The sequence below is a fragment of the Streptomyces sp. NPDC052052 genome, from assembly GCF_040680455.1.
GTDB lineage: Bacteria > Actinomycetota > Actinomycetes > Streptomycetales > Streptomycetaceae > Streptomyces.
The window spans coordinates 172205-286722 of sequence record NZ_JBFAWU010000005.1 but is presented as its reverse complement, the minus strand read 5'-3'; the positions used below and the strand labels follow the sequence as shown (position 1 = coordinate 286722).

The window sequence follows — 114518 nt, the reverse complement described above, 5'->3', positions numbered from 1 at the left end:
CCGCGTCGGGGCCGGTGAAGAGCGGGTGGTGGCGGTAGATCGCCTCGAAGTGGACCGTCTCGCGCTGCCGGGCCGGCCACCGCATCGCGTTGATCGACACCCCGTCGTATATCCAGGCCGAGGTGTCCCGGGTGAAGAGATGGTTCGGCAACGGGTCGAGCAGGAAGTCGTCCAGGTCCATGACCCGGAAGCGGACCGAGGTCGGCTCGCTGCTGCGCTCCAGGAACTCCCGCTTGGTCATCCCGCCGACCAGCGCCTCGGCCAGCTCGGTGCCGGGCAACTTCTCGAAGGCGGCGCGCAGATGCTCGGTGGCGAGCGGCCCGTACTCCTTCTCCGTGAAGACCCGGTCCAGGACGAGCCGTCTGGCCACCGGAATCTCCAGCGCTTCCCGGAGCAGATCACCGAAGAGATGCACCTCCACTCCCCGGTCGCGCAGCACATCCGCGAAGCCGTCGTGCTCCTGACGGGCGCGGCGGACCCAGAGCACGTCGTCGAAGAGGAGCGCGTCCTTGTTGCCCGGAGTGAGCCGCTTCAGTTCCAGATCGGGACGGTGCAGGATGACGCGGCGCAGCCGCCCGGACTCGGAGTCGACATGGAATCCCATGCGTCCATCCTCACCACGGGCGGCGCCGTTCACCCGGTGAATCGCCAGCGGATTTCCCGTTGATCCCCTCGGAAGATCCGCCGGCGCCCGCACGGCGCGGCACGGTGCCGCGGCATGCGGGCCCGGCGCGATCCGACCGGCGGGGCGTGGTCAGAGTCTCGGGTCGACCGGCTCCGACTCCAGCGCCAGCACCGCGAACACCGCCTCGTGGACCCGCCACAGCGGCTCGCCCTCGGCGAGCCGGTCCAGCGCTTCGAGCCCCAGCGCGTACTCCCGGAGCGCCAACGACCGCTTGTGGCCGAGGAATCGGCCGCGCAGCCGCTCCAGGTTCTCCGGGCGGGTGTACTCGGGCCCGTAGATGATCCGGAGGTACTCCCGGCCGCGTACCTTGATGCCCGGCTGGACCAGCCTGCCCCTGTCGTCCCGCACGAGCGCGGCAAGCGGCTTGACGACCATGCCCTCGCCGCCGCGGCCGGTCATCTCCAGCCACCAGTCGATGCCGGAGCGCACCGATGCCTCGTCGCCGGTGTCGACGACCAGCCGACGGGTGACCTGGAGCAGCCCGGTCGGGTCGTGCTCGACCAGCCGGTCTATCCAGGCCAGTTGCTCATCGTGCGGTACGGAGGCCAGCGAACGGCCCTGCACGGCCAGGATCTGGAACGGTGCGAGGCGCACCCCGTCCAGGCCCTGGGTGCTCCAGCAGTAGCGGCGGTAGGCCTCGGTGAACGCGGCCGCGTCCTCGGCGCGCCCCCGCTGACGCTCCGCGAGAGCGCCCACGTCCACCCCACGGGCCCTCGCTGCCGCAAGCGCAGCTTCGGCCTCCGGGAGGACGGCTCCGGCGGCGGCGCCGACCGCGCCGTACTGGGAGCGCAGCAGCCCTGCCGCCTTCAGCGACCACGGCATCAGCTCGGCGTCGAGCAGGACCCAGTCGGTGGCCCACTCCTCCCAGAGCCCGGCGGCGGTGACGGCGGTGCGCAGTCTGCCGAGGATCACCTCGGTGAGTGCGACATCGTCGAGGAACGGCCTTCCGGTGCGGGTGTACAGCGCCCCGGTGGGCCCTCCCCCGCCTGCGCGGGAGAGGTCCGGTGCGCCGAACCGTTCGCGGGCGGCGGCCGCATCCCGGCAGACCAGCGCCACCGCACGCGATCCCATGTGCTTCTCCTCGCACACGACCTCGGTGACGCCGTCCGCCCGGTACTGGGCGAAGGCCTCGGCCGGGTGCTCCAGGTAGCCGTCCTCGTGCGAGGTGGCGGTGGGTGCCATGGTGGGCGGAAGGTAGCCGAGCAGCCGCGGGTCCACGGCGAACCGGCTCATCACTTCGAGCGCCGCCGCGGCGTTCTCCTCGCGGACCGAGATGCGGCCCATGTGCCGGGTCTCCACGATCCGGCGGCCGTGCACATCGGCGAGGTCCAGCGGGCGGCCTTCCCTGCCCCCGGGTGCCTCGGTGGTCAGCGGCTTGGCCGGCTCGTACCAGACCTTCTCGGCCGGTACGTCGACGAGTTCGCGCTCCGGCCAGCGCAGCGCGGTCATCCTCCCGCCGAACACGGCGCCGGTGTCCAGGCAGATGGTGTTGTTGATCCAGGAGGCGCGGGGCACCGGCGTGTGGCCGTAGACCACGGCGGCACGTCCGCGGTACTCCTCCGCCCACGGGTAGCGCACGGGCAGGCCGAACTCGTCGGTCTCGCCGGTGGTGTCCCCGTAGAGCGCGTGCGAGCGGACCCGGCCGGAGGTGCGTCCGTGGTACTTCTCGGGAAGTCCGGCGTGGCAGACGACGAGCTTGCCCCCGTCGAGCACGTAGTGGCTGACGAGTCCATCGACGAACTCCTGCACCTGGCCCCGGAAGGCGGGGTCCTTCTCCTCCTCCCGGTCCAGCTGCTCGATGGTCTCGGCGAGACCATGGGTGTGCTGGACCTTGCGGCCCTTGAGGTAGCGGCCCAGCTTGTTCTCGTGGTTGCCGGGCACGCACAGGGCGTTGCCCGCCGCCACCATGGACATGACGCGGCGCAGTACGCCGGGGCTGTCCGGGCCCCGGTCCACGAGGTCGCCGACGAAGACCGCCGTCCGTCCTTCGGGGTGCGCGCCGTCGACGTAACCGAGTCTGCCGAGCAGGGCTTCGAGTTCTCCGCTGCAGCCGTGGACGTCACCGATGATGTCGAAGGGTCCGCCGAGGTGGCGCAGATCGTTGTAGCGGCGCTCCCGCACCACTTCAGCATGCTCCGCCTCCTCCTCGGAGTGCAGGATGTGCACCTTGCGGAAGCCCTCGCGCTCCAGTCCGCGCAGTGAGCGGCGCAGTTCTCGGCGCTGACGCTGGATGACACGGCGCGGCATGTCGGCGCGGTCGCGGCGAACCGCGTTACGGGCGACGCAGATCTCCTCGGGCAGGTCGAGGACGATGGCGATGGGGAGTACGTCGTGGCTCCTGGCCAGGTCGACCAGCTGTTTGCGGCTCTCGGGCTGGACGCTGGTGGCGTCCACGACGGTCAGGCGGCCGGCGGCGAGCCGCTTGCCCACGATGGTGTGGAGGACGTCGAAGGCGTCCCGGCTGGCGCTCTGGTCGTTCTCGTCGTCGGCGACCAGTCCGCGGCAGAAGTCCGAGGAGACGACCTCCGTGGGCTTGAAGTGCCTGCGGGCGAAGGTGGACTTGCCGGAACCGCTGGCTCCGACGAGGACCACGAGGGAGAGGTCGGTCACCGGCAGGGTGAGCGAGGTACTGGTCATGCGGCGGTCGCCTCCTTCTTCGTCTTGTTCTCGGTCGTCTTCCCGGCCGTCTTCCCGTTCCTGTCGGCCGCGGTCATCGTGAACACCGCCATCTGCGTGGGCGGTCCCACCTCGGGGTCCTCGGGCCCCACCTGGACGAAGTCGACCTCGTATCCATGCCGCTGTGCCACTTCCCGGGCCCAGCCCTGGAACTCGGCCCTGGTCCACTCGAACCGGTGGTCTCCATGGCGCACCTGCCCGGCCGGAAGACTCTCCCAGCGGACGTTGTACTCGACGTTCGGCGTCGTTACGATCACGGTCCGCGGCCGGGCGGAACCGAACACGGCGTACTCCAGCGCGGGCAGCCTCGGCAGGTCGAGGTGCTCGATGACCTCGCTCAGCACCGCGGCGTCGTAGCCCTTGAGTCTCTTGTCGGTGTAGGTGAGCGAACCCTGCTGGAGGGTGACCCGTCCGGCCTGCCGCTCCCCCATCCGGTCCAGCTTCAGCCGCCGTGAGGCCAGGGTGAGGGCACGCATGGAGACATCGACCCCGACGATCTCCGTGAAGCCCACGCCCTTCAGCAGTTCCTGCACCAACTGCCCCTGACCGCAGCCCAGGTCGAGGACCCGGCTCGCCCCGGCGGCACGCAGCGCGGTGAGGATCGCCGTGCGGCGCTGCACGGCGAGCGGCACGGGCCTCTCCTCGGTGTCGGCCGTCTCGTCCACCGCGTTGTCGATGCTCTCGACGTCGAGGTCGTCCGACTCGGCGAGCCGCACCAGTTCGAGCCGCTGCATCGCCTCCCGGGTCAGCCCCCGGCGCCGGGACAGATAACGGCTGGTGATCAGGGTCTGTTCGGGGTGGTTGGCCAGCCAGCCCTCACCGGCCCGCAACAGCTTGTCCACCTCGTCCGGCGCGACCCAGTAGTGCTTGGCGTCGTCGAGCACCGGCAGCAGGACGTACAGCTGCCGCAGGGCATCCACCAGCCGCAACTCGCCCTGCAGCACCAGCCGTACGTACCGCGAGTCCCCCCACTCCGGGAACTGCGCGTCCAGCGGAAGGGTCACGGCGTCCACGGTCGTCCAGCCGAGCGGACCGAAGAGCCTGCGTACCAGTTCCACTCCGCCGCGTGCCGGCAGTGCGGGCACCTCGATCCGCAGCGGAAGCGGCTCCTGTGCACGTTCGGGCAGGGCGCGGCACACACCGCTCAGCGCGGTCTTGAAGACCGTGCTCAGCGCCACGGAGAGCAGCGAGGAGGCCGCGTACGGGCGGTCGTTGACGTACTGGGCGAGCGCCGCGTCGGGAGCGCCGCCCCGGCCCTTTCCCTTGCCGCGCCGCACCAGCGCGACAGGATCCACCTCCAGCAGGAGCGCCGCCGTGCAGCGCTCGGCAGATGCCTCGGGATAGAAGACATGCGCGGTGCCATGGGATGTGGAGAACGCCTGCGCCTTCTCGGGATGCTTGTGCAGCAGAAAGCCGAGATCGGTTGCTGGGCGGTCCGGATTGCCGGTGGTGGTGATGGTCAGGAACACACGCCCGATTATGGTCTGCGTCACTCTCACCTCTCCAGACATTTTCGTGTGTCTACGGCTCTGCGGGCCCTCCCTTCCCTTCGCCCTCCGGGGTGCTTTCGAGCAGCCCGGCCAGCTCCGAGATGCTCTCCGGTCCGACCCGGCAGCAGCCGCCCACCAGCCGGGCCCCGGCGTCCTGCCAGGACCGCACTCTCCCCGGATCGAACGTGGGCTCGCCGACCCACTTCCGGCCGCCGGTGTCCCACCGCTCGCCGCTGTTCGGATAGACGACGACCGGCTTGCCGGCCACCTGGGCCGCCACCCGTACCGCGCGGTCCGCGTCCACCGGATCGCAGCAGTTCACCCCGACCGCCAGCACACCCTCGTGCCCCGCGGCGAGCGCGAACGCCGCCTCCAGCGGCTGCCCCGCCCTGGTCCTGTCCCCCTGCACGCTGTACGAGAGCCAGACGGGCAGCCCGCACCCCTCGACCGCCCCCAGCAACGCCTCGGCCTCGTCGATGTCCGGCACCGTCTCCAACGCCAGCGCATCGGGCCCCGCCGCGGCCAGCGCCTCCACCCGCGGCCGGTGGAACCGCGCCAGCTCCCGGACGGAGAGCCCGTAGCGGCCCCGGTACTCGCTGCCGTCCGCCAGCATGGCGCCGTACGGGCCGACCGAGGCCGCCACCCAGACGTCCCGCTCCACCGATGCCCCGGCCCGCCGCGCCAGCCGCACACTGCGGACGAACAGCTCCGCCGCCCGGGCCCGTCCGATCCCCCGCCGCCCGAACCCCTCGAAGCTCGCCTGGTAGCTGGCCGTGATCAGCACCTGCGCACCGGCCCGCACATAAGCCGTATGAGCGGCCTCGATCTGTCCCGGCCCATCGGCCAGCAATCGGGCCGACCACAGCGCGTCGGACAGATCGCAGCCTTGCGCCTCCAGTTGGTTGGAGAGGCCGCCGTCGAGCAGGACCGTCCCCTCCGAGACGGCCCGGTCGAGCGCACGCGCGGGCGGACCGTTGACCGATCGGACGGCTTGCACGGGTGACTCCCTCCTGTGCTGGGGATCGGCCAGGCCTCGACCGGCCCCTGTCGAACGGTGAACAGGCCCTGGGTCGGGTCGACCAGGTCCTGTCGTGGTCCTGGGCGGGTGGTCAGGACCCCACATCGGCGGGACCGAGCCGGGACCGTACCTGCTTCGGGTGGGCCGCAACCGTTCCCGGCTCAGGTGGGCCGGAACCGTTCCCGGCTCAGGTGGGCCGGAACCGTTCCCGGCTCAGCCGAGCTGGGACTGGACCTGGGAGGAGATCAGCTCCAGATGTTCCAGATCGTCGAGATCCAGGATCTGGAGGTAGATCCGGGACGACCCGATCGCGCCGTACCTCCCGATCTTGTCGACCACCTCGGCGGGCGAACCCGCGAGGCCGTTCGCCTTCAGCTCCGCCACCTCACGGCCGATGGCGGAGGCACGCCGCGCGACCTCGGCGTCGTTCCTGCCGACACAGACCACCAGGGCGTTGGAGTACACGAGGTCGTCCGGTCCGCGGCCGGCCGCCTGGGCCGCCTCCCGGACCCGGCCGAACTGCTTCTCGCTGTCCTCCAACGACGCGAAGGGAATGTTGAACTCGTCCGCGTAGGCGGCTGCCAGCCGCGGTGTCCGCTTCGTGCCGTGACCACCGATCAGGACGGGCACCTTCGCCTGCGTCGGCTTGGGCAGCGCGGGTGAGTCGGTCAGCTGGTAGTACCTGCCGTCGAAACTGAACGTCTGGCCGCCCTCCGTCGCCCAGAGCCCGGTGACGATGGCCAGTTGCTCCTCGAGCCTGCCGAACTTCTCCTTGGGGAACGGAATGCCGTACGCCCTGTGCTCCTGCTCGAACCAGCCCGCGCCCAGACCGAGCTCGACGCGACCACCGGACATCTGGTCGACCTGTGCGACCTGGATGGCGAGCACGCCGGGCAGCCGGAAGGTCCCCGCGGTCATCAGCGTGCCGAGCCGAATCCGCTTGGTCTCGCGCGCCAGCCCGGCCAGGGTGATCCACGCGTCGGTCGGGCCGGGCAGCCCGTCCCCCGGCCCCATCCGCAGATAGTGGTCGGAGCGGTAGAAGGCGTCGAAGCCGAGATCCTCGGCGGCCTTGGCGACGGTGAGCAGGGTGTCGTAGTCGGCCCCTTGCTGGGGCTCGGTGAAGATTCGAAGATCCATGCCCCCATCCTGCACCTCCCGGCGTCTGCGTCATGGTCCCGGCGAGCCCGCCGCCGAGCCCGCCGGTCCGCGGACCGTGCCGTAGCGGTGGTCGCGCTCGCCTTCCCGCTCCATGTCCTGCCGCCGCTCCCGGTCCCGCTCGTCGAGTCGCCGCAGCATTCCGTGCACCCGGTCCAAGGACTCGTCGGCTGCGTCGATCGCCTCCATGCACTGCCAGTAGAGCCCCTGCTCATCGGTCTCGCAGGCCACCCCGACCAGCGCCATCCCCACTTCCCCGAGCAACGCGCCCAGCCCCGTCAGCGCCGCCCGTGGTTCGCCGACCCCGGTGAGTTGCACCGCCCTCGCGACGGAGGCTCGCGCCGCCGGATGCTCCAACGGCCCCCCGCTTCTTCCGCCGATCTCGCTGAGCCCGCGCGCCTCTGCCCGTAATTCCTTGGGCCCGTCCACCGCCAGCCGACTGCCGATCGCCTGGGCCAGCACCTGGGCCTGCCACGCCTCGGCGATGATGTCCGGTGTGCCGCGACTCTGCGCCAGAGCACGTCGACCGACGCCCACCAGCCGCTCCGCGTCCATGCGTTACCCCCGTCCGTACGAAAAGCCGCTCACCTCATTCATTACCCAGAGTGAGGGAACGGGCACCGAAAAGCCAGAGGAATTCGGAAATCTGTGGACACCAGGTCGACTGTGGATATTTTGATCACTCCGAAGAGTGACGATGTCGATCCTCAGGGCTGTCCGGACGGCCCGGCGCCGGGAATCGGGTCTCATTTCTGTCGATCTTGTCCGCCAGTGCCGCCAGCGCATCGATCCCCAACACCTCGCAGAACTGGAGCAGATACGCCAGAACGTCCGCGACCTCGTCAGCGACCCGATGCGCCGTCTCGGGCGCGTCCATCACCCGCGCCGACTGCTCCGGCGTCAACCACTGGAAGATTTCGACGAGTTCGGAGGCCTCGACGCTCAGGGCCGCCGCCAGGTTCTTCGGGGTGTGGTACTTCTCCCAGCCTCGCGCGGCCGCGAAAGCGGCGAGCCGTTGCTGGAGGGCACGTACATCGAGTTCTGTCACGGTCCCAGGTCTACCACCGTCACCCCGGCGGCCCCCCGGGCCCGTACCGCCCCGGCCGGCCACAGGTCCGGCGGCGTTCCTACGAACCGGGTACCACCGCCGCCGCGGCCCCCTCGACCTCCATGCCGGCCGGCGACAGCAGGAAGACGTTCCGGTCGACCCGGTGCATTCCGCTGCCCAGGCCGAAGACCACCCCACTGGCGAAGTCCAGGATGCGTTTGGCCACGTCCGGCTCCGCGCTGGTCAGATCGAGCAGCACCGGCACCTGTGCGACCAGGTGCTCCGCCACCTCCCGCGCGTCCGCGAACACCTGGACCCGGAGCACGACAAGCCTCCGCTGTTCGGCTTTCGCGCTCTCGTCGGGGACCGTGCGGTGATCGACCCTGGACGGCCACTCGTTGCGGCCGCGCAGGGGTACGACCTGGGCAAGCCCCTCCCACTGCTCGTCCGTGACGTCGTACCTGCTCACCGGACCACCCCGTCTGTGCTTCGGTCGGCGTTGCGCTCGCTGTTCATCAGGCAATTCTCTCGCCCATCACCCGTTCGGCGTACCAGCGACACGGCTCACGGGCCGATCGGCGCAAAGGAACCAGCACGTCGGACGAGTCATCGGCGCGGCGGGCACACTCTCATCGCCGCCACGGCGACTGCGCCGGCGATCACCGCCACGATCCGTCCCACGGCGCTGCCGCATCTCGCGTGCCGGATCGGCCCTCCGGCCGAAGCGGCCGTGGGAGCTCCGCCTACTTCCCTGCCGGGCGGACTGCTTCACCGGCCTGCTCCACCTCCTGGGCCACCACGGCGACCTCGGTCATCACCTGGAGCACCCCGGGCAGTTCGGAGCCGTCGAGCTGCCGGTACTCGCTGCCGATGGTCACCACCAGCCGCTCGGGGAGGCCGAGTTCGGGGTGCCGACCCTCGGCGATGACCCGACGGGCCGCCTCGATGGCGGGAATCCCGGCGGCGTGGAAGGCGTGGGCGCGCTCGCGCACGTACTCCAGGTACACGATGTGGTCACGCACCCCGGCACGGTCGAGGACCGGTCCGTGCCCCGGCACGATGATCTCGGCACCGGTGGCCAGAATCCGCTCGCAGGCCGCGATCACGTTGTCGAGCGGGCCCGCCCAGTGCACCGGGTGGTCGCCGGGCTGAGCAGGGGTGGAGGAGAAGATGACGTCCCCGCTGAACACGGCGCGTTGCACGGGCAGATGGACCATCAGGTCGCCGGTGGTGTGCGCGGGCGGCAGCGCGGAGAGCTGGACCGGGTACTCCCCCAGGGTCAGTTCGAGCTCCCCGGTGAAATAGGTGGTCGGCTGCACCGGCTCGGTCTGCGACCAGTCGAAGGGGCCGAAGTGGCGTCCGAGATAGGCGCCGAGCGGGGTGGCCGGATCGCCGCCCGCGACGAGCGCGTGCTGCTGCTGGGGCGTGGGCTCGTAGTGGATGTGTTCGCGGGCCTCGCGGGTCGCGATGATCTCCGCGTCCGGGAGTACGCCCGCTCCCCAGAAGTGGTCGCCGTTCGCGTGGGTGACGACCACCCGGTCGATGGAGCTGCCGCCGGGCAGCCGCTTCCTGGATTCGTCCAGGAACTGACCGGCCAGCGCGGTGTCGTACGGGGTGTCGATCCAGAGCGCGCTGCGGGGCGAGGTCAGCAGGCCGCAGTTGGCGAGACCCCAGCCGCGTCTCGGCGGGAGCCACGCGTACAGGTCCCGCTCCAGCTCGACGAAGTCTCCACCCGTGCTCTGCATGGACGCGATTATGCCGACCCCGGTCGGGCCGCGCGTTCGCCCCTCGTCAACGCACGCTCCGCATGGCGCAAAATCGACGGTGCTGCTGGCCGAGGTCGGCGGGTTGGTGACGGTGCGAGACCAGGAGCCGTCACCTCGATACGTCATTTTCCGGATATCTGGCGTCAATTCACCGCTTGGCATCGCGGAACGCAGCGACAGCAGACCGAACGGTCGCTGGCCCGCATGGGGCCGATTACCCACCGAGCATGGCTGAAAATAGACGAATCAGAGAGCCCCCGGTGTCGGCGTCGCTATCCGTGCCTGCACGACACTGCCACCGGGGGCCTCCTCGATGTCGGGGCCGGGTACCGCTGTCGGCTGCCGCGCCCTAATACGTGGCAGGCGGCGTCCACTGCTGGTTGGCGCCGCCGTGGCAGTCCCAGAGCGTGAGCGCGGTCCCGCTGGTGCTGTCGCTGCCCGGGACGTCCAGGCAGCGGCCGGATGCCTGGTTGACCAGCACCCGTGTGGAGGTGTTGTACGTCCACAGCTTGGCGGGGTCGGTCACGGCGCCGCCGGTGCCCGTACCCGCACAGTCACGGACCACGACAGCCGCGCCGTTGCCCGTGCCGTCCGCGGTCAGGCAGTAGTCGGACATCAGCCGCAGGGTGCCGTCGGCCGCCTTCACCCATGCCTGGTTGTTGCCGCCCGTGCAGCCGTAGATCAGGGCCGCCGCCCCCTCCGAGATACCGCCCGCCGCGTCCACGCACTTTCCGGCCAGACCGGTGACCGGTCCGCGCACCGAGTTGCCGAGGGCGAGGTTCTGCACGGTGCCGCCGCTGACCGTGTCGGTCCGCGTCATGGACGCACAGGCGTTTCCGCTGTTCGAGGTAGCGGAGACCTGGGCGGTCACCGTGCCACCGTTGCCCTGGGGCAGGCCGAAGCGGGCGGCACTGAACGGCTGGTCGTAGCAGGTGGCGCGAGGGTCGTTCCACTCGAAGTACTCCGTCCAGTCGACCATCCCCGAGGGCGAGATGGCGGTGGCCGGTGTCTTGATGCTGCCCAGTTTGTACGACGTACCCGCCGTGGTGTCCGCGACGGTGGCGCCGAACCAGCCGTCGCCCTCGGCCGCGACCTTGAAGGTGTACGTGTGACCGGCGGTCCAGTCGAGGTTCATCCGGCAGCTCATGCCCTCGCCCTCGCCGCCGAAGCTCTGGCACCAGGAGCCGGAGGAGCCGGCCGTGGCCTGGGAGACGTCCCAGACGGAGAAGAGGAGCAACCTGCTCGATCCGCCGTTGGACTGCATCCCGAGGTAGGCGCCGTTGCCCTGGTCGAAGCCGAACTGGTGGCTCCAGAAGATCCTGGAGGTGTACCCGGGGTCGTGCAGGACGGTCGTGGACCAGGTGACGTCGGTCAGGACCGGCGCCCCGGAGAAGGAGTAGTAGGTGTAGGTGCCGGGAGTCGTCCCGAGGTCCGCGGCCTGGGTGGGGCCGGCCGCGCCGAACAACGCCAGCGTGGCCGCGGCGGCCGTGGCGAGGGTGGTGCCGAACAAGTGGCGCAGAGTCATCATGCCTTGCACCTGCTTCTGGTGGGGGGAACAGGAACGTGCGTGCTCTCTTGCGTGCACCTCCACGGCGCCGAGGTGCGGGCCGCGCGAGAGGAGGTACTGCCATATGTTTCATGACGGCGCGACAGACGACAAGGGATGTTCGCTTGGCGGAGGAAACAAACATTCAGAGCCATGAAAGGAGCTTTTTCCCCGGCCAACGGCACCAGAGTGGGCGTCACACGGCGATGACGGTGACTCCGGCATCGGTGAACCGGGCCTGCGCCTCGGGCGTGATGCCACTGTCGGTCACCAGGAAGTCGACCCGACCGAGATCACAGACCCGGGCGAAGGCCCGCTTGCCGATCTTGGAGGAGTCGGCGGCGACGACCACCCGCTGCGCCTGCTCGGCGAGCAGACGGTTGATGCTGGCCTCACCCTCGTGGTGGACGTACGTCCCGCGCTCGGTGTCGATCGCGTTGACGCCCAGCACGGCGACATCCAGGGTGATCTCCCCCAGCACGCCGCTGGCCAGCGGGCCGGTGAGTTCGTACGACTGGGGCCGGGGCACGCCACCCGTCACCACGATCTTGATCTGCGGCCGGATCACCAGTTCGTTGGCGATGTTGAGCGCGTTGGTCACCACGGTGAGCGTCGGCTGATCCCCGGCCCCACGGCCGGTGTCACCGACGAGGTCGGGGCGGACGGCCAGCGCGCGGGCCACTTCGGTGACCGTGGTCCCGCCGGTCAGTCCCACCACCTCGCCCACGGCCACGAGTTGGGACACGGCTCGGCCGATGGCCTGCTTCTCCGGGGCGTGGCGTCCCGCCTTGTAACGCAGCGCCAGCTCGTACGAGACCCCGTGGGCAACGGCGCCGCCACGGGTCCGGGTGAGCAACTGCTGTTCGGCGAGCTGGTCCAGGTCGCGGCGGATGGTCGCGGCCGAGACGTCGAGTGCCGTCGCGGCCTCCTCGACCTCCACCCTGCCGTGTTTCCCGACCAGCTCCAGCAGCGCGTTCCACCGGGTATCCCTGGACAAGAGAACTCTCCTTACAGGTCCGGGGTTCGGGCGCCCATCCCCTCGGGCGCGGTCACCGGCACCTGCGCAAGCGTGACACAAGCCACCGACCAGTCAGACTGGCTGCGCCATGAATGCTTGAACATGCGCATAGTGCCCCTATAACGTGCGTGAACGAGCATCCCACCTCGCGTACGGAGCGCAGAAGTGTCATTTATCGAGAGTGAGACCGCGAGTCAGCCGGAGTGCTGGCGGCGCGCCGCCGACTTGGCACCGAGCCGGTCGGCCGCCCTGCCCACCACCGGCGAGCGCATCGCCGTCGTCGGCTGCGGTACCTCGCTGTACATGGCTCAGGCGTACGCGGCTCTCCGCGAGGCATCCGGGCAGGGCGATTCCGATGCGTTCGCCGCGTCGGAGTTCCCCCTCGGCCGCCGGTACGACCGAGTCGTCGCCCTCACCCGCTCGGGAACCACCACCGAGGTGCTGGAACTGCTGGCCCGGCTCCGCGGCACCCTCCCCACCGTCGCGATCACGGCCGACCCGGACACCCCGGTGATGACCTCGGCCGACGATGTGGTCGTGCTCGACTTCGCCGACGAACGGTCCGTGGTCCAGACCCGGTTCGCCACCACCGCACTCACCCTGCTCCGCGCCCACCTCGGTCTGCACAGCGACGCCGTGGTCCGTGACGCCGAGACCGCACTGGCCGAGCCGCTGCCCGAAGGCCTGGCGGAGTGCACCCAGTTCACCTTCCTCGGCCGGGGCTGGACGGTGGGCATCGCCAACGAGGCCGCGCTGAAGATGAAGGAGGCGTCGCTGTCCTGGACGGAGGCGTACCCCGCGATGGAGTACCGCCACGGTCCCGTCAGCATCGCCACCACCGGCACGGCGACCTGGATGTTCGGCACCGCCCCCGAGGGCCTTGCGGAGCAGGTGGGCTCGACCGGCGCCCGCTGGGTGCACAGCGGCCTGGACCCGCTGGCCGACCTGGTACGCGTCCAGCGCTTGGCGGCCGTTCGCGCCGCCGCCCGCGGCCTGGACCCGGACAGCCCGCGTCATCTGACCCGTTCAGTGGTGCTCGCGGACAACTGACCGGCCAAGCGGCGTCACCGGTGCACGTGCAGCAGCCCGGGCGAGGGTGTTCGCCCGGGCTGTGACCGGGCCGGCGGTCCTGCCGTCCACCGGCCCGGCCCCCCGGAGGATGCCGCGGTGGTCAGGATTCCTCGAAGTAGACGTCGAGGACCGCGTCGAGTTCCTCCGCCCACGCCTTGAGGCTGCTCCTGGCCGGGGCCTCGACCTCCGCGTTGAACCACCGCCGGGTCGACATATGGACCGTGACGGTGAACCGGCGGCCGAAGCGAGGGGTCTTCACCTCGACCGCGCCGATCTCGTCCCAGCGGAAATCAGCCTCCTGATCATCCAACCGGAACCGAACGCCGTCGTGGTCCGCCGTGATCGACCCACGCCGGTCGCTCACCTCGAATACAGGGCCGTCCGCTGCCTCCTTGTCGTCGGCCGCCGCTTCCGCAGCAGCCTCCGCCTCGGCCACCTCCTCCTCGGGCACGGCATCGGCGTCGTCGGGAGCGTCGGCGCCGGGCGCCTGCTCCTCTGTCTGCTCCTCTGTCTGCTCCTCTGTCTGCTCCTGGTCCTGGTCCTTCTCCTGGTCCGTATCCGGCTTCCCGGCCGTGCCGGGGGCCGTGATGCCAGGGATGTACGCCGGGTCTGTCCCCGCGGCGTACCCGGGCTGAGTGCTGGGGTCTATGCGCTGCTCCACGGCGGGCAGTATGGCCGACGAACCTGTACGAGACCAGTGACCACCGCACTCCCCGCCTGTCGCCCCGGCCACAGCCGGCCCCTCAGCCACGCCTTCCGTACTGCGTCACTGTCGCCGTGCCGTGAGGAGTTCCGCGACCCTGTCCAGCGGGAGCGCGGGGACGTGATGTCCGGCCCGGCCGGACATCGAGTGGGCGCCGGTGAGCACGTTGAGCACCGCTTCCTCCACCGCCTCGACCACCGCGCCGTAGAAGGGATCCATCCGGCCCCAGGGAACGAAGCGCATCGACTCGTACGGCGCGCTGCCGTCGTCCTCCGGAAACGTACTGGTGAGCGCCGACGGATTGGCCGTGGAGAAGGCCAGGAAGAGGTCCCCCGAGAAGTGGCTGCCGGTGGTGCCGGTGCGGGCGAGGCCCAGCGTCACCCGGCGGGCCAGGGCCTTGCACTGCCCCGGCAGCAACGGCGCGTCGGTCGCCACGACCACGACCACCGAGCCGGCACCGGGCGGCACCGGGCGCTCCTGGCCGGACGCGGGTTCGGGAACCGGCATGCTCGCCGGGTCCGGCAGGTCCCGCCCCATCGGCACTCCGGCCACCGTCAGTTCACGCAGGGCGCCGAAGTTGGCCTGCACGAAGGCGCCGACGGTATAGCGGTCCTCGCCGTACCTCACCACCCGTGACGCCGTCCCCGAGCCGCCCTTGAAGCCGTAGCAGCGCATGCCCGTCCCGCCGCCGACGCATCCCTCCTCGACCGGGCCGGAGACCGCCGCCTCGATCGCCTCCGCCGCATGGCGGGGCTCCACGGCCGAACCGTGGATGTCGTTGAGATAGCCGTCCCAGGTCTCGGTGATCACCGGCAGCAGCCACTCCGGCGCCATGTCACGACGGTTGGCGCGTATCCACTCGACCACACCGCGATGGACGGGACCGACCGCATAGGTGTTGGTGATGACCACCGGCACGGCGAGCGAACCGCTCTCCTCGATCCAGGTCGTTCCGGTCATCTCACCGTTGCCGTTGAACGAGTGCCAGCCGGCCGCACAGGGGATGCCCACGCCGTCCCGGCCGCGCGGCAGGAGCGCCGTCACCCCGGTACGTACGTCCTCGCCCTCGACCAGGGTGACGTATCCGACCTCGACACCGGGCACGTCCGTGATCGCGTTCCACGGCCCCGGCTCGCCGGGCAGCGGGATGCCCGCCTCCCGTGCGCGCATACGGCCTTCGCTTCGGCCGATCCCGTCCGCACTGTTCTCGCTCTGGCGCTGTTCGCTCATGCGGTCAGAGAGTACGGGCGCATCGTGCGTCGCACGAGGTGCGAGGCGACATCTCGTCATCCGGGGTTCGTGGCGCTGCTGTCCGGGACGACGGGTCCGGTCACCGCATGGCTTTTGCCAGTGCCCCGAAACGTCGTCCCGGCCCTGCGTCCCGCGCGCACAGCGGCGGCGGGACCCTGCGGCGTCCGCTACCCGGCGGGCGTGCCCGGTACGTTCTCGACGGCGATCGCGGTCGCCACGAGACCGTCCGCGACCAGCCACCGGCCGCTGAACGCCGTCGGGGTTGCCGTGGTCCCAGCCCCGGAGTCCCGCTCCGTCGCGGAACTCAGCAGCTCGGCGGTGAAACTCCCGTTCGGGTGGAGGGCGATGTCGGCCTCCTCGAAACCGAGCCAGCGGTGGGTGAGCGGGAACCAGGCCTTGTAGACGCTCTCCTTCGCGCTGAAGAGCAACCGGTCCCAGTGGACCCCGGGGACCGCCCTGCGGAGCTCGCGCTCACGCTGCACCTCCGTCGCGAGCGCGATGGTCTCGTGCACCCCGTCGGGCAACGGCGCGTGCGGTTCGGCGTCTATGCCGACGGTGACCACATCCGTCCGGTGCGCCACTGCCGCAGCTCGGTAGCCGACGCAATGGGTCATGCTGCCGACGACCCCGTCCGGCCACATCGGCGCGCCCCGTTCGCCTTTGAGGACGGGAGCGGGCGGGAGACCGAGCTCGGCGAACGCGCGGCGGGCGCACCAGCGTGCAGTGGTGAACTCCCTGCGCCGGATCTCCACGGCGTTGCGGATCAGCTCCTCCTCACCGGGCAGGAGCACTGCCTCGGGCGGGTCGGCGAGCGACTCGGCCACCGCCATCCGGGACGGCAGAATCTTCTCGATCATCTTTCCCCTTGCACCGGCTGGTTGATCTGTTCCCCGCAATCGTCCCTGAAACCGGCCCACTTACTGAAGAGGTCCGCCCTACAGGAGCATCGTGCTCGACGTTCACAAGAACCGTTTCAGGCGCGCTATCCGTGAAAGCGGTCACACACTGTTCAGGGACGCCAGCCGCTGGGATGATCGCTGCTCGCCCATAGTGGAGGAACCGGGGTCCGGGATGAGTGGCTGGTCACCAGAGGTGCACGAGGTGTTGGAGGCGTCGGGATGGACGCCTGGCCGGAAGGCAGACACGGCTCGCTGGAGATCCATGTTTGAAACCGTCGGCCTCGCCATGCACGACGCTGCGGAAGCCTTCCTGCAAGAGTTCGGCGGTTTGACAGTGAACGTCAGCGGGCCGGGGATCAGCTGTGCACGCACACCGTTCGCGTTGGACCCCGAGCTTGCCTGGGGCGAGGATGATCGGTTTGCGGAGTGGGGTGAGTCGATCGGGCATCGTCTTTTCCCTCTCGGTGAGCTGGATCACGGCCGGTTCTTCCTGGGCATTGATGAAATGGGTGTGATCTATCTCGTCGAGACGTGGATTGCCAGCTTCGGACCGATGCCGCAGGCATTGGAGAACTTGGTTCTCGGCATGGCTCCTCGCCGGATCGATGAGGGGTAAGAGCCTGTAGGACAAGCGTCCTGGCGTGTCGCTCACCTGTAGAGGAGCACTCGTTTGCGGTCGCCGCTCGACGCCAGCCGCAGCGTCAGCCGGTCACCACCATCAGGACCCCCACCCACTCCACCAGCAACACGAGTACCCCGTATCCGAGGATCGGGCCCACAGACCGGGCCGGGCGACCTGCGTCCTCGAGCACTACCGTTCTGTGCGCGGCCAGTGCGGCCGGGACACCGACGAAGTAGAGGGCCGACGCGCAGAGCAACCAGGCCGAGATGTCCTGCCATGGACGGAACTCGGCTCCTCGTACGCAGAGGGCCCCGATCAGCGGCAGGCCCATGACCGGCACCAGGACCAACAGCGCCGCGAGCACCACCCACCACCAACGCCTTCCGTCGCCCCGACACACCCCCAGCCAATGGCCGAGGGCAACGGAGGGCAGGACGTAGGCGGCAGACAGCAACGAGCCGACGAAGAGAAGAGCCGGCAGGACGAAGGGCAGCAGAATGACCGACCGCACATCCGGCACCACTCCGAAGAGCGGCGTCGCGACGAGCAGGCCGCAGCCCTCCAGCCACAGCACAGCCATCGACACCGACGACGGTGCAACGCCGCGTTCCTGCCGGATGCCCCCGTGCAGCAAGCGTGTGATCTCCCCTCCCGGCTTCGGCACGCATTCTCACGGGCAGGGCAGACACAGAAGCACCCGCGCGCGGCAGCCTACGGGCCGGCGGCACCGTCCACCGGGGTGATTCGGCAACTGGTACGACGGGACGGAGGTGGCCGTGACCCGTCCTGTGCCGTTGCGTGGCACGGCACGGACGAAATCCATGCCCTCTACACCGAATTCTCGCTCTCAGCCCGTTCGCAGCCGTCCGGGTGACCTATGGTGGTTCGGTGTCAACAGGAATCACCGTGGTCGCGCGCAACATGCGCATCCTCAGAGAGCAGCGCGGGCTGTCGCTGGCCGAACTCGCCCGCCAGGCCGGGCTGGCCAAGCAGACGCTCTCCAAGGTCGAGCTGGGCACCGGCAATCCCACGGTGGAGACGCTCTTCGCGGTCGCGGCCGCGCTCGGGGTTCCGGTGACGCGGCTGGTGGCCGAACGCGAACAGGTCATGACGGTGCGCCGGGGCCGGGACGCGGCCTGGCAGGAGCAGTCCGGATACGAGGTGCGGAGCCTCGACCATGTCTACGGCTCCGGTGTCATCGAGAACTACGTGCTGCGGATCCGTGGCGAGGGATATTCGGAGCCGCATCCGGTGGGCACACTGGAGCACCTCTACGTGATCAGCGGCCGGGTCCGAGTGGGGCCGCAGGACAGTCCGGTGGAGCTGGAGGCCGGTGACTTCGTACGCTTCCCCGGCGACCGCCGCCATCTGTACGCATCCCTCGACGGGGAGAGCGTGGTGCACATCGTCGTGAGCGTGCCACGGGTCCAGCCGGGAACCGGCGGCGGACACGGCACCGTGCGGCGCGAGAACGGCGCACCCGCCGAGGGCTGACCCCGGCGGGTGGGTGACGTCGACGGAACGGCGGTCCGGCTCAGGCCGCCGCGGGTTCCGCCGGTGCGGAGGTGCGGCGGCTGCGCGGACGGACCACGGTGCCCAGTTCCCTGGCCGCCTCGAAGGCGACCCGGCGCAGCTCCGGTGCGATCCGGGCGAGCTCGATGCGGTGCGGTGCGCCGGAGACCGAGATCGCGGCGACGGGGCGGCCGGCCGCACCCATGACCGGCACGGCCACGCAGGTGAGGCCCGGCAGGACCTCCTCGCGTTCGTACGCGATCCCCTCGCGTCGGATCCGGGCCAGTTCGGCCCGGAAGCGCGCCGGGTCGGTCACCGAGTGCTCGGTCCGCTCCGGCAGCCCCTGCGCGATGGCCAGCTCCGCCGCGTCGTGGTCGAAAGCGAGCAGCGCCTTGCCGACCGCGGTGCAGGACGCGGGCATCCGCGAGCCGATCCGGGTGGGCGTACGGGTCCGGCGGTGACCGTGCAGCTTGTTGACGTATATGACCTCCGTGCGGTGCAGCACCGCCAGGTGCACGGTCTCCTGGGTGAGGACGTACAGCTCGGTCAGGAACGGGAGCAGCCGTTCCTGAAGCATCAGCGGCATGGGCCCGTAGACCCGGCGGCCGATGTCGAAGAGCTGGGGTCCGAGCCGGTAGCTGCTCCCGACGCGCTCGACGACGTCGTTGCGCTGGAGGATGCCGAGCAGCCGGAACGCGGTCGACTTGGTGAGTTGCGTACGACGGGCGAGTTCGCTGACCCCGACCTCGCGGTCCTCCTCGGCCAGCGACATCAGCAGGGTCAACGCCTTGTCCACGGCGGTCTGCTGGTCCTGCTGGGGTCCGGTCCCGGACGCACTTCCGGCATCGGTGATCGAGGTGGGGTCGAGCATGTTCGCCTCCGCAACATTCTCCGGCGGCCACTTCAGTGGACGTGCGTCCACTTTAGAGGACCACCTGGGCAGCGTGAACAGCGAAGAAACCCGAATACGACGAAAGCCGTGCCTCGTATGTCACATCCGCGTGAAATACGAGGCACACTTCCGAGGAATCGACCAAATACCAACTAATCCAATCTCATTCGAACCGATCCGAACCGATTCGAGCTGATACGGCCGATGTCGCCGGTCATCGTCGGTCGTGTCCGGGCGGCCCCGGATCACGGCCGGACGATCACCTTCCCCGTGACCTCGCCGTCGATCATGGCCTGGAAGCCCTCGTGGATGGCGGTCAGCGGGATCTCCCGGTCGATCCGGGGCCGCACCCCGGCACTCTCCATGAACCGCAGCAGCGACACGAACTCCTGCCGGGTCCCGCCGGTGGAGCCCAGCACCCGCTGCTGGAGGTAGAAGACGCGGTTCAGGTCGGCCGGCGGGTTGGCCCCGCTGGTCGCCCCGGCCACCACCACCGTGCCGCCCGCCCGCAGCGAACGCAGCGAGTGGGACCAGGTGGCCTCGCCGACCGTCTCCACGACCACATCGACCTTCTCCGTGAGCCGCTCCCCCGTCGGCAGTGCCACGTGGGCCCCCATCTCCAGGGCCGCCTCCCGCTTCGCCGCCGACCGGCTGGTCGCGTACACCCGGGCTCCGGCGGCCCGCGCCAGCGCGATGGCCGCCGAGGCCACACCGCCGCCCGCGCCCTGCACCAGCACCCGGTCGCCGGGGCGCACCTGGGCCTGGGTGAACAGCATCCGGTACGCCGTGAGCCAGGCCACCGGCAGACAGGCCGCCTCGGCGAAGGACAGCGCGGCCGGCTTGGGGATCAGGTTCCGCCGCGGCACGCACAGGAACTCCGCGAACGCCCCGTCGTGCTGCTCGGAGAGCAGCGCCCGGCCGGGGTCCAGGGTCTCGTCGCCGCCTCCGGCCTGCGGGTCCCCGATCACCGGGTGGACGACGACCTCGTTGCCGTCCTCGTCGTACCCGGCCGCGTCGCAGCCCAGCACCATGGGCAGCCGGTCCGCTGGGTGGCCGACACCACGCAGGGTCCAGATGTCGTGATGGTTCAGCGCGGCCGCGACCACCCGGACCACCGCCCACCCCTCCGGGGCCACCGGGGCGGGGACCTCGCGCAGCTCCAGCCCGCTCAGCGGATCGGCGGGGTCCTGGCGTACGGCGACGGCGGCGAGCATCGGTCCTCCTGGGAAGGGGCGGGACGGGGGCTGGGCAGGGGCGGGGCGGCATCAGGATCGGCACACGGAGCGCGCACCGGCGCACCGCGCGGAGCTCCGACCCTTCCCGGCCGGGGCGGCTGGCGGCCAGCCGCTGTGCCGGAAAGCGGCACGGCCCTTTCGGTGACCCCGGCGCCGCCGACGGCCCGCTCCCGGGTGTGGCCCAGACGCGTTCCACAGGGCGGCACAACGCATGGCAGCACCCCTCCGGGACGGCGTCTTCTGGGGTCTGCCCGTACGGACCGACAGCCCGTCCGGCCATCGCCCGTACACCCTGACCAGACCTGAAGGGACCGCCCGTCATGCAACTCAGCGGACTGGGATACTTCGGACTTCGCACCCGGCACATCGACCGCTGGCGCACCTTCGCCGAGGAGGCGCTCGGTCTGTCGGCACAGACCACCGAGGACGGGCTGCGGCTGCGCGCGGACGACCGGGCCTGGCGCATCGCGCTGCACGAGGCCGACGCCGAGGAGTTCGGCTATGCCGGCTGGGAGGTTCCCGGCCCTGCCGAACTGGCCGCCGCCGCAGCGGAGCTGACCGAGGCCGGCATCGACGTGACGTACGCCGACGAGGAGTTGCTGCGCAAGCGCGATGTGCTCGGGCTCTTCCATGTGAAGGACCCCAACGGCGTCCAGGTCGAGATCTTCTACGGCGCGCGCACCGCCATCACCCCGTTCGTCTCGCCGACCGGAGCCCGCTTCGTCACCGGTGAACAGGGCCTGGGGCACGTGGTGTTCTCGGTGGACGACTATGCGGCGACGCTGCGGTTCTACACGGAACTGCTCGGCTTCCGGCTCTCCGACTTCTGCGACCTCGGCCGCAAGCGCATCGCGTTCCTGCACACCAACCCGCGCCACCACTCGCTGGCCTTCGCCGGTCTCATCATCGAGCCCGAGCGCAAGCCGCGGAAGGACGTCGAGCCGGGCGAGCTGTTCCACTTCATGCTGGAGGTCGACGACCTCGACACCGTCGGCTACGCCTACGACCGTTGTCTGGACGGCGCCGCACCGGTCGCGCTGACCCTCGGCCGGCACAGCAACGACAAGATGCTCTCCTTCTACGCGATCACGCCCTCCGGCTTCGAGATCGAGTACGGCCACGGTGCGATCACCGTCGCCGACCCGTGGACGGCGACCCGTGTCGACGGCACCAGCCTGTGGGGCCACCGCCGCCCGCCCAAGCCCGCCGCCCCCGCCGCGCCCCCGGCCGCGCCGGCCCAGGAAGGAGCCACGGCATGAACGCCCTGAACCGCACCCCGGCCCCCTCCGTCGACGTCAGCGAGTACTTCGACATCGACCACGGTCTCGTCGATCGCGGGATCTTCAGCGACAACGCGCTGTACCAGCAGGAACTGCGCCGCGTCTTCGCACCCAGCTGGCTGTTCCTCGCCCACGAGTCCCAGTTCAGGAAGCCCGGCGACTTCTTCAGCACGTACATGGGTGAGGACCCGGTCATCGTGACCATGGGCAAGGACCGGCGCATCCGGGCCTTCCTCAACGCCTGCCGGCACCGCGGCATGCGGGTCTGCCGAGCCGACGCGGGAGCCACCAAGGCGTTCACCTGCAGCTACCACGGGTGGGCGTACGACACCTCCGGCAAGCTGATCAACGTCCCCAACCGCGAGGGATATCCGGACGACTTCGACGAGAGCCGCTGGGGCCTGACCGAGGTCGCCCAGCTGGACACGTACAAGGGTCTGATCTTCGCGACCTGGAACCCGGACGCCCCGCCACTGGTCGAGGCGCTCGGCGGGATGACCTGGTACATGGACGCCATGCTCGACCGCGACCCTGAGGGCACCGAGGTCGTCGGCGGAGTCCACAAGTGGGTGCTGGAGGGCAACTGGAAGCTCGCGGCCGAGCAGTTCGCGTCCGACTGGTACCACGTCAACATCTCGCACGCCTCCGCACTGATGGTCATGTCGCCCACCGGCAAGGGCCCCAAGGCGGAGATCGTGCAGACCCCGGGCCGCCAGTACACCGACCCGAACGGGCACGGCGCCGGCTTCCCGACCCACCCCAAGAGCCGCTTCGACGACCGGGTGGTGCACGGGTACTACGACTACGACCAGCTGCGCGAACGCCTCGGCAAGGAGCGCGCCGAGGGGCCGATGACGACCGGCCACGCCACCGTCTTCCCCAACTTCTCCTATCTGCCGGTGAACGGCAGCATCCGCGTCTGGCACCCCAAGGGCCCGGACAAGATGGAGGTCTGGGCCTGGACCATCGTCGACAAGTCGATGCCCGACGAGGTGAGGAACGCCCAGCGCCTGTACAACCTTCGCACCTTCGGACCCACCGGCATCTTCGAGCAGGACGACGGCGAGAACTGGAGCGAGGTCCAGGCCACCGCGCACGGCTTCATGGCCGGTGGCATGACGCTCAACTACCAGATGGGCATCGGGATGTCGGCCGAGGACGGCGTCCACCCCGGCACCACCGGACACCTCTACTCCGACGGGGCCGCCCGCGGCTTCTACACCCGCTGGCGCGACCTGATGAACACCCCGGCCTGGCACGAGAAGGCAGCTGAAGAACGATGACCACCACCGACAACGCAGTCCGGATCGCCGACGTCGGCGACATCGAGGAGGGCGAGGCCCTCCAGGTGCCCGCCGAGCGGACCGGACACAACGACGCCATCGCCGTCTTCCACGACGGCGGCGCCTACTACGCGCTCGACGACACCTGCTCGCACGGCCAGGCGTCGCTCGCCGACGGCTGGATCGAGGACGGCGAGGTCGAGTGCCCGCTGCACAGCGCCCGCTTCTGCCTCAAGTCGGGCGAACCGCAGTGCATGCCCGCCACGATCGCCGCCCGGACCCACAAGGTCGAGGTGCGCGACGGCGGAATCTGGCTGCACGCCGGTCAGGAGCCCACGGCATGAAGAGGATCGCCCTGGTGGGCGCGGGTATCTCCGCCGTCTCCACCTGCGACGCGCTGCGTTCCGGCGGCTACGACGGCGAGATCGTGCTGCTGAGCGACGAGGAGGGCGTGCCGTACGACCGTCCGCCGCTCAGCAAGGACGTCCTGCTCGGAAAGGCCACCGTCCGCGACGACGTGGCCCTGCGGCCGGCCGACTGGTACGAGAAGCAGCGCATCGAGCTGCGGACCGGAACCGCCGTGACGGGGCTGCGCCCCGACGAGGGCGTACTCGAACTGGCCGACGGCACCGAACTGACCGCCGACCGGATCGTCCTGGCCACCGGCGGAACCGTCCGCACCCTGCTGGTGCCGGGCGCCGACGACCCCGCCGTGCACACCCTGCGCACCTGGGCCGACGCCGAGCTCCTGCGGTCCCGGCTGACTCCGGGGGCCCGGATCGCCGTCGTGGGGGCCGGGCTGATCGGCGCCGAGACCGCGGCGGTCGCCGCCCAACTGGGCTGCCGGGTCACCCTCATCGACCCGGTACCCGTACCGCTGACCGCCGTCGTCGGACCCGAGATCGCCGGGGCGCTGCACGAGCGGCATCGCACCGAGGGCATCGACGTCGTCACCGGCGGCGTGGAACGCATCGACCGGGCGCCGGGGGCCGACGAGGTCACCGTCACCGTCGGCGGCCACTCCTCGCCGATCACCGCCGACACGGTCGTCGTCGGCATCGGGATCCGGCCGGACACCGCGCTCGCCGAGGCCGCCGGGCTCACCGTCGACAACGGCATCGTGGTGGACGCCGGCCAGCGCACCTCGCACCCGCGCGTCCACGCGGTCGGGGACGTCGCCCGCCGGGCGGACCACCCGGTGCGGCACGAGCACTGGGACGCCGCGCAGCGCGGCGGACAGGCCGCTGCCGCCGGGCTGCTGGGCACGGACGTGCCCGCCGAGCCGGCCTCCTGGTTCTGGTCCGACCGCCACGGCAGCCGGCTGGAGGCGGTCGGCTCGATGGCCGACGCCGAGGAGACCGTGCGCCGCGGCGAGGTGTCCGGCGCGTTCACCGTGTTCGGGCTGCGCGCGGGACGGGTGGTCGCCGCAGCGGCGATCGACCGGCCCAAGGACATCAAGGCCGCCCAACGGCTGGTCGCCCGCGCTGTCGCGGTCACCCCGCAGCAGCTCGCCGACGAGTCCGTGGACCTGCGCAGCCTGCTGCGCGGCTGACCCCGGTCACGACCTTTCCCCCCGCCGCCCGGTGGCCGGCCGCAGTCCCGCCACCGGGCCCGTGCCGCGGACCGGCACACCCGCTCCCCGCACCCGCCGCCGTGCGCTGGGATAGCCGACGCAGCGCGGCCCTCAAGGAGGATCCATGAGCATCCACACCCCGGACTCCGCCGCCCCCACCGGTGGTGCGGCGCTGGACGACATGCTGCTCCACTTCGAGGTGCAGCGCCTCTACACGCTGGAAGCCCAGCTGCTCGACCAGCACCGCTACGCCGACTGGCTGGAACTGCTCGCCGAAGACCTGCACTACTGGGCGCCGGTGCGGACCAACCGGCTGCGGCGCCAGCAGTCGCTCGCCGACGGCGCCCCGGGCGAAGTCGCCATCTTCGACGAGACCAGGGCGAGCCTCGCCTGGCGCATCCGGCGCTTCGACTCCGGCATGGCCTGGGCCGAGGACCCGCCGTCGCGCACCCGGCACCTGATCACCAATGTCACCGTGCGCCCCGGTGACGAGCCCGGCACGTATGTCGCCGAGTCCGACTTCCTGGTCTACCGCAACCGGCTGGAACGCGAGGTCGACCTGTACGCGGGCGGCCGCACGGACCTGCTGCGCCGAGGGGAGGACGGTGGCCTGCTGATCGCCCGCCGTCACATCCTCCTCGACCAGAACGTGCTGCTCGCCAAGAACATCAGCACCTTCCTCTGACCGGCGGCCCTCCCCCACCCTGTACCTCCCCCGTACCACCCGGCAGGCCCACCCCGCCCGCCCCCGCATCCCCGTGGAGTTCCCGTGACGTCCGTCCGTGCACACGACGCCGTAGACGCCGTAGTTCCCGAGATCACCGAACACACCGTCCAGACGTCGCTGGGCACGATCTCGGTCAAGGAGGCCGGGCAGGGCCCGGTCCTGGTGATGCTGCACGGGGGCGGACCGGGTGCCGACGGGCTCGCCAACTACCGGCAGAACCTCGCCGCGCTCACCCCGCACTTCCGGGTCGTGCTGCCCGACCAGCCGGGTTTCGGCGGCAGTTACCGGCCGTCCGAGGAGGAGCTGGACGCCCGCTCCATCACCGAGATCACCGTGGACGCGCTGCTGCAGGCCCTCGATGCCCTCGGCATCGAGCGGTTCCACCTGCTGGGCAACAGCCTCGGCGGCGCGGCCGCGATCGCCACCGCTCTCGCGGCGCGCGACCGGGTCGAGAAGCTGGTCCTGATGGCGCCCGGCGGCGGCTGGCTGCCGTTCGGCCCCACCCCCACCGAGGGCCAGAAGGCGATGTTCCGCTACTACAACGGTGAGGGCCCCACCGTGAAGAAGATGCGGGACTTCATCCGGGTCATGACGGCCGAGCCCAAGCGCTGGGAGGACACCCTCCAGGCCCGGTACGAGGCCTCGCTCGACCCGAGCCACATCGAGTTCTACCACCGCTACAACGCGGCCTTCGCCAAGCGTCACGGCATGGACCCGCTCTGGCGCGACGTGCACCGGATCAAGGCGCCGACGCTGCTGCTCTGGGGGCGCGACGACCGCACCATCACGCTCGACGGCGCCCAGCTCATGCTCAAGCAGATCCGCGACGTCCAGCTGCATGTGTTCGGCGGCTGCGGCCACTGGGTGCAGCTGGAGCGGCAGGCCGAGTTCGAGCGGCTCGTCACCGACTTCCTCCAGGAGCGCTGAGCCATGACCACCCCGGCACGCCCCGCCGTCACGGAACCGGCTGGCCGCTGGCTCGAGGGCGACGTCGCCCTGATCACCGGTGGCGCCGCCGGCCTCGGCCGCGCCGTCGCCCTGCGGTACCTCGCGGAGGGCGCCCGGGTCGCGGTGCTCGACCGGGACGCCGAGCAACTGGCGGCCCTGGCCGAGTCCGCGGGCGAGTACGCGGACCGGGTGCTCGCCCTCACCGGTGACGTACGCTCGACTCAGGACCTGCACGCAGCGGTCACCGCCACCGTGGAGCGCTTCGGGAAGCTCGACATCCTGGTTCCCAACGCCGGGATCTGGGACTACCACCGCAGTCTCACCCGGCTCACGGGCGAGGAGCTTGCCCAGGCGTTCGACGAAGTCTTCGCCGTCAACGTCAAGGGCTACCTGCTCGCCGTGGAGGCGGCCTGGCGCGAGCTGGTCGCCACCCGGGGCAGCATCATCATGACCTTGTCCAACTCCTCCTTCCACACCAACGGCGGCGGCCCCGTCTACACGGCGAGCAAGCACGCCTGCCTCGGTCTGGTACGGGAGTTCGCCTACGAGCTCGCTCCCAAGGTCCGGGTCAACGGTGTCGCCTGCGGCGGGATGCGCACGCAGCTGCGGGGGCCGGAGAGCCTCGGGCTCGACGAGCGCAGGATCGAGGACTCGTTCGCCCGTGCCGAGGCCGCGGGCGCCGTCCCGCACGTGCCGCTCTACGAGGCGAGCGTGGAGCCGGAGGACTTCACCGGGACGTACGTCCTGCTGGCTTCCCGCCGCAACAGCGGCAACATCACCGGGGCCGTGGTGCCCGTGGACGGCGGCATCGCCGTACGCGGTTTCCGCACCGCGGCCGGCGGCGCCGATCTCTGACCGGCCGCCGTCCCGCTCTCCCCCACACCACCCTCCAGCCGACAGTCACCGAAGGAGCCGCTCGGGTCATGGTCGACATCAGTCCTGCTGCCGCTGTGCAGCGCAGAGCACGGTACGACTCAGCCGCCGCAGCCCTCGTCTACGAGGGCCGGACCATCACGGCGGGCGCCCTCGCCGCGACCACGGCCGGGCTCGCCGCCGGGCTCGCCGCCCTCGGCCTGCGGCGCGGCGACCGCGTGGCGTACCTGGGCCTCAACAGCGCCACGCTGCTGGAGACCATGCTGGCCGCCAGCCACCTCGGCGCGGTGTTCGTGCCGGTCAACCACCGGCTGGCCGCTGACGAGGTACGGCATATCCTCAACGACTCGGGCACGCACACGCTGATCGCCGAGGAGGGCCACCGGGCCCTGGCCGAGAAGATCCTCTCCGACGTCCCGGTACGCCGGTCCGTCCTCGTCGACACCGACCCGTCCTGCCCGACGGCCCCCGCCCCGCCCGCGGTGTGGACCCCGCTGTCCGAGGTGCTGTCCTCCGGCGCGGCGCCGCAGGCCGCGGTGCCGGTGGAGGAGGACGATCTGGCGGCGCTGATGTACACCTCGGGCACCACCGGCCGCCCCAAGGGCGTCATGCTCACCCATGGCAACCTGTGGTGGAACGCGGTGAACGTCGACACCATGGTCGACACCCGGCCCGACGACGTGAACCTGGCCGTGGCCCCGCTCTTCCACATCGGCGGGCTCAACGCCCTCACCCTGCGCACCCTGACCCGCGGTGGTGTCGTCGTCGTACGCCGCACCTTCGAGCCCGAGCAGTGCCTGGCCGACCTGGTCGAGCACCGGGTCACCAGCATCTTCGCGGTCCCGGCGATGTTCACGGCGCTCACCCGCGCACCGGGGTTCGAGGAGGCCGATCTGTCCGCGCTGCGCGCGGTGATCGTGGCGGGCGCCGCCGTGCCTCCCCAGCTCATCCGGGACTACGCGCAGTCGCACGGGGTGCTGCTCCAGCAGGCCTGGGGGCTGACCGAGACGGCACCGTTCGCCACGTATCTGCCCGCCGCCCGCACCCTGGAGAAGACCGGTTCGGCCGGAGTGCCGATGCCGTACACCGAGGTCTGTCTGATGGTCCCGGGCCAGGGCGGCATCATCGAGGAACCACATGTGCGCGGCGAGATCTGTGTGCGCGGCCCCAATGTCGTGTCGGGCTACTGGAACAACCAGGAGGCGACGCAGGAGGCCTTCGACCGCGCGGGCTGGTTCCACAGCGGCGATGTCGGATACCGCGACGAGGACGGCCTCTACTACGTGGTCGACCGGATCAAGGACATGATCATCAGCGGCGGCGAGAACGTCTATCCCGCCGAGGTCGAGCGGGTGCTCAGCTCCTTCCCCGGAGTCCACGAGGTCGCGGTCGTCGGCATCCCGCATCCGAAGTGGGGGGAGACCGTCGTCGCCGTGCTGACCTGCGAGCCGGGGGTCGAACCGACCCTTCAGGAGGTGCGCGACTTCGGGGCCGGGCGGCTGGCCCGCTACAAGCTGCCCACCCGGGTGGTCCTCGCCCCCGAACTCCCGCGCACCGCAAGTGGCAAGCTGGTCAAGGGCCGGGTACGGGACATCGTCATCGACCGGACCGAGTCGGCCACCGGCTGACCCGCCTCCAAGGACCGGCCCGGTACCCCTCCTCACCCCGGGCCGCAACTGGCCCGCCCCCCTGGCCCGAGGACGGGGGGCGGGCTTCCCCCTGACCGGGGCCGTCCCCCTCACGGGACCCACCGCACACCGAGGATCCCCCCACCACGAAGGGCCGCCGCCCATGACACCCACTCCCGCCGACCGCCGCCCGCTGCCCGTGCCGCCGCTCCCCGGCCACCTCGGCGGATGGTCGCTGCACCCCACCGTGGCCGAACACCCCTCCCCAGACGCCGCGTTCGGTACGGCCCCGGCGGGCGCCGTTCGCGCGTACTCCGTGAGCCGCGGCCACGACGGACAGCCGGTCGCCCGCCTGACGGTCCACCGGGTGGTGCACCATCCGCTGCGCGGCTGCTACCCGGTCGGCGCGCACGATCTGCTGCTGGAACTCGTCGTCACGCCGCCGCACGCCCCGGCGACGGCCGTCCCGGACACCGCCGAGCTGCTCGGCTCGCTGGCCGCCGCCCTCTTCGCGGCCGATCCGTCCTGCCGTCGCATCATGACCGCCCCGGCCGTCGAGGACATCGCCGCTCAGGAGCGGTACGCCGCCGGGGGCTTCCGCCCGGTGGCCGAGGCCGATGTGCGGGAGGGAACCGTGCTGCTGATGGTGGTCGAGCCCGAGCAGGTCACCACCATCGCCACCTCGCTGTCCGACATGCCGCACTGAGACCGGACGGGGTGTCCCGGCGGCGACGCGAGGCGTGCCGCACCGGCCGTCCCCGGTGCACAGCCGAACGCCCCGCGGATCCGGGGTGCGCCGGGGCCGCGGGGCGGAGGACCGGGAGATCCCGAATCCTTGCGAGGGATCCCCCGGCCCCGTGGGTCCGGGGGATTCTCGCGTCAGGGCTGGATGGGCATCGACCAGCAGTTGGACGTGACGGACTTGCCGGAGAGACGGTCGGTGAGCCAGGAGACGGCGTCTCCCTGGTCGGTGAGGAGCGGCGCCAGGTGGTTGGTGAGCAGTCCGTCACCGAGGTTGGGCAGGGCGACGGCCACGTAGGAGACGTTGGCCCCCTTGGCGCACCAGTCGACGGCCAGCTGGCGTGCCTGTCCGTGCGGGACGATGTCGTCCTGGATACCGGTCGCCAGACGTACCGGGCTGGTCGGCTTCAGGGTGCCGATGCGCTGGTTGTCGAGGGTGTTCTGGATCTGTGGCTCGGCGGCCACGATGTCGCTGAGGGACTGGCCGGTGGTGGTCCACGACTTGCTCTTGGCGAACCCGTATCCGAAGAGCGCGTCACCGGTGCACATCGTGGACAGGTCGTTCAGCGCCTCCTTGCCCGAGGCGCTGAGGTACTTGTCGGCGATGGCACGCAGCTCGGGGTCGGACTGGAGGAAGCCGTTGAGCGACCAGCCCAGGGCCCCGGCCAGGGCGCTGCCGTCGATTCCCTTGATGACCTTGACCAGATCGGCGGGCGGCGCACCGGCGTAGGTGCCGGACAGGGTGATGTCGGGTGCGTAGGTGGGCTGGAGTTCGGCGGCCGAGGCGCTGGCGCCGCCGCCCTCGCTGTAGCCGTAGAGAGCGACGCGCGAGGCGGAGGTGACCGACGCTCCCGGCACCGCACGCGCGGCACGGACGGCGTCGAGCAGGGCGTGCCCGCCGTCGAGGCGGTTGACGTAGGTGTGCAGCCGGTCGGTGGCACCCAGTCCGACGTAGTCGGTGACGACCACCGCGGTACCGGCGGCCAGCAGCCGGTAGATCGCCAGGTCCTCGTAACCGACCGACATGGTCTCGCCGTTCAGCGTGATCGGGTTCTGCAGTGCCAGGGAGGCGGCGCACTGGTCGCCCTGCCCCATGGTGCCCGGCGCCAGGGCCACCAGCGGCCTGGGGCCGCTGCCCTTCCAGGCCGCCGTGGGCTCGATGTAGGCGCCGGTCACCGCGACGGGCTGCCCGTTGGAGTCGGTGGACTTGTACATCAGCCGGGTCGCGGTGCCGGGCAGCGGACCGTTGATGCTGGGCAGGCTGAGCGCGAGCGGAAGGGACTCGCTCCGGATCAGGGCGCCGTCGGCCGAGGGAAGCGAGGCGGGCGGCTGGTAGAACTCGGGGATGGTCACACCCCGGGAGACCACGTCGCCGGAGTCGGTGGCGGCCGCGGCAGGCAGCGCCTGGGCGCCCAGGCAGGCGACCGCCGCGAGTGCGGTGGCGAGGACGCGGAGTCGGTTCGGGCCGGCGGATATGCGTCCGCTGCCCCGGAGTTCGGTGGGTGCCGTATCCGGCCGGTCGGTGGGGCGGGGTCGGTTCATGCGGCTCACTCCCTGCTTCGTCGGTAGGTACGGGCTGTGCCGGTCCACGGTGTCCGGGGGCGACACCGTGGGCCTGTGCCGTTCTCCGCCCGGGATGGCTGTGGACGGCATGTGCCTTCCGGTCGGTCCCTGCGGATCACCTGTCGGTGCCGCCACCGCTGGGGGCAGGGCGACGCCGGTGCTGGTGCTCTGCGCACCGGGCACGGCGCACAGCGACGAGTGGTCGAGCGCTCGGGACGTGGTGCGTACTGCGGTGCCCGAGCGAGCGCACACCCTGGTGCAGGCGGAGTCCGATGCTCGTGGCACGGATCCGCCGCACTGCCATGGCGGGCCCCAGGGCACCGAACTCACCGACACAGCCGTTTAGTTACTGGCGAGTTACATCGGGAGAGTAGAGGTAGGCGTCACTCAGTGACAAGACGTCTGCGGGTGTCTTTTCCGCAGCACCCACCCTGCTGCCGCGCCCGTCGATCCGACTCGGCGCCGACGATCTCCGGGCGGATGCGCGGGCAGCCGACGTCGACGGGGCACTGCGTGCCACGACGGAGGACTTCGCCGCACACGGAACGACCAGGAGCGGTCCGCAGCGCCGAATGCCGCCAGTGGCTCACCGGCCACGGACCCGCGCCCGACATCGCGGCCAGGCAGGCTGTACACGCACATGCAAGCTCTTTGGATCACCAGTCCGACTCATGCCAGGAAATGCAGGCGTTTCCCCTCGCATGTGCGGCAGTATGATCTGCACATGCTCACGAGGACCAGAGGGAGTAACTCCGTGAAGACCCTTTCCGCACGCCGGACCCGCCGGACCCTGCACCTGGCCGGTGTGGCAGCCGCCGCGCTGCTGGCCCTGAGCGCCTGCTCCTCCTTGTCCTCCTCCGACGACTCCTCGTCGTCCGGATCCGGCTCCACGGCGTCGGCGTCCTCCTCCCCGAAGCTCTCCGGCACCGTGACCGTCTTCGCCGCCGCGTCGCTGAAGGAGAGCTTCACGGCCCTGGGCAAGGAGTTCGAGAAGGAACACCCGGGCACCAAGGTCACGTTCAGCTTCGGTGGCAGCGACTCCCTCGCCGCGAGCATCACCGGCGGCGCCCCGGCCGATGTCTTCGCCGCCGCCAGCGCCAAGACGATGCAGATCGTCACGGACGCCGGTGACGCCTCCGGCACACCCGCCACCTTCGTCCGCAACCAGCTGGAGATAGCCACACTGCCGGGCAACCCCGACAAGATCTCCTCGCTGAAGGACCTGACCACATCCGGTCTGAAGGTCGTGCTGTGCGACAAGGAAGTGCCGTGCGGGGCCGCCGCCCAGAAGGCGCTGGAGGCCAGCGGCCTCACGCTCACCCCGGCCTCGTACGAACAGGACGTCAAGAGCGCGCTGACGAAGGTGGAGTTGAAGGAGGCCGACGCCGCCGTGGTCTACCGGACCGATGTGAAGGCGGCCGGTGACAAGGTGGAGGGCGTGGAGTTCCCCGAGTCGTCCGACGCCATCAACGACTACCCGATCGCCCTGCTCAAGGACGCCCCCAACGCAGGAGCCGCCCAGGCGTTCATCGAGCTGGTGCGGTCCGCCGAGGGCCAGCAGGTCCTGAGCGAGTCCGGGTTCCTGAAGCCGTGACCTCCCCGCACGACCCGTCCGCCGCCGGGGCCGGCCCTCTGAAGGGCGGGCTCCGGGGCGGGCGTTTCCGCCTCGGCCCCCACCGGAGCGTCCGCACCGGCCCGCGCCGAGGCGTGCCCCTGCCGCTGCTCCTGCCGGCACTGGTGGGGTTGGTTTTCCTGGTGCTGCCGCTGATCGCCCTGCTGGTCCGCACCCCCTGGCACAGCCTCCCGGACCAGCTGACCAGCACCGAGGTCTGGCAGGCCCTGCGACTGTCCCTGCTCTGCGCGACGGCCGCCACCGCCGTGAGCCTGGTGATCGGGGTTCCGCTGGCCTGGCTGCTGGCCCGGGTCGAGTTCCCCGGCCGCGGCTTCGTGCGGGCTCTGGTGACCCTTCCGCTGGTCCTGCCCCCGGTGGTGGGCGGTGTGGCGCTGCTGATGGCGCTCGGGCGCAACGGTGTCGTCGGGCAGTGGCTGGACTCCTGGTTCGGCATCACCCTCCCGTTCACCACGGCCGGAGTGGTGGTGGCCGAGGCGTTCGTGGCGATGCCGTTCCTGGTCATCAGTGTCGAGGGCACCCTGCGGGCGGCCGACCCTCGGTACGAGGAGGCGGCCACCACGCTGGGCGCCTCCCGCTTCACCGCCTTCCGCCGGGTCACCCTGCCGCTCATCGCCCCCGGTATCGCGGCGGGTGCGGTCCTGGCCTGGGCGCGTGCCCTCGGCGAGTTCGGCGCCACGATCACGTTCGCGGGCAACTTCCCCGGCCGGACACAGACCATGCCGCTCGCCGTCTACCTCGCCCTGCAGAGCGACCCGGCCGCCGCGATGTCGCTCAGCCTGGTGCTGCTCGCGGTGTCCGTCGCGGTCCTGGCGGGACTGCGCGACCGCTGGATGACGGCCTCATGACCAGCACCGATGCCACGACGTACGAGACCACCGCCGGCCGCGGCCCGGCCACGGAGGGGCTGGATGCCCGCCTGGTCGTCGAGCGCGACGCCTTCCGTCTCGACGTGGCGCTGACCGCCGCACCCGGGGAGGTCGTCGCCCTGCTCGGCCCCAACGGCGCGGGCAAGACCACCGCATTGCGCGCCCTCGCCGGCCTCGCCCCGCTGCACGGCGGACATCTGCGCCTGGACGGTGCCGAGTTGGACCGTACGCCACCCGAGGCGCGCCCGGTCGGCGTCGTCTTCCAGGACTACCTGCTCTTCCCCCACCTGACCGCCCTGGACAACGTCGCCTTCGGGCCGCGCTGCCACGGCGCCGCCAAGGCGGAAGCACGCGCCCAGGCCGCGGTCTGGCTGGCCCGCATGGGCCTCGCCGACCACGCCGGGACCAAGCCCCGCAAGCTGTCCGGCGGTCAGGCCCAGCGCGTCGCCCTCGCCCGCGCCCTGGCCACCCGCCCCCGACTGCTGCTGCTCGACGAACCGCTGGCCGCGCTCGACGCGCGCACCCGCCTGGACGTGAGGACTCAACTCCGCCGCCACCTCGCGGAGTTCGAAGCCGTCGCCGTGCTCGTCACCCACGACCCGCTGGACGCCATGGTGCTGGCCGACCGCCTCGTCGTCATCGAGGACGGCCGCATCGTCCAGGAGGGCGCGCCGGGCGACATCGCCCGCCGCCCGCGCACCGACTACATCGCCCACCTGGTGGGCCTCAATCTCTACCGCGGGCAGGCCGAAGGGCGCGCGGTCCACGTCGACGGCGGACCGCTGATCACGACCACGGACACCGTCACCGGGCCGGCCTTCGTCGCGTTCCCACCGAGCGCCGTGACGCTGCACCGGGACCGCCCGGCCGCCGCCGACGCAGGCAATCTGTGGCCGTGCGAGGTGGCCGGACTGGAGACCCACGGCGACCGGATCCGAGCCGAACTCACCGGCGGGCTCCCGCTCGTCGCGGACCTCGCCACGGTTGCCGCCGCCGAACTCGGCCTCCACCCGGGGGCCACGGTGTGGGCGGCGGTGGACGCGGCCCGGACCCACGCGTACCTCGCCTGAGGAGGCGGCCCGCCCCCACGCGCATCCGGCCCGGGGGGACGGCGGCCCCTCGTCGGGGGGACCGGCCGGGTCAGGTCCAGGGGGCGAACGGCGGCCGGGCCGGAGCGGGGCCGAGCGTGGTGGTGCCAGGTTCGGCGCGGTGCCCGAGCCCGGTCCGGTAGACGTTCAGCGCCGCCTCCGTCCGGCCCTCGCGGCGCATCAGGTCCCCGAGCAGCCGACAGATGTCGGCGAGGTCCCCGGCAGCTCCCGTCTGTTCGAGCAGGGAGAGCGCGGTGACGTAGTGCCGCTCGGCGGCCTCCAGGTCCCCGCCCTCCTCGGCGATCAGCCCGAGAAGCCGGTGGGCGCCCCCGGCGTGCACCGCACCACGACCGGGCTGGAGTCCGACCAGCAGGCTCTCCAGGAGCTCCGCGGCCTCCGCCGGCTTCTCCCTGCGACGCAGGACGTCGGCGAGTTCGACCTCCACCTGCGAGACGTACAGGGCCGCCCGCTTGGAGACCAGCATCGAGCGCGCGGTGCGCAGTTCCGCCTCCGCCTGCGCGAGGTCGTCGTGCTGGGCACAGACATAGCCCCGCATCCAGTGGCAGTGGGCGAGTTCGGTACGGATCTGCAACTGCTGGTAGAGCTCGGTGGCCCGCGCCAACGACGTCTGGGCTGCCTCGACCTTGCCTTCGGCGATCAGGGTGCGGGCCACCGTCCGGTGCATGGTGGCAACCAGGGCCGGGTCGGACACCTGGGGCACCAGGGCGAGGGCGAGTTCTGCGGCCTGCGCGGCGCGGGCGTGCGCGCCCATGTCCATGTACGGGGCGATCGAGGCCGTGTAGAGCTGGAGCAGCGCGCCCGGATCGTGCAACCCGGACGTGTTCAGTCCGTCGATCGCGCTCTCCAGGAGGTAGCAGGAGTAGCGCAGTTCACCGGCGAGGTAGTGGGCGACCGCCCTGCCCCGGACCGCGCGGGCCCGGGCGGGGAGCGGTTCGTCGGCCAGCGCCTGTTCGGCCGCCTCGAACCGGGCCAGGGACTCGGTCAGTTCGCCCATCTCCATGGCGCATTCCCCGAGTCCCACGAGTGCGGCCGCCCGTTCCTGGGTGAGCCCGTACTCCTCGGCCTCGCCGAGGATTAGCTCGTAGGCGGCCTGCGCGTCGACGGCGTCCTCGGTGGCCAGGACCCGCTGGGCGTCGGCCAGCCGCAGCCGCAGGGCGGTGACGAGGTGGGTGGGCTTGCCGGTGGCGAGTTCCTCGTAGGCGACACCGAGCCGTTCGGCGATGTGCCGGAGGGCGGCTTCGGAGGGCCGCACCTTTCCGGCCTCCAGGGTGGAGACATAGGCGGCGGTGTACACCGGCTCGGCGAGCTGGCGCTGCGTCAGCTCGTGTTCCTTGCGGAGCCGCTTCACTCGGCGGCCGATCACGGCCGGTGAGTCCTGCCCCTCCCCCTGCCCCCGGTCCGGCCGACCGGGGGTCCCGTCTGCGACCTCCCGCTCCGGCCCACCGGCCGTCCTGCTGCTGGTTCCCGCCATGACAGCCCCCTTGTTCCGTGTCTGCCGGTGGTAACCGGCCGCCGTGTGCGTCCGCGAGCGCCGAACGGAGGGACCGCCGGTCGACACCGCAGCCATCGCCGGGAGCGGGTGAAACCGATGCCCCGGCACTCCTCGTCCCGTGCGCCGGTCCTCCGACCGGCCCCCGGTGCGATGCCTGACACACCGCGCTTGCCACCTGGCATGTTCCCACAGGCCCCGGCGCCGCCCCCGAGCCCTGCCGCTCCTACCACGCCTTCCGTGCTGACCGTATTTATCCGGCTACAAAGAGCTCAGTTACCTAAAAGCAACATCTTTCATAGCCCTGACCCCGTTGTGCGGTTCCCTGACGCAACCTAAGTTAAACCGCAACTCAAACGCACTCAACCGAGGAATTAACATGGCGCAGGTGTTGGAGGACGTCGACCTCCCGGCCACCGGCGGGCCCGGCGACCAGGAGCTCGGCAGCTCCCCGCTGGCCCTCGCCTGGGGCCGGCTCCGCCGGGACCGGGTCGGCATGATCTGCCTCGGAATCGTTGTTCTCTTCGTTCTCGCGGGGGCGCTGGCTCCGGTCATCTCCTCGCTGTACGGCAAGGACCCCTTCACCCACTACGGCCAGGACATCCCCGGCCTGCTGACCGATACCGGCGCACCTGCCGGGGCCAATGGCGGCATCAGCAGCGAGTTCTGGTTCGGAGTCGAGCCCGGTCTGGGCCGGGACGTCCTGACCCAACTTCTGTACGGCATCCGGAACTCGCTCACGGTCTCCGTCATCTGCGTGCTGATCACCACGTCGCTCAGCATCGCGGTGGGTGTCACCGCCGGCTACCTGAGCGGCCTGACGGACCGGATCTTCGGATTCGTCTGCAATGTCCTGCTGGCCTTCCCCTACCTGCTGCTCCTCATCGCGATGACCCCGGTCATCGACTCGCTGCTGGTCGGCGACACCGAACAGGAACCGGTGTGGATGCAGTTCGCGGTCCTGGTGGTGGTGTTCTGCTGCTTCGGCTGGATGAGCCACGCACTCGTCCTCAGGTCCCTGGTGCGGTCACTGCGCGAGCGCGAGTTCGTCCAGGCGGCACGCGCCATGGGCATGCCGCGGCACCGGATCGTCCTGCGTGAGCTGCTGCCCAACCTCACCGGGCCGGTGATCGTCCACATCACGATGGCGGTCCCCGCCTACGTGACCAGCATGGCCGCGCTGTCCTTCCTCGGCGTGGGAGTCACCGAGCCCACCCCCGACTGGGGCCGGATGATCTCCCAGGGGGCGCACTACTTCTACTCGGTGCCGACCTTCATGTTCTTCCCCGGCGGCGCGATTCTGATCTTCGTGCTCGCCTTCAACCTCCTCGGCGACGCGGTCCGCGACGCCCTGGACCCCAAGTCCCGCTGAAGAAACATTTCTTCGCTCGGATCCTCAAGGAGAGTCCCCCGTGCGTACCAGACACCCTCTGATCGCGGCAGCCGCCGGCCTGGCCGCCGCGGCCATGCTCACCGGCTGCACCTCCGCCGGCGGCAATGACGGCAACGCGTCGACCAAGCCCAGCGGGTCCACCGAGCACACCGTCGACACCGTGCGGATCGGCACCGCGGAGGAGAACCAGGGGCCGGCGCCGGCCATCAAGGGGGCGAAGCAGGGCGGCACGATCACGGTCTACGAGACCAGCGACTACGCCCACCTGGACCCGCAGAAGATCTACAGCTCGGCCTACCAGGACGTCTACAACCTGGTCGGACGCCAGCTCACCGGCTACGCCAACATCGACGGCCAGAAGGTACTCGTCGGAGACCTCGCCACCGACACCGGCAAGGTGTCCGACGGCGGCAAGACCTGGACCTTCACCCTGCGCGACGGCCTGAAGTGGGAGGACGGCAAGGCGATCACGTCCGCGGACGTGAAGTACGGCATCGAGCGCTCCTTCGGCAAGGGCTTCGAGGTCGGCCTGCCCTACTTCCAGCAGTGGCTGACCGGGGCCGAGAGCTTCACCGACGCCCAGAAGCAGTACAGCGGCCCGAAGGACGGCGACCTCGACGCGATCGAGACGCCCGACGACAAGACCATCGTGCTGCACTTCCCCAAGGCGCAGACGGACGTGGCCTACGCCGCCGCCTGGGGCACCACCGCCCCGGTCCGTGAGGACAAGGACACCGGCACCAAGTACGACCAGAAGCCGTTCTCCTCCGGCCCCTACCGCATCACCGAGCACAAGCAGAACAGCTCGATGACCATGGTGCGCAACACGCACTGGGACCCGAAGTCCGACCCGATCCGGTACCAGAACGCCGAGACCTACGCGTTCAAGTTCGGCCAGCAGCCGGTCAACATCAACCAGCGCCTCCTCTCCAGCAGCGGCGAGGACGCCCACGCGATGTCGACCCTGACCGGGGTGTCGACGGAGCTGATCGACACCCTCAACGCGCGCGCCGACAAGGACAAGATCTCCTACCGGCAGGACACGGGCTACACCTACTGGTACGTCCTCAACAACCGACACATCACCGATGTGAACCTGCGCAAGGCCCTGCTGTACGCGTTCCCGAAGCAGCAGGTGCGTCAGCAGGAGGGCGGCAGCTACGCCGGCGACCTGGCCACCACCATCAGCTCGCCGACCCTGGCCGGGTTCCAGAAGTACGACGTCTTCAAGGCCGACGAGCGCGGTGACGTCGCCAAGGCCAAGGAGTACCTCGCCAAGTCGAAGCAGAAGCTCGACAAGATCACCCTGGCCTACAGCAACACCTCCCCGTCGAAGCAGCGGCAGGCCGAGGCCATCGCGTCCGCGTACAAGAAGATCGGCATCACCGTCGTCACCAAGCCCGTCGACGGCAGCAACTACTACTCGGCGACCGCAACCGAGGACACCCCGTACGACATGTGGTGGACCGGCTGGGCCACCGACTGGCCGACGCCGTCGACCCTGATCGACACGGTCTTCAACTCGGGCAGCCCCGCCTACGCCAACCAGGCCGGATACAACAGCAAGACGACCGACGCGGAGCTCAAGCGCATCGCCGCGCTGACCGACACCGACGAGAAGTCCAAGGCGTACTTCGCCCTGGAGCAGAAGATCATGGCTGACGCCCCGGTGATCCCCTACGTCTATGCGATCAGCACCTTCATCCACGGCAAGGGTCTGGTGCTTCCCAACGCCGGCACCCCGATGAGCGTCCTCAACGGCGCCTACATCGCCGACTGACGTCCGACCCCACCTTTCACAGCAACACTTCCGGAGTGAACCGTGCTCGCCTTCGTGATACGGCGGATCGTGCAGGCAGTCGCCGTCCTGTTCGCCGTCAGTCTCGTCACCTTCGGGCTGTTCTACGCAGCCCCCAGTGACCCGGCCCGCATCGCCTGCGGTCCCAAATGTGACGCCGGACAGATCGCTGCCGTCGAAAAGAGCATGGGCCTCTCCGAACCGATCGCCACGCAGTACGTGACCTACCTGACGGGTCTGGTCGCCGGGCGGGACATCACCGACGTCGACGGCACGACGGTGATCGACTGCTCGGCGCCCTGCCTGGGGTACTCGTACTTCATGCAGGAGCCGGTGACCGACGCGATCGCCGACCGGTTCCCGGTGACGCTGTCCCTCACGCTCGGCACGGTCGCCCTGGTGATCGTGCTGGGCATGGGGACGGGCTTCATCACCGCCATCAAGCGGCGCACCTGGGTCGACCGCTGGCTGTCCACCTTCACCCTGCTCGGGGCGAGCGTCCAGCTCTACTTCATCGGCTACATCGCCCAGTACTACCTCGCCTTCCAGAGCTCGATCTTCCCCAAGCCGGCCTACGTCCCCTTCAGCGAGGACCCGGCCGGATGGTTCGCCGGCATGCTGCTGCCGTGGCTCTGCCTCGGCATCGTGAGTGCCGCGATGTACGCCAGGCTCGCCCGCAGCCAGATGCTGGAGACGATGGGCGAGGGCTTCATCCGCACCGCCCGCGCCAAGGGCATGAGCACCTGGCGCACCCATCTGAAGTACACCTCGCGCGGAACGGCCGCGCCGATGGTCCAACTGCTCGGTCTGGAGATCGGGTTCACCCTCAGCGGCGCCGTGATCGCCGAGACGGTCTTCGGCCTCAACGGGATCGGCAAGCTGTCGGTGGACGCCATCCTGCAGAACGACCTTCCCACCATCGTCGGGACCGTCATGGTGGCCGCGTTCATCGTGGTGCTCTTCATCGCCATCGCCGACTTCTTCATCGCCCTGCTGGATCCGCGCGTGCGGCTCTCCTGACACCTCATCAGTCACGCCGCCACCGGCCCCCACCACGCACCCGCACGCCAGGAGTTAGCCCAGATGGCCACCGAAGCCCCCGACACCGTGCTGTCCGTCCGCGGACTCGATGTCGTCTTCCGCCCCGGTCAGGGAGCGGACGTCCACGCGGTCCACGCCCTCGACTTCGATCTGCGCCGAGGTGAAGTCCTCGGCATCGTCGGGGAGTCCGGCTCCGGCAAGTCCGTCGCCACACTGGCCCTGATGGGTCTGCACGAGGACAACGGGGCAAGCGTCACCGGCAGCGCCCAGCTGCACGGAGCCGACGGCAGCACCACCGAACTCGTCGGTGCCGCGGAGCGCACCATGCGCACGGTGCGCGGCGGCCGGATCTCGATGATCTTCCAGGACGCGCTGGCCGCGCTGAGCCCGTACCACCAGGTGGGCGCGCAGCTGATGGAGATGTACCGCCTGCACCACCCCAAGGCGTCGCAGGCCCAGGCCCGGGAGCGGGCGCTGGCCATGCTGGAGCGGGTCGGCATCCCCGACCCGGAGGCCAGGGCCAAGGCCTTCCCGCACCAGTTCTCCGGCGGCATGCGCCAGCGCGTGATGATCGCCATGGCGCTGATGAACGAGCCCGAGGTGGTCATCGCGGACGAGCCGACCACCGCACTGGACGTGACCGTCCAGAAGCAGGTCCTCAGCCTGCTGAAGGACCTCCAGCGCGACATGAACCTCTCGATCATCTTCATCACCCATGACTTCGGCGTGGTGGCCGAGACCGCCGACCGGACGCTGGTGATGTTCCGCGGGAAGAAGATCGAGGAGGGGCCGACCCAGGAGCTGCTCACCGAGCCGAAGGAGCCCTACACCTCGGCCCTGGTCGCGGCCGTCCCCACCCTCGACACACCGCCCGGCAGCCGGCTGGCCACCGTCGAGTCCCTCACCCGGGGCGAACAGCCGTCGGCGCAGGAGAAGGACACCGAGGCGGCTCCTGCCGAGCAGCCCGCCGCGGAGGCGGCCACGGACGCATCACCGCTGCTGTCCGTACGGGACCTCCAGGTCCACTTCCCGGTACGGACCGCCGTGCTGCGCCGCCACACCGGCGACGTCAAGGCCGTCGACGGAGTCACCTTCGACATCGCGCGCGGCGAGTCCTTCGGGCTGGTCGGCGAGTCCGGATGCGGCAAGTCCACCACCTCCCGGGTCGTCATCGGCCTGGAACGCGCCACCGGCGGGAAGGTGCTCTTCGAGGGCAAGGAGGTCCCCGTCGACGGATCGTCCCGCGGCCGCACCCTGGCCCGCGACATCCAGATCGTCTTCCAGGACCCCTACGCCTCGCTGAACCCGCGACTGACGGTGGAACAGATCATCGCTGCCCCGATGACCATCCACACCGACCTGGACGCCGACGCCCGGCGCGCCCGTGTCCTGGAGCTGCTGGAGCAGGTCGGCCTCGAGCGCCGTCATCTGCGCCGCTACCCGCACGAGTTCTCCGGCGGCCAGCGCCAGCGCATCGGCATCGCCCGCGCGCTCGCGCTGCGCCCCCGGCTGATCATCGCGGACGAACCGGTGTCCGCACTGGACGTCTCCGTCCAGGCACAGGTGCTCAACCTCCTCCAGGACCTGCGCAGCGAACTCGGCCTCTCCTACCTCTTCGTCTCGCACGACCTCGCCGTCGTACGGCACTTCTGTGAACGCATCGCGGTGATGAAGGCCGGCCGCATCGTCGAGACCGGCACCCGCGAGCAGATCTTCGACGCCCCCCAGCACGAGTACACCCGCACTCTGCTGGAATCCGTTCCCCGCTTTCGTCCCGGCGCCGCTGCGGCCTGAGCGCCCTCGCCGTACCCGAACGACAGCCGAGCCATCCAACCTCCGCTGGAGCACCGCCATGCCCACCGTCCGCCAGCCGGGCCTCGTACTGACCGACCACCACTTCTACGTTCCACTGGACCACCGTGCTCCGGAAGGTGAGCACATCACGCTGTACGCGTGTGAGGTCACCGCCACCGGGAAACGCCCCGAGGACCTGCCCTGGCTGGTCTACCTCCAGGGAGGCCCCGGCTCCGGCGGCCCGCGGCCCGTCGGCCGCGCGAACTGGCTGGACCGCGCCCTGGACTCGTACCGCGTGCTCCTCCTGGACCAGCGGGGAACCGGCCGGTCCACCCCCGCCAACCGGCAGACGCTTCCGCTGCGGGGCGGCCCCGAGGCGCAGGCCGCCTACCTCACCCACTTCAGGGCGGACTCCATCGTCCGCGACTGCGAACTGATCCGCGCCCAGCTGACCGGCGGACGCCCGTGGACGGTCCTGGGGCAGAGCTTCGGCGGCTTCTGCACGGTCACCTATCTCTCGCTCGCACCCGAAGGGCTGGACACCGCTTTGATCACCGGCGGCCTGCCGGGGCTCGACGCGAGCGCCGAGGACGTCTACCGCGCCTCTTTCCCCCGGATGCGCCGCAAGACCCTGGCGCACTATGCGCGTTACCCGCAGGACGCCGTCGAGACCCGACGCATCGCCGCCCATCTGGCCGAGCACGAGGAGATCCTGCCGGACGGCACCCTGCTCAGCCCCGAGGCGTTCCAGCAGCTCGGCATCCTCCTCGGCAGCGGCGACGGTTCGCACCGCCTGCACCACATGCTCCAGGACGCGCTGCTCACCACGCCCGCGGGACCGCGGCTTTCGGACGCCTTCGGCGAGCAGGTGGCCAGTGTGCTCAGCCATGCCGCCAACCCGCTGTACGCGCTGCTCCACGAGTCCATCTACGCGCAGGACGGCGCCCCCACCGACTGGGCGGCGCACCGGGTCCGGGACGAGCATCCCGACTTCGACCCCGAACGCGTCCTCGCGGACGACGACGCACCGCTCCTGCTCACCGGCGAGTCGGTGCACCCCTGGATGTTCCGGACCCATCCGGCGCTGCGGCCGTTGCGCGAGACGGCACAGCTGCTCGCCGCACACAGCGGCTGGGAACCGCTCTACGACACGGCCCAGTTGGACCGGAACACCGTGCCGACGGCCGCGGCCGTCTATCACGACGACCTCTTCGTCGACACGGAGCACTCGCTGCGCACCGCCCGTTCCATCCGCGGTCTGCGGACGTGGGTGACGGACGAGTTCGAGCACGACGGAGTCGCGGCCGGCGGCCGCACGGTCCTGGACCGGCTGCTCCGGCTGGCCCGTGACGAGGCCTGACGACCCGACGGTCCGGTGGGTCCCGCGCCCCCCGTCGCGGGGCCCACCGAGCCGGACTCCCACGGCTCCCACAAGGGCCTGTTCGACTGTTGCCAACGGGGCGCCGCCCACTCTACGTTGGGCGGAAATTTAAGCGCACTTACGCTATCGCTTTACTTCACTTCCGAGTTGAACACCAGAGTGAGGATTGACATGCGCACGAGTAAAACTGCTGCCATATCCGTGAGCGTCGTGATGACGGCGATGCTGGGGGCGGCCCTCACCGTTCCCGCGGTCGCGGCGGACCCTGAGCCCACCCAGGAGCAGCGCGTCTCCGTCGAGTACTTCCCCGAGCCCGGCGGCGAGGGCAAGCGGACCGAGGTCCCGGTCAACACCGAGACGGTGAAGAGCCGTTCGGCCGCCCGGAGCGTGGCACCCACCGCGGAGACGACGGACGGGCAGGTCGGGCAGCTGTCCGTGACCGGCTCCTCCGCCGACCGCCTCGACGTGGTCATCGTCGGCGACGGCTACACCGCCGACCAGCAGGACGCCTTCCACACCGCGGCCGCCGCGAAGTGGGCCGACATCACCAAGATCGAGCCCTACGCGAGCTACAAGGGCCTGATGAACGTGTGGACCGTCGACGCCGTGTCCAACGAGTCCGGCATCAGCGGTGACCCCTCCGAAGACGTCGTCAAGGACACCGCCCTCGGCAGCTACTTCTGGTGCAACTACACCGAGCGCCTCGTCTGTGCCGACATCGACAAGGTCGCCGCCTACGCCGCCAAGGCCCCCGAGGCCGACCTGGTCGTCGTCCTCTCCAACTCCACCAAGTACGGCGGCGCCGGCTACTCGGGCCTGGAGGAGTACGGCTACCCGTTCGACGGCGTCTCGACCCTCTCCTCGGACAACTCGCAGTCGAGCATGATCGCCACCCACGAGATCGCGCACTCGGTGGGTCTGCTGGCGGACGAGTACACGTACGACGTCTACGGCACCTGGCCGTACGGCGAGGCCACGGACATCAACTCCAGCATCTACACCGCGGAGCAGATGGCCGCCAACAAGACCAAGTGGTACCGCTGGCTGGGCGAGGCCGACCCCACGGGTAGCACCGTCGGCACGTACGAGGGCAGCAGCTACTACCCCTACGGGATCTACCGCCCGACCTCCAACTCCATCATGCGGGCCCTGAACATCACCGAGTTCAACCTGCCCGGCCGTGAGGCCATGATCGCCGGCTTCTACCGCGAGGCCAACGCGCTGAGCAGCGATGTCAGCACCAGCAACCCGGTCCTCAGGACCAGCACCATCACGGTCTCCCAGGCCCAGCTCACCGGGCTGGCCGCGCCGGAGCTGCGCTGGTACGTCGACGGCGTCCAGGTGCACAAGGCGCTGAACCTCACCAGCGTCAACCCTGCCTCGCTGGGCGTCCGGCCGGACGGCAAGGCCCACACCGTCACGGTCAAGTCGGTGGACCGCACCGCCTCGATCCGCGACCCCCAGGCCCTCGCCGAGGCCACCGAGAGCCTGACCTGGACGGTCAAGGCGTCCGGCAACAAGCCGAACAAGGGCAACAGCAGCAACAAGGGCCACTGACAGCCTGACAGCCGGCAGTACGGCAGTACGGCAGCACTGAACGCCCCGTCGTTCCCGGACTCATGGTCCCGGAACGGCGGGGCATTCCCCGTGGTGTGCGCAACATGCCTGGCGTACGAGGTGCGTTCCGGCTCGGTCCTCACCCATCCGACGGCCGGTGGGGCCTCGTCCGATCGCGGCACCCCCGTTCGAGGCCGCGGGGCTCGGCGCGTACACGGTGGCGATGCACGCCGCCCGCGTCACAGAGCCGGGTCGCCGTCGTGCAGCACCCGCTGGAACATCCGGTGATCCCGCCACTGTCCGTTGATGTGCAGATAGCGCGGGGCCATGCCGATCGCCTCGAACCCGCATTTCTCCAGCACCCGTTGGGAGCCGGTGTTCTCCAGGAGGGTGGTCGCCTCGATCCGGTGCAGACCGACCTTGTCCCGGGCGATCCGGCAGACCCGCTCCACAGCGGTGGTCGCGAGCCCACGCCCCTGCTGGTCCTGGGCGACCCAGTACCCCAGGTAGGAACTGCAGAAAGGGCCCATGGTGATTCCGGACAGCGTGACGGCGCCTGCGATCCGCCCGTCGGACTCGAAGAGCAACGGCACGAGCCGTCCGTCCGCGTAGTGCCGTCTCTGCTCCTCCAGGCGCTGTGCCTGACCGGCGACGGTGAAGAAGGACTCCGGGCGGCGTGGTTCCCAGGGTGCGAGGTGTTTCCGGTTCTCGACATAGGCGGCACACAGCGCCGGGGCGTCCGCCGGTTCGGCGAGCCGCAGTATCACGCCGTCTGCGATTTCTTCGGTTCCGATGTCCATACGCGCACCCTAATAGGGCTTGGTCAGGTGGCCGGGCGCCCTCCGGTCGCCGTCGCCGTGGGGCGTGTGGCTGCTCGAGCAGCAGCTTCCGCACAGCGCGGCGGCCGGGGGCGGTGCCGGTCCTGTCTCCAGGCAATCCGCCTATTGCACATGCCCTCTCAGGACTCGGCGGCGAGCAGCGGCACGTCGAGGCGGTCGGCGAGTTCGTCCACCGTGATGCCGAAGGTCTGCGTGACCCTCACCCCCTGCGGGGAGATGTCGAAGACCGCGAGGTCGGTGTAGACCCGGTCGACACAGCTCAGCCCGGTGAGCGGGTAGGTGCACTCGGGCACCAGCTTGGGTGTGCCGTCCTTGGTGAAGAGCGTCATCATGACGAACACCTTCTTGGCACCGATCGCCAGATCCATCGCCCCGCCGACGGCGGGAATGGCGTCGGGCGCCCCGGTGTGCCAGTTGGCCAGGTCACCGGTGGCGGAGACCTGGAACGCCCCGAGGACGCAGATGTCCAGATGACCTCCGCGCATCATCGCGAAGGAGTCGGCGTGGTGGAAGTAGGAGGCTCCGGGCAGTTCGGTGACCGGCACCTTGCCCGCGTTCGTCAGGTCGGGGTCGACCTGGCCCTCCTTCGCGGCGGGCCCCATGTTGAGCATGCCGTTCTCGGTGTGGAGGACCACGCCGGAGCCGGCGACCAGGTGGTCGGCGACGAGGGTCGGTTGCCCGATGCCCAGGTTGACGTAGGCGCTCGCGGGGATGTCGCGTGCCACCAGGGCGGCCATGTCGTGCTTGCTCAGCGGACCTTGTTCGTTCATCACTCGGCTCGTCGCATTCATGCGGGATCGGCCTCCTGCACCACGCGGTCGACGTAGATGCTCGGGGTCACGACGGTTTCGGGATCGATCCGGCCGGTCTCGACGATCTCGCGGACCTGCGCGATCACCGTCGTGGCGGCCGTGGCCATGACCGGACCGAAGTTGCGGGCGGTCTTGTGGTAGACGAGGTTGCCCATGCGGTCGGCGCGGTGGGCGCCGATCAGGGCGACGTCGCCCTTGATCGGGTACTCCAGCACGTACGTGCGGCCGTCGATCTCGCGGGTCTCCTTGCCCTCAGCGAGCAGCGTGCCGACGCCCGTGGGGCAGAAGAAGGCACCGATGCCGGCCCCGGCCGCCCTCATCCGTTCCGCGAGGTTGCCCTGCGGAACCACTTCCAGCTCGATCCGGCCCGCCCGGTAGAGGTCGTCGAACACCCACGAGTCCGCCTGGCGCGGGAAGGAGCAGATCACCTTGCGGACCCGCCCCTTGGCCAGCAGCGCGGCAAGCCCGGTGTCGCCGTTGCCGGCGTTGTTGGACACCACGGTGAGGTCCTTCGCGCCCTGACGTATGAGGGCGTCGATCAGGTCGACCGGCATGCCAGCCATCCCGAAGCCCCCGACGAGCACGGTCGAGCCGTCCTCGATCCCGGCCACCGCCTCGTCCGCGTGGGCACACACCTGCGCGCTCATCGGCCGCCCTCCGTCACGTTCTCCAGGACCACGGCGAGGCCCTGGCCCACTCCGATGCAGATGGCCGCGACGCCCCACCGCTGCCCCGACTCCCGGAGCCGGTGGGCCAGGGTGCCCAGGAGCCGGCCTCCGGAGGCGCCCAGCGGGTGGCCGAGCGCGATGGCACCGCCCTTGGCGTTGACGATCTCCGGGTCGACGCCCCAGGCGTCCACGCAGGCCAGCCCCTGCACGGCGAAGGCCTCGTTGAGCTCGACGGCGGCAACGTCCGACCAGGAGATGCCCGCGGCCTTCAGCGCCCGGTTCGCCGCCTCCACGGGGGCGTAGCCGAACAGCTGCGGGTCCAGTGCGGACACGCCCCGGCCCGCGATGCGGGCGATGGGGTCGGTGCCGATGCGTGCGGCGGCGTCGCCCGAGCCGAGCAGCACCGCGGAGGCGCCGTCGCTCAGCGGGGAGGCGTTCCCGGCCGTGATGACACCGTCGGGGCGGAAGACGGGCTTGAGCCCGGCGAGCTTCTCGACGGTGGAGCCGGGCCGGATCCCCTCGTCCCGGGTGAAGGTCGTCCCCTTGCGGTCCACGACGACGGGAACCACCAGCTCGTCGTAGAAGCCCGCGTTCCAGGCGTCGTCGGCGAGGTTGTGGGAGCGCGCGGCCATCTCGTCCTGCCGCTCCCGGCCGATGGAGAACCGCTCGGCCAGCTGTTCGTTGGCCTCGCCCAGCGAGACGGTCCACTCCTTCGGCATCCGCTCGTTGACCAGTCGCCATCCGAGCGTGGTGGACACGGCGGTCACGTCCCCGGCGGGGAAGGCGCGCGAGGGCTTGGGAAGGACCCAGGGTGCCCGGGTCATCGACTCGACCCCGCCGGTGAGCACGATGTCCGCGTCTCCGGTCTCGATGGCGCGGGAGGCGATGATGGCGGCATCCAGCGAGGAACCGCACAGCCGGTTGACGGTGGTGGCGGGGACCGAGGTGGGCAGTCCCGCGAGCAGGACGGCCATCCTGCCGACGTTGCGGTTGTCCTCACCGGCGCCGTTGGCGTTGCCCCAGACCACGTCGCCGATCTCCGCCGGGTCGAGCGCGGGGGTCTTCGCCAGGATCCCCTTGACGGCCAGCGCCGCCAGGTCGTCGGGTCGGACGTCGGCGAGGGCGCCCGAGAAACGCCCGAAGGGCGTTCTTGCTGCTGCGTAGAGATAGCTGTCGGTCACACGGTCACGGTACGGGCGCCCGGTTCATCACGTCCAAGACCTAGTCGGGATCGATTGATAAGGCCGCCTTATATAATCGACCTCATGGAACTCCGCCAGCTCCGCTCCTTCCTCGCCCTGGCCGAGGAATGCCACTTCGGACGCGCGGCCGCCCGCCTGCACGTGGCCCAGCCGGCCCTGTCCCAGCAGATCAAACAGCTGGAGCGGGAACTGGGCGTCCCGCTCTTCAACCGGTCCACCCGACGCGTCGAACCGACCGAGGCCGGCCGCCAGCTCACCGCATACGCGCGCGTGATCGTCGCGGAGGAGGAACGCGCCCGGGTCCATATGCGGGAGCTGGCCACCGGCCACGCCGGGCGGGTCTCCGTCGGCTTCATCGGCACGGCCACCTACGACGTACTGCCACGGGTCGCCCGTACCGTGCGCGCACAACTGCCCGGGATCACCCTGGACCTGCGGGGCGAGCTCCTCACCCCCCGGCTCGTCGAGGGCCTGCTCTCCGGCACCTTCGACCTTGCCGTCCTCCGGGGCCCGGTGACGGACGAGAACCTCCGTACCACCCCGCTGCGATCCGAACCCCTGTTGGCCGTGCTGCCGTCCCACCACCCCCTGGCGGACCGGCCGAGCATCCCGCTCCAGGCCCTGGCCGCCGAACCGTTCGTCGTCCACCCCTCGCAGTCCCGGTCCCAGATGTACGACCGGGTCCTGGCGGCCTGCCGCCGGGCCGGCTTCCGCCCCGCCTCGCTCATCGAAGTCGGCGAGACGGCCACCCTGGTCGTCTTCGTCGCGGCCGGACACGGCGTCGCCCTCGTGCCGCAGTCCGTCCAGAGCCTGAGCCTCGACGGCGTGACCTACGTGCCGCTCACCGACCCCGAGACCGTCGACCTGGTCCTGGCCCGGCGCGCGAACCGCACCTCGGCCGCGGCGGAACAGGTCGCCGCGGTGATCGAGGACTGCGTCCGCGGCTGAGACGGCGCGGTGCGAGCCCTGGCCCCCGGCGGGCGCGCGCGAAGAGGTCGGGGAGGCGCCCTCTGCGTTTAAGTGCCGGCCTTCACTCGTAGTGACGCACTGCCGTCCTACTCATGGCTGGGGGCTCTGGTTGTCCCTAACGTTCCGAAGGGATCGCCGTGCGCCGTGCACGGCCCACGAGTTGAGGACGGCGACGTGACAAGTGCTGTGAAAAGCCAGAAGTTCAGCATCCTCTTCGACTGGTTCGATCAAGGACGGGACGGACAGCTCACTCAGGACGACCTGCGGGCGACGGCCGATGTCTTCGCCCGGGTGGCAGCGGAGGACGATCACACCAACATCACCGCGATGCGCGACGCGTTCGAGCGATGGTGGCAGCTGCTGCTCAGGCACGGCGACACGAACGGGGACGGGCGGCTCTCACGACAGGAATTCATCGCGGTCACAGAAGCCAATGTCACGGCTCCCGAGCACTTCGGGGGCGCGGTGATGGCCATCATCGACGCGTTGATGAACACCCTCGACACCGACCGCGACGGTTTCCTCAGCCGCGACGAGTACGTACGCATGTATGACGCGCTGGGCATCTCTCCGGAGCGCTCCGGAGAGGCGTTCACCAGGCTGGACCTGAACGGGGACGGGGTGATCAGCCACGAGGAGTTCCGGATGGCCATCTCCGACTTCTACCTCAGCACCGACCCTGACGCGCCGGGCAACTACATGCTGGGCCCGATCGGCACATCGGCCTGATGCCCCTGCCCACAGCCGCGCGCGGGACGATGCGGCTGTGGGCAGACAGGTGGCACACAAATTTTCAGCGTCCAGCCTTGGCGGCTGCGTTCTGGTGGTGCGCGACCGTGACACTCTCCACCGCGGCGGCCAGAGGCGCCGCAAGCTGCCTCCACTGGGCCCGTGATGGAGCCTGAAGCGCCACACTGATCGAGTGACAGGGGCGGAGTGACAGCGGGGTCCGCAATGGGCAGGCCCCCGCACCCGCCCGGTCGTGGGCAACACCTGGGGCTCCGGTACCGTCCGCGTGGTGACCGCCCTCGACGCCCTCATGCGCTTCTGCCCGCCGCCCACTGTCGCCCCGGCTGCTGTGGACTGGGCGCGGGCCGAGCAGAACCTGGGTACGGCGCTACCTGCCGACTACAAGCGGCTCGTCGAGACGTACGGCTCCGGTGTCTTCGACGACACGATCTGGCTGCTCGTTCCCGATTCCGCCTACGACGACTGCGACCTGCACGAGCAGGCCACGGAACGAGCCGAGGAATTGGCCGCCCTGTGGGAGTTGGGCGAGGAGAAGCCCACCGCGCTGCAAGAGGTGGGGGCTCGGGTTCTGCCGTGGGGGTTCGAGGAGGGTTCGGGGGCCTTCCTCTACTGGCTGGTGCGACCCGGTCAGCGGCCCGACGAGTGGACCGTGCTCTACAACGAGGGACGCGGACCCCTGTGGGAGCACCACGGCATGGGATGCCTGGCCTTTCTGCTCGCGGTGCTCACGGGAACGGCTGAGACCGGGTACTTCGGCTACCTCTACGAGACGCTGAAGCCGACGGAGCATCGCTTCACGACGGCCACCGAAGCCCGCGGAACGGGTGCGTGACCTTACACGTCCGAAGCAGGGCCGTTGGGGTCGCGAGGCGCAGCCGCTGACCGAGACCGAACGATCGCCGCGAACACGGCTGTTCCCCAGGCGGTCGCGGTTGCAGGGCCCCGAGGGAAACAGCCTCTGCGAACCAGCTCCCATCCGAACGGCTTACGTGAGGAGCAGCCGTTCGACCGAACCGAGTTGGGCATCCGCCCGTGCACCAGACCAACATTCCGTACGCTGCGTCAGCGCACGGGTGCGGAGCGTAGACGACGGGCGTGTCGGTTCGCGACCCTGGAGGGGTCGGTCGGACGGTACGTGGAGGCGGGCGGGTTGGACGAAGCAGCGATGGGCGCAGGTGGCGCCTGTGGGATTCAACCAGGTAACGGGGCTACGGAACCGGAGAGTTCGGACAGCCTCAAGGCCTTCGGGGAGGTTGTGAAGGCATTCCGCAAGCGGGCACGGCTGACGCAGGAGCAGTTCGCGCCCATGGTGCGGTACTCGGTGCAGACCGTGGCCTCGATCGAGCAGGGACGGCGCTTCCCGCCGGCCGACTTCGTGGACCGGTCGGAAGAAATCCTGGACGCGTTCGGGGCGTTGCGGGGTGCAGCGCGACATCTGTCGCGGCGGCCCGGGCTGGCCAGCTGGTTCCGGCAGTGGGCCAAGCTGGAGGCGGAGGCGGTGAGCCTCTACACGTACGAATGTCGCTTGATCCCAGGGCTGTTGCAGACGGAGGCCTACGCACGGCGGCTGTTCGTCAACCAGTTGCCGCCGCTGTGCGATGAGCAGATCGAGGCGCAGTTGACGGCCCGGCTGGAGCGACAGCGGCTGCTACGGGAGCGGCCCAACACGGCTTACGGCTTCATCCTGGAGGAGAGTTTGTTCCTGCGGCGTACGGGCGGGCCGGAGGTGACGCGGGAGCTCATCGATCACATGCTGGAGCTCGCAGAGTTGCGCAACATCGAGATCCAGGTGATGCCGCTGGTGCGGGAGGACCATGCGGGACTGGACGGCCCCATCCAGCTCCTGGAAACCCCCGACAACAAGTGGTTGGCATACTGCGAAGGTCAGGAAAGCGGTCAGCTCAACTCCGACTCCAAAGTGGTCACCATGCTCCAGATGCGGTATGCCAGGATGCGGTCACAGGCTCTTACCCTGGAGGACTCCACGAGCCCGTTGCGGAGGATGCGAGGAGCAGCATGAGCAGCACCACAGAACTGGCCTGGTTCAAGAGCAGCTACAGCGGCGGTTCCGGAGACAGTTGCATCGAAGTGGCGAGGACCCCCGAGGCGGTTCACGTCCGGGACTCGAAGGTGGAGCAGGGGCCTCAGCTCGCCCTCTCACCCACGTCGTGGACGAGCTTCGTCTCGTACGCGGCTCAGGCCTGACCGAGCGCCCCGTGCCGGTTCGAGTTCGGCTCCGGGGCGCTTCTCCGCACGTCCTTCAGGCGTCGTCCGGCCAACGCGGCGTCCAGGCGGCTCGGCGGCACTGGAAAGACACCGGGCACGCACCGGGGATCCTCACGAGAAGCCGTCGAATTCCAGGTCCACATACTCGTCGGGAAGACCGGTCCACGGATTCGTTCCTGCCCTGAGCAGCCGTTCTTCCTCGCGCCAGTGGAGGAAAACCTGCACGCCGCCGCCCCAGAAACCCCCCTCATCGAAGGATCGCTGATCGGGATCACCGAGGAAGAGCCCACGCAGGAACTCCGTCATACCGCACTCATAGACCGTGATGGAGGCATCGTCCGCCATGACGACCACACCCCATTCGTCCGGGTCTTCATCGGTGGTGAGCCAGCACAGCACAGCCGCCCCCGGCGTCACCCCCCAGGCGATGACCGGGAGTTTGACGATGCCGGAGCGTTCCGGCTCACGTTTCATGTCCCAGACGAAGCGCGCGTTCGCGGTCTCTTGCCCCATCGAACCGGAGTCATCGCACTGCGGCGACCCCGGACGCGCTATCGCTATCCAATCCGAGATGCAGCCGACGCCGTAGACGGACATGAACCACTTGTAGTCCGAGGGGAATTCGGTTCCCCAGGACCGCCTCATCTCACCCCAGTCCACCTCATCCCCGGCCTCATGATTCAGGGAGAGGAGGTCACCCAGCGCCTCGCCCTCCTCCCGACCGGCCTTCCTGAACTTTCGTTTACTCATCACGACATCCGTTGGATCCACCCGTCGAGGCTTTCCTGCGCATCATGCAGTCCCTATGGCGAAACCGCGACGGCCTTCCGGACACGGACCAACCGCAGCCGGTTCTCCTCGAGCCAGTCCGAGGCGACATCGACCGGCACACACACCGCAATCTGCGTCGACGGCGAGTCATGCACGGTCACCTCCACCGGGTCATCGGGAACCACCTCCAGCCAGGCACTGCGGCCACCGGCCGGCCACTGAGCGCCCTCCTCGGCCTGAAGAGCATCGAGACAACGCTCCCACTCGTCCAGATCTTCAAGTGATACCTGCAGGTCGACTCGTCCGTTGACGAAGTCGCTCTTCAGAACGATCTGGGCTGCGTAGTACCGATCTTCGCCCACCGTACGAGGCTCACCGCATCTGACCTCAACGGCGACGCTCTGGACCGAATCTGCAAACCGGAACAGCTCGAACGTCTGCGCTCCATCAACCACAATTGCCTCTTGACCACTCGATGGACCAGGTTGTCCTTGATCCTCTCTTGGTGGTCGACTCCGGAAGTCCCTCGGGGGTTGATCAGGCTGCCGTGTGCGCACACACCCGCAGCCCGTGCTCTGTCTTGTGACCGTACGCCATGTTCTTCAGTTGGTGCCTCTGCGAGGCGGTGAGCGATATCGGGCAGGCGGCTGCAACGGGCACGGCAGGTGGATCAGGAGAAGTGGACCACGCCGTCATCGGGGTGGAGGGAGTCCAGGACGGTCAGTTCATCCTGGGAAAGGTGCAGAGAGCCGGCTGCAACGTTCTGGGTGAGGTGGTCGAGGTCGCCGGTGCCGGGAATGGCCAGGACATGCGGGCCGCGGTGCAGCGTCCACGCCAGCCGGACCTGGGCGGTGCTCACTCCGCGGGCGCGGGCGAGGGCGTGGACCGTGCCGCTGTCGTCGGCGGGTGCGCCGGCGGTTCGTCCGGTGCCGGCGATCGAGTAGAACGGCACGAACGCGACGCGTTGTTCACCGCAGAGGCGCAGGAGTTCCTCCTGCTCGGGCGAGGCGCCGATGCCGTACATGTTCTGGACACAGACCACCGGTGCGATGGCCTGGGCCTCGGCCAGGTGGTGGGGACGGATGTTGGACAGGCCCAGGTGGCGGATGAGTCCGGCATCGCGCAGTTCGCTGAGCGCGCCGAAGCGGTCGGCGATGGAATCGGTGCCGACGATGCGCAGGTTCACCACGTCGAGGTGGTCGCGGCCGAGTTGGCGCAGGTTCTCCTCGACCTGGCCGCGCAGTTGCCCAGGGGTGGCGTGCGGCAGCCAGGCGCCTGAGGGATCGCGGCCGGGTCCGACCTTGGTGGCGATGACGAGATCGTCCGGGTAGGGCGCGAGGGCGCGGTTGATCAGCTCGTTGGCACAGCGCAGCGGTGAGAAGTAGAACGCGGCGGTGTCGATGTGGTTCACGCCGAGCTCGATCGCACGGCGCAGCACCTTGATCGCCTGGTCGCGGTCGCGCGGGACGGCGTCGGGCGCGAGCGCCTCGCCGTGTTGAGTGAGGCGCATCGCACCGAAGCCGATCCGGTGGACCGTGCGGTCGCCGAGCCTCCAGGTACCCGATGCCGCCGCGGAGATCGTCTGTGAGGTCATGGCGGGATGATCGGCGCACGATAACCTGGCGCGCCATTGATTCACACATACGTGAATCCATTGAGGGGCGGTTGTCGTGGCACAGCTCGCGTTCTCAGCGAACGACCTCGCGCAGGTGCGGTTCGCCATCTCGCCGATGTGGGAGGTCGCGCCCAGCTTCCGGCTGCTGACATCGAACGCCACGCATCCGGTCCACGGGGCCTGGGTCGAGCAAGTGCGGCCCCGCGTGCTGGCCGCCGGCCTGGACCGGGGATGGCTTGCCGAGTTGATCGGATCCTCCGGCTATGTGCCCGACTTCCTCACCCCGGCCCCCGGTCAACCGGCCCCCACAGCGGCGGCGGAGTGGGATGCGATCACGACCTCTCCCACCGACCGGGTACGCCAGGACCTTGACCACCTCGCCCGCCACCAGGGACATCTCGGCCCACGGCTATCGAGCCTTCGTGCTGATCCACCCTCCCAGCTGGCCAAGGTCACACAAGAGATCGAAACCTACTGGGAGTTGGCGCTCGCCCCATACTGGGCACGGATCAGGGCCGTACTGGACGCCGACATCTTCCACCGGGCCCGCACCGTCGCCGAACACGGGGCGGGCCACCTCTTCAACGACCTGCACGCCTCGGTGAGCTGGGGCGACAACACGCTCAGACTCGTCCGCCGGAAACGCGACATGTCCCGACACTCCGCAGGCGCGGGACTGCTGCTGATCCCGTCTGCGTTCACCGGCCCCGGGCTGCGCACCCAGGTGAGACCGCTGGACCCACCACAACTCGCCTATCCAGCACGCGGCATCGGCACACTCTGGGAGACACGGCCTGCCACAGGATCCTGCGCCCTCGTCCCCGTCCTCGGCCGCTCACGGACCCTGCTTCTGACCGAGCTGGAGTCCCCGGCCTCCACCACCGAACTGGCCCACCGCACCGGGCTCTCCCCAGCCGGGGTATCCCAATACCTCACCGCGCTGCGCAACGCGGGTCTGGTCAGTGCCCATCGCGCCGGCCGTTCCGTCCTCTACGCCCGCACCGCCGCCGCAGAAACTCTCCTCGAAGCCTCCTCCGCCTGAAGCTCCGGACGGACAACCCCGAAGAACTTCCGGAGCCGACCACTTGGCTTGCTGGATGAAGAAACCCATACCCTGGAGGACGCCACGAGCCTCTTGCGGCAGACGCGAGGAGCAGCATGAACAGCGCGCCGTGGGGCGGTCCTGACCGCGATCGAGAAGCAGCGGCCCGCGACGGCGATGCATCGACATGGGCGGCCGGTGGCACAGGTTCGGTTGCCGCACGGTGATCACAAAGCTTCCGACGACACGGTCCGACAAGAGTGCCGCGATTCGCAGCAATCGGGAGCTGAGCTGCCGTTGGCTGTCCGGTCGACCGCATGCCCAACGGATGGCTACTCCTCCGGGCCCCAAGCCTCACGCGCCCGTCGGCGCTCCGCCTCGCTCGCGTATGGGGGACGCTTTTGACCCCACAGCGGGGAATCGGTCATCACCTCGACTCCGGGTCGCGCCTGCAGTACTCGGCACAAGAACTCCGCGATACCGAGGTCGTGCTGCGTCCAGACATCGTCACCGTGGCTGAAGACCACGACCGGCCACTCCGCTGGTTCCCCGCGAGCGAGCCAGCAGAAGAGATCGGCGCTGCTCGCAACCCCCCACGTCACCAGTTCCTCCGACTCGATGTCGAGGCCGGCAGGGGCCGTGTCCGCCCAGGTGGCACGGGTGTCCGCCGTGATGAAACCCATGCCGCCGAGCGGGGCATCTGGTTCATCGCATGTGTCAGGCGTGAAGGCACCGGGGGCAAGCACCTCAAGGTAGTTCCCCAGAAGCACATCACCGTACCGGGCGATGATTTCCTTGTAATCGGCGGGAAATTCCAGCTGCCAGGCCTCTTCGATCGCGGACCAGTCCACGTCGAGGCCGGCTCCCGGCCTGGGCGGCAGCATTTCTGCCAGCACCCTGAGACTATCACTTGGGGTCATTACAGCGATCCATTTCCAATTTCTACGCACTCACCTGATCGGTACGGGATTACCTTGCCCGTCATTCTGGAGTTCGAGATTCTTGCCGCCCAGTTCATGGCGAACTGTACGGTCTGCTCAGATCGGTCGGACCGAACCAGAATGCCCCACGACCCCCCTCCGCGCCCGGAAGCGCGTCGAACCTCACCGGACCGGAGGAGAAGACACTACTGTTCGGACCGGTCATTTCTTCGCCACGGAGATACCGGTACAACCACTCCGAAAAGGTCATGTCATAGCGGTAGAAGTCGTCATCGCTTCCTACGTAGACGTACATCCGCGACGTCTCCCCCGCTTGAAAGAAGACGCACTCCCCCCGGTCCGATTCGACGAGCGGGACGAGGCCGTCGGGACCCCCGAATCGAGGGTCATCCGACTTGAATTCCGGAGGGGTCAGATCGACCCAGTCAAGCCCTTGGTACGCCTCAAGTGTGACGGAAGCCCATTTCTTCAGATCCCACACCGCATGGGCGGGATGAGTGAAATGAAGATGCCCATTCAGGCGCACCGGCGCGTAGGATTCTATGAACTGCCTGTAGTCGGCGGGAAAGCAGACACCCAATTCGCTTTCGACTGCATCCCAGACTCCGGGATCCGCGCTGTGACTGGGCGGTCCCAGAAGTTCGACGAGTGCCGTCCAGTGTTCCATGGATCCCCCTTGGAAAAGTTCAGTGAGTCAGCAGTGCTGCCACCGGGGGGATTCTGGCACGGCCGTCAACACGGCGGCCGCCACCATCGGGGCGGACGGCGGCCGGGGCGACCTTGACCTGGTCGAACGGCCTCGGAGGTCGAACTGCTTTGGGACCTTTCGGCAGGCATACGCAGGACCGAGCCAACGACGAATCCGGTCGCGGTCCAGCCAGCCCACCGCCTTGTCCTACACACGGCACGACATGCAGGAGGGCCCGAGGCGCACAGGGCGCCCCGGGCCCCGTGTGCCTCGGGCGCGGCTCAGTCGAGCGTCTCTCGTGGGTCACAGGAATCCACATCGATGAGGTACCCGAGGATGTCGGCGAACCCAGAGAAGAAGAGGCTGTCCCCTTCGCCCGTCCACCAGAAGCGCTCCTTTGCGAGCCCAGCGGTGTCGATCAGGAAGATCCCCTGGCTGCGGTCGAGGTTGACCGCCACCGGAAAGAGGGGTGTCCCTGGGGGGATTCCCACGTCCTCGGGAGTTCCGCTCTCCACGACCGCCCGCCGGAATTCCTCCGCGGCTTCCCCCGCTCCGCCCGGCTCCCAATCGTGGCAGCCGAGCAGGACGACGGAGAAGCCCTCCATGCCGTCCGTGAGCAGGAGGAATTCCCGGTAGCCCGCTTCGAGCGGCTGCGCAGAGCGGCGCTCCAGTGCGGCCAGCGCTTCTGCCTCGGCGGGCGGATGAATCACGGGTTGGGGGGTGATCCCCACGGGTGACTCCGAGAAGTACTCCCGTACCCGGTCGGACACCACTCGCCCGACGAGCTCTCTCATGCGCACCGGTCACTCCTCAGGGCCGCGAAATCTGGCAGCCACCGTACTGGCCCTGACCGACCCCGGCCGACCAACTCCCGCTCCACCCGCCGCCGGAGGCACCGCTCCCGGGGCGACGCCTCACGCCGACGCAGTGGCCTCCGCACCGTCCACGTCCGCACCCTCCGCGTCCGTCTCCTCGATCCGGGCCGAGGCGAGCGGGATCGGGGTGAACATCGCCGGTTCCTCGTCCGGGACCAGCGCGGTGGGGCCGTACACCCAGTCGGTGAAGTCGTAGCCGTGGATGTCCAGTCCGCGCATGATCGCGTTGCGCTGGAGGCGCTTCTCGCCGTCCAGGTGCCACAGTTCGCCCCACACGCGGCCGGTGGACTGCACCCGGCGGCAGTGTTCGACGCGGACCGCCTCGTAGGAGACCAGCGCGGCGTCCCAGTCGGGGGCCGTGGCGCCTTCGGCGAGCTGGCGGGCGACGTGCCGGGCGAGCACCCAGCCATCCTCGATCGCCATGATCGCGCCCTGGGCCATGTACTGCAGCGGCGGGTGGGCGGCGTCGCCGAGCAGGGCGATCCGGCCGTGCACCCAGGTCTCGATCGGGTCCCGGTCGAGCATCTGCCACCAGCGGTCCCGCCACATCAGCGGGATGCCCTTGCGCACGGTGTCGCAGGTGGCCTCGAAGGCCGCGTCCAGCTCGTCCGGCGTGCCCCAGTCGTCCTTCCCGGCCAGCGCCTTCGGCGACTCGAACACGGCGACCTGGTTGAACATCTCGCCGCCGCGCAGGGCGTACTGCACGAAGTGGCAGCGCGGGCCGACGTACACGGTGACGTCCTTCTCCGCGATGCCGTTGTCGCGCACCTGGTCGATCGGGACGGCCGCGCGGTAGGCGACGTAGTCGGAGCTGACCACGTCGTCGCCGACCAGCTTGCGCCGAGCCACCGAGTGCAGGCCGTCGGCGGCGATGATCAGCGGAGCCTCCTCGGTCCGGCCGTCCTCCAGGCGGATCCGGGCACCGCCTTCGGTGTGCTCGTAGTCGACGACCGTCTGGTCGGTCAGCAGCTCCACACCGGCCCGCTGACAGGCGCGCAGGAAAATGCCGTGCAGGTCGCTGCGGTGGATCACCATGTACGGGAACCCGTAGCGCTGCTCCAGGTCCCGCAGGTCGAGCCGGGTGAGCTCCCGGGCGTCGATGGCGTCGCGCATCACCATGTTCTCCGGGAGAACACCCAGTTCCTTGGCCTCGTCGAGCAGGCCGTACTCGTCCAGGATGCGGGTGCAGTTGGGCGCGATCTGGAGACCGGCGCCCACCTCACCGAATTCCGGGGCGCGTTCGAGGACGCGCACACGCAGCCCCTGCCGGGTGAGGGCGAACGCGGAGCTGAGGCCACCGATGCCTCCTCCGACGATGATCACGTCGGGCTTGTCGCCGGTGGGAGGGGTCGCAGGAGTCATCGTCTCTTCCTCGGATCGCAGGAGTCGTCGAGTGGCAGGAAGTGCCGGTTCGGCGTCGGCCATGGGTAGGCCGGGGTCGCCGATCGGCACATGCGCCGGTCGGCCGGGTGTGGGGTGGCTGGGTGTGGGGTGGCTGGGTGGCTGGAGTCGTCGGCGGGCGGGGTGGTCACGGGCCGCCGTCGGGGCCGGTCGGTCAGGGGCCGCTGGGCGCGGCCCCTGACCGAAGCGGAGGTCAGAGCCAGGCAGCGAGGGCCGGCGCGGGAGCGCCGCCGGGGGCCGTCAGGGCGTGTGCGCGCCCGGTGAGGTAGGCCGTGATCTCGTGGAGCGGGCCGGTCAGCGGGGCCGGCAGGCCCTCTCCGGACAGCTCCCAGCGGGCGCCGGTGTCGGTCGCCTCCAGGAGCAGCGCGGGGCCGGGGCCCTGGGCGCGCTTGCCGATCACGTCGTCGCAGAGTGCGGCGAGGAAGTCGGCCGGCAGGTCGGCGAAGGTCAGGCCGGTGCCCAGGTCGATCGCGTGGACGCACACCTCGCGGGAGCGCATCCAGGGCAGTTCGGTCGCGGGCACGGTGCGGCCCTGGGCGGTCACGACCGGGGACTGCCACTGTTCGTCGCTGAGCGCGGCCGTGGACGCGGCCAGTTCCTCCGCGGAACGGTGCAGCCAGCCGGTCAGTTCGGCAGCCGTCATCCCGGCGCCCCGTTCGATGCCGGCGGCGCGCTCCTCGGGGGAGGAGTACATCGGCGTGTGCTCGCCGGTGGCGGCCCAGTGGACGAGGTTGCCCAGGGCGTCCGCGTTGGCGGCGACGTGGGCGACCAGGTGCTTGCGGGTCCAGCCGGGCAGGGCGCTCGGCGCGTCCAGTGCGGCGTCGTCCAGGTCCGCTGCCTGGACGAACAGGACCGTGCCGAGCTGTGCCCAGCGGCGGGCGTCCTCGAAGGTCCGGGACATCAGGCGGACTTCTCCTGGACGACGCGGTTCTCCAGGCGGCCGATGCCGTCGATCTCGGCGACGACGGTCTCGCCGCCCAGCAGGTAGCGCTCGGGCTTGCGGGCGTGTCCGACGCCGCCGGGGGTGCCGGTGGCGATGATGTCGCCGGGGTTCAGGCGCACGATCGTCGAGATGTACTCCACCAGGTGGACCGGGTCGAAGAGCAGGTCGGCGGTGGAGTCGGACTGCATGACCTCACCGTCGACGGTCAGCCGGACGTCGAGGGCGGGGCGTACGCCGCCGGGCAGCTCGTCGGGGGTGACCAGGTAGGGGCCGACCGGGGTGCTGGAGTCCCACATCTTGCCCTGGAGCCACTCGCGGGTGCGGAACTGCCAGTCCCGGCAGGTGATGTCGTTGAGCACGGTGAAGCCGGCGATCGCCTGCTCGGCCTCGGCGCCCTTGGCCCGGCGCACCTGCTTGCCGACGACCACGGCGAGCTCGACCTCCCAGTCGAACTTGTCGGTCTCGTCGGGCCGGAGGATGTCGTCGTCGGCGCCGATCAGCGCGTCGGCGAACTTCGCGAACAGGGTGGGGTGTTCGGGCAGGTCCCGACCCATCTCCTGGATGTGGTTGCGGTAGTTGAGTCCGACGCAGACGACCTTCGAGGGCTGCGGGACCACGGGGGCGAAGTCGGCGCCGTCCACGGCGTACGTCTGGGCGTTCTCGGCGGTGGCGGCGGCTGCGCGCTCCGCCCAGTCGTCCTGGCCCAGCAGGGTGCCGACGTCCGGGACCCCGAGGTCGACCAGGACATCGCCGTCGAGCCGGACGGCCCTGGTGGTGCCGCCGGTGCGGAGGGTGGCGAGCTTCATCGGGTGGTTCCTTCCACGTGGGTGCGGTCGAGCCGGAGGGCCTCGAAGATCGGGGAGTCGCTGAAGCGGAACAGGTCCAGAGCGCCGGAGTCGGAGTCGCTGGTACCCGCTTCGGAGCGTACGGAGAACGGCTGCCAGGACGGGACGACGAAGAGGTCGCCGCGCGTCACGGACCAGGACTTCTCCCCCACCGTGACCGTGCCGGAGCCGTCGAAGACCTGATAGACCGACGAGCCGGTCTCGCGGACCGGTGCGGTCTCGGCGCCGCGCGCCACGCGGTGCATCTCGGCGCGGATGGTGGGCAGTACGTCGGCACCGGTCGCCGGGTCGGTGAACCGGACGGCGGCGTGGCCGGGCTCGACGGTGCCGGGGAAGCCTTCCGCCTCCAGGGCGAGCTGGTCGGCGAGGGCACGGTCGGTGTGCTCCCAGCGGTACGCCAGCAGGGGCGAACCGGGGGCGGTCGCGCCGGCCGAAACGGGGCGCAGACCGGGGTGGCCCCAGAGGCGCTCGGAGCGCGAACGGTCCGGGGTGATGCGCTCCGCGTCACTGATCTCGTCGCGGCCGAACTCGAAGAACTGGGTTTCGGTGGCGTACTGGAACGGAATGTCGAGTCCGTCGATCCAGGCCATCGGTTCGGCGGTGGCGTTGTGGTGGGCGTGCATGTTCCAGCCGGCCTGCGGCAGGAAGTCGCCGCGCCGCATGGCCACCGGGTCGCGGCCTACGACGGTCCACACGCCCTCGCCCTCGACGACGAACCGGAACGCGTGCTGGGTGTGGCGGTGCTCCGGGGCGTCCTCCCCGGGCATGAGGTACTGGATGGCGGCCCACAGGGTGGGCGTGGCGAACGGGCGGCCGCCCAGCGCCGGGTTGGCCAGCGCGATGGCGCGGCGCTCACCGCCGCGGCCGACCGGGACGATCTCGCCGGCCTGTGCGGCGAGGGCCCGCAGCTGTTCCCAGCGCCATACGTGCGGGACCGCACGGGAGCGCGGGTGGGCGGGCATCAGGTCGCCGATCTCGGTCCACAGCGGGACGAGAAGTTCCTGTTCGAAGCCCCGGTAGAGCTCCTCGAGCGCCGGGGTGACCTCGGGCTGGCCCGCTGCGGAAACGGCCTGCAGCCGGACGGGAGAGCCCGTAGCGATGTCGTGAGCGAGAGAAGACTGAGTCACGAGCACAGCGTGCGCCCTGACTGGAACGCAGGACATGTAGATTCTGGAGAGCAGAACAGTCGGGCCGGATCGGGGTCCGTACGGAAACGCTTGGGCAGGGCGGGACCGGGTTCCCGTCCGGACACCGGGCCGGAAGCACACATCGGGAGGCATCGTGGACAAGCCGCTGAAGACGCCGCCCCCGTACCCCATCGCGAGCGTCGACCATGCCCTCCGGGCGGCGACCATGCTGCAGCTGGAGGGCGGGGCGACCGTCTCGCAGGTCGCCGAGCGGCTGGGGGTGGCCCGGTCCACGGCCCACCGGCTGCTGGCGATGCTCGTCTACCGGGACTTCGCCGTGCAGGACGAGAACCGCGTCTACCGGGCCGGCCCCGTCCTCGAACTGGCCGCGCACTCACAGTCGCGGGTGTCCCGGCTGCGGGCCGCCTCCCTCCCCCACCTGCGCCGGCTGGTCAGCCTCCTGGACGAGACCGCGAACCTCACCATCCGTACCGGGGACACGGCCCGGTTCATCGCCAGTGTCGAGTGCGGACAGGCGCTGCGGGTCAGCTCCCGGGAGGGGATGGTGTTCCCGGTCCACCGCACGACCGCCGGTCTGCTGCTCCTCTCCGGGCTGGACGATGCCGAGTTGGCGGAGATCTACTCGGCCGCGCGTTATCGCGACCGCCCCGCGGACCGCCCCGACCTCGGACAGCTGCGCGGTGAGCTGGACCGCATCGCCCGCAACGGCTTCGCCGTGAACCAGGAGCGTTCCGAGCGCGGACTCGTCGCCGTGGGCGTGCCGGTGCGCGACCGGGACGGGACGGCGCAGGCGGGCCTGTCGGTGTCCATGCCCAGCGTGCGCTACGACCCGCATGACCTCCCGTCCCTGGTCGCGACCCTGAACGCCGCGGCCCGTGCGGTGGAGGCGGACCTGGCCGCGGCGTACTGATCCGGCCAGTACGACGGGGCAGCGGCCGGGCGCGTTCGCTCCGGCCAGGCTCCGGGATGTCTCCGGTGTCCCCGCCGAAGTGTCCCCGCAGGCTGTCCGCCGTGTCGCCGATCGACCCTGCGGGCCGCCCGGCACACCCCGTGAGCTCTGCCCGACGGTCCGGTCCGGCCGAGGGCCGGGCAGCCTTCCGTACCGCTCCCTGCCCTTCGCTGCCGCCCGCAGGAACGGCAGCGCGGCGTTCCGTCGCCGGAGCCGCCGCAACTTACGTTGAGACCATTTCTCGTTTCCTGTGAACATTTCATTGACGCGACGTAAAGCGAGGTGACATTCTCCACGTCACCGCACCGCACTCCAGCCGTGTCATCCCCCCTCCACCTCGAGTACGGCGGCGGCTCGCCATACCCGTGTCCCCACAGGACAGACAGGACAGACAGGACAGATCCGCAGCACTCCACGGGAACCCCGTCGGCGTGCACGGGTCCGAGGTCCGGTGTGACTGCCCGGCGACGCACCACCCACCCCCTCCTCACTCCGGCACCCAGCCGGAGCCCGTCCCGCCCGACGGCGGGGCACTTCACCTTCCCAGCCAGGGAGAAAGCAATGACGCTCAACAACGGGACGACGTCGTCCCACGGCCCATCCGCGGGGGCGGCCCGGAAGCCGGGCTACGCGGGGACGCTGGCTGCTACCTGCTGTGCAGTGTTCGTGGCGCAGGTCGCCAACGCACTGCCGGCATCCCTCAACGGGCTCTTCCAGCAGGACCTGAACACCCACGGCTCACAGCTGACCTGGATCACCGCGGCGTTCATGATCGCGGTGGTCTGCTTCGAGTTCACCTTCGGTGTGCTCGGCGACCTGTTCGGCCGCAAGAAGCTGATCACCGCGGGGGCCGCGCTCGTCGCCATCGGCAGCTCCGTCGCCGCGATCGCGCCCAACGTGCAGGTCCTCTGGGTCGGAGCCGCCCTGAACGGTCTCGGCGCCGGAGCCATGTTCCCCGGCTCGCTCACCATGATCGCGTCGGTCACCCGCAACGCCCGGGAACGGGCCCACGCCGTCGCCCTGTGGAGCGGGTTCCTCTCCGCCGGTGCGGCCCTCTCGCCCCTCCTCGGCGGGATGTTCGCCGAAGTCGGCTCCTGGCGCGGCTCCTTCTGGGTGCTGGTGGGGCTCGCCGTGGTGAGCATCGTGCTCACCCTCGTGCTGGCCCCGGAGTCCAAGGCTCCCGAGGGCCGCACCCTCGATATACCGGGTCAGATCACCTTCGCCATCGGTCTCATCCTGGTGCTGTACGGCGCCGTCGAGGGGCCGGAGTCGGGCTGGACCACCCTTCCCGTCATCCTGGCCTTCGGCATCGGCGCCTGCTTCCTCGCCGGTTTCGTCCTGGTCGAGCTGGGCGCCAAGTCCCCGATCTTCGACCTGAGCCTGTTCAGGAACCGGGCCTTCACGGTGGCGTCCATCGTCGCGGTCATCGGCATGCTCGCCTTCCTCGGCGCCTGCTTCGCGACGAGCATGTGGCTCGGACCGGTCCAGCACCAGGACCCGCTGCGCGTCGCCATCCCGTTCCTGCTGCTCCAGGGGCCCGCGTTCGTCCTCATCCCGGTCGTCTCCCGGCTGTTGCACCGGGTCGCCCCGACCTGGATGCTGACCTCGGGCTTCGTCCTGATGGCCGTCGGCTGCCTGCTGTGCACCCGGCTCGATGTCACCAACCTCGACCTGACCGCGTTCATCGTGCCGGATCTGCTGATCGGTATCGGGTTCGCCCTGTGCGTGAGCTCGGTGACGGCCGTGGCGCTGGACAGCGTGCCGCCGCAGCTGGCGGGCATGGCGAGCGCCACCACCAACATGCTCCGCGACCTCGGCTTCGCACTCGGCCCGGTCGTCGTCGGCGCGGTCGCGCTCAGCCGTGCGGGGACGGCGTTCACGTCCAACCTGCACGGTGCGGACCTGCCGGCGGACCAGTTGGGAGCCGCGCGCGGGATCGCCGCGGAGGGCGGACCGATCGCCGTGAACAGCCTGCCGTCCAATGTCCCCGGGTCGGCCGCGCACGGCCTCGCGCTCGACGCGTTGGGCAGCGGCTTCGGCACCGCCTTCCTCGTCTGTGGCATCGCCGCCGCCGTGGCCGCGGTCCTGACCGCCGTCGGCATGATCGGCGTACGCCACCGCTCCTCCGACGAGTCCGCGGCGGACTCCTCCCCCGCCGAGCGGGACGGAACGCCCGAACCGGCCGCGATCTAGGCCGTAGCGGACAAGGTGTGCCTTGTTGTGACATGACGCGTCGCCCGGTTGCTGTGCCGGGCGGCGCGTTCCGTCATCCCGGGTGGGTGGCGGAACGCGTACAGGTACGCGACTCCTGCCTCCAGGATTGGAGGGAACCAGCTGGTCACACGGGCCTCCGAGTCTCTCGGGCATCACAGGCCTGCTGTGCCACAACCATTGCCCATGCCCCAACCGCCAGGGGATACTGCCGCCGTCCGGCAGCGCTCCCCGAGCTCCCGACCGCGCAGGAGCGGGAGCGCTCCCTCATACCGGCAATGGAAGGTACGGAATCTCTTGTTCCACAGACACGTTCGGATCGGCATGCTCGGACTCGCCCTCGTGGCGGGACTCGCGACGGCGCCCACGGCCACCGCGGCCACCGTATCCGGCACCGCCCCCACCGCCACCACGGCCGCCACCACCCTCACCGTGGAGGAGCAGCGGCTCGACCGCGCGGCACCCCAGGAGATCCTGCGCCGTTCCGGATTCGACTCCGTGGCCCCGCAGTTCGCGCGGGCCCTCGCCAAGGCGAACTCCTACGCACAGGCGGAGCGCCTCGTCGAGCAGCAGGGGGACCGGCTGTGGCAGCGGGCCGTCGACCGGGCCCAGGGCCGGGGGCCCGCGGGCGGGGACCTCACCCGTGACGACGACCGTCCGCTGTACTGGGCGCGTCTGGGCATGACCCGCGAAATCCGGACATGGGACCCGAAGTTCGACCTTTCGAACAGCCGGCGGGCCAAGCTGCTGGACGCCCTGGAGCGCACCTCTCGCGGCCAGGACACGATCCGCTACTCGCACAACCGGGACATGCGGCGCATCCTGGTCACCGGCTTCGACCCGTTCACCCTGGACATCGACTCCCGGATCTCCAACCCCTCGGGCGCCACCGCACTCGCCCTCGACGGCACCATCATCCAGACCGCGGACGGTCCCGCCCGCGTCGAGACCGTCGTCTTCCCGGTCCGCTGGCAGGACTTCACCGACGGGACGGTCGAGCGGACACTGCGTCCGTACCTGCCGCAGGTCGACCTGTTCACCACGGTCAGCCAGGGGCGCGTCGGTCTGTTCGACATCGAGCGGACCAACGGGGCCTGGCGGGGCAACTACCCGGACAATGCGAACGTCTCCCTGACCGAGACGATCCCGGTCTCCGACCCGGCCTCGCAGCCGCAGTGGACGTCGACGACCCTGCCGTACGCGGCGATCGTCGCAGCGAACACCGGCCGCTTCCCCGTCTCCGACCACACCACGGTGACCGAGATCCCGGCGGGCGAGACCACGTCGGTCACCCGCCCCGACGGCCCCACCGAGGGGTCGACGGCCCGTGGCGGTGGCGGCGGCAACTACCTGTCGAACGAGATCGCGTACCGCGCGACCCTGCTGCGCGACCGCCTCGGCCTGCACTCCTCGCTGCCCGGCGGCCACGTGCACACGCCCGTCCTCCAGTTCGGCACGGGTAACACGGACCCGGCGACCGGTACGATCACCGACCCCGAGTTCGTGCGCAACCGGCTGGACATCATCGCTCAGGTGCGGGAGATCCTGAAGGTCGCCGCGGACAACACGACCGACGTCCGCAAGTAACACGGAGGGGCCCGGTGGCCACCAGCTGTGCTGGTGGCCACCGGGCCCGGCTCGTTTCCTTGCGGACCGGTCAGGACAGCTTGGTGAAGGCCCAGGTCTGCACCGCGGTGGAGCTCGCCGCCTGCTGGGTGAGCAGCGCCCCGTTGGTGGTGGAGGCCGCGGTGAGGAGCAGTCCGCTGCGCTTGCTCGTCAGCGTGTAGCCGCCGGTCGTGGGAGTCGCGATCCACCGCTGGTTCGCGGCGCCGCTGCACGCCCATTGGATGATGGCGGCCCCTGCCTGTGTGGAGTTGGCGTTGACGTCGGCGCACAGGCCGGTCTCCACGTTCTTCAGGGTGTACGTACCGTCGCCGTTGGCCGTGACGTTCCACTTCTGGTTGTCACCGCCGTTCCAGAGCCAGCCGACCAGCTGTGTGCCCTCGGCCGTGGAGTGTGCGGGTACGTCGATCGCCTGGGTACCGGCGGAGATCCGGTTGATCCCGGCCTCGGGCCCGGTCGGCTCGATGCAGGCCGTGGACGACTGGTGGGCGCCGCGGTCGGGCACGCAGCCCGCCGTGACCGGGTTGCCGAAGTAGTCACGTCCGCCCGCGTCCGACACGACCGCGCCGTTGGCGAGGGCGGACGAGCCCGCCTGCAGCAGGTAGCCGTCGGTGTCCGTGCGCGAGGTCGCCGTGCCCGGGGCGGTCAGCTTCGGATCGCTCGTCACCTTGTGGACGTCGTCCGGTTCACCGGTCGGGTGGGTGCCGTAGAAGACGTTCGAGTCGAAGCCGAGGCCCGCCGCGTTGATGTAGCTCGCGTCGGCTGTGGCCACATGGAAGATGTTGTTGGTGAACGTGGCGTTCGCCGCGGCCGAGCCGTTCGCGTTGTTGATGATCTCCACCGGATCGGCGAGGTAGAAGGTGTTGTTGTAGATCTGCGTGTTGGTCGTCTTGGCGCAGACCATGTCGAAGAGCTGTCCGCCGTCGTTCTGGCTGATGTTGTAACGGACGATGTTTCCGTCGGTCGTCGACCCGGAGCCGTTGCACAGGAGGATGAAGCCACCCTCGTTGTCGTGGCTGTAGTTGTACTGGTAGATGGTGCCGATGTTGGCCTCGTCGAGGTCGAGCCCCTGTCCGTCGCAGGTGCTCTGGCCGCCGCTCACCTCGTTGAACTGGTACAGCGCGTCCTGGGTGTTCCAGCCCCAGATGCCGGCCGCGCAGTGCTGGGGTTCACGTTCCCGGAAGCCGTCGACCGTGTTGTACTCGATGAGCGCACCCTCGGTGTGGTGCGGGACGATCGCGTCGCCACCGATGTCGGAGACGGTGTTCCCGCGGATGACGACCCCGGTCTGTGGCGTCCATGTCCCGCAGGTGGTACCGCAGTTCGCGTTGTTGAGCGCGGAGCGCTGCATCCACCGGGTCCAGAAGTGAATGCCGTAGCGGTCGACGGTACGCACCGTGTTGTCGGTGATGGCCACGTCGTCGAACTTGGTGGGAGTGGTGTTCCCCAGGACCTCGAAGAAGATTCCGGCGCTGGCGTCGTCGTCCTTCTTGGTCTGGTTGCCATTGACGTCGTGGATGTCGAGATCCGAGATCCGGTAGTAGGTGCCGGTCCCCGAGTCGGTCCTGGTGACGTGGACGCCGCGCCGAGTCGCCGCGGTCTCACCGGTGTTGGAGATGTCCAGGTTGCGGATCTCCCAGTACTGCTGGTCCGCCAGCAGGACGACATCGGTGACCTGCCCCGCGCCGACCAGCTTGGGCTTGGCGCCCGTTCCGTACGCGTCGACCACGATCGGGGCGCCGGCCGCACCCGAACCCTTCGGGTAGAGCTGCTGGCCGGTACAGGTGGACCCGCGCTTGAGCAGGATCGTGTCACCCGCCTGGAACGTGTGGGCGTTCACCGGTGCCAGCGAGTTCCAGGGGGTGCTCGCGCTTCCGTCACCCGTGCCGGTGGCGTCGCAGTCGACGTAGAAAGCCTGTGCCGCCGCTTCGGCAGCCGCCGGCGACTGCGGCACGGTGGCCCCCTGCGCCGCCGCGGGTGCCGCGGCCAGGAGAGCCGCCAAAGGTATGGACAGGGCCGGGAGGAGCAGAGTTCGTCTTCCGGTCATGGAATGACTCCGTTGATTGTCGGACGAGACCCGCGGCGCCGCCCCGGCCACCTGCGCGGTCCAGCCCTCCCGGCCATCCGGCCGGTGGAAGTACCGCCACGACCCGCACCGATGCATCGGGCGGACACGACAAGGTGCACGGAACAGCGGGTGCAGGTCTTCCTGGATCAGTGACAACAGACGTCTGATGACTGGTCACCCTAGGGAGCCGCGCCATCAGTGGTCAAGACCTGTTCACGGCGATTCGCGTACTCCGGAGAGCCGTACGGACCGGATTCGCACCGGAATTGCCGATCGGACCAGCGGACGTCACGCATGGCTCCGCACGGCAGAGCCATGTGATCACAGCGATGCACGGACGTGATGTCCTCCTGGCAGGGTGGTCCCGGTGAACACGTTTGAGGGAGCCAAGTGCCGTGTCGGGGCTGGACAAAGGAGAGCCGCCACCCCAACTGGGCTGTTCCGTACGGTCGTCGGGCTGACTCTTCTGCTGGCCGCGGCGCTGGCGGGCCTGGTCGGCTGCGCGTCGGCCTCCGGCCCCGAGCTTGTCGCGCCCGCGGTCTTCTACGTCTCGCGCGACCCGGACAGCACCACCGACCTGCACATCGAAGAAAAGAAGGCGGCCCGTGTCACGGTCACCTTCGATGCCGGTGACCTGGAGGGCGTCGCGGTCATCGGAACGGCGATGGACATCTGTCCCGTCCGCCTGCCGGTCTTCCACTGCACGGGGCAGGACGGGGGCCCCTCCCGGGGCGGGAACCACCAGTCCTTCCACCTGAGTCCCGCGAAGGGCGCCGAGGCGGGTGACTCGGCGGTGCTGCGCTATCGGGTCACCTCACCCGGTCGGACCACCGTCACGGGAAGCTCCCTCATCGTGATCGGCCGGCCGACGTTGGTGGTCGACGCACACCCCGACCGGCAGGACGTCGAGCCGGGTGGCAGCCTCGGAGTCGCACTGACCCTACGCAACACCGGCGACGTGCCGGCCCGCGGAGTCGCGCTCTTCATGAACACGCGAGACGGCATCGCGCCGACCGACAGGCACAGCAACTGCCGTTACCGGGGCAGCACATCGACGTGGTGTCGCCTGTCGGCCGCCGACGTCGTCATACCCCCTGGCGCGTCCTACCGGCTCGGTGCACCAGAAGTCCTCAGGGCCGACCGCGACGCCACGTACCCGACCGTCTCGTTCCAGGCCGCCGCCCTCGGAACCGACTACGTGCCCCCGGACGCGTTGGCGTCCCAGTACAGAGAGGGCGACGGATCCGCGCTCCGCCTGGTACCCGCCGATGTGCAGGGCGGTGCGGGTACGGCGGACGGCACTTCGTCGGAACTGAAGGTGTCGGTGCGCAACGAGAGCGACCTGGTCGCCGTGGCCGGCACCGTCAAAGGGCCGATCAGCAGCCTGGCCACGGTCCGCGTCGGTATACGCAACGACGGCCCCGGGGCTCTGCCCGCCTCGGCACGGATCGAGTTCACGGTTCCGGCGGGCACCACCGTCGTGTCCTCCCCCTACGATGTCGAAAGGGACGAGGAACTGATCGACCAGGTCTGCCGCGCCCTCGGCCCGGACGGCACGCCCCTGACCACGGCGACCGCGAAACAGCCGACGGCACGTCGGTACGTGTGTACGGCGAAGGTCGGAGCGGTGGGAGCCACGACGACCTTCCCCTTCACCCTCCGCATCGACAAGGATGTCGCCCACCGCGGTGGGCAAGTCACCGTGTCCGACGGCGAGTCCGGACGTCCCAGCCGTGACGCCACAGCCGCCAATGACACCGCCGAGGTGGCCGTGTCCGTCTGGCCGGGCCCCTCCTGGGCCACGCCCGGCCACTACAGGGCAGCGGCGATCGCCCTTGCGATCCTGGTCCTCGCCGGGGCCCTGGGTACGTGGCGCTGGAAGCGCGCGCACTGACACGGCAGTTGCAGTGCGTTACTCGTCAGCGGGGGCGGCAGTGCGGCGGGCATGTACGCCCGGCGGCCTGGCTCGGGGTTCAGTCGGCAACGCCCTGCTGCGGCTCACGCTGCGGCCTTCTCGACCCGGACCATGCGGGCACGGACGACGAAGGGCCGGGAGACGACCGTGACGGCAACGGAGACGGCGGCCACCACGGTGATCGTGGCGCCGGGGTCGAGGTACTGGGCAAGGCCTCCGGCGAGCGCGGCTCCGATGCCCTGCCACGTCATCCGGCCGGCGGACTCGACTCCCTGGACCTGACCGCGGACCGGGTCCGGGGTCAGCGCGAGAAGCTGTTCCTGGAGCGGCAGGGTGGCGGCGAACCCGGCACTGGCCACGAACACCGCGCCCGCCGCCACCAGGGTCGGCGGGTCGATGGCAAACAGCAGATACGGCACGGCCAGCAGCAGGCGCAGGGCGAACGCGTAGCGGCGCCGTTGGCCGGCGGTGAACAGGCGTCCGACTGTCAGGTCTCCGAGCAGCATGCCGGCCGATCCGGCGGCCAGCAGAGTTCCGGCGTCCTGCGGGGCATAGGAGAGGAACAGGGCCTCGCAGCCCACGATCAGGCCATTGGGGACCCACAGGTTGAGCAGCAGCGCCCGCTGGCCGGAGTGGGAGAAGAGCGCGACGTTGGTCGTCCAGGTCTGACGCAGTCCGGGGCGACGGGTGAGACGGATCGATTGTTCCCGGACGGTCGCCGCCACCACGCCCAGTCCGAGTGCGGTCAGGCCCGCGGCCATGAGGAAGACCTGCTGCGGGTTCACATACCGCAGCAGTACGGCGCCGCCGGCGAAGCCCAGGATGGCCATGCCGCCGGACGTGATGTTCATCAGCGACCGCGCCAGCGCGTACGTGGAAGTCGGCACGACTTCGGCGAGCAGTCCCATCCGCGTTCCGGTGCCGAGGGACTGGAAGAACCCCAGCACCAGGAGAAGGCCGAACCGGGCAGCCAGGGGCAGCCCCGGGATCGCCTGCGCGGCCACACCCACCAGTGAGACGCACTGGAGCGTGACGAGGGTCCGGCGAGGGCGGCTCCCGTCCGCGACCGACATCAGTGTCAGTGCGCCGAGCACGGTGGCGAACGTGGCGCCGTACATGCTCACGGCTGTCAGGAACGGAGACCCGGTCTGGTGGTTGACCAGCGTGCCGAGGGCGAAACCCGACACGGTGCTCGCGGCGGCCGTCAGGGTGACACTGGCGTACAGGCCGGCGAACTCGCGGTTGCGAAGCAGAGCGCGGTAGCCGGTGGTGGGTGACGTGGTGGGCGTCGATGTGGATGTGTCAGAAGGCATGAAAAAAGCCTCCGGACGGCCCCGTGGGGGCGCCGAAGGCGAACGCATACATTCTAGCAGTTGGTCAGCCGGGGCGCGCGGCCCCGGCAGCCACACACCCCGCAGGACGTCAGGGCCGGCCCGCCGGCTCCTCCTTGGCCAGGTCGATCAGGCACTGGCGGAACCAACGGTGTCCGGGATCGCGGTCGGTGCGGTTCGTCCAGGCCATGATCTCGGTGATGGGCTGGAGTTGGGGAATCGGCGGTTCGAGCAGGCGGATCCCCGCGGCCGCTCCGATCTTCCGCGCGAGCCGTTCGTGGACCAGCGTGATCAGCCGCGTACCGCTCAGCAGGAAGGGCGCCATGCCGAACCCTGCGGTGATCTCGACGTTGCGCGGAACGCCCAGGAAATCGAGTTGCATCTCCGACAGGCCCCTCAGATGCCCCGAGGACGCGGCCAGGTAAGGGAGGGTGGTGAACTGCTCCAGGGTGAGTGCGTCGCCCACCTCGGGATGATCCTTGTCCACGGCGACCAGATAGCGGTCCTGGAAGAGCACCTGGTGCGGGAACTGCTCGTGATCCTCGAAGGCTTCTCTCGGCATCACCAGCAAGTCGGCCTGGTGTCCGCGTAGTTGGTCGGCGAAGTCGTCTCCGGTCGGGAAGATGTTCAGCCGGATACCGGGCGCCTCGACGGACAGCCGGGCGATGAGCGGCTGAAGGAACGTCATCGTGAGGTAGTCGTTGGCTATCACCGAGAAGGTCCGCCGGGCCGTGGACGGGTCGAACGCCTCGCGCTGGGAGAGCACGTTCTCGATACCGGTGAGGAGATCGCGCACCGGCCCGGCGAGCGACTCGGCCAGCGGTGTGGCGACCAGACCCCGCCCCTCCCGGGTCAGCAGCGGGTCGTTGAAGAGTTTCCGCAGGCGGGACAGGGTCGAGGACATCGCCGACTGCCCGATCGAGAGCCGTTGTGCCGCGCGGGTCACACTCCGCTCAATCATGAGCATGTCGAATGCCACCAGCAGGTTGAGGTCGACGCGTCGCAGATCCACGACGCCACATTAATTGATTCCATCAATGCTGTGCATTGCCAGGAATTGTTTGTGCGCGGTGATTGGCATCACTACGTTCACGTGAACGGCGCGTGAACGCCCATTTCGGCACCGCCGTAGCCGTCGCCACTCAACGAGGAGAAAACGTGACGAAGCCACTGATCACTCACCTGCGCCATGTGGCGATCGCGGCCCCCGATCTCGACCGCCAGCTGGCCTTCTACCGGGACCTCTGGGGTCTGACCCCCGTCGAGTCCGACACCGGGGTGCACTTCCTGGCCGCCGAGGGGTCCCCGGAGCAGTACATCGTGCGCCTGCGGAAGGACGACCAGAAGCGACTCGACCTGGTGTCGTTCGGGGCCGGCTCCCCTGCGGACGTGGACACCCTCGCCGCGCAGTTGGCCCAGCAGGGCGTCCGGATCGTCCATGAACCGCAGAAGCTCGACACCCCCGGCGGCGGCTACGGCTTCCGGTTCTTCGACGGCGACGGACGCGTGGTCGAGGTCTCCTGTGAGGTCGCCACCCGGGAGTTCCGGACGATCGAGGCCCGCGAGTCGATCCCGGTCCGCCTCTCGCACTTCGTGGTCAACTCCGACCACCCCGAGGCGACCGTGGACTGGTACGTCAAGCACCTCGGCTTCAAGCTCTCCGACACGCTGTGCCTCGGTCCCCGCGGGGACTTCATGTGGTTCCTGCGCTGCAACGACTGGCACCACTCCTTTGCCGTCGCCCGTGCCCCGCACGTCGCGGTCCACCACCTCTCCTTCGAGATGCGCGGGGTCGACGAGTTCATGCGCGGCACCGGCCGGATGCTGCGTGAGGGCGTTCAGCAGATCTGGGGCCCCGGCCGTCACAAGGCGGGCGACAACACCTACTCCTACTTCCTGGACCGGGTCGGGAACTGCGTCGAGTACACCACCGAGCTCGAGACCGTCGACTGGGACCAGCACCACCCGTCCGTATACGACGTCACCAAGCCCGACTTCATCGACCAGTGGGGCACCGCGAACCAGATGAACGAGTTCGTGGCCAAGCAGCAGTTCAACGACCCCGACCGCGGCGTCTTCGTCGCGCCCCCGCTCTGACCATCCCGTGAACAGGAAGTCAACGATGACTCTCACGAACGAACCCCAGTCGTCGACGCCGTTCTCGACCCCGCTGAACGTGCTGCTGGACCGGGTCGAGAAGGACATGCAGGAGGATCTCGTCCCGGCCGAGATCTTCAACAACGAGGACGTCTTCCGGGCCGAGATGGAGCGGATCTTCACCAACACCTGGGTCTTCGTCGCTCACGAGAGCGAGATTCCGGCCGCGGGCGACTTCGTCCAGCGCAGGATAGGGCTCGACCCGGTCATCGTGACCCGCGACGGCAAGGGCGGCATCAACGTGCTGTCCAACTACTGCCGTCACCGCGGCACCCAGGTCTGCCAGACCGACGCGGGCAACTCGCGCTTCTTCACCTGCCCTTACCACGGCTGGACCTACGCCAACGACGGAAGGCTGGTGGGTACGCCGCTGATGCACCGCGCGTACGGCGAGCCGCTCGACCCGCATCAGTGGAGCCTCAAGCGCGCACCGAAGGTCGAGAACCGCAAGGGCTTCATCTTCGCCGCGCTGTCCGAGGACGTGCCCGAGCTGGAGGAGTGGCTCGGCGGCGGCGCCTGGATGCTCGACCTGATCACCCAGCTCCACCCCGACGGCATGCGCGTGGCCGGTCCGCCCGAGCGGTACACGGTCAACGGCGACTGGAAGACCGCGGCCGAGAACTTCGCCGGCGACGTCTACCACCTGCCGACCCTGCACTCCAGCATCCAGGAGGTCGACCTGATCCAGGGCCTCCAGGGCACCTGCGAGATCGGCCGGACCTACGAGTTCGAGAACGGGCACACCTTCATCGGCCACGCCTGGACCCAGGCGATCCACCCCGGTTTCACGCTGTGGGGCTACCCCGACGAGTACAAGGCGCAGTTCGACCTCAGCGGCCTGGACGAGACCCAGCGCTTCGTGGTCGACCACGAGCCGCCCACCGTGGGCACCCTCTTCCCCAATCTCAGCTTCATCCGGATCTTCTCTCCGCTCCCGGACGGCCCGCCGGCCGTCATGACCAGCTTCCGCCAGTGGCAGCCGGTCGCCCCGGGCAAACTCGAACTGTGGAACTGGCAGTTCGTGTGGAACTTCCAGGACGAGGAGTCCGCCCAGCGCGACTACGTCGGCGGCCAGTACTGCTTCGGGTCGGCCGGGCTCTACGAGCAGGACGACACCGTCGCCTGGGAGGGCGTACAGCGTGCGGCCGCCAGCCCGTGGATGCGCAAGGAAGAGCTGAAGTTCAACTACCAGCAGGGCCACAACTCGCCGGTCGACGACGCCCCTGACCCGGGCTGGCAGGGACCGGGCGTCCACCGCAACACCGGTTACGGCGAGCACGTGCAGTTCAACTTCCTTCGCCAGTGGCTGCGCGCGATGAAGGGCGAGAGCGCCACCGGCAACGAGAACACCGAAGGGACGCAGTCATGACCGCCGCCGCCGAAGCCCCGGACACCCTCGCGGTGGCCCCCGCGACGTACACCCGGGTGGCCCAGTTCCTCGCGCACGAGGCGCGCCTGCTGGACGAGGGACGCGAGGAGGAGTGGTTCGGGCTGCTCGACGACGACCTGCTCTACACCGTGCCGTCGCGCCAGTCGACCGAACCGCGCAGCATCGAGGTCGACCGCACCGCGTGGCGCATCCGGGACACCAAGGCGCATGTGCGGACACGGCTGGACCGGATGAACACCGGCCACGCCTACTCCGAGGTGCCGCCGTCGCGCACCATGCGGCTCGTCGGCAGCGTCGAGGTACGGCCGTCCTCCGAGCCCGACGTCGTCGAGGCGTACAGCTCGCTGCTGCTCTACCGGCAGCGCGGTATCGACGTGCACTTCGACCTGATCCCGTGCCGTCGCAACGACCGGATCCGCCTCACCGCCGCCGGTCCGCGGCTCCTGGCCCGTGAAGTGATCCTGACCGAGACCAGTCTCAAGACCGCCAACCTGGGGGTGTTCCTGTGACCAGCGTGACCGTCGACCCCGGGCGTTGCACCGCCTATGGAATCTGCGTCGGCATCCATCCCGAAGTGTTCGCCGTTCCGCCCGGCAGCCCGTTCGCCGTCGTCACCCGTGACGTGCTGTCCGAGGACGACCTGGAGGACGTCCAGGAGGCCGTGCGGGCCTGTCCGGCGCAGGCCCTGCGCCTGATAGAGGACTGATCCATGAGCCGAGTCAACGACGGCATAGTGATCGTCGGGGCGTCGGCGGCGGGGCTCTCTGCCGCCGACGGCCTGCGCGAGGGCGGCTACACCGGCCCCCTCACCGTGCTCGACGAGGAGGCCGAGCCGGGATACGACCGGCCGATGCTCTCCAAGAGCCTGCTGGCCGCCAAGGATCACGCCGCGCCGGCCCCGCTGCGGACCGGCGAGTACCTGGCCGCCCAGGGGATCAGTCTTCTCGCCGGTCACGGGGCCATGGGGCTGGACATCGACCGCCGCCTCGTGGTGACCAACTGGGGCGAGGCGATCGGCTGGCAGCACGTCGTGGTCGCGTCCGGCGTCACGGCCCGGCCGGTCGTGACGGCCGGCGGCACCCCCCTGCCGACCCTGCGCAACCGTGCCGATCTGGCCGCGGCCCGGCGGCTCGCGACGGACGGGCGTCCGGTGACGCTGATCGGTGGTGGGTTCATCGGTCTGGAGGTGGCCGCCGCGCTGCGCTCGCACGGCGTCGAGGTGACCGTCCTGGACGCGAACGAACGGCCCCTGGCCCGTCTCGTCGGGGACGAGGTCGCCGACTGGCTGCTCGGCCTGCACCGGGCGAACGGGGTCCTGCTCGGCCTCGGCACCGCCACCGCCTCCGTCGAGGAGACACCGCAGGGATACGCCGTCCATCTCGCCGACGGCCGGGTCCGGCAGGCCGCGAGCGTGCTCGCCGGGGTCGGTACGGAGCCTTCCACCGGCTGGCTGATCGGTTCGGGCGTCGCACTCGACCACGGCGTCGTCACCGACGCGGCCGGGCGGACGAACGTCCCGGGCGTGTGGGCGGCCGGCGACATCGCCTGCCGCTGGGACCCGTTCCACGGCCGGCACCGGCGCTTCGAGCACTGGACCCACGCCATCGAGCAGGGCCGGCGAATCGGCCTCAACATCGCCCGGGGTGAAGCCGTCGACCACGACGCCGTGCCCTACGTCTGGACCGAACAGTACGGCCGGACCCTCCACATGCTCGGCGAGCGCCGACCCGGCGACACCGACATCCTCGTCGAAGGTTCCGTCGCCGACGGTGACTTCGTCGTCGTCCACGGCACCGGCGACGCACTGCACGCCGCCACCCTCTGCGGCCGCGTCCGCGCCCTGCGGACCTTCAAGAAGCTGCTGCGCGCTCGCGCGTCACTCCACGACGCGCTGGGCGCGGCCGCGTCCGCCTGACCTCTCCCATGTCGCGGCAGGCCATGTCCGCCCCGTCGCGACGCCCGGCACCAGCCGACTCCCCCAGCAAGGAACCACCATGCAGATGCTCGACAACCACGTCGTCCTCATCACCGGCGGCGGCTCCGGCCTCGGCCTCGGGATCGCCCGCCACTTCATCGGCGAGGGCGCCCAGGTCGCCATCATGGAGATCTCCGCCGACAAACTCACCGGTCTCAAGGCCGAGTTCGGCGACGATGCGCTCCTCGTCCAGGGTGACGTCACCCGCACCGAGGACCTCGCCGCCTGCCGGCAGGCGGTCCTGGACCGCTTCGGCCGCATCGACGCCCTCGTGGGTGCCCAGGGCATCTTCGACGGCAACATCCCGCTGCGCGACGTCCCCCTCGACCGGGTCGGATCGCTCTTCGACGAGGTGTTCCACGTCGACGTCCTCGGCTACATCCTGGCCGCCAAGGTCTTCGTCGACGACCTGGAGAAGACCGGCGGCTCTATCGTGCTGACCTCCTCCACCGCCGCCTACGCCGCGGACGGCGGCGGGCTCTTCTACACCGCTGCCAAGGGTGCGGTGCGCAGTGTGGTCAACCAGCTCGCGTTCGAGTTCGCGCCGAGGGTGCGGGTCAACGGCGTCGCCCCGTCCGGCATCGCCAACAGCCAGCTCCGCGGCCCGCGTGCGCTGGGCCTGGAGAACAACAAGCAGTCCGACATCCCCAAGGAGGACTTCGAGTCGCAGTTCCTCAGCCTCGCCCTCCTGCCCACCCTGCCGACCCCGGAGGACTACGCGCCGCTCTACGCGTACCTGGCCTCGCGGCACAACACCACCATGACCGGCCAGACGATCGTCGCCGACCAGGGCGTGTTCAACCGTGCCGTGATCAGCAACGGTGCCGCCGACCGTGTGGGGAAGTGACCCGTGTTCCGTTACTTTCCGACCAACTACGTCTGGAGCCTGTCGGTCAGCATCGCGATGAACTGCGGTGGCCAGATCGGCGAGATCGACCAGATCTGCGCCCCGCTCGTCGACGCGGCGAAGGACGGCGACGACGCCGGTACCGAGAAGTTCTTCCAGTCGTGGTGCACCTTCGCCGACGGACTCCTCCAACGCGCCGAGCAGGATCTCGCCGAGGGCCATCCTCTGTCGGCCGGTGCGCGTTACGCCCGCGCCTCGGTCTACTACCTGGTCGCCGAGCGCATGCAGAGCCGGCACTACGCACCCCGCCAGGCGGCCTACCGCACGTCCGTGGAGGCGTTCCGGCTCGCCGTCGAACACGGCGGTGAACGCGCCGAGTTCGTCGAGATCCCCTACGAGGGCACCTCGTACCCCGCGCTGTTCGTCCCCGCCGACGGCGAGCCCCCGGCGGGCGGATACCCGGTGATGGTCTTCTGCAACGGCCTGGACTCGATGAAGGAGATGCTGTTCCGGCTGGGCCTCCCCCGCCAGCTGGCGCGTCGGGGCATCGCGACGCTCTGCGTCGACCAACCGGGCACCGGCGCCTCGCTCCGTGAGCGCGGCCTTGCGGCGGTCCACGACAGCGAGCGCTGGGCGAGTGCGGCGGTCGACTACCTGGAGCGGCGGCCGGATGTCGACGGCGCCCGCATCGGGATGAGCGGTGTGTCGCTCGGCGGCTACTACGCCCCGCGCGCGGCCGCGTTCGAGAAGCGCTTCAAGCTCTGCGCGGTCTGGGGGGCCAACTACAACTGGGGCGAGCTCCAGAAGCGCCGCCTGCAGCGCGAGGGCGAGAACCCCGTGCCGCACTACTGGGACCACGTGCAGTGGGTGTTCGGCAAAGACAGCCTCGACGACTTCATGGCCTTCGCCCCGAGCATGACGCTGGAGGGCGTGGTCGAGCAGATCACCGTTCCCTTCCTCGTCACCCACGGCGAGGACGACCGGCAGATCCCGATGGAGTTCGCGGTGCCCGAGTACGAGCACGCCGTGAACAGTCCCGACCGCCGCTTCAAGGTGTTCAGCCGGGCCGAGGGCGGTGCGTCGCACGCCGGCGCGGACAACGAGGCCGTTCCCGCGCACTACATCGCCGACTGGGTCGCCGACCGACTCTGAAAGGGAGCCATGACCACTCCATCCCCCACCTCCGGCTGGGCGATCGGCACCGACGTCGGTGGCACGTTCACCGACCTGTGGCTCCGGTCCCCGGACGGCGAGTCCTGGGTGTGCAAGTCCCCCACCACGTCCGACGTGGTGACGGGCGTGATCGACGCCGTGCACCTGGCCGCCGAGACCGTCGGTCTGGACACCGCCGAGCTGTGCTCCCGGGTGACCCGGTTCGGGCACGGCACCACGGTCGGCCTGAACGCGCTGCTGACCGGGCGCTCGGCCAGGACGGGTCTCCTCACGACCGCCGGTTTCGGTGACGTCCTGGAGATCGGCCGGCTGCGCCGCGGCACGGCCGGGCTCCAGGGCCTGGACCTGGGCGACTACCATCTGCGCGGCCAGGTAGCGCCGTTGGTGCCCCGCACCCAGGTCGTCGAGATCGAGGAGCGCATCGACGCGGACGGCGTCGTACGCACCCCTCTGGACGAGAGCAGCGTGCTCGAAGCGATCGGCAGGCTGCGTGAGATCGGCGTGGAGGCCGTCGCCGTCTGTCTGTTGTGGGCGACGGAGAATCCGGCCCACGAACGCGCCGTCGCCCAGCTGGTCCGGCAGGAGCTGCCCGGCGTCTTCCTCTCCCTCTCCCACGAGATCGCCCCGTCGGTGGGTGAGTACGCCCGCGCCTCGACCACGGTGGCGAACGCGGCCCTCGGGCCGGTCCAGGGGCGTTATCTCACCCTCCTGGAGGAGCGGCTGGCCGCGCTCGGCATGACCGCCCCCATCATGATGACGACGAGCGCCGGGGGTGTGGTCCCGGCGCGGACGGTCACCGAGCGGCCGGTGTCGAACCTGCTCTCCGGTCCGGCGTCCTGCGTCGTGGCCGGTCAGAAGCTCGGGGCGGAACTCGCCACCCCGAACGTCCTGACCATGGACGTCGGCGGCACCAGCTTCGACGTCGGGGTCATCGCGGGCGGTGTCGCGCTGATGAGCGACGCGGTCACCTTCGGCGGCGCCGACATGCGCGTACCGAGCATCGACATCGCCTCGATCGGCGCCGGTGGCGGTTCGATCGCGGCGGTCGAGGGCGGTGTGCTCAGCGTCGGTCCGCGCAGCGCCGGTGCCGAGCCCGGACCGGTCTGCTACGGAAAGGGCGGCACCGAGCCGACCACCACCGACGCCGACCTGGTGCTCGGGGTGCTGGACCCGGAGCAGTTCGGCAGCGGCGGCATCGTCCTGGACCGCGAGGCCGCGAAGCGGGCCATCGCGGAGAAGGTCGGAACGCCCCTCGGGCTGACCGCCGTCGAGGCGGCGCGGGCGATCCGTGTGGTCTTCGACAACGCCATGGCCGACCTGCTGCGTGCCGTCACCATCGAACGGGGCCACGACCCTCGGGAGTTCACCCTGGTCGCGGGTGGCGGATCGGGTCCGTCGCACGCCTGGGCGCTGTGCCGTGAGGCGGGTCTGGCCGGCTTCATCGTGCCGCCGACCGCGACGGCTCAGTCGGCTTTCGGCGCCGGTACCTCCGACCTCAGGACCACGTCCTCCCGCACCTGCTACCGGAGGGTGCTCGCCGAGGCCGGACCGGACGCCGAGGACGCGCGGGTCATCGCCGAGGCACTGGCCGACACCAGTGCCCGGGCCCTCGCGGCCCTCCCCGAGCCCGGCCTCGGCACGGTCACCCACACGGCGTCCATCCGCTACTTCGGCCAGGCCCACCACGTCGACGTCACCGTGACCGGCCTGCCCGACCGGGCTGCCGTCGAGGAGCTCCTGCGCTGCTTCGAGAAGGAGTACGAGCAGCTGTGGGGCAAGGGATCCGGCTTCCGGGAAGCCGGGTTCGAGATCCTCTCGGTCCGCTCGGTGGCGGCCCTGCCCGCGGCCGGTGCGCAGGGCCACGGCACGGGCGAGCCCTTCACCCTGCTCGGAACCCGTCCGGTCGTCTTCGACGACCCCGAACGGCCCGACGAAACCGCCGTGTACACCGTCCGCAGGCCCGCGGCCGGTCAGGAGATCGCCGGTCCCGCGCTCGTCCAGCTCCCGGGGTGCGTCGTGGTGGTCCCTCCGGACGGGGTCGCCACCACCGACGCACTCGGCCTCATCCATGTGAAGGTGAACTGACATGACCACCGCTATCGACGCCACCGCCGTCTCGTTGGACGGCGCCAGCACGGACCCGGTGATCCGCCAGGTCGTCCGCAGCCGCCTCATCGCCATCACCGACCAGATGCGGCTCGCGCTGCAGTCGGTCAGTGGCAGCCCGACCGTGACCGAGGCGAGCGACTTCTTCACCGGCATCTACCTGCCGGACGGCTCGTTCGTCACGATGGGCCACCAGGTGACCTTCGAGGCGCCCCCGGTGGGGTCGCTGATCCGGCACCTGCTGAGCAACGGCAAAGCGCTCAAGGACGGCGACCGCATCATCGGCAACGACCCGTTCATCGGCGCACTGCACCAGAACGACGTACAGATGTGCGCGCCCCTGATCGTGGACGGTGAACTGCTCGGCTGGGCCGGCGTGATGGCGCACGAGACCGACATCGGCGGCATGGACTTCGCGTCGTGGTCGCCCAAGGCCACCGAGGTGTGGCAGGAGGGTCTGCGCATCCCGGCCGTCAAGCTGGTCGACGGCGGTGAACTGCGGGAGGACGTACTCGACATGATCCTCACCGCTTCGCGCCTTCCGGCCGAAGTGGGCCTCGACATCCGGGCGTTCATCGCCACGCTGAACGTCGCGGCCGAGCGACTCACCGAACTCTCCCGCCGCTACGGCAAGTCGACCGTGCTCTCGGTGATGCACACGATGGTCGACGACGCCGAGGCGCTGATGCGCGCCCGTCTGCGTGAACTGCCGGACGGGGTCGTCCACACCCGCGACTTCCTCGAACACGACGGCAAGAAGAACGTCCTCTTCGTCATCGACTGCGTGCTGACCAAGCGCGGTGACGACCTGCACTTCGACTTCTCCGGTTCCTCGCCCCAGGCGAACGGTTTCGTGAACTCCTCCCGGGCCGGCCTCACCGGGGGCGTCGCGGGTGCGGTGATTCCCACCCTGGGCTTCGGGATTCCGTGGAACGAGGGCCTGTTGCGCCCGGTGCGGATCTCGGCGCCGGACGGGCTGGTCTGCACCGCCGTACCGCCGGCACCGGTCGGGTCCGCCACCGTCGAGGCGGTGTGGACGGTCAGCAACGTCGTCTCCGCGGCGCTGAACCGGCTGCTGCTCGCCTCGCCGACGTACGCGCACCGCGCCCAGGCGGTCAGCAGCGGCACGATGGCGACGTTCAACCTCTCCGGGCGCGACCGGCACGGAAAGGTCTTCGGTCTCCATCTGATGGACCCGCTGGCCGGGGGCTTCGGCGCCTTCGCCGACCACGACGGGCAGAACGCCGCCGGTCCGATCAACGCCCCGTGCCCCTCGATCGCCGATGTGGAGGTCAACGAGCAGAAGACCCCGCTCTTCTACCGCTACCGGCGTCTCGCCCACGGCACCGGCGGTGCCGGTCGCCGCCGTGGTGGCCTCGGGGCCGAGGTCGGCATCACCGTCTCCGTGCCGCGGGCCGAGGCGCTGGTGATGACGCACGGCGCCGAGGTGCCGAACTCCGTCGGGCTCGGCGGCGGCCTGCCCGGCGCCATGGTCAGCCAGCGGTTCCGGGCCGGCGGTGGGGAGTCCCGCAACCTCGGGCCGAAGCCGGGATCCTTCCCGATCACCCCGGCGGACCTGTTCGAGGTGACCTGGCAGGGCGGCGGCGGCATCGGCGACCCGCTGGACCGCGACCCCGCCCACGTCCTGGCCGACATCCACTACGGCCTGGTCACGGCGGAGGAGGCCCGGAAGACCTACGGCGTGGCCCTCTCCGAGGACGGCGGGTCCGTCGACGCGGCGGCCACCTCCACCACCCGCCGCGCCCAGCGGGCTGCCCGGCTGGGCGTCGAACCGGCCGCCGTCGTGGACCCGGTGGCGGTCACCGAGGCAGTTCCCGACGACGCGGTACGACTCGGCGACCGGCTCCTCCTGGCCAGGGACGCGGCCACCGGGGAGCTCCAGGTGCGCACCGCGGAGGGCGTGGTGCTCTCCTCCGGCTCAACCAGGTGGCGCGAGGGAGCCCACCGGTTCGCCCTGACGCTGCCGCCCTCCGTCGGCGCGACCCTCCACGCCGACCTGACGGTCACCGGCTGGGCCTGCCCGAGGACCGGGGCCCTGCTCGCGGTCGACGTACACCTCCGCGACCAGGAGCCGTTCCACGACCTCGAACTCGACCTCGAACTCGCCCTCGCCTCGCTCGACACCGTCGGCACCACCGCGGGAGACCACCGATGAGCCGCAAGATCATCCTGACCATCGCCCCGACCGGCGGCATGGCCACCAAGGAGCAGAGCCCCCACCTCCCGGTCACCCCGCAGGAGATCGCCGACGACGTGGCCCGCTGCTGGGAGGTCGGCGCCAGTGTGGTGGCCGTCCACGCCCGCCGCGAGGACGGCCTGGCCACCTGCGACCCCGACGTCTACTCCGAGATCAACACGCTGATCCGGGCCCGGACCGACATCGTCATCAACAACTCCACCGGCGGCGGCATCCACGGCGACATGCCGGTCCGGCTCAACGACGAGCTCTGGGAACTCGACTGGCACCAGCGGATCAAGGGCATCGAGGGCGTGGGCTGCGAGATGGCCACCCTCGACTCGCACACGATCACGGCCAGCACCCCCGAACGGGAGTACCTCGTCACCACCACCCCGAAGCGCTCCCGCTGGCTGCTGGAGGAGATGATCAAGCGGGGCATCAAACCGGAGTGGGAGGTCTTCAACCTCGGGCACATCCTGTCCGACTTCACCACCCTGACCGCCGAGGGCCTGGACTCCCAGCCGTACTACTGCAACATCGTGCTCGGCGGACAGCGGGGGTTCCAGGGTGGCCTGCCGTACACCCCCAAGATCCTCCAACTCCTCGTGGAGCACCTGCCGGAGGGAACGGTGTGGGGGGTCTCCGGCATCGGGCCGACCCAACTCCCGGCGACGACGCACGGACTGCTCCTCGGCGGCCATATGCGGGTGGGCCTGGAGGACAACCTCTACTACTCACGCGGCCGGCTCGCGACCAACCTGGAACTCGCCGAACGTGCCGTGCGGATCATCCGCGAACTCGGCTACGAGATCGCCACCCCGAGCGAGGCGCGCGAAATGCTGGGACTCAAGCAGCTCGACGAGGTGGCGGCATGAGCGTCCACCACACATCCGGCGTCGTCGCCTGGTCCGACACCGACGCCTCCGGCCGGTTCCACTACACCGCCGCGTACCGGTGGGCGGAGAACACCGAGCACGCGCTGTACCGCTCGGTGCTCCCGGGCATCGACATCGGCAGGTTCCCCCGTCGCGCGACGGCGGCCTCGTACCACCGGCCGCTCCTCGCCGGGGACGAGTACGCCCTCGGCCTGGAGGTCGAACACGTCGGGAACAGCTCGATCACCTACACCTGGATCGTCAGCGGCCCGACCGGCATCTGCGTACGCGGCGAACACACCGTCGTCCACGTCGACGCCGACGGCCGCCCGGCCCCGGTCCCCCAGGCGCTGCGGGACCGTCTCACCCCGGCTGCAGGGGCGGCGTGATGGACAAGGTCGTGGCCTCGGCCGCCGAGGCGGTCGTCGACATCCCCTCGGGCAGCACCCTCGCCGTGGGCGGCTTCGGACTGTGCGGCATCCCGGCGGTACTGATCCAGGCCCTGTTGGAGGCCGGCGTCGACGCGCTCGAAACGGTGTCCAACAACGCCGGCGTCGACGACTGGGGGCTGGGCATCCTGCTCGGCGCGGGCCGACTGCGCCGGGTGGTGGCCTCGTACGTCGGGGAGAACAAGGAGTTCGCCCGGCAGTATCTCGCCGGGGAGTTGGAGGTCGAGCTGACTCCGCAGGGCACGCTCGCGGAGCGGATGCGCGCGGGCGGCTCCGGCATCGCGGCGTTCTACACCCGCACCGGTGTGGGCACCCAGGTCGCCGAGGGCGGCATGCCCTGGAAGTACGCCGCCGACGGCAGCGTCGAGATCACCTCCCCCGCCAAGACGGTGGAGACCTTCGACGGCCTCGACCACGTCCTCGAACGCGCCATCGTGGCCGACTTCGGGCTGGTACGGGCCTGGAAGGGCGACCGGCACGGCAACCTCGTGTTCAAGGACGCGGCCCGCAACTTCAATCCGCTCGCGGCGATGTGCGGCCGGACCACGATCGCCGAGGTCGAGCACCTGGTCGAACCCGGCGACATCGGCCCCGACGCGGTCCACCTCCCCGGCGTCTACGTCCACCGGGTCGTCGCCCTGACCTCGGATCAGGCCGCCGAGAAACGGATCGAGAAGAGGACGGTGCGGGCATGAGTGAGGAGGGTGCACACGCATGAGCTGGACCCGTGAGCAGATGGCCGCACGCGCGGCCCGGGAACTCGAGGACGGCGACTACGTCAACCTCGGCATCGGGCTCCCGACACTCATCCCGAACCACGTCCCCGACGACGTGGAGCTGGTGCTGCAGTCGGAGAACGGCATCCTCGGCACGGGCCGCTACCCGACCGAGGACGAGGTCGACCCCGACCTCGTCAACGCCGGCAAGGAGACCGTGACGGTACGCCGTGGCGCGAGCTTCTTCGACTCGGCGCTGTCCTTCGGGATGATCCGCGGCGGCAAGATCGACGCGGCCGTCCTGGGCGCGATGCAGGTGTCCGCCACCGGCGACATCGCCAACTGGATGATCCCCGGAAAGATGGTCAAGGGCATGGGCGGGGCGATGGACCTGGTCCACGGTGCCAGGAAGGTCGTCGTCCTGATGGAGCATGTGGCACGGGACGGCACGTTCAAGATCGTCGAGGAGTGTTCCCTGCCCTACACCGGCAGGGGCGTCGTCCAGCGGATCATCACCGATCTGTGCGTCCTGGACGTCACCCCCGACGGCCTGCGCCTGGTCGAACTCGCCCCGGACGTCACCGCCGAGGAGGTCCGGGCCAGCACCGGACCGGCGGTGCTCGATCCGTGCACCGTCGGCTGAGCGCGAGCACGACGTGAGCCGTCCCGGCCGCTGCCGGGACGGCTCGGGCTCACCCCTCGGGCGCCCCGCCCCGCTCCGACTCGCACGGTCCTGGATGATTCAAAAGGTGCGGGAGCGAGCAGGCGGGAACCATGGACTCCACTGTGCGACCCCCCACCCCACCGTCCGCACGTTCCTTCCGTCCGCGCACCCGCGGCCCCGCCGGGAGCAGGCGCGGGCTTTGCCGGTACGCCCTCGTCCCGGTGGCGGTCGTGGCCCTCGCCGCGGGCGCCGTCGGCTGCAAGGACAAGGACTCCCCCTCGGCCGTCTCCACGGGATCGACCGGCCCGGCCGCCGAGAGCACCGCACCGGGTGCGCCCATCGCGCCGGGCGAACCGGATCCCGCCGGCACCGCCACCCCGAGCGCCTCGGCCGTCACGCCCGCCACGTCCGCCCCGGCCACCGGCAGCGGTCCGGGGCGCTGCACGACCAAGGCGCTCTCCATGAGCCTGAAGCAGGGCGACACGGGCGCGGGCCAGGTCCACTACCGGCTCACGCTGGTGAACAAGTCCTCGGCCTCCTGCACCCTGACCGGCTTCCCCGGGGTCTCCCTGATCAGGCGCGACGGCAGCGTGATCGGCGAACCCGCCGAACGCGAGGGCGCCGCCGGCCGGACCACCGTCATCAAGGCCGGAGACTCGGCCGAGGTCACCCTGCACACCCTCAACCGAGGGATCAAGGGCTCGGGGTGCTGGGACCGGCCCGACTATCTCCGGGTCTACCCGCCCGGTTCCCGGGAGGCGCTGACCCTGGCCAACCCCCAACTCCTCGTCTGCGGCGACCTGTTCACGACGACAGCAGTGAGCGGCTGACGGAACGGCGCCCGCCCGGCACCGTCAGGACGGTGTTACGGGCGGCGTCCCCACGCGGAGATCATCGGCGCGGTGGCCAGATCGAGGCGCCCGGTGGCGACGTTTGCCAGATGGCGGTCGATCTCCTCGTCGGTGGCGAGCCCCTCCGCCACCAGACGACCGCGGATCTGCCGCACGGTCGCGGCCTCGAGAACGGTGCAGGCCGGCGAGGTGATCGGGAAGTACGCGTCGGCCTGAACGTCGTCGAGCCCGGCCTCACGCAGCAGCCGGGGCAGCGTCCGGCCGTACGCGAGATCCGCGCCACGTGCCGCCATCAAGGCGCGGAAGCCGGATCGCAGCCGGTTCGCGAGCTGCTGCTCAGGACCGGACTCGTCCGGGCAGAGCAGCGGCTGCAGCCCCGGGTCGGCGTCCTCCAGGAGCAGCCAACCACCGGGCCGCAGCGCCTGAACCATCCGCCGCAGCGCCTCGGCACGGTCGGCGACGTGCACCAGCACGAGCCGGGCGTGCACCAGGTCGAAGCCGCCGGGCGGCGGCGCGTCGGCCGCCACGTCGTGCCGCAGCACGTCGATCACGCCACCGTCGACGTCCCGGGTCCAGGACACGTCGATATCGGTGGCGACCACCCGACCTCCCGGGCCGACCCGCTCGGCCAGCCCGAGGGGTACGGAGGTGCCACCGGCACCGACCTCCCAGCACCGCATGCCGGCCCCGATGCCCAGTCGGTCGACGTGCCGGAACGTCACGGGGTCGAAAAGCTCGGCGAAGGCCTGGAAGCGGATCCCCGCCTCGGACTGGCTGTTGTCCAGCAGGTAGCCGCGGGAAGCGTCGTGGTCGGCCATACGGCGATTCTGGCAGACGGGCGCGGGGCGGGTCTGAGCCCCGTACAGCTGGTCCTGCGGAAGCCCGCCCTACTCGCTTCTTTCCTGGAACGGCAGACCGGGCATCCCGCAGCGCACCCCCGCCGTCATCGCACCGGCGCTGGACGCTCTCGCGGCAGGCTAACCATCCTGACAGCGCGTCAGGAGGACGCGTCGACCGCGGCGGTCGCCCCCTGGGGCGCTGCGGAGCCAGACGCCTCGGCCGCGTGGACCGGAGCACTACGGCCGACCAGTCGGCACCCGAAGCAGTGCGCATGCGCGATGGCGCGGGCCGCCCGGCCGAGTAGGTGCTGAGATTCGGTGGTGTCGGCGATCAGCCGCCGTGGAGCCCCCACTCGTCGAGGCCGCCGTAGACGTGGGCTTCAAGGCATCGCGGAGCGTCCATGCCGACAGCCTCGCCTCGGTAGAGGGCGATGAGCGAGTCCTTGCCCCGCCACCAGGTGTCCGTTACGCCCTGTACTTCGGGCACCGGCTCGAAGCCGACGAGGTCCAATGCTTCGACGGCCTTCCCCTTGATCCTTGTCACGGTCTTGGCCCAGCGACCGGCATGGGCGGCGAGCGCCAAGGACTCCACCCATCCGTCTGTGCTGGCATGCAGCGGTGTCCAGCGGTAGGCATCTATCCCGAATGCGCCGTCGGAGCCGATCATGAATCCGTAGGCCATGGACACCCGACAGCTCCCCGCCGGAAACAACCAGCCCTCAGCGGCCGAGCCCTCGGGACAGTCGGCGCCCAGGATGTGCGGACCGCCCTCGTAGAACGGGGCAGGCGGCAGCGCGAGACCGCCCCAACGGTCCTGGAAGGCCGTGGCCCGGTCGATCTCCACGGCCGGGACCCCGTGCTCGATCCACCTCTCTCGGCGCCGCCCGAAGCCCTGCCGAGGAACACGAACGCCGTCCACCTCGACGAACCTTCTGGCCCGGTCGGTCAGGCCGGCAGGCGCGACTGGGATGGGCGATACGGGAGTGGCGGCCGTCATGGTGCCGGAGTCTAGTGGCGGGGTTCGCTCGTGCCTTGGGTGTCAGCCGTCGCGACCAGATGTCATCTATCGCGACCAGTCACAACGGCCGGGCCCGACGCGGCCCACGACCAGAGTGACCGTACGCGATGACTGCCAGTCGAGACAGCACGACACAACGAGAGGGCAACGAAGCTCCTTACGACACAAGCGGTCCTGGACGACCGCCCGTACCGACGACCTCCGTTGCCCACACTGGAAGTCCATCGCCATCTCTGCGTGACCTGCCCGAACGCCAACTTCCCGACCTTGGGGAACTTCGCCGTCGATGGCACCTCAGCGGGCGGACAGGGCTTCGCCAAGGAGGAGGCCCCGGCCAGAGCCGAGGTCCACCCGCAGGACTCGGACAAGTCATCCTCCCGACACGTCTCCGAGGAGCAACTCCTCTGGATACGGGGCATGTTGGCCGCTACGTCCAGCATGAGCGGGGCCCGTGTCCTGATGCGCGAATGCCGCCGGGACAACGATGTCCTCCCAGCAAGGAAGACGAACCAGCCCTGTACGAACCCGACCTGACGGGAACCCGCGACCAGCCACTGCTGGACCCACCCTGCCGCCGGACGCACGCCCATTACAGCAATCCCCTTTCGGAAACAAGGGATTGACGGGCCAGAAACCGCCTCTTAATGTCACCCTCAGTACGGATGACGTACCCCCCGTACGGTATGCGTACAGCTCCGTACAGCTGCGACTGTTCGAGGAGGACCACGATGAGCAGCACGGCCACAGACGCGGCCACGGGCAGAAGGGCCGTTCCCGGCGCAGTCCTGGTACGGCACCTCCCCCGGTTGATCGGCGCCGTCGTCTTCACCTGGCTGTTTGTCTGGCCTCTGGTGATGTTGGTGTACGGGGCGTTCAGGACGTCTCCGATCGGGGCGAGCCCGAGCTGGACGATGGAGGGCGTCACCCGGGTGTTCACCGCTCCCGAAACATGGAGCGCCCTCGCCACCTCCCTGGTGTACGCGCTGGTCATCACCTTCTTCGCGATGGCGATCGCGATCTTCTTCGCGACCGTCAGCACCCGCTTCGACGTTCCGCTCCGCCGCTGGATCACTCCGGCGATGATGGTGATCGTCGCGATGCCGACCGTGCTCTACGCCCTGGCGTGGGCCATGCTCGGCGCCGGGGAGTCGGGGCTGATCCACAAGTCGCTGTCCGCGATGGGCCTCGGCTCGCTGGCTCCGCTGCTGGAGACCCGCAGCTGGTTCGGGCTCATCGTGGTCACGGCGCTGAAGGCGGGCGCACTGGCCTACCTGGTCGTCGTCGGCGCCTTCCGCAACCGCAACGCCGCCCTGGAGGAGGCCGCCCGGATCAGCGGGGCCTCGGGAGGGCGGGCCTTCTTCGGTATCGAACTGCCCGCGCTGATGCCCGCGATCCTCGCCGCCGCCCTGTACGTCTTCGTGAAGGGGCTGGAGGCCTTCGAGACGCCCGCGATGCTCGGGGTGCCCGCCGGCATCGAGGTCTACTCGACCCACATCTACGACTACCTGCGCGGCGGGCTGCGGCCGGACTACGCCGCCGCCTCGGTGGCCTCGCTGGTGATCGTGCTGATCCTGGCGGCCCTGGTCACCCTGCAGTGGCGGCTGACCGGCGGCGGACGGTCCTACTCCTCCGTCGGCGGACGTGCCAAGGCCGGAGGCCTGCGGCCGGCGGGCCGGGCCCGGACCCCGCTCACCGTGGCGATCGTCCTGTTCCTGCTGGTGGGCCTCGCGATCCCCACCGTCCAGATCGTCCTCAGCGCCTTCCAGCCGTACCTCGGTGTCTCGACGCTGACCACGGCCAACATCGAGGCCCTGCTCGCGAACGACGCCGTGGTCAAGGCGCTGCAGAGCACCCTCGCCGTGTCGGCGATCGGCGGCGCGCTGGCGGTCCTGCTCGGCTTCGTCATCGCCTACGCCTTCGTGCGGATGCGATCGGCGGCAGGCAGGTTCGTCCAGATCGCCTCGTGGGTTCCCGCCGCCATGCCCGGCCTCGTCCTGGGGCTGGCCCTGCTGTGGTCCGTGCTCACCACGCCCGGCGGCAGCAGCCTGTACGGCACGATCTGGGTGCTCGTCATCGGCCTGGCCGTGGCGACCGCACCGCTGGCCACCCGCACCCTGGAGGGTCCGCTCTCCCAGATCGGGGTCGAACTGGAGGAAGCGGCCCGGGTGTTCGGCGGAAGCCCGTTGCGCGCCATCGGCATGGTGACCGCACGCATCCTGTCGCCGAGCCTGCTCTCGGCCTGGTTCCTGGTCGGCATCACGATGTCCGGAATCCTCGACGTACCGATCCTGCTGGGTTCCACCGACACCCAGCTGATCGCGACCGTCAGCTTCTCCTACTACAACAACGGCGAACCGGTGATGGCCTCGGCCCTCTACGTCGTCTTCACCGCCTGCCTGGCCGCGCTGGCCCTCGCCCTCACTGCCCTCGGCGCCCTCATCCGACTGGCGCTGCCAAGGGCCCGGTCCGGGGGCGCGGCGACCCCCGCCACCCACTCCAACTCCGAGAAGGAGCACGTTCGATGACTGGGATCTCCGTCAGGGGTGTCACCAAGTCCTTCGGCGCCAAGACCGTCCTGGACGGGGTCGACCTCGAGGTCGCCGACGGCGAGTTCGTCTGCCTGCTCGGCCCGTCGGGCTGCGGCAAGAGCACCCTGCTGCGCTCCATAGCCGGCCTCGAGAGCCCCACGTCGGGCAGCATCCGCCTGGGTGACGAGCCGGTGTACGACAGCGCGCGAAGGCTGAACCTGCCGCCCGAGAAGCGCGAGCTGGGCATGGTGTTCCAGAGCTTCGCCCTGTGGCCCCACAAGACCGTGTTCGACAACGTCGCCTACCCGCTGAAGCGGCAGCGGGTCGAGCGCCGCGAGATCGCCGAACGCACCCGTGAGGCGCTTTCGATGGTCGGTCTGCTCGACTTCGCCGACTCCTACCCCGGCACCCTGTCCGGCGGGCAGCAGCAGCGTGTGTCGCTGGCCCGCGCCGTGGTCGGCCGGCCCCGCCTGCTCCTGCTGGACGAACCGCTGTCGAGCCTCGACACCAACCTGCGGTCCCAGATGCGCCGCGAGATCCGCCGCATCCAGCAGCACCTCGGTGCCACCGCGCTGTACGTGACGCACGACAAGGAGGACGCGGGAGGTCTCGCCGACCGCATCGCGGTGCTGCAGCAGGGCACCATCGTGCAGCAGGGCCCGCCGCGCGAGGTGTTCGTCCGGCCCCGTACGGCCTTCGTCAGCGAGTTCGTCGGGTTCGACAACTTCCTGCGCGGCACGGTCACCGAGACCCATAACGGAAGGTGCACCGTGGAGCTGTCCGGGGGCGGAAACCGTCTGCGGGCGGCCGTCGACCGCCCGGTCACCCCGGGCGACCGGGTCACTGTCGCGGTCCGCTCCCGGCTGGTCCGCGTCCACCCCGAGGGCCAGGAGACCGACACCGGCAACGTCTTCCGCGGCACGGTGCGGTCCAAGTCGCACCTCGGCGACGACGTGGAGATCGTGGTGTCCGACGGCACCACCGAGATCGTCGCCCGGGTACGTCCCGGATACGCCGACGAGGTGACCGTCGGCGAACCGGCCCTGGCGGCGCCGCCGGAGGGCGCGTCGGTGGTCGTCGCGGTGGGCGAGGAGGACCGGAACCAGCCCGCGTCCACCGCCCCCGCCCCGGCAGCGGCCTGAAACCGGCCGTCCCGCGGCACCGGCCCGGGCTGCCCCGGCACCGTGCGTCCCGTCCGCAGCACGATGTCCGGCTCGCCGAGGCCGGCCGCGGAACGCCGCTCCTCGGGACGTTCCCTCCCCCGTCCGCAGGTGCCGCACCCCCGGGCTCCTGCTCCCCGCTCCCCCGCATCCCGCTGGCCGGGGCGGCGGCCTCCCCCACCGCCGCCCCTTCCCCCCTGGACACCAGCCGGGAACATCGCTCCCCCGGCTTCCCACCCCCGCATCCCGACCGCACGAAAGGCCACACCGCCATGAGAAGAAAGCACCTCGCCGTCACGGCCGCCCTGTTCTCCGCGTGCCTCACCCTGACGGCGTGCGGCGGCTCGGGCTCCGCCCCTGAGGTGGCGGACGCCTCCTCGCTCACCGAGCTGTACGACGCGGCCAAGAAGGAGGGCGAGATCCTGGTCTACGGCCCGACCGAGGACCTCTACGCCAAGGTGTACAAGGAGTTCGAGGCCGCCTACCCCGGCATCAAGGTGAAGACCACGGACATCTTCGGCGCCGAGCTCGACTCCCGGCTCGAAGGAGAGCTGGTCGCCAGCGGGTTCAAGGCGGACCTGCTGCACATCGGCGTCTCCGACATGGAGCGCTATGCCGCCGCCGACTACCTGTCGGCGTTCCGGCCCGTCGAGGCGGACGCGCTGGAGGACACCTACCGCGGCAAGGACGATCTGTGGAACGTCCCCTCCCAGCACCTCTACGCCACCGTCTACAACACCAAGTCCCTCAAGGCGGCGGACGTCCCGCACACCTGGGCCGAACTCGGCGCCCCGGGATGGAAGGCCAAGCAGGGCATCTCCAACCCGTCCATCAGCGGCGCCACCCCGCAGGTCCTGTCCGCCGCCCTGGAGGCGGGGGTCATCGACGAGAAGTGGCTGGACGACTACGCCGGCAAGGTCAAGCCCAAGGTCTTCCCCAGCGTCGCCACCGCTCTGCAGGCGGTCACCACCGGTGAGACCCAGGCGTCGCTGGTGGCCGGATACGGCACCTACATGCGGCAGAAGGCCGCCGGAGCCCCCCTCGGCTACGCGGTCATGGAGGACGGCGGCTACATGTCGGACGTGGCCTACGGCGCCCTCGACAGCAGCCCGCACCCCAACGCCGCCCGCCTGCTGGTGAGCTGGATGTTCACCGAGGAGGGCCAGACGTCCGTGGCCGAGCACATCTACGAGTTCGGCACCATGCCCGGCGCCCCGGAGCCCGAAGGGGCCGAGGAACTGGGTGAGTTCAAAGCCATCACGTACCCCGGTGCGGAGCGCTACGAGAAGAGCCTCGCGCTGCTCGGCAAGAAGTTCTGACCACGCGTAACCAGCGTAATCAGCGGATCGACAGGCAGAAATGGAAGACATCGCACCCATGGACGACATCGTGAGAACGCAGGTACTCGTCGTCGGCGCCGGCCCGTGCGGCACCACGATCGCCAACCTGCTCGGCGTGTACGGCATCGAGAGCCTGCTCGTCGACAAGGCTCCCGAGGTGGTCGACTTCCCCCGTGGCGTCGGAGTGGACGACGAGTCGTTGCGCGTCTTCCAGTCGGCGGGACTGGGCGAGACCGTGCACGCAGACATGATCCAGAACCAGTTGCTGCGGTACTTCGACTCCTCCGGCCGTTATCTGGTGGAGATCGCGCCCTCCGCGCAGCCCTTCGGCTGGCCCCGGCGCAACTCCTTCCTCCAACCCATGCTGGAGAAGAAGCTGCGCGCGGGACTGGACCGCTTCACCCACGTCGGCCTGCGCGTCTCGACGGAACTGCTGTCGCTGACGCAGGACGACGAGGGGGTCACCGCGCAGATGCGCGACGCCTCGGGCAAGGAGTGCACCGTCCGGGCGGACTACGTCGTCGGCGCGGACGGCGGCCGCAGCACCGTCCGCAAGCTGGCCGGAGCCACCCTCGAAGGTTCTACCCTCGGGGCCCGCTGGCTGGTCGTCGACCTGAAGGACTCCGCACTGCACGCGCCCTACGCCGGCAACTACATCAGCAGCACCCGCCCCCATGTGTCGATCGACCTGCCCTTCGGCTACCGGCGCTTCGAGTTCCGGCTCGCCGACCACGAGACCGACGAGGAGATGCTCAAGCCGGAGGCGGTCGAGCGCCTGATCCGCAAGCACTTCGACTGGGACGGTCCGATGCCGGGCCTGGAACGCGGCCGCATCTACCAGCACCACTCCCGCGTCGCCGACCGCTTCCGCACCGGCCGGGTCTTCCTGGCGGGCGACGCGGCCCACCTCCAGCCGCCGTGGTTCGGCCAGGGCATGAACTCGGGCATCCGCGACGCGGCCAACGTGGCCTGGAAGCTGGCCGCGGTCCTGGCGCACGGAGCCGACGACCGCATCCTCGACACGTACCACACCGAGCGCCACGGCCACGCCAAGGCGATGGTGGACCTGGCCACGACCCTGGGGAAGGTCTACTCCCCGAAGACGAAGCTCGGCGAACGGGCCCGCTCGCTGCTGCTGCGCGCCAGCGTGCACGTCCCCTCGGCCCGGGACTACATCCTGCAGATGAAGTTCAAACCGATGCCGTTCTACCGCCAGGGCATCGTGGCCCACCGCCGGACGGACAAGGAATCACCGGTCGGCAAGATGTTCATCCAGCCCGCGGTGGAGACCGAGGACGGCACCCGGCTGCGGCTCGACGACGCCGTGGGCCCGTGGTTCGCCGTGATCGGCATCAACACCGACCCCGCCGACCACCTGTCCGAGGAGTCGGCCGCCTACTGGCGATCCCTGGGCGCGCGGCTGGTACGCGTCAACCGTTCCCGGGCCGGGAAGCACCTGCGCAGCGCGGACGCCGACACCCTGCTGCTGGACGACACCGCCGGTGGCTTCCGGGACTGGCACAAGGGTGACCGCTCCCGCGAGATCGTCGTCCTGCGTCCCGACCGCTACCTCGCGGCCACCTGCTCCAGGGACGAACTCGACGGCCTCACCGCGCGGTTCCGCGGCATCGTGCCGGTCCACGAACCGGCGGTACGGACCTGAGAAACGCGCCATCCGGAAACCCGAGGTACCCAGGCATTCGAGAAAAGGCACACGCATGTCGGACATAGTCGGCTTCGCCGCCCTCTCCCACTCCCCCTTCTGGGACGGTTCGTTCCCGGCCAAGAACACCCCCGGTGCCCTCGGCGCCCGGTTCACCACGGCCGCCGCCCGCCTCCGCGGTCTGGTCGCCGACCTCGCGCCCGACGCGGTGGTCGTCTTCGGCCCGGACCACTTCCGCAACTTCTTCCTCGACGTCATGCCGTCCTTCTGCGTCGGCACCGGCGAGATCGTCAGCTGCGGCGACTACGGCACGCACAAGGGCGCGGTACCGCATGCCGAGGGCATCGGCCTGCACATGGCCGAGAGCACCCAGGCAGCCGGCTTCGATCCCGCCTTCTCCGTGCGCATGGGCGTGGACCACGGCATCGTGCAGCCCTACCAGGTGCTGTGGCCCGGTCTCGACGTGCCCATGGTGCCGGTCATGGTCAACTGCAGCGCGGACCCACGGCCCTCCTTCCGCCGCTGCTTCGACTTCGGCCTGGCGGTCGGCGACGCCATCCGTTCCCTGCCCGGCGACCAGCGCGTGCTGGTGCTGGCCTCCGGCGGGCTGTCGCACTGGGTGAAGGCGCTCTCGGTCGAGGACGAAACCCTCGACGCCGGCACCCGCGCCTACCTGGTGGACGGCCGAGACCGGGTCGACGCCTACAGCGCCTCCCGCGAGGCGAGCCTGGCGCAGCGCATCGCGGATGGCCACGAGGGTCCCATCAACGCCGAGTGGGACCACTGGTTCCTGGACCGGCTCGCGGCCGGTGACCACGTGTCGTTGCTGACCATGGACTCACGCCAGGTCGAGGAGATCGCGGGCAACGGGGCCCACGAGGTCCGTGCCTGGCTCGCCGCGTGGGCGGCCTGGGGCGGACCCGTCGAGGTCCTCGGTTACGAGGCGGTGCCGCGCTGGGTCACCGGCATGGGCGTCGTCGCGGGAAGCACACAGCGGTGAACGAGGAAGGAACACGGAACATGGACACACCTGACTACACCACCGATCCCTACTTCGGGCTCGCCGACAGCTGGGCCGAGACGGCGCCCGGCGAGCTGACGCACTATCACGATCTGGGAGAGGGAACGCCGGTCACGTTCCTGCACGGTTCCGGGGCGGGTGTCTCCGCCGCCGCGAACTGGTGGCTGAACCTGTCGGACCTCGCCCGCGAGCACCGCACCGTCGCACTCGATCTGCTGGGCTTCGGCCAGACCCGGCCCGCCCCCGACGCCGCCTACGGCATCGACGCCTGGGTGCGGCACACCGTACGGCTGCTCGACACCCTGGGTATCGAGCGGACCTGGCTGGTCGGCAACTCCCTCGGCGGCTGGGTGGCGTTCCAGATGGCGCTCACCCACCCGGAGCGCATCCTCGGCATCGTCTCCATGGGTACCGGCGGCGCCCCGCGTACCGCCGCGCTCGCCCGCCACGCACGGCCCGAGGTCACCGAAGCGGGCATCCGCAAGGTGCTGAACGAGTTCGTCACCGAGCCGTCGCTGGTCACGGACGACCTCGTCGCCGCCCGCTACACCGCGGCCCGCGCACCGGGCGCCGAGGAACGCTTCGCCAGGGTCATCGAGGCCCGCGACCACGACCGGGTGCACCATCCGCTCGACATCGAGGCGCTGCGCGGGTTCGACCGGCCGGTGCTGCTCGTGCACGGCCGCGACGACACCGTCATCCCGGTGTCCCGCAGCCTGCAGCTCGCCGAGGTGCTTCCCCGGGCCGACCTGCACCTCTACTCCCGGTGCGGTCACTGGAGCCAGGTCGAGAAGGCGCCGCAGTTCAATGCGCTGGTCGCCCAGTTCCTGCGGCTACACTCTGGCGGCTGACCGGCAGACGGACCGTCACGCCGACCACACGCGGCGGACATGTCAGGTCGGGCACCCCACGCCGGCCGAGGACGACAACCCCCGAAGGAGGAGCCAGGATGGCTCGCAACGATCAGGTCGTGCCGATCGCCGAGGGCGACTTCATCCAGTCCCTCGGCAAGGGACTGGCGGTCATCCGCGCCTTCTCGGCCGAGCGCAAGTCGATGACCCTCAGCGAGGTCGCGGCCGTCACCGGCATATCGAAGCCGAGCGCCCGGCGCATCGTCCTGACCCTGCAGTCGCTCGGGTACATGAGCAACACCGACGGCGCCTTCCGTCTGCTGCCGAAGGTGCTCGACCTCGGTTACGCCTACATCTCCTCCTTCGAGCTGCCCGAGATCGCCCAACCACACCTCGACGCACTCAACGAGCAGCTGGGCGAGGTGTGTTCGCTGGGCGTCCTGGACGGCAGTGACGTGATCTACCTCGGGCGTTCCCAGTCCAAACGCGTCATGAGCACCACCATCCGGATCGGTTCGCGCATCGACCCGGTCGCCACCGCCGTGGGGCGCGTGCTGCTTGCCGACCTCCCGGAGGACGAGCTGACGTCCTTCCTGGAGAAGCACTCCTTCGAGGCCTACACCGAACACACCGTGACCGAGCCGGGCCAGGTGCGCGCCCGTCTGGCGCACATCCGCGAGCGCGGCTGGGAACTGGCCGACCAGGAGAAGGAGCTCGGCGTACGCACCATCGCCGCCCCGATCACCGACATCAGCGGCGAAACGGTGGCCGCCGTCAACATCGCCACCAACTACATGCGGGTGCCCATGGACAGGCTGCTGGACGAGTTCCTGACCGCCCTGCTCGACACCGCCGCACGCATCAGGAAGGACCTCGCCGACTACCGGTGAGCCACCCGGCCTTACACGAACCCGGAAAGCGAAACACACCCATGCTCGACTCCGCCCAGCGACAGGCGATCGCCGACGAACTCGCCGAGGCCACCCGCACCCGCACCCCCATACCCCTGCTCAGCGCCCGCTACCCGGAGATGGAGGTCGAGGACTCCTACGCGGTGCAGAACCTGTGGGCCGACCGGCAGATCGCCGCCGGCCGGCGGGTCGTCGGCCGCAAGATCGGGCTCACCTCCAAGGCCATGCAGGCGGCCACCGGCATCACCGAACCCGACTACGGTGTCGTCTTCGACGACATGGTGCTGGAGAACGGCTGCGAGATCCCCTGGGAGCGCTACACCCACCCGCGGATCGAGGTGGAACTCGCCTTCAAGCTCAACGCCGACCTCGACGGGCCGGGTTGCACCATCTTCGACGTTCTCTCCGCGACCGAGTACGTCGTCCCGGCCCTGGAGATCCTCGACTCGCACATCGAGTTGCAGGGCCGCACCATCGTGGACACCATCAGCGACAACGCCGCGATGGGGGCGATGGTGGTCGGCGGCAACCCGGTCAAGCCGGACTCCGTCGACCTGCGCTGGATCGGCGCCCTGTTGTATCGCAACCAGACCGTCGAGGAGACGGGCCTGGCGGCCGGCGTACTCAACCATCCCGCGTCCGGCGTCCACTGGCTGGCCAACAAGCTCGCCCGGCACGGCAGCGGCCTCAAGGCCGGTGACCTGGTCCTCGCCGGCTCCTTCACCCGCCCTGTCCATGTACAGAAGGGCGACACCTTCCTCGCCGACTACGGACCGCTGGGAACGATCACATGCACGTTCGCATGACCCCCGACCCCACCCTCATCGACGCCCTCTTCGCGACCGGCCGGCCGCTGACGGGCATGTGGCTGTGCACCGGCAGCCCCCTGGTCGCCGAGATCTGCGCCGGCTCCGGGATCGACTGGCTCCTCATCGACGCCGAGCACAGCCCCAACGGCCTCGACTCGATCCTTGCCCAACTGCAGGCGGTACGCGGCTATGGCCCCGTCCCGGTCGTGCGGCCGCCGGCCCTCGACACGGTGACCATCAAGCAGTACCTCGACCTCGGCGTGCAGAACCTGATCATCCCCATGGTCGACACCGCCGAGGACGCCGAACGGGCCGTCGCCGCGATGCACTACCCACCCCGCGGCGTCCGGGGCGTGGGCTCGGCCCTCGCCCGCGCCTCCCGTTGGAACGGCATCGACTCCTATCTGCACACGGCCGGCGAGACCTGCTCCCTCACGGTGCAGATCGAGTCCGAGGAGGCCGTGGCGAACGTGGAGGAGATCCTCGCGGTCGACGGAGTCGACGCCGTCTTCGTCGGCCCCTCCGACCTCGCCGCCTCGATGGGCCTGCTGGGCCAGCAGGAACACCCGGACGTGGTGCGGGCCGTCGAGCACTGCCTCCATGCCGCGCGCCGGGCCGGCAAACCCGCGGGCGTCAACGCCTTCAACGAGAAGACGGCCCGGCGCTACCTCACCGCGGGAGCCCGCTTCGTCCTCGTCGGCGCCGACGTCACCCTGCTCGCACAGGGCAGCCGGGCACTCGCCGCACGCCTGGTGGACCGCGAAAACGACTGAAAGCCCAACAGCCCGTGCAACTGCCGGTCACCGTTCGTCCTCAGAGGTGCCGGGCCCTGTGGCCCGGCACCTGACGGTGTACGCTCCCTGTGGTGATTCGGGGAGAGCGGCGACAGTTCATCGCCGCAGGTCTGTGAGGTACTGAGGTGGCCGGCAACCTTCGCGCCGCGCAGAAGGAGTCGACGCGCCGGCTGTTTCTCACGACGGCCCTGCGCCTCTTCACCGAAAAGGGCTACGCGGCGACGACCATCGATGACATCGTCGAGGCCGCCGGAACCGCCCGAGTGACCTTCTACGCGCACTTCCCGTCACGCAGCGACCTCATGCGCACCCTCGTCGACGAGCTCAACAGCTTCCGGTTCGACCCCGCCGACACACCTGGTGAGAGGTCGCACCGGCGGAGCTTGATCACCGTGGTCTCCGAGGGGGACGCGGAGGCCATGGCCGGGTGGCTGCGCATGATCGCGAGCCGCTGGGACGACATCGGTCCGTATCTCAAGGCGGCCCACGACGCGGCGATCGTGGACTCGGAGCTGGGCACTGCGGTCGGCGTGTGGCTCGACGAGGGAAGGTCCGACGTCGTCGAGGGCCTTGGTCTGGCCGGGCGGTTCGACGCGGCCACCCGGCGGGCGCGGGCCGACCTCGCGTTGGCCCTGCTCGACCACGTCGCCCGGAACTGGACCGATGCCCGCTGGGACACCGACCGGGAGCATGCTCTCCAGGTGCTGATCGAGACCTGGGTGTCCCTGCTGGGCATTCCCCAGGGACCCGCACAGGACTGACCGGGCGCCCTGCGAGCACGCAAGAAAGCGGGCTCGGGCCCTCGCACAGTTGCTCAGGCCCTCACCCGCTCGCATGCTTCGTGAATCAGACGAGCGTCGACTCCAGGGTCTCCGGCGCGAACAACTCCTCCGGTTCCAGCGGGCGCGCGGCGAGCCCCTGGTCGTAGGAGTACCGCAGGAAGGTGCGGAGGGTCTCCCTGTTGGGGGCCAGGCCGTAGGGCCAGAAGTCGTTCCCCAGCAGCGACTTGGTGCGGGCGACCTCGTCCAGCAGCCAGGGCAGCATGTACCGCAGGGCCGCCGTCTCCGTGAAGTTCTCCTCGCACAGCCGCTTGGACTCGGTGAACGCGTCGTAGAGCGACCGGGCCAGCCAGCGGTTGCGTTCGTACACCTCACGACGCAGAACCACGACATGCATGATCGGGAAGATGCCGGTCTCGGCGAAGTACTGCTCCTCGGCGGGGCCCGACGGGTCGAACAGCCGCCGTACCCGTCCGTCGCCCGCGGTGAAGCTGTGCGGCTCGCGCGGGGTGTAGACGGCGTCGAGCTCGCCCGCGGCCAGCATCTCGGAGAGGGTCTGCCCCGGGCCGATCGGCTCGACGCGGATCTCCGGAGCCAGGTCGACCTTCAGTTTCTCCGGGCGGCCCGCCTCGTGCAGGCCGCCGGTGCGGTAGGTCACCGACTCCACCGGTACGTCATGCCGGTCGGCGAGGATGCCCCGGATCCACACATTGGCGGTCAGCTGGTACTCGGCGATGCCGACCCGCTTGCCGACGAGGTCCTGCGGCTTCTCGATGCCGGAGGCCGCGGAGACGTAGATGCCGCTGTGCCGGAAGAACCGGGAGGGGAAGACCGGCAGTGCGATGAACGGTGCGTCCCTGGTCAGACTGATCACGTAGCTGGAGAGGGACATCTCGGCGGCGTCGAACTCGCGGAAGCGCGCCATCCGGAAGAAGGTCTCCTCCACCTGTTGCGGCAGGTAGGTGAGGTCCACTCCGGCGGGGCACACGCGGCCGTCCCGCAGCGCCTCCGTGCGGTCGTACCGCTCGCAGGCGAGGGTGATGGGGATACTCAAGGTCGGCTCCTGGGGGGCGTGCGCGGACTGCCGGGCTCAGCGGTTGCCGGTGAGGAACACACCGACGATCCGGTTGAACTGCTCGGGCTGCTCGAACATCGGCCAGTGGCCGGCGTCGTCGATCATGTCGAAGGAGCCGTTCGGCAGCAGTTCGGAGGCGCGTCGGCCGACCTCGGCGGGGGTGGTGGGGTTCTGGTCCGACCACAGCACGAGCGTCTCGTGGGGCAACGCCTTCAGGTCGGTCTCGGTCAGCAGGTACGTGCGGTTGGGTTCGCCGGGCGCCTCGGCGGACATCCGGGGCATGGTGCGGCGGCTGTCGGGGAGGGTGTAGATCCGATAGCGGGTTTCGACCAGTTCGTCGGTCACCGTCTCCGGATGAGCCATCAGCCACTCCAGGCGGGTACGGACGCTCTCCAGGGTCGGCTCGGCCAACGCACGCCGGGTGACCTTCTCGACCTGCCGGCCGACCTCCGCGCTCTCCTCGGCGCGTGCCTCGTCGTCGAGCAGGATGCCCGCGCCGGTGACGTGCACCAGCTTGCCCACCCGGTCGGGGTGGGTCCTGGCGGTGTGCAGCGCGATCCAGCCGCCCAGGCTCTGGCCGACCAGGTCGGCCTTCTCGATGCCGAGTGCGTCCAGGAACGCGATCAGGTGCGCGGTGAACGCGGGGCAGGTGTACTCGACGTCGTCGGGCTTGTCGGTGTATCCGTGGCCGAGGGCGTCGATGGCATGCACGTGCAGGCCCTGCTCGGCGAGGGCCGTGACGTTGCGGGCCCAGCCCTCGACGTGGCCGGTCAGCCCGCCGATCATGACGACGTGGTGGTCTCCGGAGCCGGCTTCCAGAGCGCGCGTGCGCCACGGGCCGGCCTGGTGGAACCTGACTTCGGCGCCGAGTGCGTCGGTCCAGAGGGACATGGTGGTCTTCCTTTCGAGGTGAAGGGCCGCTCGCCGGAGGGAGGCCGAGCGGCGGGGAACGGCGATGTCCGCGACCGGGAAGGGGAGTTGGCGTCCCGGTCGCGGACGCCGCGGCTCAGCCGTCTGCGTCCTCGCGGGACACGGCGCCGAGGGACAGGCGGTGGGTGTACAGGTCGGCGTTGGGTACGCCGAGCAGGAACAACAGGTTGCGCATCACCAGCGGGTTGAGGCCGAGTCCGACCAGGGCCGCGGCATCGAGCCGCAGCACGGCGTCACGTTCGGGCCCGGTCAGCGGGTACTGCGCGAGGACGGAGTGCGGGTCGGCGCGCAGTCGTTCGGTGACGCCCTCTATGCGGGCGATGTCGCGGGCGAGCCTGCCCAGTCCGACGGTGCTCACCGCGCCACCTCCATCTCCATGACGCCGATGCCGGTGACCCACGGGTACATCGGCGCGTACGCCAGCAGCCGGCCACCGGCCTGCCCGGCGCAGGCGCGGGCGACGACCCACGTCCGGATCTCCAGCGCGCCGTTGCCTGCCTCGCGGTCGATCTGCTCGTCGGTCAGGGCCACCACGGCGTCCAGGTCACCGTCCACCATGCGGGCCAGGAAGGCGCGGTCCCAGTCCTCGTTGATCTGTCCCATCTCCGGCGTGCCGACCCAGTGGGAGACGCCACCGGTTCCGATGATCGCGACCCGGACGTCGCCGGGCAGTTCTTCGATCGCGGTACGCAGCGCCGAGCCGAGATCGCGGCAGCGGCCGAGGGTCGGCAGCGGCGGGGTGTTGCAGTTGACGAAGAACGGGACGATCCGGCGCTGTTCGATGCCCAGCCGCAGGACCGGCACCATGAAGCCGTGGTCCAGGCGCATGTCCCGGCTGTGGGAGAGATCGAAGCCGGCCCCGACGAGGGAGGTGTGCAGGGCGATGCCCACCTCCTCGTCACCGGCCACCGGCACACCGGGGATGCCGTGCTCGTTCCAGGGCTCGTGTCGTTCGGCGGCGCCGATGCAGAAGGTCGGGTAGTGCTCCAGGCCGAACGTCTCATGGTGGTCGGTGGCGATCAGTACGACCACGTCCGGGTCGGTCCGCTCCAGGTCGGCGGCCATCCGACGCCAGGCCGTGTCCAGTTGAGGGCTGTGCTCCGGATCGGCGTCGGGGTTCCTGAGGATGCCGCTCACGTGCGAGGTGGCGCCCGCGTAGACCAGCGTTCCCATCAGGAGTCCTTGCTTCCGGTGCCGAACGCGAAGACCGCGTCGTGCAGCGCTTCCTCGGTGCTCCGGCGGATCTCGACACAGAGCATCGCGCCGCAGCCGGGGCAGGCGTAGGCGTGCGCGCGGAGATCCTCGTGCAGGGTGATGCCTCGGCCGAGGTCCTCGGCGGTCAGCTCGGCGTGAGCGGCTCCGGTCTTCCAGTTCCCCGCGGCGGATGCGAGGACGTGGCCGCAGTCGCAGGCGGTGACGGGTCCGGTGGCGCTGTCATGGACCACGAGGTGCTCGCCGAGGGCGGCAACCGGTTCGACGGAGAGGTCCACGGCGGTGCCCGGTGTCTCGACGGGCCAGGCGGCGCGGGTGGCGCGTATCTCGACGCGGAGCGCGGTGGACGCCGCCTCGTCCAGTTCGCCGTTCTCGACGACGACGCCGTAGTGGCGTGCGGCCGACTCCTGTGACATCAGGCCGAGTTCGACCTCACGCGCCACCTCACGAGGATCGGCGTCGAACGGGTCGCCCCAGCCACCGCCGCCGTTCCAGGTCCAGCCGACCACGTCACCGGCGAAGACGGAGATGAAGCCGGGTTTGGCGGGCAGGGTGATCCGCTCACCGTCCAGTCTGTCGAGTCCCTCGAGGCCGGTGACCCCGGTGGGCAGCTTGGCGGCGATGTCGGAGCCGCGGACCACCTGGAAGTGGTTGCACGCACCGGGCATGCCTCCGTGGATCCCCTGCGAGGTCGGGGACTCCACCCCGTGGGCGGACAGCACGCCATGGATGGCATCGGTACCGTACGGGGTCCAGACGGAGCCGCCGGTCAGACCGCCGCGCTGTCGGCCGGCGCCGCCGGAGTCGGCCTGGGCGAAGCGGCTGAGGAAGAGGAACGGGTAGACCGCCTCGTCGCTCTCGACGTTGGTGACCCGGTACATCAGGGAGTTGTGGGGGCCCGCGAAGTCGACGCCGCGGCTGTCCGCGGTGGCGCCGCCGCCGCCCATCATCATCTCGGTGAGCGCGCCGCCGAACGGTTCACCGAACTGGTCGACACCCACCATGTGCAGACAGGCACAGGAACCGCTGGTGACGGCCATGGCCTCGGCACGCAGCTCGTCGCTGGCGCTGACCAACTGCGACAGCGCCGCTCCGGCAGTGGCCTCGACCATCCAGGCTCCCCCGAGGGTCGCCGAGCCACAGGGCGCAGGATGCTTGGCGTTGACGACGAGCCCCTCCTCGGCGACCGCACGGACCACGCGCAACGCACCGCTGTTCCACGGGATGTCGTGGCACAGCACCGGCAGGACGGTGGCCAGTACACCACCGCGCAGTCCCGCCTCGGTGCAGTTGATGAAGCCGGGCGCCTGCGGGCTGGACTTCGAGTAGTCGAAGACGAGGGTGTCGTCCTTCTTGGTGAGTTCGACCTCGACGTTGTAGAGGCGGTTCTCGTGCCCGTCGTGGTCGAGGTAGCTGCGGGCCCGGAAGGTGCCGTCCGGCAGGGTGCGGATGCGTTCGCGGACACGCTGCTCGGACAGGTCGAGCATGGTGTTCATGACCGAGGCCAGCGTGTCGGGCCCGTACCGCTCGGCGAGGCGGATGATGCCCTGCTTACCGTGGTGGTTGGCGGCGATCATCGCCTTGAGGCCCAGCCCGAGGCTGGCCGGAAGGCGGGAGGCGTTGAGGATCAGGTTCCACACGTCGCTGCGCAGCTTGCCGCCCTCGACCAGCTTGGTCGGCGGCAGGCACAGACCCTCCTGGTACACCTCGGTGGCGGACGGGGAGTAGCTGGACGGGGTCATGCCGCCGATGTCGAGCATGTGGGCGCAGGCGCCGACCCAGGCGATGCGCTCGCCCTGGAAGAAGACCGGCTCCAGCATGGTGACGTCGGGCATGTGCAGGGCGCCCTTGTAGGGGTCGTTCGTGATGAACGAGTCGCCCTCGTTGATGCCGGGGTCCTCGCCGCAGTCGTCGATGATGTGCCGGACCACGAGCTCCATCGAACCGGCGTGGAAGACGATGTGCGGGCCGAGGCTGGCGATCTCGCCGCCCGGCAGGTAGATGCCGGTGTTGCAGTCGTTGGCCTCGGTGACGAGCGGGGAGCCGGAGACCGCTTTGAGGACGGTCGACTGCTGTTCGACGATGGCGGTCAGTTTGTGTCGGACGACCTCGTAGGTGACCGGGTCGACACCGCTCGCCTCGATCCCGGTCGGGGCCGTGGCGGTGGACCGTACGTCCGTGGCGGTCATGCGCGGGTCTCCTTGGCGTCGATGGTGATCACGATGTTCTCCAGGTCGTCGAGGACCGCGGTCTGACCGGGTCCCACGAAGACCGTGGTGTGGGGATGCTCGATGACGGTCGGGCCGACGACCTTGTCGTTCGGGCGGAGCGCCCCGGCCCGGACGATGTCGGCAGTCACCGTGCCCCAGTCACCGCCCAGGTGGATGCTGCGGGAGCGCGGCGCGCCGGTGGTGCCGGAGCGGTCGGTGGTGACGTGGGAGAGCCGGGGCTTGTCGATCTCGCCCCTGCCCTGGACGCGGAAGGAGACGATCTCGACGCCCGCGCCGAGGAACACCGCCTCGCTGCCGTAGAGCTCGGCGAACTGCCGGCGGAAGCCTTCGAGGAGTTCGGTGAGGTAGTCCTGGCTGAGCTCCCCCCGGGCGACCGACACGTGCAGGCCGTGCACCTGCATGCGGAACCGGACCTCCGCGGAGCGCTGGACCGTGATCCGGTCGGCCTCGGCGCCGCTCTCGACCAGCGCGGCCCGTGCCTGCTCCTCCAGGCGTTGGAAGTTCGCGTTGATCCGGTCGATGTCGAAGACCTTCGCGGCGTCGTGCCACGAGGCGGACCGCATCGGGTCGGACAGTTCGGTGGTGATGTGCAGGTCGCTCATCACGGCGCCGTACGCGGAGTGCACCGGGGCGGTGGACGGCACGATGATCTTCTGTACGCCGAGTTCGGCGCCGAAGGCGTGGCAGTGGCAGCCACCGTTGCCTCCGTAGGCGAAGATCGCGAAGTCGCGTGGGTCATGGCCCCGGCCGACGGTGAGGGTCTCCAGGAGGTCGGCCATGCGGTGGTCGGCGATGGACTTGATGCCGGCCGCGGCCTGGGCGACGGAGATACCGAGCGGCGTGGCCACGCGGTCGTGGATGGCGCGTTCGGCGGCGTCCTTGTCGAGGGCGAAGGTGCCGCCGACGAAATAGTCGGGATCGATGATGCCCAGGACCACATCGGCATCGGTGACGGTCGGCTCGGTGCCGCCGCGGCCGAAGCAGACCGGGCCGGGCACGGACCCGGCGCTGGCCGGGCCGACCTGCAACTGCCCCTGCACGACACGGGCGATGGAGCCGCCGCCCGCGCCGATCGCGGTGACCTGCACGGCCGGCTTGAGGATGTGGTAGCCCTGCACCTGCTGGAGCGGGGTGACCAGCGGCTCATGGTTGACGATCATGCCGACGTCGAAGGACGTACCGCCCATGTCGGCGGTGAGCACGTTGGGTATGCCGAGCCGTTCGGCGAGTCTGGCGCTGGCCAGCACACCGCCGGTCGGTCCGGAGGTGAGCACCGACACCGGGGTGTCGCCGCAGTGTTCGGGGGTGATGACGCCACCCCCGGAGTCCAGCACCCGGAACCGGCCCCTGAAGCCGCGTTCGCGCCAGCTGGTGGCGAGGTCGGACATGTAGTCGCGGACCAGCGGGCCCAGGTAGGCGTTCATCGCGGTGGTCGCGGTGCGCTCGTACTCGCCGAGAACCGGGGCGAGTTCGCTGGAGAGCGACAGGTAGACCTCGGGGGCCGTCTCGCGGACGATCTCGGCGATGCGCCGCTCGTGGGCGGGCTCGCGGAACGACCACAGCAGGCACACTGCGATCGCCTCGACACCCTGGTCGACCAGGGTCTTGACGGCCCTGCGCACATCGTCCTCGTCGAGCGGGGTGACCACGGACCCCTTGTGGTCGATCCGCTCGGTCACCTCCTCGATCCGGGTACGCGGAACGATCGGGTCCGGCAGCCTGCGCTGCGCGTAGTGGACGACCTCGTCGGCGTCGAGGCCGGTCCAGGAGCCCATCCCGCGCTGCATCAGGACCGCGTCGCGGAAGCCGCGGGTGGTGATGATGCCGGTCTTGACGCCCTTGCGTTCGATGAAGGCGTTGGTGGCCACGGTCGTCCCGAGACCGAGATAGCGCACCTCGTCGAGCAGGGCCCCCTCGTCGAGGCCCAGATCCTTCTCGGCGAGCGCCAGTGCGGCGTTGACGCCGACCGCCGCTTCGGCAGGCGTGGTCGGCGTCTTGTAGAGCCGGGCAGCGCCGGTCTCGTCCAGAACCACGCAGTCGGTGAAAGTGCCGCCAATGTCGACACCGACGAAATAGGTCACACCAAGTCCTCTTTCTGAAATGACCGCCCGAGGCCCATCAGTGCGCGACCGGTGACAGGACGACATCGGTGGCGCCATGGCTCCGAAACCTCCCATTGACCGAATCCTTCGTCAAGTGACCAGACGCGATGTTCGGTGAACGGAGCGAACGTCCGCCCCCTCTCGCGGCCGGCCATCGCGGAGTCGCGCAAGCGGCCCCAGGAGCCCCCTGACCTGCACATACGTCGCTGCCGCAGACAGCCGGACGGCGACGCAGCGCGTGCGAGGTGATCTGCGTCACACCAAAGGTCAGCGGGATACTCAACGTCGGCCGAGGCGGCACTCCGCGGAGGAACCACTCCTGGCGGAGCGTTCCGCGGCTGACCGATCGGGCAGTCCGACCGACGTGTGCAGTGACTGCCCTGGCCCGCGTGGGTGTCACGCGACGGTCGGCCTCGTGGTGGCAGTCGGGCCCGGTGGACGGCACTCGTCCGGGGACGCCCGGCGGGAGTGGATACTTACCCCTCATGCAGTCACGGATGAGGAGCGCACGGCCAGTGACGAGCGACCATCGGGTGGGACCGCCCAGTTTTGGCAGCGAACGCGACATGCTGCGGGCTTTCCTCGACTACCACCGCGCGACCCTCGCCATGAAGTGCGAAGGGCTCACCGACGAGGAGCTGCGGCAGCAGTCGATGCCGCCGTCCACACTCTCGCTTCTCGGCCTGGTGCGGCACATGGCGGAGGTGGAGCGTGCCTGGTTCCGCCGCGTGTTCGAGGACAACGACGCTCCCATGGTCTGGTCCGACACGATCGACTTCCAGGCGGCGTACGACGCAAGCGCGTCGACGAGGGCCGAAGCGTTCGCGGCCTGGGAGGCCGAGGTGGAGAACTCGCGGCGCATCGAGCGCGAGGCCGAGTCCCTGGACCTGGCCGGGCATCAGCCACGATGGGGCGAGGAGGTATCGCTGAGGATGGTGATGGTGCACGTACTCCTGGAGTACGGCCGCCACAACGGGCACGCGGACTTTCTACGCGAAGGTGTCGACGGGACCGTGGGCGCCTGAGCCCACAGTCCCGTCGACAGCCGGTGGACCGAAACGGCTTCGTTTACTCGGCGACCGAAACGCTGGTTCGTCACCGATCGCGCAGGTTCCCGGGCTCGACCACTCGGAAGCGTTCGGCAACAACGAGGGTGTCATCGTCAACGACGGGGTGCTACCCAAGAACTCGCTCACGCCATCGCTCTGCGAACGGCCGCCCCCTACTGTCCCAGCCCTCCGACTCCCATTCCTTCCACAACTCGACCCATCCGAGCCGCAGATGGACGCATCAGATCACCACGATCCCCAACTAGCAGGGCCGTCGGTCCGCCACCCCCTGGGCTCACCATCATGTTCGGCCTATGCGGAGGCCTGCCGCCAGCGCAAGTACCCTGGCTGCTCCAGAGGGCAGGGGCTGCCTATCAGCCTTGCTCGCAACAATCGGGCGTATGGTCCGGATGCGGCTCGATCTTGCGCAACTGCGTAAACGGCACGGCCGAAGCGCATGCGAGAGCGATCACGCCCACAAGTAGGAGGGCGAGCCAGGCACCGGACCTGTCGATGATGATCCCCGCCGCTGCGGATGCCAATGATGCGCCGAGGTTCAAAGATGTATTGATCCAAGTCGAGGCTTCCGTCTGGCTGGTCTCCGGGACAATCGCGTCGGCAATGACGTATCCGGTGATGAGGGATGGGGTGAGGAACAGGCCGACGAGAGCGATGCCCGCGGCGAAGAGACCGAGTGCGTCCAGTTGGGACACGACCACTGCGGCAAGCCCCATGCTGATGCACAAGGCGAACAGTCTCTTACCGGCTCCCGTCTTGAGGTTCAGCTGTCCGTAGAGAAAACCTCCGAGAGCGCTTCCGCCCGAGAAGGCCGCTAGGAGCCAGCCCGAAGCCGCGACCGCATCATGTTGCGCAGCGACGGCCGGTGCGGCGATTTCAGCGACTCCCAATACGCCGCCGGCGCCCAGCAGGACGATCAATACCCTTACGAAGCCTGGCTGACGCAGAGGGCGATCACCTCGCACGCCACTCCGTCCTGTTCCGCGCAGTGCCCGCGACGAAGCGCTGGACGTCATGGCTGCGGTGCCGAGGAAGACCGCTGTCGCGGTCACCCAGAGCCCGATGTTGGGAGAGGTGGCCACGATGACCGCCGTGATAATGACGGGACCAACGACATAGAGGAGATCTTCGCAGATCGCGTCGACGCTGAATGCCTTGGTTCGCTGGTCACCGGCCGTCGTGAGGGAGGCCCAGACCATGCGCATCGCCGCCCCCAAGGGGGGCGCTGTCAGGCCAACTACCGCGCTGAGAACGAGGAACCAGATGGCCGCAACTCCGTCGGTCGCGGTGATGAGCGCGAGAGCGATGAACCCAGCCGCCTGGCTTGAGGCCATCGTGGTGAGCGCCGTCCGCTGCCCGAATCGATCGACGGCCCGGGCACGCCAGGGAGCGGCGATGACGTTGGCGATCCCGAACACTGCTGTTGCGAAACCGGCCTGTGTGTATGAGCCCGTACTGTCCTGGACGGCGAGTAGGAGAGCAAGACCGCCCATCGCGAGAGCGGACCGGCCGATCAGGGCGGGAAGGAAGGCGCGAAGTGCGCCAGGAAGGAGAAGCACTGCGAGCACGAAACAGCTCCGATGATGTGCGACCGACGCGCGCAACGTACGGTCACCAAGAATCTGACGGTTATTGAGGTCCGGAGGGCAGAACGGATCGCACCCTCGACGGATCAGAACCTGGACGGGAGGGATCCAGGACCGTCAGATGAACATCACGATGAACACCCAGGGAGGGTAGCAGGCTGCTTCCTCCTTGCTGGTTGATGACCCCGTGGACGGCCCGAGAAACCGACGAGCCCCCATCCGGCCCTTCCAGCCTCAGCTCAGGCGTCCTCACGATCCGGTGCGCTGTCTTGTCGAACCGATGAGGGCAGATACGACCAAGGGAGCCGACGCACCATGAGCACCCCAACCGAGCCAGGACACGGCCGCCCCGACCCGAGCCTGGAACCGTTTGAACGTCATCACCCAGCAGCCCGCCGGCGACTACCAGCCCGGCCAGTGGGGATAGCCACACCGCTTCGCGTCAGGTCCGACGGGACGAGCACTTGAGGCATGAACATGAGTTGCGTGCGTCGTCCGGCCTGGGCGGTCCAATGCCCATGCCGATCACTCCGGTCATCGCGGGGCAGCGTCGTGCGTTGCCGGACGGTGTGCCCGAGGGTGCGTCGCACGACAGTAATGCGCCACTACCTTTCAGGTCAGGGCGACTTCGCACCAAACCGTCTTGGTGTACGGGTCGCCGTCGGTGGTTCCCCAGTGGGTGGACAGGGCTTCGACGAGGAGGAGGCCCCGGCCGGATTCGAGGTCAGGGGACGGTGACGGAATCTCGCCTGGAGCGGGTGGTCGACGGTCGGGGCTCGCGTCCGTGACCTCGATACGAAGGACCAGACCCCCAGGGCGAAGGGTGAGCCGCAGACGGAAGTCGCGGCCCCGCGCCCGGCCGTGCAGCACCGCGTTCGTGGCGAGTTCGGCCACAAGGAGCGTCACCGTCCGGTTGGCCCCGCTGTCGTACGGCCAGCCCCAGCGGTGGAGTTCCTCGGCCGCAAGACGGCGGGCGAGGCGGGCACCGCGCGGCGTCGCGGAGAGAAGGATGGTGAAGTGGCGAGCGGGAACGGGGTGTTGCGTGGGCCCGGACCGGAACGCCGGTGAGTGGGCAGGTTCGCGATTCATGTCACTCAGCGTGGTCGACCACCTCTACTCCGACCAGGAGCGACGGCAGTACGCAGCGTCACTGTCCGGGCGTTGTCCGGCTCTGTCCGGGCGACGCGGCGTTACGCGGTGCGCCGCCGGGAAGTTGGGTATGGACACGGCGGACGTGGAGGTGCGCGAACGCGAGATGAGGTTCTGACACAACTTCCCTGACGCTGCCATGCTGAGTGACAAGACATTGTCTTCGACAATTCAAGAGCGGCGGAGTGCAGGTGGCTCGTATGATCGCTGGCGGGATGGGGCTCGTAGCGCAGCGGTTGTCGCGCCTTCACGGCATGTAGGAGGACGCCGGTTCGAATCCGGCCAGCCCCGTCCTTCCTCGGCAGTCACGACCACCGACCGCACCAGGCGTGACAATCAGGAAGCGAATGGTTCGTTCAGTCGCTTCAACCACCGCCGCCGGGGTGCCCGAATCCAGAGCAGGCCGCCAAACCCGAGGTCGACGACTGGTCCGAGCCCGTCCGCGCGGGCCAGCCAGGCGAGAGCACTGCAACATGCTCGCGCCTCTGACAATGCCCACGCCTCAATACACTGAAAAGTCGCCGCCATCACTGCAGGCAGCATTCCGAAACGGGCGTCAGGGCAGTGCAGGCTCCCCCGTGCGGATGGCGCGCATGGCGCGCTCGACGGTCTCCTGGTTTTCGCCGACCGGAGCCACGTAGTCGATGACGTCGCGCGCGGCCTTCTCTCCGAGCGTCCGGGTGATCACCCACGTGGCGAGATACTGGGATGCCAGGCAGCCGCCCGCTGTAGCGATGTTCCCCTCAACGTAGAACGGCGCGTCCAGCACGGTGACACCGCAGGCTTCGACAAAGGGCCGACTGATCACGTCCGCGCAAACCGGCATGCCGCCCAACAGCCCGAGGCGCGCCAGCACCAGCGCGCCGGAGCACTGCGAGCCGATCAGCTGTCGCGAAGGGTCGAGCGGCAGCATGGAGAGCAACCGGTCGTCGGCGACCACGTCGCGCGTCTTCA

The 114518-nt window shown here is 69.9% G+C and carries 104 protein-coding genes and 1 tRNA gene (2 of these 105 running past the window's edge); 58 read left to right on the top strand and 47 right to left on the bottom strand.

Annotated features, from left to right (window positions below; genetic code table 11):
* The 11 genes from AB0L71_RS08595 to AB0L71_RS08545 form a co-directional block, all read right to left on the bottom strand.
* A protein-coding gene (locus AB0L71_RS08595; RefSeq protein WP_365239682.1) for an arginine deiminase crosses the window boundary here: on the bottom strand, window positions 1-604 show its 5' portion. 629 nt of this gene lie to the left of the window's left edge; 604 of the gene's 1233 nt are visible here — the first part of the coding sequence; its start codon is at window positions 602-604; its stop codon lies beyond the left edge, outside the window.
* Window positions 605-754: 150 nt separating this feature from the next.
* Window positions 755-3322: a polynucleotide kinase-phosphatase gene (locus tag AB0L71_RS08590; RefSeq protein WP_365239679.1), complete on the bottom strand. Its 2568-nt coding sequence runs from the start codon at window positions 3320-3322 to the stop codon at window positions 755-757.
* Complete coding sequence (locus AB0L71_RS08585; protein WP_365239803.1) at window positions 3319-4830, bottom strand: 3' terminal RNA ribose 2'-O-methyltransferase Hen1; 1512 nt, start codon at window positions 4828-4830, stop codon at window positions 3319-3321. Before AB0L71_RS08585 ends, AB0L71_RS08590 begins: the two co-directional genes overlap by 4 nt.
* Window positions 4831-4882: 52 nt before the next feature.
* Window positions 4883-5848 (bottom strand): homocysteine S-methyltransferase, encoded by a 966-nt coding sequence (gene mmuM, locus AB0L71_RS08580; protein WP_365239676.1) that lies wholly within the window; start codon window positions 5846-5848, stop codon window positions 4883-4885.
* A 234-nt stretch (window positions 5849-6082) separates the two neighbouring features.
* Window positions 6083-7006 carry an LLM class F420-dependent oxidoreductase gene (locus AB0L71_RS08575; RefSeq protein WP_365239673.1) on the bottom strand — a complete coding sequence of 308 codons (924 nt, stop codon included), beginning with the start codon at window positions 7004-7006 and terminating at the stop codon, window positions 6083-6085.
* 30 nt (window positions 7007-7036) lie between these two features.
* The gene (locus AB0L71_RS08570) at window positions 7037-7579 is read right to left on the bottom strand and encodes a DUF6099 family protein (protein ID WP_365239670.1); all 543 of its coding nucleotides are present in this window, start codon (window positions 7577-7579) and stop codon (window positions 7037-7039) included.
* 124 nt (window positions 7580-7703) lie between these two features.
* Window positions 7704-8072, bottom strand: a complete 369-nt coding sequence (locus tag AB0L71_RS08565; protein WP_365239667.1) for a nucleotide pyrophosphohydrolase — start codon at window positions 8070-8072, stop codon at window positions 7704-7706.
* Window positions 8073-8151: 79 nt separating this feature from the next.
* Entirely contained in the window at window positions 8152-8541 is a 390-nt protein-coding gene (locus tag AB0L71_RS08560; protein ID WP_365239664.1) for a cell division protein SepF, read from the bottom strand.
* Window positions 8542-8815: 274 nt separating this feature from the next.
* The gene (locus AB0L71_RS08555; RefSeq protein ID WP_365239662.1) at window positions 8816-9817 is read right to left on the bottom strand and encodes an MBL fold metallo-hydrolase; all 1002 of its coding nucleotides are present in this window, start codon (window positions 9815-9817) and stop codon (window positions 8816-8818) included.
* Window positions 9818-10187: 370 nt separating this feature from the next.
* A complete protein-coding gene (locus tag AB0L71_RS08550; protein WP_365239660.1) occupies window positions 10188-11366 on the bottom strand; it encodes a ricin-type beta-trefoil lectin domain protein in 1179 nt (392 codons plus the stop codon).
* Window positions 11367-11580: 214 nt separating this feature from the next.
* The gene (locus AB0L71_RS08545) at window positions 11581-12381 is read right to left on the bottom strand and encodes a DeoR/GlpR family DNA-binding transcription regulator (RefSeq protein WP_365239657.1); all 801 of its coding nucleotides are present in this window, start codon (window positions 12379-12381) and stop codon (window positions 11581-11583) included.
* A gap of 186 nt (window positions 12382-12567) precedes the next feature.
* Between AB0L71_RS08545 and AB0L71_RS08540 the strand changes: the two genes are divergently transcribed.
* Window positions 12568-13452 (top strand): sugar isomerase, encoded by an 885-nt coding sequence (locus tag AB0L71_RS08540; protein ID WP_365239654.1) that lies wholly within the window; start codon window positions 12568-12570, stop codon window positions 13450-13452.
* 121 nt (window positions 13453-13573) lie between these two features.
* Here AB0L71_RS08540 and AB0L71_RS08535 read toward each other — a convergent pair whose 3' ends face one another.
* The 3 genes from AB0L71_RS08535 to AB0L71_RS08525 all read right to left on the bottom strand — a co-directional run bounded on the left by AB0L71_RS08535 (window position 13574) and on the right by AB0L71_RS08525 (window position 16284).
* Entirely contained in the window at window positions 13574-14134 is a 561-nt protein-coding gene (locus tag AB0L71_RS08535; RefSeq protein WP_365239651.1) for a hypothetical protein, read from the bottom strand.
* 105 nt (window positions 14135-14239) lie between these two features.
* Window positions 14240-15346, bottom strand: a complete 1107-nt coding sequence (locus tag AB0L71_RS08530; protein WP_365239800.1) for a P1 family peptidase — start codon at window positions 15344-15346, stop codon at window positions 14240-14242.
* A 248-nt stretch (window positions 15347-15594) separates the two neighbouring features.
* Window positions 15595-16284: a 4'-phosphopantetheinyl transferase superfamily protein gene (locus AB0L71_RS08525; RefSeq protein ID WP_365239649.1), complete on the bottom strand. Its 690-nt coding sequence runs from the start codon at window positions 16282-16284 to the stop codon at window positions 15595-15597.
* A 214-nt stretch (window positions 16285-16498) separates the two neighbouring features.
* Between AB0L71_RS08525 and AB0L71_RS08520 the strand changes: the two genes are divergently transcribed.
* Window positions 16499-16942, top strand: coding sequence for an SUKH-3 domain-containing protein (locus AB0L71_RS08520; RefSeq protein ID WP_365239798.1), 444 nt, complete (start codon window positions 16499-16501; stop codon window positions 16940-16942).
* Window positions 16943-17027: 85 nt separating this feature from the next.
* Here AB0L71_RS08520 and AB0L71_RS08515 read toward each other — a convergent pair whose 3' ends face one another.
* Window positions 17028-17528 carry a hypothetical protein gene (locus AB0L71_RS08515; RefSeq protein WP_365239647.1) on the bottom strand — a complete coding sequence of 167 codons (501 nt, stop codon included), beginning with the start codon at window positions 17526-17528 and terminating at the stop codon, window positions 17028-17030.
* A 308-nt stretch (window positions 17529-17836) separates the two neighbouring features.
* Between AB0L71_RS08515 and AB0L71_RS08510 the strand changes: the two genes are divergently transcribed.
* Entirely contained in the window at window positions 17837-18442 is a 606-nt protein-coding gene (locus AB0L71_RS08510) for an XRE family transcriptional regulator (RefSeq protein WP_365239644.1), read from the top strand.
* Between the two features lie 40 nt (window positions 18443-18482).
* On the opposite strand, the gene AB0L71_RS08505 is transcribed toward AB0L71_RS08510, so the two are convergent.
* Window positions 18483-19331, bottom strand: coding sequence for an IclR family transcriptional regulator (locus tag AB0L71_RS08505; protein WP_365239641.1), 849 nt, complete (start codon window positions 19329-19331; stop codon window positions 18483-18485).
* A gap of 266 nt (window positions 19332-19597) precedes the next feature.
* Window positions 19598-20566 carry a zinc-binding dehydrogenase gene (locus AB0L71_RS08500; protein ID WP_365239639.1) on the bottom strand — a complete coding sequence of 323 codons (969 nt, stop codon included), beginning with the start codon at window positions 20564-20566 and terminating at the stop codon, window positions 19598-19600.
* 341 nt (window positions 20567-20907) lie between these two features.
* Here AB0L71_RS08500 and AB0L71_RS08495 point away from each other — a divergent pair, with 341 nt between their 5' ends.
* The 9 genes from AB0L71_RS08495 to AB0L71_RS08455 all read left to right on the top strand — a co-directional run bounded on the left by AB0L71_RS08495 (window position 20908) and on the right by AB0L71_RS08455 (window position 29605).
* On the top strand, window positions 20908-21846 hold the full coding sequence (locus AB0L71_RS08495) for a VOC family protein (RefSeq protein WP_365239637.1): 939 nt from the start codon (window positions 20908-20910) through the stop codon (window positions 21844-21846).
* On the top strand, window positions 21843-23150 hold the full coding sequence (locus tag AB0L71_RS08490; protein WP_365239634.1) for an aromatic ring-hydroxylating dioxygenase subunit alpha: 1308 nt from the start codon (window positions 21843-21845) through the stop codon (window positions 23148-23150). The genes AB0L71_RS08495 and AB0L71_RS08490 overlap by 4 nt, the downstream gene beginning before the upstream one ends.
* Complete coding sequence (locus AB0L71_RS08485; RefSeq protein WP_365239631.1) at window positions 23147-23494, top strand: bifunctional 3-phenylpropionate/cinnamic acid dioxygenase ferredoxin subunit; 348 nt, start codon at window positions 23147-23149, stop codon at window positions 23492-23494. Before AB0L71_RS08490 ends, AB0L71_RS08485 begins: the two co-directional genes overlap by 4 nt.
* The gene (locus AB0L71_RS08480) at window positions 23491-24702 is read left to right on the top strand and encodes an FAD-dependent oxidoreductase (protein ID WP_365239629.1); all 1212 of its coding nucleotides are present in this window, start codon (window positions 23491-23493) and stop codon (window positions 24700-24702) included. Before AB0L71_RS08485 ends, AB0L71_RS08480 begins: the two co-directional genes overlap by 4 nt.
* A 145-nt stretch (window positions 24703-24847) precedes the next feature.
* Window positions 24848-25408, top strand: a complete 561-nt coding sequence (locus tag AB0L71_RS08475; protein WP_365239627.1) for a 3-phenylpropionate/cinnamic acid dioxygenase subunit beta — start codon at window positions 24848-24850, stop codon at window positions 25406-25408.
* Between the two features lie 84 nt (window positions 25409-25492).
* The gene (locus AB0L71_RS08470; RefSeq protein ID WP_365239624.1) at window positions 25493-26377 is read left to right on the top strand and encodes an alpha/beta fold hydrolase; all 885 of its coding nucleotides are present in this window, start codon (window positions 25493-25495) and stop codon (window positions 26375-26377) included.
* A 3-nt stretch (window positions 26378-26380) separates the two neighbouring features.
* Window positions 26381-27253, top strand: a complete 873-nt coding sequence (hcaB, locus tag AB0L71_RS08465; RefSeq protein WP_365239622.1) for a 3-(cis-5,6-dihydroxycyclohexa-1,3-dien-1-yl)propanoate dehydrogenase — start codon at window positions 26381-26383, stop codon at window positions 27251-27253.
* 68 nt (window positions 27254-27321) lie between these two features.
* Window positions 27322-28899 (top strand): long-chain-fatty-acid--CoA ligase, encoded by a 1578-nt coding sequence (locus tag AB0L71_RS08460; RefSeq protein ID WP_365239620.1) that lies wholly within the window; start codon window positions 27322-27324, stop codon window positions 28897-28899.
* A gap of 163 nt (window positions 28900-29062) precedes the next feature.
* Entirely contained in the window at window positions 29063-29605 is a 543-nt protein-coding gene (locus AB0L71_RS08455; protein WP_365239618.1) for a GNAT family N-acetyltransferase, read from the top strand.
* Window positions 29606-29778: 173 nt separating this feature from the next.
* On the opposite strand, the gene AB0L71_RS08450 is transcribed toward AB0L71_RS08455, so the two are convergent.
* Window positions 29779-31182, bottom strand: a complete 1404-nt coding sequence (locus tag AB0L71_RS08450; protein ID WP_365239616.1) for a lipase family protein — start codon at window positions 31180-31182, stop codon at window positions 29779-29781.
* A gap of 775 nt (window positions 31183-31957) precedes the next feature.
* On the opposite strand from AB0L71_RS08450, the gene modA reads away from it, so the two are divergent.
* From modA to AB0L71_RS08435, 3 genes are read left to right on the top strand one after another with little or no spacing between them, the layout of a single operon-like run.
* Window positions 31958-32797 (top strand): molybdate ABC transporter substrate-binding protein, encoded by an 840-nt coding sequence (gene modA, locus AB0L71_RS08445; RefSeq protein WP_365239613.1) that lies wholly within the window; start codon window positions 31958-31960, stop codon window positions 32795-32797.
* A complete protein-coding gene (gene modB, locus AB0L71_RS08440; RefSeq protein ID WP_365239611.1) occupies window positions 32794-33681 on the top strand; it encodes a molybdate ABC transporter permease subunit in 888 nt (295 codons plus the stop codon). The genes modA and modB overlap by 4 nt, the downstream gene beginning before the upstream one ends.
* Entirely contained in the window at window positions 33678-34772 is a 1095-nt protein-coding gene (locus AB0L71_RS08435) for an ABC transporter ATP-binding protein (RefSeq protein WP_365239609.1), read from the top strand. Before modB ends, AB0L71_RS08435 begins: the two co-directional genes overlap by 4 nt.
* A 70-nt stretch (window positions 34773-34842) precedes the next feature.
* On the opposite strand, the gene AB0L71_RS08430 is transcribed toward AB0L71_RS08435, so the two are convergent.
* The gene (locus AB0L71_RS08430) at window positions 34843-36282 is read right to left on the bottom strand and encodes a helix-turn-helix domain-containing protein (protein WP_365239607.1); all 1440 of its coding nucleotides are present in this window, start codon (window positions 36280-36282) and stop codon (window positions 34843-34845) included.
* 397 nt (window positions 36283-36679) lie between these two features.
* Here AB0L71_RS08430 and AB0L71_RS08425 point away from each other — a divergent pair, with 397 nt between their 5' ends.
* From AB0L71_RS08425 to AB0L71_RS08400, 6 genes are all read left to right on the top strand, one after another.
* Complete coding sequence (locus tag AB0L71_RS08425; protein ID WP_365239604.1) at window positions 36680-37672, top strand: ABC transporter permease; 993 nt, start codon at window positions 36680-36682, stop codon at window positions 37670-37672.
* A gap of 40 nt (window positions 37673-37712) precedes the next feature.
* Entirely contained in the window at window positions 37713-39473 is a 1761-nt protein-coding gene (locus tag AB0L71_RS08420) for an ABC transporter substrate-binding protein (RefSeq protein ID WP_365239603.1), read from the top strand.
* 42 nt (window positions 39474-39515) lie between these two features.
* Entirely contained in the window at window positions 39516-40511 is a 996-nt protein-coding gene (locus AB0L71_RS08415; RefSeq protein ID WP_365239601.1) for an ABC transporter permease, read from the top strand.
* Between the two features lie 63 nt (window positions 40512-40574).
* On the top strand, window positions 40575-42326 hold the full coding sequence (locus tag AB0L71_RS08410; protein WP_365239598.1) for an ABC transporter ATP-binding protein: 1752 nt from the start codon (window positions 40575-40577) through the stop codon (window positions 42324-42326).
* A gap of 58 nt (window positions 42327-42384) precedes the next feature.
* Window positions 42385-43686: an alpha/beta fold hydrolase gene (locus AB0L71_RS08405; protein WP_365239595.1), complete on the top strand. Its 1302-nt coding sequence runs from the start codon at window positions 42385-42387 to the stop codon at window positions 43684-43686.
* Between the two features lie 192 nt (window positions 43687-43878).
* Window positions 43879-45264, top strand: a complete 1386-nt coding sequence (locus AB0L71_RS08400; protein ID WP_365239593.1) for a M64 family metallopeptidase — start codon at window positions 43879-43881, stop codon at window positions 45262-45264.
* Window positions 45265-45503: 239 nt separating this feature from the next.
* Here AB0L71_RS08400 and AB0L71_RS08395 read toward each other — a convergent pair whose 3' ends face one another.
* From AB0L71_RS08395 to AB0L71_RS08380, 4 genes are all read right to left on the bottom strand, one after another.
* A complete protein-coding gene (locus AB0L71_RS08395; protein WP_365239591.1) occupies window positions 45504-46064 on the bottom strand; it encodes a GNAT family protein in 561 nt (186 codons plus the stop codon).
* Between the two features lie 158 nt (window positions 46065-46222).
* Window positions 46223-46894 carry a 3-oxoacid CoA-transferase subunit B gene (locus AB0L71_RS08390; protein WP_365239589.1) on the bottom strand — a complete coding sequence of 224 codons (672 nt, stop codon included), beginning with the start codon at window positions 46892-46894 and terminating at the stop codon, window positions 46223-46225.
* Window positions 46891-47562: a 3-oxoacid CoA-transferase subunit A gene (locus AB0L71_RS08385; protein ID WP_365239586.1), complete on the bottom strand. Its 672-nt coding sequence runs from the start codon at window positions 47560-47562 to the stop codon at window positions 46891-46893. Before AB0L71_RS08385 ends, AB0L71_RS08390 begins: the two co-directional genes overlap by 4 nt.
* Window positions 47559-48764: a thiolase family protein gene (locus tag AB0L71_RS08380; RefSeq protein WP_365239583.1), complete on the bottom strand. Its 1206-nt coding sequence runs from the start codon at window positions 48762-48764 to the stop codon at window positions 47559-47561. Before AB0L71_RS08380 ends, AB0L71_RS08385 begins: the two co-directional genes overlap by 4 nt.
* Before the next feature lie 84 nt (window positions 48765-48848).
* Here AB0L71_RS08380 and AB0L71_RS08375 point away from each other — a divergent pair, with 84 nt between their 5' ends.
* From AB0L71_RS08375 to AB0L71_RS08355, 5 genes are all read left to right on the top strand, one after another.
* Window positions 48849-49733 carry a LysR family transcriptional regulator gene (locus tag AB0L71_RS08375; RefSeq protein ID WP_365239580.1) on the top strand — a complete coding sequence of 295 codons (885 nt, stop codon included), beginning with the start codon at window positions 48849-48851 and terminating at the stop codon, window positions 49731-49733.
* A gap of 195 nt (window positions 49734-49928) precedes the next feature.
* The gene (locus AB0L71_RS08370) at window positions 49929-50483 is read left to right on the top strand and encodes an EF-hand domain-containing protein (RefSeq protein ID WP_365239577.1); all 555 of its coding nucleotides are present in this window, start codon (window positions 49929-49931) and stop codon (window positions 50481-50483) included.
* A 289-nt stretch (window positions 50484-50772) separates the two neighbouring features.
* Window positions 50773-51336: an SMI1/KNR4 family protein gene (locus AB0L71_RS08365; protein WP_365239575.1), complete on the top strand. Its 564-nt coding sequence runs from the start codon at window positions 50773-50775 to the stop codon at window positions 51334-51336.
* A 333-nt stretch (window positions 51337-51669) separates the two neighbouring features.
* Window positions 51670-52524 (top strand): helix-turn-helix transcriptional regulator, encoded by an 855-nt coding sequence (locus AB0L71_RS08360; protein ID WP_365239796.1) that lies wholly within the window; start codon window positions 51670-51672, stop codon window positions 52522-52524.
* A complete protein-coding gene (locus AB0L71_RS08355) occupies window positions 52521-52709 on the top strand; it encodes a DUF397 domain-containing protein (RefSeq protein ID WP_365239573.1) in 189 nt (62 codons plus the stop codon). The genes AB0L71_RS08360 and AB0L71_RS08355 overlap by 4 nt, the downstream gene beginning before the upstream one ends.
* Before the next feature lie 132 nt (window positions 52710-52841).
* Here the strand turns inward: AB0L71_RS08355 and AB0L71_RS08350 are convergent, their stop codons facing one another.
* The 3 genes from AB0L71_RS08350 to AB0L71_RS08340 form a co-directional block, all read right to left on the bottom strand.
* Window positions 52842-53480, bottom strand: a complete 639-nt coding sequence (locus tag AB0L71_RS08350; RefSeq protein WP_365239570.1) for an SMI1/KNR4 family protein — start codon at window positions 53478-53480, stop codon at window positions 52842-52844.
* Between the two features lie 53 nt (window positions 53481-53533).
* Window positions 53534-53956 carry a DUF5959 family protein gene (locus AB0L71_RS08345; RefSeq protein WP_365239567.1) on the bottom strand — a complete coding sequence of 141 codons (423 nt, stop codon included), beginning with the start codon at window positions 53954-53956 and terminating at the stop codon, window positions 53534-53536.
* Window positions 53957-54171: 215 nt separating this feature from the next.
* Entirely contained in the window at window positions 54172-55095 is a 924-nt protein-coding gene (locus AB0L71_RS08340; RefSeq protein ID WP_365239564.1) for an aldo/keto reductase, read from the bottom strand.
* A gap of 76 nt (window positions 55096-55171) precedes the next feature.
* Between AB0L71_RS08340 and AB0L71_RS08335 the strand changes: the two genes are divergently transcribed.
* On the top strand, window positions 55172-56158 hold the full coding sequence (locus tag AB0L71_RS08335; protein WP_365239562.1) for a DUF5937 family protein: 987 nt from the start codon (window positions 55172-55174) through the stop codon (window positions 56156-56158).
* A 332-nt stretch (window positions 56159-56490) separates the two neighbouring features.
* On the opposite strand, the gene AB0L71_RS08330 is transcribed toward AB0L71_RS08335, so the two are convergent.
* The 7 genes from AB0L71_RS08330 to AB0L71_RS08300 all read right to left on the bottom strand — a co-directional run bounded on the left by AB0L71_RS08330 (window position 56491) and on the right by AB0L71_RS08300 (window position 62978).
* Window positions 56491-57009: an SMI1/KNR4 family protein gene (locus AB0L71_RS08330; RefSeq protein ID WP_365239559.1), complete on the bottom strand. Its 519-nt coding sequence runs from the start codon at window positions 57007-57009 to the stop codon at window positions 56491-56493.
* Between the two features lie 163 nt (window positions 57010-57172).
* Complete coding sequence (locus tag AB0L71_RS08325; RefSeq protein ID WP_365239557.1) at window positions 57173-57766, bottom strand: SMI1/KNR4 family protein; 594 nt, start codon at window positions 57764-57766, stop codon at window positions 57173-57175.
* Window positions 57767-58068: 302 nt separating this feature from the next.
* Window positions 58069-58581, bottom strand: coding sequence for an SMI1/KNR4 family protein (locus tag AB0L71_RS08320; protein WP_365239555.1), 513 nt, complete (start codon window positions 58579-58581; stop codon window positions 58069-58071).
* Between the two features lie 120 nt (window positions 58582-58701).
* Window positions 58702-60024: an FAD-dependent oxidoreductase gene (locus AB0L71_RS08315; protein ID WP_365239552.1), complete on the bottom strand. Its 1323-nt coding sequence runs from the start codon at window positions 60022-60024 to the stop codon at window positions 58702-58704.
* Between the two features lie 232 nt (window positions 60025-60256).
* Window positions 60257-60964, bottom strand: coding sequence for a maleylpyruvate isomerase family mycothiol-dependent enzyme (locus AB0L71_RS08310; protein ID WP_365239549.1), 708 nt, complete (start codon window positions 60962-60964; stop codon window positions 60257-60259).
* Complete coding sequence (locus AB0L71_RS08305) at window positions 60964-61812, bottom strand: fumarylacetoacetate hydrolase family protein (protein ID WP_365239547.1); 849 nt, start codon at window positions 61810-61812, stop codon at window positions 60964-60966. The genes AB0L71_RS08310 and AB0L71_RS08305 overlap by 1 nt, the downstream gene beginning before the upstream one ends.
* Window positions 61809-62978, bottom strand: a complete 1170-nt coding sequence (locus tag AB0L71_RS08300; protein WP_365239545.1) for a cupin domain-containing protein — start codon at window positions 62976-62978, stop codon at window positions 61809-61811. The genes AB0L71_RS08305 and AB0L71_RS08300 overlap by 4 nt, the downstream gene beginning before the upstream one ends.
* Window positions 62979-63132: 154 nt before the next feature.
* Between AB0L71_RS08300 and AB0L71_RS08295 the strand changes: the two genes are divergently transcribed.
* The 3 genes from AB0L71_RS08295 to AB0L71_RS08285 all read left to right on the top strand — a co-directional run bounded on the left by AB0L71_RS08295 (window position 63133) and on the right by AB0L71_RS08285 (window position 67746).
* Window positions 63133-63909 carry an IclR family transcriptional regulator gene (locus AB0L71_RS08295; RefSeq protein ID WP_365239543.1) on the top strand — a complete coding sequence of 259 codons (777 nt, stop codon included), beginning with the start codon at window positions 63133-63135 and terminating at the stop codon, window positions 63907-63909.
* Between the two features lie 600 nt (window positions 63910-64509).
* On the top strand, window positions 64510-66141 hold the full coding sequence (locus AB0L71_RS08290) for an MFS transporter (protein ID WP_365239541.1): 1632 nt from the start codon (window positions 64510-64512) through the stop codon (window positions 66139-66141).
* Window positions 66142-66483: 342 nt separating this feature from the next.
* Complete coding sequence (locus AB0L71_RS08285; RefSeq protein WP_365239539.1) at window positions 66484-67746, top strand: pyroglutamyl peptidase; 1263 nt, start codon at window positions 66484-66486, stop codon at window positions 67744-67746.
* Window positions 67747-67816: 70 nt separating this feature from the next.
* On the opposite strand, the gene AB0L71_RS08280 is transcribed toward AB0L71_RS08285, so the two are convergent.
* Complete coding sequence (locus AB0L71_RS08280) at window positions 67817-69829, bottom strand: RICIN domain-containing protein (protein ID WP_365239536.1); 2013 nt, start codon at window positions 69827-69829, stop codon at window positions 67817-67819.
* A gap of 388 nt (window positions 69830-70217) precedes the next feature.
* Between AB0L71_RS08280 and AB0L71_RS08275 the strand changes: the two genes are divergently transcribed.
* A complete protein-coding gene (locus tag AB0L71_RS08275) occupies window positions 70218-71744 on the top strand; it encodes a hypothetical protein (protein ID WP_365239533.1) in 1527 nt (508 codons plus the stop codon).
* 104 nt (window positions 71745-71848) lie between these two features.
* Here the strand turns inward: AB0L71_RS08275 and AB0L71_RS08270 are convergent, their stop codons facing one another.
* Complete coding sequence (locus AB0L71_RS08270) at window positions 71849-73078, bottom strand: hypothetical protein (protein WP_365239530.1); 1230 nt, start codon at window positions 73076-73078, stop codon at window positions 71849-71851.
* Window positions 73079-73187: 109 nt separating this feature from the next.
* A complete protein-coding gene (locus AB0L71_RS08265; protein ID WP_365239527.1) occupies window positions 73188-74108 on the bottom strand; it encodes a LysR substrate-binding domain-containing protein in 921 nt (306 codons plus the stop codon).
* 146 nt (window positions 74109-74254) lie between these two features.
* On the opposite strand from AB0L71_RS08265, the gene AB0L71_RS08260 reads away from it, so the two are divergent.
* From AB0L71_RS08260 to AB0L71_RS08195, 14 genes are all read left to right on the top strand, one after another.
* Window positions 74255-75193, top strand: coding sequence for a VOC family protein (locus AB0L71_RS08260; RefSeq protein WP_365239525.1), 939 nt, complete (start codon window positions 74255-74257; stop codon window positions 75191-75193).
* A gap of 25 nt (window positions 75194-75218) precedes the next feature.
* Window positions 75219-76622, top strand: a complete 1404-nt coding sequence (locus AB0L71_RS08255) for a Rieske 2Fe-2S domain-containing protein (protein WP_365239522.1) — start codon at window positions 75219-75221, stop codon at window positions 76620-76622.
* The gene (locus AB0L71_RS08250; protein ID WP_365239520.1) at window positions 76619-77152 is read left to right on the top strand and encodes an aromatic-ring-hydroxylating dioxygenase subunit beta; all 534 of its coding nucleotides are present in this window, start codon (window positions 76619-76621) and stop codon (window positions 77150-77152) included. The genes AB0L71_RS08255 and AB0L71_RS08250 overlap by 4 nt, the downstream gene beginning before the upstream one ends.
* Window positions 77149-77349 (top strand): ferredoxin, encoded by a 201-nt coding sequence (locus AB0L71_RS08245; RefSeq protein ID WP_365239518.1) that lies wholly within the window; start codon window positions 77149-77151, stop codon window positions 77347-77349. The genes AB0L71_RS08250 and AB0L71_RS08245 overlap by 4 nt, the downstream gene beginning before the upstream one ends.
* Window positions 77350-77352: 3 nt before the next feature.
* The gene (locus AB0L71_RS08240) at window positions 77353-78558 is read left to right on the top strand and encodes an FAD-dependent oxidoreductase (RefSeq protein ID WP_365239515.1); all 1206 of its coding nucleotides are present in this window, start codon (window positions 77353-77355) and stop codon (window positions 78556-78558) included.
* A 79-nt stretch (window positions 78559-78637) separates the two neighbouring features.
* Window positions 78638-79465 (top strand): SDR family oxidoreductase, encoded by an 828-nt coding sequence (locus AB0L71_RS08235; RefSeq protein WP_365239511.1) that lies wholly within the window; start codon window positions 78638-78640, stop codon window positions 79463-79465.
* 3 nt (window positions 79466-79468) lie between these two features.
* A complete protein-coding gene (locus tag AB0L71_RS08230; protein WP_365239508.1) occupies window positions 79469-80617 on the top strand; it encodes an alpha/beta fold hydrolase in 1149 nt (382 codons plus the stop codon).
* A 9-nt stretch (window positions 80618-80626) separates the two neighbouring features.
* A complete protein-coding gene (locus AB0L71_RS08225; protein WP_365239507.1) occupies window positions 80627-82723 on the top strand; it encodes a hydantoinase/oxoprolinase family protein in 2097 nt (698 codons plus the stop codon).
* A 1-nt stretch (window position 82724) separates the two neighbouring features.
* On the top strand, window positions 82725-84920 hold the full coding sequence (locus tag AB0L71_RS08220) for a hydantoinase B/oxoprolinase family protein (protein ID WP_365239504.1): 2196 nt from the start codon (window positions 82725-82727) through the stop codon (window positions 84918-84920).
* Window positions 84917-85819 carry a 3-keto-5-aminohexanoate cleavage protein gene (locus tag AB0L71_RS08215; protein ID WP_365239502.1) on the top strand — a complete coding sequence of 301 codons (903 nt, stop codon included), beginning with the start codon at window positions 84917-84919 and terminating at the stop codon, window positions 85817-85819. Before AB0L71_RS08220 ends, AB0L71_RS08215 begins: the two co-directional genes overlap by 4 nt.
* Window positions 85816-86208 carry a thioesterase family protein gene (locus AB0L71_RS08210; protein WP_365239500.1) on the top strand — a complete coding sequence of 131 codons (393 nt, stop codon included), beginning with the start codon at window positions 85816-85818 and terminating at the stop codon, window positions 86206-86208. The genes AB0L71_RS08215 and AB0L71_RS08210 overlap by 4 nt, the downstream gene beginning before the upstream one ends.
* Complete coding sequence (locus tag AB0L71_RS08205) at window positions 86208-86963, top strand: CoA transferase subunit A (protein WP_365239497.1); 756 nt, start codon at window positions 86208-86210, stop codon at window positions 86961-86963. The genes AB0L71_RS08210 and AB0L71_RS08205 overlap by 1 nt, the downstream gene beginning before the upstream one ends.
* A gap of 19 nt (window positions 86964-86982) precedes the next feature.
* Window positions 86983-87627 carry a CoA transferase subunit B gene (locus tag AB0L71_RS08200; protein ID WP_365239495.1) on the top strand — a complete coding sequence of 215 codons (645 nt, stop codon included), beginning with the start codon at window positions 86983-86985 and terminating at the stop codon, window positions 87625-87627.
* A 242-nt stretch (window positions 87628-87869) separates the two neighbouring features.
* Window positions 87870-88478 (top strand): DUF4232 domain-containing protein, encoded by a 609-nt coding sequence (locus tag AB0L71_RS08195; protein ID WP_365239493.1) that lies wholly within the window; start codon window positions 87870-87872, stop codon window positions 88476-88478.
* Window positions 88479-88513: 35 nt separating this feature from the next.
* Here the strand turns inward: AB0L71_RS08195 and AB0L71_RS08190 are convergent, their stop codons facing one another.
* Window positions 88514-89317, bottom strand: coding sequence for a methyltransferase domain-containing protein (locus AB0L71_RS08190; RefSeq protein ID WP_365239490.1), 804 nt, complete (start codon window positions 89315-89317; stop codon window positions 88514-88516).
* A gap of 352 nt (window positions 89318-89669) precedes the next feature.
* A complete protein-coding gene (locus AB0L71_RS08185) occupies window positions 89670-90335 on the bottom strand; it encodes a hypothetical protein (RefSeq protein WP_365239488.1) in 666 nt (221 codons plus the stop codon).
* A gap of 258 nt (window positions 90336-90593) precedes the next feature.
* Here AB0L71_RS08185 and AB0L71_RS08180 point away from each other — a divergent pair, with 258 nt between their 5' ends.
* The 11 genes from AB0L71_RS08180 to AB0L71_RS08130 all read left to right on the top strand — a co-directional run bounded on the left by AB0L71_RS08180 (window position 90594) and on the right by AB0L71_RS08130 (window position 102194).
* Window positions 90594-90890: a hypothetical protein gene (locus tag AB0L71_RS08180; protein ID WP_365239485.1), complete on the top strand. Its 297-nt coding sequence runs from the start codon at window positions 90594-90596 to the stop codon at window positions 90888-90890.
* Between the two features lie 194 nt (window positions 90891-91084).
* Window positions 91085-92881: an iron ABC transporter permease gene (locus AB0L71_RS08175; RefSeq protein ID WP_365239482.1), complete on the top strand. Its 1797-nt coding sequence runs from the start codon at window positions 91085-91087 to the stop codon at window positions 92879-92881.
* On the top strand, window positions 92878-94026 hold the full coding sequence (locus AB0L71_RS08170) for an ABC transporter ATP-binding protein (protein ID WP_365239479.1): 1149 nt from the start codon (window positions 92878-92880) through the stop codon (window positions 94024-94026). Before AB0L71_RS08175 ends, AB0L71_RS08170 begins: the two co-directional genes overlap by 4 nt.
* Window positions 94027-94316: 290 nt before the next feature.
* Complete coding sequence (locus AB0L71_RS08165; RefSeq protein ID WP_365239476.1) at window positions 94317-95363, top strand: extracellular solute-binding protein; 1047 nt, start codon at window positions 94317-94319, stop codon at window positions 95361-95363.
* A gap of 70 nt (window positions 95364-95433) precedes the next feature.
* Complete coding sequence (locus AB0L71_RS08160; protein ID WP_365239474.1) at window positions 95434-97047, top strand: bifunctional 3-(3-hydroxy-phenyl)propionate/3-hydroxycinnamic acid hydroxylase; 1614 nt, start codon at window positions 95434-95436, stop codon at window positions 97045-97047.
* Window positions 97048-97102: 55 nt separating this feature from the next.
* Window positions 97103-98047: a 2,3-dihydroxyphenylpropionate 1,2-dioxygenase gene (locus tag AB0L71_RS08155; protein ID WP_365239472.1), complete on the top strand. Its 945-nt coding sequence runs from the start codon at window positions 97103-97105 to the stop codon at window positions 98045-98047.
* A 20-nt stretch (window positions 98048-98067) separates the two neighbouring features.
* Complete coding sequence (locus AB0L71_RS08150) at window positions 98068-98919, top strand: alpha/beta fold hydrolase (protein WP_365239469.1); 852 nt, start codon at window positions 98068-98070, stop codon at window positions 98917-98919.
* Between the two features lie 98 nt (window positions 98920-99017).
* Window positions 99018-99809: an IclR family transcriptional regulator C-terminal domain-containing protein gene (locus AB0L71_RS08145; protein WP_365239467.1), complete on the top strand. Its 792-nt coding sequence runs from the start codon at window positions 99018-99020 to the stop codon at window positions 99807-99809.
* 41 nt (window positions 99810-99850) lie between these two features.
* A complete protein-coding gene (hpaH, locus tag AB0L71_RS08140; protein WP_365239464.1) occupies window positions 99851-100636 on the top strand; it encodes a 2-oxo-hept-4-ene-1,7-dioate hydratase in 786 nt (261 codons plus the stop codon).
* Complete coding sequence (locus AB0L71_RS08135) at window positions 100633-101412, top strand: HpcH/HpaI aldolase/citrate lyase family protein (RefSeq protein ID WP_365239462.1); 780 nt, start codon at window positions 100633-100635, stop codon at window positions 101410-101412. Before hpaH ends, AB0L71_RS08135 begins: the two co-directional genes overlap by 4 nt.
* Before the next feature lie 146 nt (window positions 101413-101558).
* Window positions 101559-102194 (top strand): helix-turn-helix domain-containing protein, encoded by a 636-nt coding sequence (locus AB0L71_RS08130; protein ID WP_365239460.1) that lies wholly within the window; start codon window positions 101559-101561, stop codon window positions 102192-102194.
* A gap of 85 nt (window positions 102195-102279) precedes the next feature.
* Here AB0L71_RS08130 and AB0L71_RS08125 read toward each other — a convergent pair whose 3' ends face one another.
* The 6 genes from AB0L71_RS08125 to AB0L71_RS08100 all read right to left on the bottom strand — a co-directional run bounded on the left by AB0L71_RS08125 (window position 102280) and on the right by AB0L71_RS08100 (window position 109741).
* Complete coding sequence (locus AB0L71_RS08125; protein WP_365239457.1) at window positions 102280-103266, bottom strand: ABC transporter substrate-binding protein; 987 nt, start codon at window positions 103264-103266, stop codon at window positions 102280-102282.
* A 36-nt stretch (window positions 103267-103302) separates the two neighbouring features.
* On the bottom strand, window positions 103303-104178 hold the full coding sequence (locus AB0L71_RS08120) for an alpha/beta hydrolase (protein WP_365239454.1): 876 nt from the start codon (window positions 104176-104178) through the stop codon (window positions 103303-103305).
* Between the two features lie 115 nt (window positions 104179-104293).
* Window positions 104294-104575: a hypothetical protein gene (locus tag AB0L71_RS08115; RefSeq protein WP_365239451.1), complete on the bottom strand. Its 282-nt coding sequence runs from the start codon at window positions 104573-104575 to the stop codon at window positions 104294-104296.
* Window positions 104572-105390, bottom strand: coding sequence for a hypothetical protein (locus tag AB0L71_RS08110; RefSeq protein WP_365239448.1), 819 nt, complete (start codon window positions 105388-105390; stop codon window positions 104572-104574). Before AB0L71_RS08110 ends, AB0L71_RS08115 begins: the two co-directional genes overlap by 4 nt.
* Complete coding sequence (locus tag AB0L71_RS08105) at window positions 105390-107618, bottom strand: hydantoinase B/oxoprolinase family protein (RefSeq protein ID WP_365239446.1); 2229 nt, start codon at window positions 107616-107618, stop codon at window positions 105390-105392. The genes AB0L71_RS08110 and AB0L71_RS08105 overlap by 1 nt, the downstream gene beginning before the upstream one ends.
* Complete coding sequence (locus tag AB0L71_RS08100; protein WP_365239443.1) at window positions 107615-109741, bottom strand: hydantoinase/oxoprolinase family protein; 2127 nt, start codon at window positions 109739-109741, stop codon at window positions 107615-107617. The genes AB0L71_RS08105 and AB0L71_RS08100 overlap by 4 nt, the downstream gene beginning before the upstream one ends.
* 536 nt (window positions 109742-110277) lie before the next feature.
* Here AB0L71_RS08100 and AB0L71_RS08095 point away from each other — a divergent pair.
* Window positions 110278-110787, top strand: a complete 510-nt coding sequence (locus tag AB0L71_RS08095) for a DinB family protein (protein WP_365239440.1) — start codon at window positions 110278-110280, stop codon at window positions 110785-110787.
* Window positions 110788-111185: 398 nt separating this feature from the next.
* Here the strand turns inward: AB0L71_RS08095 and AB0L71_RS08090 are convergent, their stop codons facing one another.
* Window positions 111186-112397 (bottom strand): MFS transporter, encoded by a 1212-nt coding sequence (locus tag AB0L71_RS08090; protein WP_365239438.1) that lies wholly within the window; start codon window positions 112395-112397, stop codon window positions 111186-111188.
* 630 nt (window positions 112398-113027) lie between these two features.
* Window positions 113028-113504 carry an ATP-binding protein gene (locus tag AB0L71_RS08085; protein ID WP_365239435.1) on the bottom strand — a complete coding sequence of 159 codons (477 nt, stop codon included), beginning with the start codon at window positions 113502-113504 and terminating at the stop codon, window positions 113028-113030.
* A gap of 277 nt (window positions 113505-113781) precedes the next feature.
* On the opposite strand from AB0L71_RS08085, the gene AB0L71_RS08080 reads away from it, so the two are divergent.
* A tRNA-Ala gene (locus tag AB0L71_RS08080) sits at window positions 113782-113855 on the top strand.
* 265 nt (window positions 113856-114120) lie between these two features.
* On the opposite strand, the gene AB0L71_RS08075 is transcribed toward AB0L71_RS08080, so the two are convergent.
* A protein-coding gene (locus tag AB0L71_RS08075; protein ID WP_365239432.1) for a DJ-1/PfpI family protein crosses the window boundary here: on the bottom strand, window positions 114121-114518 show its 3' portion. The gene runs 211 nt beyond the window's last position; only the last 398 of its 609 coding nucleotides appear in the window; its start codon lies off the right edge, out of view; its stop codon occupies window positions 114121-114123.

Bases quoted from the DNA above. Each gene is read 5' to 3' on its own strand.
- AB0L71_RS08590 (WP_365239679.1), bottom strand. From the start codon at position 3,322: ATGACCAGTACCTCGCTCACCCTGCCGGTGACCGACCTCTCCCTCGTG.
- AB0L71_RS08575 (WP_365239673.1), bottom strand. From the start codon at position 7,006: ATGGATCTTCGAATCTTCACCGAGCCCCAGCAAGGGGCCGACTACGAC.
- AB0L71_RS08570 (WP_365239670.1), bottom strand. From the start codon at position 7,579: ATGGACGCGGAGCGGCTGGTGGGCGTCGGTCGACGTGCTCTGGCGCAG.
- AB0L71_RS08555 (WP_365239662.1), bottom strand. From the start codon at position 9,817: ATGCAGAGCACGGGTGGAGACTTCGTCGAGCTGGAGCGGGACCTGTAC.
- AB0L71_RS08550 (WP_365239660.1), bottom strand. From the start codon at position 11,366: ATGATGACTCTGCGCCACTTGTTCGGCACCACCCTCGCCACGGCCGCC.
- AB0L71_RS08530 (WP_365239800.1), bottom strand. From the start codon at position 15,346: ATGCGCGCACGGGAGGCGGGCATCCCGCTGCCCGGCGAGCCGGGGCCG.
- AB0L71_RS08525 (WP_365239649.1), bottom strand. From the start codon at position 16,284: ATGATCGAGAAGATTCTGCCGTCCCGGATGGCGGTGGCCGAGTCGCTC.
- AB0L71_RS08520 (WP_365239798.1), top strand. From the start codon at position 16,499: ATGAGTGGCTGGTCACCAGAGGTGCACGAGGTGTTGGAGGCGTCGGGA.
- AB0L71_RS08515 (WP_365239647.1), bottom strand. From the start codon at position 17,528: ATGGCTGTGCTGTGGCTGGAGGGCTGCGGCCTGCTCGTCGCGACGCCG.
- AB0L71_RS08505 (WP_365239641.1), bottom strand. From the start codon at position 19,331: ATGCTCGACCCCACCTCGATCACCGATGCCGGAAGTGCGTCCGGGACC.
- AB0L71_RS08500 (WP_365239639.1), bottom strand. From the start codon at position 20,566: ATGCTCGCCGCCGTCGCCGTACGCCAGGACCCCGCCGATCCGCTGAGC.
- AB0L71_RS08495 (WP_365239637.1), top strand. From the start codon at position 20,908: ATGCAACTCAGCGGACTGGGATACTTCGGACTTCGCACCCGGCACATC.
- AB0L71_RS08490 (WP_365239634.1), top strand. From the start codon at position 21,843: ATGAACGCCCTGAACCGCACCCCGGCCCCCTCCGTCGACGTCAGCGAG.
- AB0L71_RS08485 (WP_365239631.1), top strand. From the start codon at position 23,147: ATGACCACCACCGACAACGCAGTCCGGATCGCCGACGTCGGCGACATC.
- AB0L71_RS08480 (WP_365239629.1), top strand. From the start codon at position 23,491: ATGAAGAGGATCGCCCTGGTGGGCGCGGGTATCTCCGCCGTCTCCACC.
- AB0L71_RS08475 (WP_365239627.1), top strand. From the start codon at position 24,848: ATGAGCATCCACACCCCGGACTCCGCCGCCCCCACCGGTGGTGCGGCG.
- hcaB (WP_365239622.1), top strand. From the start codon at position 26,381: ATGACCACCCCGGCACGCCCCGCCGTCACGGAACCGGCTGGCCGCTGG.
- AB0L71_RS08460 (WP_365239620.1), top strand. From the start codon at position 27,322: ATGGTCGACATCAGTCCTGCTGCCGCTGTGCAGCGCAGAGCACGGTAC.
- AB0L71_RS08455 (WP_365239618.1), top strand. From the start codon at position 29,063: ATGACACCCACTCCCGCCGACCGCCGCCCGCTGCCCGTGCCGCCGCTC.
- AB0L71_RS08450 (WP_365239616.1), bottom strand. From the start codon at position 31,182: ATGAACCGACCCCGCCCCACCGACCGGCCGGATACGGCACCCACCGAA.
- AB0L71_RS08435 (WP_365239609.1), top strand. From the start codon at position 33,678: ATGACCAGCACCGATGCCACGACGTACGAGACCACCGCCGGCCGCGGC.
- AB0L71_RS08430 (WP_365239607.1), bottom strand. From the start codon at position 36,282: ATGGCGGGAACCAGCAGCAGGACGGCCGGTGGGCCGGAGCGGGAGGTC.
- AB0L71_RS08425 (WP_365239604.1), top strand. From the start codon at position 36,680: ATGGCGCAGGTGTTGGAGGACGTCGACCTCCCGGCCACCGGCGGGCCC.
- AB0L71_RS08410 (WP_365239598.1), top strand. From the start codon at position 40,575: ATGGCCACCGAAGCCCCCGACACCGTGCTGTCCGTCCGCGGACTCGAT.
- AB0L71_RS08405 (WP_365239595.1), top strand. From the start codon at position 42,385: ATGCCCACCGTCCGCCAGCCGGGCCTCGTACTGACCGACCACCACTTC.
- AB0L71_RS08400 (WP_365239593.1), top strand. From the start codon at position 43,879: ATGCGCACGAGTAAAACTGCTGCCATATCCGTGAGCGTCGTGATGACG.
- AB0L71_RS08395 (WP_365239591.1), bottom strand. From the start codon at position 46,064: ATGGACATCGGAACCGAAGAAATCGCAGACGGCGTGATACTGCGGCTC.
- AB0L71_RS08390 (WP_365239589.1), bottom strand. From the start codon at position 46,894: ATGAATGCGACGAGCCGAGTGATGAACGAACAAGGTCCGCTGAGCAAG.
- AB0L71_RS08385 (WP_365239586.1), bottom strand. From the start codon at position 47,562: ATGAGCGCGCAGGTGTGTGCCCACGCGGACGAGGCGGTGGCCGGGATC.
- AB0L71_RS08375 (WP_365239580.1), top strand. From the start codon at position 48,849: ATGGAACTCCGCCAGCTCCGCTCCTTCCTCGCCCTGGCCGAGGAATGC.
- AB0L71_RS08360 (WP_365239796.1), top strand. From the start codon at position 51,670: ATGGGCGCAGGTGGCGCCTGTGGGATTCAACCAGGTAACGGGGCTACG.
- AB0L71_RS08355 (WP_365239573.1), top strand. From the start codon at position 52,521: ATGAGCAGCACCACAGAACTGGCCTGGTTCAAGAGCAGCTACAGCGGC.
- AB0L71_RS08350 (WP_365239570.1), bottom strand. From the start codon at position 53,480: ATGAGTAAACGAAAGTTCAGGAAGGCCGGTCGGGAGGAGGGCGAGGCG.
- AB0L71_RS08340 (WP_365239564.1), bottom strand. From the start codon at position 55,095: ATGACCTCACAGACGATCTCCGCGGCGGCATCGGGTACCTGGAGGCTC.
- AB0L71_RS08325 (WP_365239557.1), bottom strand. From the start codon at position 57,766: ATGGAACACTGGACGGCACTCGTCGAACTTCTGGGACCGCCCAGTCAC.
- AB0L71_RS08320 (WP_365239555.1), bottom strand. From the start codon at position 58,581: ATGAGAGAGCTCGTCGGGCGAGTGGTGTCCGACCGGGTACGGGAGTAC.
- AB0L71_RS08315 (WP_365239552.1), bottom strand. From the start codon at position 60,024: ATGACTCCTGCGACCCCTCCCACCGGCGACAAGCCCGACGTGATCATC.
- AB0L71_RS08310 (WP_365239549.1), bottom strand. From the start codon at position 60,964: ATGTCCCGGACCTTCGAGGACGCCCGCCGCTGGGCACAGCTCGGCACG.
- AB0L71_RS08305 (WP_365239547.1), bottom strand. From the start codon at position 61,812: ATGAAGCTCGCCACCCTCCGCACCGGCGGCACCACCAGGGCCGTCCGG.
- AB0L71_RS08290 (WP_365239541.1), top strand. From the start codon at position 64,510: ATGACGCTCAACAACGGGACGACGTCGTCCCACGGCCCATCCGCGGGG.
- AB0L71_RS08285 (WP_365239539.1), top strand. From the start codon at position 66,484: ATGCTCGGACTCGCCCTCGTGGCGGGACTCGCGACGGCGCCCACGGCC.
- AB0L71_RS08280 (WP_365239536.1), bottom strand. From the start codon at position 69,829: ATGACCGGAAGACGAACTCTGCTCCTCCCGGCCCTGTCCATACCTTTG.
- AB0L71_RS08270 (WP_365239530.1), bottom strand. From the start codon at position 73,078: ATGCCTTCTGACACATCCACATCGACGCCCACCACGTCACCCACCACC.
- AB0L71_RS08255 (WP_365239522.1), top strand. From the start codon at position 75,219: ATGACTCTCACGAACGAACCCCAGTCGTCGACGCCGTTCTCGACCCCG.
- AB0L71_RS08250 (WP_365239520.1), top strand. From the start codon at position 76,619: ATGACCGCCGCCGCCGAAGCCCCGGACACCCTCGCGGTGGCCCCCGCG.
- AB0L71_RS08240 (WP_365239515.1), top strand. From the start codon at position 77,353: ATGAGCCGAGTCAACGACGGCATAGTGATCGTCGGGGCGTCGGCGGCG.
- AB0L71_RS08235 (WP_365239511.1), top strand. From the start codon at position 78,638: ATGCAGATGCTCGACAACCACGTCGTCCTCATCACCGGCGGCGGCTCC.
- AB0L71_RS08225 (WP_365239507.1), top strand. From the start codon at position 80,627: ATGACCACTCCATCCCCCACCTCCGGCTGGGCGATCGGCACCGACGTC.
- AB0L71_RS08220 (WP_365239504.1), top strand. From the start codon at position 82,725: ATGACCACCGCTATCGACGCCACCGCCGTCTCGTTGGACGGCGCCAGC.
- AB0L71_RS08215 (WP_365239502.1), top strand. From the start codon at position 84,917: ATGAGCCGCAAGATCATCCTGACCATCGCCCCGACCGGCGGCATGGCC.
- AB0L71_RS08210 (WP_365239500.1), top strand. From the start codon at position 85,816: ATGAGCGTCCACCACACATCCGGCGTCGTCGCCTGGTCCGACACCGAC.
- AB0L71_RS08205 (WP_365239497.1), top strand. From the start codon at position 86,208: ATGGACAAGGTCGTGGCCTCGGCCGCCGAGGCGGTCGTCGACATCCCC.
- AB0L71_RS08200 (WP_365239495.1), top strand. From the start codon at position 86,983: ATGAGCTGGACCCGTGAGCAGATGGCCGCACGCGCGGCCCGGGAACTC.
- AB0L71_RS08190 (WP_365239490.1), bottom strand. From the start codon at position 89,317: ATGGCCGACCACGACGCTTCCCGCGGCTACCTGCTGGACAACAGCCAG.
- AB0L71_RS08185 (WP_365239488.1), bottom strand. From the start codon at position 90,335: ATGACGGCCGCCACTCCCGTATCGCCCATCCCAGTCGCGCCTGCCGGC.
- AB0L71_RS08175 (WP_365239482.1), top strand. From the start codon at position 91,085: ATGAGCAGCACGGCCACAGACGCGGCCACGGGCAGAAGGGCCGTTCCC.
- AB0L71_RS08170 (WP_365239479.1), top strand. From the start codon at position 92,878: ATGACTGGGATCTCCGTCAGGGGTGTCACCAAGTCCTTCGGCGCCAAG.
- AB0L71_RS08165 (WP_365239476.1), top strand. From the start codon at position 94,317: ATGAGAAGAAAGCACCTCGCCGTCACGGCCGCCCTGTTCTCCGCGTGC.
- AB0L71_RS08155 (WP_365239472.1), top strand. From the start codon at position 97,103: ATGTCGGACATAGTCGGCTTCGCCGCCCTCTCCCACTCCCCCTTCTGG.
- AB0L71_RS08150 (WP_365239469.1), top strand. From the start codon at position 98,068: ATGGACACACCTGACTACACCACCGATCCCTACTTCGGGCTCGCCGAC.
- AB0L71_RS08145 (WP_365239467.1), top strand. From the start codon at position 99,018: ATGGCTCGCAACGATCAGGTCGTGCCGATCGCCGAGGGCGACTTCATC.
- hpaH (WP_365239464.1), top strand. From the start codon at position 99,851: ATGCTCGACTCCGCCCAGCGACAGGCGATCGCCGACGAACTCGCCGAG.
- AB0L71_RS08135 (WP_365239462.1), top strand. From the start codon at position 100,633: ATGACCCCCGACCCCACCCTCATCGACGCCCTCTTCGCGACCGGCCGG.
- AB0L71_RS08120 (WP_365239454.1), bottom strand. From the start codon at position 104,178: ATGTCCCTCTGGACCGACGCACTCGGCGCCGAAGTCAGGTTCCACCAG.
- AB0L71_RS08110 (WP_365239448.1), bottom strand. From the start codon at position 105,390: ATGGGAACGCTGGTCTACGCGGGCGCCACCTCGCACGTGAGCGGCATC.
- AB0L71_RS08105 (WP_365239446.1), bottom strand. From the start codon at position 107,618: ATGACCGCCACGGACGTACGGTCCACCGCCACGGCCCCGACCGGGATC.
- AB0L71_RS08085 (WP_365239435.1), bottom strand. From the start codon at position 113,504: ATGAATCGCGAACCTGCCCACTCACCGGCGTTCCGGTCCGGGCCCACG.